A 112622-nucleotide genomic window follows, 5' to 3' on the forward strand; every position below is an offset into this window, starting at 1 on the left:
CGAACCTGGTTGGCATGGGTGTCATCCCCTTCGTCTTCGAGGACGGCACCACCTGGGCCACCCTTGAGCTGAAGGGTGACGAACTCGTCACCATCGAAGGCCTGGCCGATATCAAGCCGCGCGAGCGCAAGATCGCCAAGGTCACCTATGGCGACGGCACGGTTCGCGATATTCCGATCATCTGCCGTATCGATACGCTGGATGAGGTCATCTACGTCAACAATGGCGGCATCCTGCAGACAGTTCTGCGCGATCTCGCTGCCTGATAGGCTCTAAAAGCCGCAAATTACGCGCCGCCGGGGAAAGTTTCCCGGCGGCGTCTTGTTTTTCACGCCGATGTGTACGGCACGTCCGGTGCTGCACGCCGGTCTCACCCCATCGTGACTTTGCGTCATCACGCTAAACTATTATCTCTTGTTTCAGATTTTTCGGGCTTGATACGGGCATGGTTGCCCGAAGGAGCGTGAGCGGTTTCAGGGCCTGCGCAGGCAGACGACCTTTGAAATTTGACAATGAGGTACAAGGGAAATGCGCCTTCGACTTTCGATTCTACTTCTGGCAGGCATCGCGCTGGCAAGTTCGCTGCATGCGCAGGAGGCTGCGAAGATCAAGGGCGTGGTCGAGCTCTTCACCGCACAGGGCTGCGCTTCCTGTCCACCCGCCGATGCCGCCTTCCGCAAGCTGATCCGCCAGGGCGACGTGGTGGCGCTTGCTTATCATGTAGACTACTGGAACTATCTCGGCTGGAGCGACACGATGGCGTCCAAGGACAATACGGCGCGCCAATATGCCTATGCGCGCGCGCTGGGTCGCAGCGGCGTCTACACGCCCCAGGCCGTCGTCAATGGCCGCGACCATATGAACGGCGCGGATCTCAATGCGATCAACGTCAAGCTCGATACATTCCAGCGCAGCGGCGAAGGTCTGACTATTCCGGTGAATGCCGCCATGAAGGACGACGAGCTGTCGATCAAGATCGGCGCTGGCCAAGGCAAGGCCAATGTTGTCGTCGTCTATTTCGACAAGGAGCAGATGGTGGCTCCGAAGGGCGGCGAAAACAACGGTCAGCAGATCGCCTACATGCATGCGGTTTCAGATGTCGAAACCGTTGGTATGTGGGACGGCAAGGCGATGAATATCGTCCTGCCCGCCAATGTACTTGATAAGGCCGGCCGGAGAGGGCTTGCGGTTCTCCTGCAGTCTTCGACACCCACGGGCGATCCCGCAGCCATCATCGGTGCGACGGTATTGACCATCGGCTCGGACGGCTGAGCGGCTTTTTTCAAGCTGACCCCTAAGCCTTCTATTTCGGCTGGCGCCGAAAAGGGTCCCTATTTTGGCTGATGCCAAAAAGGGGAGGTGCCCGGCGAGGACGCATTCGGGGCTGGGGTTTATCGATACGCCCCCGGCCGGGCCGCTTGACGCGGCGGCGCCAAGCGGTTGCCTATACTTCCTGCAAATCGGGCGGCGTTTTGACTGAAATGCGGCGCCGCCGAGACGCTTTCGGGGGCAGGAAAGAAATTGTGAGCCGCCAGGTGTCTTGCAATTTGGTGTGGCTGAGGCAAACTGTCATTCTCTTGTCATGAGATAGCCCCTGGGGGATTGATGACTGATCAGCCGGATTTGCGCCATAGCGAAAGCCGTTCCGTCGACACCAACACCACCTCCGTCGTCGTCGATCTCAGGGAATACAAACAGAGCAAGGACCCGCTACCGGTGACATTCCATCGCCGCGAACTGGATGCCATTCTCTGGATCTACGGTCGCATGGTCGGGGAGGGCGAGTGGCGGGACTATGCCATTGACCACCTCAAGGACATGGCGGTTTTCTCCGTCTTCAAGCGCTCAGGCGAATTGCCGCTCTTCCGCATCGAAAAGAACCCGAAGCTGGCGGCCAAGCAGGGCGCCTTCTCCGTGGTCAACACCAATGGCATGATCCTGAAACGCGGCCATGACCTGCAACAGGTCCTGAAGGTTTTCGACAAGCAGCTGAAGCTGGTGGATAAGTAGCTCTTATCGCCATTGGCTGTGTGCTGGCTGATAGTGCCGCACCCCCCTCTGTCCCATTCGGGACATCTCCCCCACAAGGGGGGAGATTGGTAACTTGGAGCGCTCCCTGCACCACCAACCAACATCGTGCCTGCTGAAATGCGGCTTGTTGTTTTTGAGAGACGAGCGTCATGCTCCCAATAATCTCCCCCTTGTGGGGGAGATGTCGCGACAGCGACAGAGGGGGGTATCAAACGTGCGGCATATGCGAAACCTGCGCTACTCCCCAAACAACGTCCCCGGATAAACCGATGGGTCCGGATCGCTGTCGTTGCCTTCGCCGAGTGCTTTCTGCATCAGCATCGTATCCAGCCACCGGCCATGCTTGTAGCCCGTGCCTTTCAGCAGCCCGACCTCGGTGAAGCCGGCCGAGCGGTGCACGGCGACGGAGGCCGGATGCGCGCCGCCGATGACGGCGATCATCTGGCGGAAGCCGAGCGTCTCGCAGCTCTCGACCAAGGCCTTCAACAGCAGCCCGCCGACGCCGCGGCCGCGAGCTTCCGGCGCGAGATAGATCGAATCCTCCACCATCCAACGATAGGCTGGGCGGGTGCGGAATGCCGAGGCATAGGCATAGCCGAGGAACGTGCCGCCTCTGTCTTCCGCGACGATGTAGGGGTAGGCTTTGTCCTGGATCGCCAGGAAGCGGCCGGCCATCTCCTCTTCGCTTGGGGGCGTGATCTCGTAGCTGGCCGTGCCGTTCAGCACGGAATCGCGGTAGATGGCGGTGATGTGGGGAAGGTCGTTTACGGTTGCGCTGCGAAGGCTGACGGACATTGCTTTTCTTGCCTGATCTGCTCGATGTGACGGTCGATATCAAATCGCAGGACTATCCTCCAGGCAAATAAAAAGGCGGCCGAAGCCGCCTTTCCGAATGTCTTGTTCAAGCTGCGCGATTAGCGGCGATTGCCCATAAACTGCAGCAGGAACATGAACAGGTTGATGAAGTCCAGGTAGAGCGACAGGGCGCCCATGATAGCCTTGCGGCCAGCCACGGTGGCATCGTCAGCAGCGTAGTACATTTCCTTGATCCGCTGCGTATCGTAGGCGGTGAGGCCTGCGAAGATCAGCACGCCGATCACCGAGATGGCGAACTGTAGGGCGGACGAAGCCAGGAAGATGTTGACCAGCGACGCGATGATCAGGCCGAAGAGACCCATCATCAGGAACGAACCCATCGCCGACAGGTCACGCTTGGTCGTGTAGCCATAGAGCGACAGCGCGCCGAAGGAGGCGGCGGTCACGAAGAAGGTCTGCACGACGCTCTGGCCGGTGTAGATGATGAAGATCGACGACAGCGACAGGCCTACCAGCGCGGCATAGACCCAGAAGGTCGTCGTCGCGGCAGCCACGCTCATGCGGTTAATCCTGAAGCTCAGGAAGAAGACCATTGCCAGCGGAGCCAGAATGACCACCCACTTCAACGGGCTCAGATAGATCGCCTGGCCGAAGGCCGTGATCTGTCCGTTGGAGAAAGCGAGCGAGAACGAAAGATAGGCAGCAACACCCGTGATCGCCAGACCCAGCGCCATCAGGTTATAGACCTTGAGCATATAGGCTCGAAGGCCTGCGTCTATCATCGCACCGGATTGCGCGCCGCTCTGCGCCCGGTTTTGGTAATTGCGAAAGTCAGCCATGTTTTCCTCTTTCAAGCTCCAATGTGGGTACGGTGTCGGGCCTCTCGGGCCCAGGCGCCGCTGCGGAGCTCCAGCATGCCTGCACAGAATATGAGGCTTTCAAGCCTTATACACAAGGGTCAAGGGGACGGCGCCGCGTTAAATCGATGTAATATCGGGTCGATTCGTATTGTTCTGTCAATGGTCGGAAGGGGTTAAAGCTCGCGCAGTACCGGGGCTGCCTTTTGGCCGAGGATGCGCCATGTACCGATCAGTCCGATACCAACAGTCAGCACCAGCGCGACGATGAGGGTGGAGAAGGCGACGTCAGGCATGAAGGTCGAGGGCAGGCGCATGATGCGGCTGACGATGTACCAGGCGGAGGCCGAGCCGGCGATCAAAGCGAAGATCGCCGTCGCCGCACCGAGGATCAGATATTCGTAGCTGAAGGCTCGGATCAGCATGGCCCGGGTCGCGCCGAGCGTCTTGAGGATGACGGCATCATGAGTGCGGGCGCGATTGCCGGCGGCAAGCGCGCCGGCAAGCACCAGCACGGAAGCGATAAGCGCGACGGATGCGGCGGCGCGGATGGCGGTGGCGAGCTGGCCGACAAGCGTATTGACGACGTCGAGCGCATCCTTGACGCGGACGCTGGTGATCGTGGGATAGGCATTGGTGACCTTCCGCAGGATCGCCGCTTCCTGCTCGGAAGTTGCGGAAGTGTCGGTTAGGGTCGCGAGCCAGGCGTGCGGCGCACCCTTGAAGGTGTTCGGCGAAAAGATCATCACGAAGTTGATCGACAGGGACTGCCATTGCACCTTGCGGAAGCTGGCGATCTTGGCGGTGATGTTGCGGCCGAGGACGTTGACGGTGACCTTGTCGCCGATCTTCAGGCCGAGCGCCTTGCCTTCCTCGCCGGAGAAGGAGACCAGCGGTTCGCCGCTATAATCCTTGTCCCACCATTGCCCTTCGGTGAGCGCGGCATTTTCGGGCAGGGTTTCGGCATAGGTGATGCCGCGGTCGCCGCGCAGCACCCATTGGCCAGCAGCCGGCACCTTCATCTTGGTGACATCCTCGCCGTTGAAGGCGACGATGCGGCCGCGCAGCATCGGTGCTTCGACAAGCTTGCCCTTGGGATCCTCGGCGAGGACGATCTTGCGGAAGCCCTCGAGTTCCGGTCCCTGGATATCGACGAAGAAGAAGTTCGGCGCTTTTTCGCTCATCCGTCCGGTGAGTTCGTGGCGCATATTGCCGTCAATCAGCGTCAGGGTCACCAGCAGTGCGAGGCCAAGGCCGAGCGAGAGCACGACGGAGCCAGTCAATGCGCCGGGCCGGTGGATATTGCCGATCGCCAGCCGCAATGCCGGCGAACGCACACGCGGACTGCGGCGGGCAAGCCAGGAGAGCCCGGCGGCAACCAGGCGCAGCACGACGAAGGCCGCGGCGATGGAGACAACGAAGACGATGGCGATGAATCGATCATAGGCAGTGAGGATTGCCAGGGCTGCGAGCGCCGCCATCAGGACGCCGGCAGCAAGCAGATAGGGCCAGCCGGGCAGGCGGCGCGCCTCGAAGCCTTGTTCGCGGAAAAGGGCCGTCGCCGGCACTTCGCGGGCATGGCCGAGCGGCGGAATGGCAAAGGCAAGCGTCGTCAGCAGGCCGAAGACGGCAGCCAGCATCAGCGGGCCGGGGTAGAGCCGCGGCGCCGTCGATATAGGCAGGAATTCCGCCATGAACTGCGAGGCTATCACCGGGGCAATAGCGCCGAGCACAAGGCCGATGGCAACGCCGGCGAGCGCGATGATCGCGATCTGGATGAGATAGATCAACACCACGACGAAAGCGGGCGCGCCCAGGCATTTGAAGGTGGCGATGGTGGTGCGTTTCGAATCGAGGAAGGCACGCACGGCATTGGCGACGCCGACGCCGCCGACGATGAGAGCCGCCAGTCCCACCAATGTCAGGAACTGCGAGAAGCGGGTGATATTGTCGGCAAGCTCAGGTGCTGCGCGACTACTGGTGCGGATCGACCAGCCGGCCTGCGGGAAGGCGGCGTTGGCACGATCGCCGATATTGCGCAGCCCGGTCGCGGGGTCGTCCATGCGGATCCTGTAGGCCTGCTCGACAAGGCTGCCTGTCGTGATCAGGCCTGAGGCGGCCAAGGCGTCGCGGCTGGTCAGCAGACGAGGCGCGAAGCCGAAACCTTCCGAGACGGCGTCCGGTTCATTGGCGATGGTGCCGGTGATGCGCAGCCTGGTATTGCCCAGCAGCAGATCGCCGCCGACCTTGAGGTTCAGTCGTTCGAGCAGCAGCGGCGCGACGACGGCGCCATAGGCACCATCCCTGGTGGCGAGCAGGGTCGATAGCGGCTGATCGGGATCGGCCTGAAAGGCACCGTAGAGCGGATAGGCGTCATCAACCGCCTTGACCTCGACCAGCGCTTGATCGGAGCCATCGGGCAGGCGGGACATGGAACGCAAGTTGGTGGAGCGGGAGAGCTTGCCGAGGCCCTGCAGATAGGCCAGTTCCTCCGGTGTCACCTCGCGATTGCGCAGCTCGAAACGAACGTCGCCGGCCAGCAGCGACTGGCCTTGCGTCGATATGGCGTCGGTGATTGAGCGCGATACGGAATTGACGGCGGCTATCGCGCCGGTGCCAAGCGCTATGCAGGCGAGGAAGATGTAGAAGCCGCCAAGGCCGCCGCGCAGCTCGCGCAGGGCAAGGCGGAAGGCGAGAGGCAGGCGCATTCCCGCCGCACCCGTCATGCTATGGCCGCCTGATTGACGCGTGTGCGGGCACTGTCATTCTCGATCTCGCCGGAGCGTACGCGGATCTGGCGCGAGCAGCGGGCGGCGAGCGCCGGGTCGTGGGTGACGAGCAGCATGGTGGTGCCGCGCTCGGCCTGCTGGGCGAAAAGCAGGTCGGCGATCTGCCGTCCGGTATCGGTATCGAGATTGCCTGTCGGTTCATCGGCGATCAGCACGGCAGGCGACGGCGCAAGGGCACGGGCAATCGCCACGCGCTGCTGCTCACCGCCGGAAAGCTGGCCGGGATAGTGATTGAGCCGTTCGCCGAGCCCCACCGCTTCCAACTCGCGCCGGGCGATGTCGAAGGCGTCCCTGTTATTGGCAAGTTCCAGCGGCACGGCGACATTTTCCAGCGCCGTCATATTGGCGATGAGATGGAAGGACTGGAAGACGATGCCGATATTTCGGCCGCGAAAGTCGGCGACGCGGTCTTCGCTGAGGCTATGCAAAGGCGTGTCGCGGATCACAAGTTCGCCGCTGTCGAGCTTTTCGAGGCCGGCCAGCACCATGAGCAAGGTCGACTTGCCGGAACCGGAGGGGCCGACGATACCGACGGCCTCGCCCTCCATGATCGTGAGGTCGATGCCCTTCAGCACATGGACTGATGCGGCGGCATTGCCGAGCGTCAAATCCGCCTTCTTCAGCTCGATGATGGTTTTTGCCAATGCGAACGCCCTATATATCAGAGAACATCAGAGATAATGGCGGGCGCGATTTGGCCCGAGCAGCGAATTTAGGGAATGGATCATGAGATTTAAAGTTGCTGCGTTTCAATTCGCTGTCATCACTTTCGGTCTTTTGTTTGGCGCCGTGAGTGCGGCTGAGGCGCGGACCATCCAGCTCGTCGGGTTCGGCGATAGCCTGATGGCCGGCTATCAGCTGCCGCCGGGCGATGGCTTTCCGGCCAAGCTTCAAGCGGCGCTGAAAGCAAAGGGGTTGGATGTGGCCGTCGCCGATGCAGGTGTTTCCGGCGATACGACATCAGGCGGGCTTTCCCGCATAGACTGGTCCGTGCCCGACGGCACCGACGGTGTGGTTCTGGAGCTTGGCGCCAACGACGCTCTCCGCGGCATTCCGCCGGAACAGACGGAAAAGAACCTGGAGACGATGATCGAAAGGTTGAAGGAGCGGAAGATCCCGGTCTTCCTCGCCGGCATGCTGGCGCCGCCGAACATGGGGCCGGATTATGCCGAGAAATTCAACCCGATCTACAAGCATCTGGCCGACAAATACCAGCTCACGCTCTATCCGTTCTTCCTAGACGGCGTGGCCGCGCAGGCCAATCTTCAGCTCGACGACGGCATGCATCCGAACCCCAAGGGTGTCGATGTCATGGTCGAGCGTATCTTACCGGCCGTTATCAAGTTTGTAGGGATGATTGACGCAGGTGCGAAATAGATGCTTGCACCGACTGCAAATGCGTGATTCCCTGCTTATACCTGCAAGAGATTCGGGGAGTGCTCGTGATGCCGAGACTTTTTACCGCCCTCGAAATTCCGCGCAACGCGGCCATGAGCCTTTCGTTGTTGCGCGGTGGTCTCCCCGGAGCCAGGTGGATCGACGTTGAAAATTATCACATCACTCTGCGCTTCATCGGCGACGTCGATGGCCGCACGGCTGATGAGATCGTCGACCGCCTTGACCGGATAGATCGTCCTGAATTCCAGCTTCGGCTGGAGGGCATAGGTTCCTTCGGTTCCAAGAAACCGCATTCGGTCTGGGCCGGCGTCTCGCCGACACCGGATATGCATGCGCTGCAAGGCGAGATCGAGCGCATCTGCCAGCGCATCGGCCTGCAGCCCGACCCCCGCAAGTTCACGCCGCATGTCACGCTCGCCAGGTTGAAATCCTCGCGGGTCGACGATGTCGTGCACTACCTGTCCGGTCGCGGCAACTTCTATACGCAGCCATTTACGGTCGGGCGCTTCGTGCTTCTGTCCTCGCGCGAATCGGTCGGTGGTGGTCCCTATCTCACCGAGGAGATCTTCCCGCTTCACGAAGCGCGGAGTGCTTTCCCGACCTTGGGCAACAGCGCGCTGCAACCAGCCAAGAGCATGGTATAAACCGCTTCAAAATCTTCCCGGCCGCCATAATAGGGGTCGGGAATATCCTTGTTGCTGCCGAGCGCGAAGGCGTTGAAGAGGTGCAGCCTGCTGAGAGCATCGGCAGGCGCCGTCTTGCGTAAGTTCTTCAAATTGTCTTGATCCATTGCCAGGATCAGATCGAACCGGCCGAAATCCGATGGCTCAACGCGGCGGGCTCGCTGGCCGGAAATATCGATTCGATGGCCGGCGGCCACGGCGATCGATCTGCGATCTGGCTTCTCGCCCTGATGCCAGCCGCCGGTGCCGGCTGAAGCGATCTCGAATTCGGGGGAGCGACCGGCCTCGGTCACCAGATGCCTGAAAATGCCTTCGGCGAGGGGTGACCGGCAGATGTTGCCGGCGCAGACGAAAAGAACCCTGTGACGATCCATGCTATCGTTCAATCGCTAGAGAGGAGTGACCTTGCCATGAAATACGAGAAGCTGGAGCCGGCTGCAATCGATCAAATCCTGGAGGAGCTCGGTGGTTGGACGCTTTCGAGCGATGGTCTTTCGATTTCCAAGACTTTCAAATTCCGCAATTTCATCGAGGCCTTCGGCTTCATGACCGAGGCGGCACTCGCGGCGGAGAAATTCAATCACCATCCGGAATGGTTCAACGTCTATTCCCGCGTTGATGTGAAACTGACGACCCATGATGTCGGCGGCCTGACCGATCATGACGTCAAGCTGGCAAAGGCGATGGAGAAGGCCGCCGCCCGGCGCGTTGATTGAATCGTCCGGGATGATCACCATATGTTGACGCGGCCCGGAAAAAGTGGGTGCGAATAGAGGTAAATGGAATGGATGACATCAAGTACGGGGAAATCCTGATGCCTGGTGACGAAGAGACCCAGAAAAAGCAGGAGAAATCGGTGCGCAGCAAGTTCTGGCCGACCTTGCGCAAGGCGGCTCGCCATATCCCGTTTTCGCGCGACGTCGTTGCCGCCTTCTATTGCGCGCTCGATCCGCAGACGCCGACTCGCGTCCGTGGCATCCTGCTCGCCGCACTCGGCTATTTCGTTATGCCGTTCGACATTATCCCCGATTTTTTCGCCGTTATCGGCTTTACCGACGACATTGCGGTGCTGACGCTGGCTCTCAGCATGATCAGGGGCCATATCCGCCAGGAGCATTACGATGCGGCGGACAGGGCGCTTGAGAGCGAGCCCGAAGCGATGAAAACGGCTTGAGGCTCGCTCAACGGAGCCTGTTCTGAATCCTTTCAGGTTTCCAGACCTTTATGGCAGACCCTGATTTTAGCGATGTCAAATTCTTGCCTGAATCTTTCTGTCTTAAATCGATCCCGTAGGATGGTACTTCATCATCCGGGTTTTCCAACTCCTTCTGATGCGTTCAAACTCTGCGTGATGCTTGGATTGAAATGGCACGGAGCTGAGGGCGGTCAGCGCTCCGTTGACGGTTTGGTAACCTGAATAAAGTCAAAATAGGGCAGCTCACGAGCATAGGCGTGCGTATATCGATTCGCCATGAGCTCTGGACCGCAAGAAATCGGCAGGAAACCATGTTTGTAAAAAGCTTCGCAATCGCTCTCTCGCTCGTTCTCGCCGGCACCGGCATCGCGTCCGCGCAGACCAAGAAGCATACGCAGGCAGCGCCAGCCGCGGCGCCAGCAGCGCCAGCGGCTCCGTCGCGCATCCAGCAATTCGATGCCTGGGGCGCTTACTCCTACCAGTCGGCGGCGGGCAAGGTCTGCTACGTTCTTTCGGTGCCGACCGCCAAGACGCCGGCATCGGGTATCGACCATGGCGACAACTTCTTCATCGTGTCGCAGCGCCCGGGCCAGAACATCTCCTACGAGCCGCAGGCGATGATGGGCTATCCTCTCAAGGAGAATTCCAAGGTCGACGTCCTCATCGACAACAAGACCTTCGTGATGTTCACCAAGGACAAGGCCGCCTGGGTCGAGAATGCTGCGCAGGAGCCTGCGCTGGTGGCGGCTCTGAAATCCGGCCATTCGCTGAAAGTGACGGCGACGTCGAAAAAGGGCACCGCGACGTCCTATACCTATTCGCTGAAGGGGGTTACCGCTGCCCTGAAGCAGATCGAGAACTGCAAGTAAGATCGAAGGCCAAGGGATCACGTCAATGTGATCGTCCTGCCGCCGCGACCGTAATGACGAGGCCGGCCAGCATGCCGGCCTTTTGCTTTTAAGGGCCAGACTTCGCTTTTAAGGGCCAAGCATTGCTTTTAAGGGAAAGGGATGACGCGGGCGGAAATTAATGCTAAAGGCCGCGCCAACAGCAGGTGTGCGGCAGACAATTGGTCCCGCCACCGCATGAATCTTCAGATTTCCGTGCCTTGCCCGCATCCGCAGCTTTCGTCAGCTTTTGCGGCATCGCCGATGTGAACCGTTGGAATGATCCTATGTCCGCCACCGATGTCATGATACCCTCCAAGCTGAAGCCGATGCCCTTGTCGCAGCCTGTGGAGCTTTCGCCCAAGCCTTCGCTCATTGGCTTGACCCGTGAGGAAATGGGGGCAGCGCTCAAGGAAAAGGGCGTTGCCGACAAGCAGATCAAGATGCGCGTCAGCCAGCTCTGGAACTGGATCTATGTGCGCGGCGTCTCCGATTTCGATGCCATGGTGAATGTCTCGAAGGACATGCGCGAAATGCTGAAGACGCATTTCACCATCGCGCGCCCCGAGATCGTCGAAGAGCAGGTGTCCAACGACGGCACCCGCAAATGGCTGCTGCGCTTCCCGCCGCGCGGCGCCGGTCGTCCCGTCGAGATCGAGGCCGTCTATATTCCGGAAGAAGGGCGCGGAACGCTTTGCATTTCCAGCCAGGTCGGCTGTTCTCTCACCTGTTCCTTCTGTCATACCGGCACGCAGCGTCTGGTGCGCAACCTGACGGCGGAAGAAATCCTGTCGCAGCTGCTTCTGGCGCGCGACCGCCTCGGCGATTTTCCGGATCGTGAAGCGCCGCAGGGCACGATCATGCCGGCGGAAGGACGCAAGGTCAGCAATATCGTCATGATGGGCATGGGCGAGCCGCTCTACAATTTCGACAGCGTCAAGACGGCGCTGCTGATCGCCTCCGATGGTGACGGTCTGTCGCTTTCGAAGCGACGCATCACGCTTTCGACCTCGGGCGTCGTGCCTGAGATCTACCGCACCGGCGAGGAGATCGGCGTCATGCTGGCGATCTCGCTGCACGCGGTGCGCGACGACCTGCGCGACATGCTGGTGCCGATCAACAAGAAGTATCCGCTGAAGGAGCTGATGGACGCCTGCCGCGCCTATCCCGGTCTTTCGAACGCGCGGCGTATCACCTTCGAATATGTGATGCTGAAGGGCGTCAACGACAGCCTTGAGGATGCCAAGGGGCTGATCCAGCTCCTGAAGGGCGTTCCGGCCAAGATCAACCTCATCCCCTTCAACCCCTGGCCCGGCACCAACTATCAGTGCTCGGACTGGGAACACATCGAGAAGTTCGCCGATTTCATCAATTCGGCCGGCTACGCCTCGCCGATCCGCACACCGCGCGGGCGCGACATTCTTGCGGCCTGCGGCCAGCTGAAGTCGGAATCGGAGCGCATGCGCAAGACCGAGCGCCTGGCTTTCGAAGCGATGATGATCGCCAATCACGGCGAGGATTGAGCCTGATGCTCGTTGCATTGCGCAAGCCGATACGGCTCCTGTGGGGCTATATCGCCGCTTGCGCGTTGATGGGCTTCGTGCTGGCCTGCGTTGCCGCATGGACGGTTCCCGATGCGGCGACCCCGGAGCTTTTCGCCCTGACAATCGCGCTCACCAAACTGGTGATGATCGTCAGCATCCTGCCATCCCTCGTGGTTATCCCGGTTCTGGAATGGCGCGGCATCCGCCGCTGGTACGGCTATGCCGTCTATGGCGCCCTGTTGTCGGCGGTGGCCTCCGTCCTGATTTCGGGTAGCGTCGAGCGGCCGCATACCCTCAATCTGATTACGATCGTTGTCTGCTTCGCCTTCCTGGGCGCCGCCAGCGGCATCGTCTATTGGTGGATCGCCGGCCGGTTTGCCGGACGCCGCCCCGTTGTCAGCGGGCCTGAGTGAAGAAGATCTTCACCGCAAAGATCGAGAAGACGCCGGCAAAGGCGTAGTCGAGGCCACGCATGACGCCGCGGTTTCTCTGCAGCCACGACGACAGGCCATCGGCAGCGAGTACGACGAGCGTGTTCACCGGCATTCCGATGACGATGAAGAAGAAGCCCAGAAACAGCAGCTTGTGCGTGACCGTGGGATCACCAGCCGTGACGAACTGCGGCAGGAAGGTCATGAAGAAGATGATGACCTTGGGGTTCAGCAGATTGACCCAGAAACCGTTCGAAATATTGGCAAGCGCTGTGCCGCTGGCGGCGTCGACCTTCTTGACCGACAGGCTGGAGCCGAAGCGGATCGCCTGGATCGCCAGCCAGAGGAGATAGGCAGCGCCGCCGGTCTTCAACACGGTGAAGGCGACAGGCGAGGCTGTGATCAGCGCGGAAATGCCGAAGGCCACCAGGCAGGTGTGAACGACGACGCCGAGCGTGGTGCCGAGCACGACGAAGAGCGCCGCCTTCTTGCCCTGCGCCAGCGCACGGCTGATCGACAGCGTCATGTCGGGGCCAGGCGTCATCGCCAGCAACAGGCTTGCCGCCGAAAAGGCAAGAAGGGTCGGCAGGCTGGGTATGAAATCCATAAGATGCTCCGAAAGCCGGATGGGGGATGCGTGTTTCTATCCGGCTTTCGGGGGATTGCAAATCAATCCTTCTTGTCGAGGAATGCCTTGAATTGATCGGCATAGTCGGGGTGCCAGCGCGACAGCGGCGGGCGGTTCTCGACGATATCGCCGGCCGCCCACAGCATACGGCGCTCATCGACCGGGCGAGCCACGTCATTGTCGGGGCAGAGGATGTAAAAGTCGCCGCGCTCCAGGCTCTCCACCATGAAATCGACCGTCTGCTCCGGCGTCCAGGCAGCGGCCGGCTTTTCCTTGCGCTCGCCCTTGGTAAGACCGGTGAAGACGAAGCCGGGAATGAGGAGATGGGCCGATATCTTCGCGCCCGCCGTGTTGCGCAGCTCGTGCTGCAGCGCCTCGGTGAAGACCTTCACGCCGGCCTTCGAGACATTGTAGGCCGGATTGCCTGGAGGCGTGGTGATGCCCTGCTTCGAGCCGGTGTTGATGATCAACCCGGCCTCGCCGTGTGCCAGCATGCCAGGCCCGAAGGTTCGCGTGCCGTTGACGACGCCGAGCAGGTTGACGCCGAGGATGGCATCCCAGCCGCTTTGCGCGCTGAAGATCGAAGTCTCCGGGCCGATGCCGGCATTGTTCATCAGCACATGGACCCGGCCGAAACGCTGCAGGACGGCGCGTTCCAGCGCTTCCAGCGAGTCCTTGCTGGCAACATCGGTCTCGATGGCCATGACATGCTCTTCGCCCGTGATCGTCTTGAGCTCGGCGCTTGCTTGCGCCAGCCGGTCGCCACCGAGATCGGCGATGACGACGCTCATCCCCCGTGACGCGAAATATTTGGCGGCGGCAAGGCCGATGCCGGACGCGCCGCCGGTGATGACGGCAACATTGGATTTCTTGAAAATGGCTTGAATATCAGTCACGAGCGGCGCCCTCCTCAGGCATTGTTCGGTCGTCGCCGAATATGGTGCTTTCCGGGAGCGAGTCAAACCGGTGTCGAAGGTGCACGAAGTGCTGTGCCGCACTTCCCCTTGCGCCTCACGATAATCTCGCTAAAAGTTCCGCGACACAGGTTTGCGGGCCTTTCCCCTGGCCCGCCTTGAAGCGGAACTCACAATGGCATCACATAAAGACGTGAAGAAAGTCGTTCTCGCCTATTCCGGCGGGCTCGATACCTCGATTATCCTGAAATGGCTGCAGACGGAGCTGGGCGCCGAAGTCGTCACGTTCACCGCCGATCTCGGCCAGGGCGAAGAGCTGGAGCCGGCGCGCAAGAAGGCCGAACTGCTCGGCATCAAGGAAATCTATATCGAGGACGTGCGCGAGGAATTCGTGCGTGATTTCGTCTTCCCGATGTTCCGCGCCAATGCCGTCTACGAAGGCGTCTATCTGCTCGGCACGTCCATTGCCCGCCCGCTGATCTCCAAGCATCTGATCGAGATTGCCAGGAAGACCGGCGCTGACGCCATCGCGCATGGCGCGACCGGCAAGGGCAACGACCAGGTTCGCTTCGAACTGTCGGCCTATGCTTTGAATCCGGATATCAAGATCATCGCTCCGTGGCGCGACTGGTCGTTCAAGAGCCGCACCGACCTGCTCGAATTTGCAGAAAAGCACCAGATCCCGGTTGCCAAGGACAAGAAGGGCGAAGCGCCGTTCTCGGTCGACGCCAACCTGCTGCACTCCTCGTCCGAGGGCAAGGTTCTGGAAGATCCGTCGCAGGAAGCCCCCGAATATGTGCATATGCGCACGATTTCCCCGGAAGCGGCTCCCGACAAGGCCACGGTTATCAAGATCGGCTTCGAAAAGGGCGATGCCGTTTCGATCAACGGTCAGCGCCTGAGCCCGGCCACACTGCTGGCAAAGCTCAACGATTACGGCCGCGACAATGGCATCGGCCGCCTCGACCTCGTCGAGAACCGTTTTGTCGGCATGAAATCGCGCGGCGTCTATGAAACGCCCGGCGGCACGATCCTGCTCGCAGCGCATCGCGCCATTGAATCCATCACGCTTGACCGCGGTGCCGCGCACCTCAAGGACGAGTTGATGCCGCGCTATGCCGAACTCATCTATTACGGCTTCTGGTTCTCGCCGGAACGCGAAATGCTGCAGGCCCTCATCGACAAGAGCCAGGAGCATGTCGAAGGCGAAGTGACGCTGAAGCTCTATAAGGGCAACGTCATGACAATCGGCCGCGAAAGCCCGAAGTCGCTCTATTCCGACAAGCTGGTCACCTTCGAGGACGACCAGGGCGCCTACGACCAGAAGGACGCGGCCGGCTTCATCAAGCTCAATGCGCTCCGCCTGCGCACGCTCGCCAAGCGCAATCTGTCGAAGTAACCGGCATCAAAACGCAAAATAGCCCGCTTCCGGTTGCCGGAGGCGGGTTCTTTTTTTGGCATGACGGCGCGGCTGGAATTAATCCACCGGCCTTAGTTCGCGTTCGATCTCGGCGGGCAATTCCACCTTCTGCAGATTGCTGCGAAACGAGCAGAGCGCGTCATGCAGCTGCGTCTGCAGCCCTTGGTCGAAGCCCTGCGTCGCATTGCGCTCGACTTCGTAGATTTCGCGATCGATCTGCTTCAGCTTGGCGTCCGCTGCTTCCGACAGCACGATCCGCTTGGCGCGGCGGTCGAGCGGGTCTGGTTGGCGTTCGATCAGGCCTCTGGCCTGCAATTTGTCCAGAAATGCGCTGACCGTCATCGGCTCCAGTCCCATCCGGGAGGCGATGTCCAATTGGCGGCTGCCATTGATGGCGGCAACCTGCATCAGCGTCCGTGCTTCGCCCGCCGTCAGTCCGAGACCTGCGACGAGAATACGTCTCTCGAAGGCCGTCCTGATCAATCGGGCGCAATCGCTCACAAGAAAGGCGAGCGAATCCGTATTAATCCTGCTGGTCATAAGCGTTTCCCTACCTACGCTTTTCAGTTCTGGGGCCCCACAACGTTCTTATTGGTTTAAACCCGTGAACACAACGCCTTCTTCGGCCATAAAACGAAGGATGGCTTGACCGGATTCGGCAGATTGCTACTTTTGCGCCATCATCAGTAGGAATACCCATCATGACGCAATCCCTTGTTGTCGGCGCCTTTCTGGCGGCGCTTTTCTATGTGCTCATTCCCGGGCCTGCCTTTCTGGCGCTGCTCGGCATCGGTGCGGGGCAGGGACGCAAGGCGGGTGCCTTTTTCGTCAGCGGCCATCTGCTCGGTGATCTCGTCTGGTCTTCGCTCGCACTGGTCGCCATCGTCGGCGCCAAGACCGTCGGCACGTTCGTCTTCGATCTTCTGGGGTTGCTGTGCGGCTTCTATCTCGCCTGGATCGGCTGGAGTGCCGTCACAGCCAAGCCGACAGGAGATGGCAAATCGCTTGTCAATGTCGACCGACCCTTCCGTCGCGGCCTCATCTTCGGCGTCACCAATCCCAAGGGGTATCCGGTTGCGCTGGCAACGTTCACCGCATTGGTGGCCGGCTCCGCCGGTGCGCTCACCTTCAGCGCGCTGCCGCTGCTGCTCGCCGTTTCCTTTGCCGGTTTCGTGACGGCCGATCTCATTCTGATCAGCGTCATCGGTGCGGGCGCCGTGCGGCGGTTCTATCGTAAGCATGAGCGGCTGATCGTGCGCTGCTCCGGCGTGCTGTTCATGGGCTTTGCGGCACAGGCGCTCTGGCACGCGACGCCAGGCCTGCTCGGCTGGCGCAAGGCCTGATCTCTTCAATGAATTTGTTCGGCTCGCCATACCAATTTGGCGGGGCGGGCCTTATATCGTGCTTCGATCAGATGTCAGTCGAAAGGATGCCCTGCATGTCTTCAAACGCCGCCGTCAATCCCGCGCTCGTCGAATGGACCGGACATCAAGGGCTACCGCGCTTCGACGCCGTGAAGGACACGGATTTCGCGCCTGCCTTCGACGCCGCCTTTGCATCGCATGAGGCGGAGATCGACGCGATTGCCGACAACAGTGAAGCGGCGACCTTCGCCAATACGGTGACGACGCTCGAGATCGCCGGCGATGCGCTGTCGCGCATATCGGCGTTGTTCTGGAACAAGGCCGGTGCTCACACCAACGAAACGATCCAGGCGCTGGAGCGTGAGATCGCGCCGAAGGTGTCCCGGCACTATTCGAAAATCGGCACGAATGCCGCGCTCTTTGCCCGCCTTGATGCTCTTTGGGACAAGCGGGACGAACTCGGCCTGACCCTGGAAGAGACCCGCGTGCTGGAACGGCATTGGAAGGGTTTCGTCAAGTCGGGTGCCAAGCTGCCGAAGGCGGAGCAGGACCGTCTTTCCGCGATCAATGAGAAGCTTGCCGGTCTTGGCGCGCAGTTCGGCCAGAACGTCCTTGCCGATGAAAAGGGCTGGGTGCTCCTGCTCTCCGAGGAGGCCGATCTTGCAGGGCTTCCCGACTATCTGCGCGACGCGATGGCCGCCGCAGCACGCGAGCGCGGCGAAGAGGGCAAATATGCCGTCACGCTGTCGCGCTCGATCATCGAGCCATTCCTGACCTCGTCCGAGCGCCGCGATCTGCGCGAGCAGGCCTTCAATGCATGGGTGGCGCGCGGCGCCAATGGCGGCAAGACCGACAATCGCGAGATCATCCGCGAGACATTGGTGCTGAGGGCCGAGAAAGCCAAGCTGCTCGGCTATGCCAATTTCGCCGAGCTGAAGCTCGACAACACCATGGCGAAGACACCTGGCGCGGTGAACGAACTGCTCATGACCGTATGGTCGAAGGCGGCGGCACGCGCCGCCGAGGAGGAAAAGGATATTGCCGGGCTGATCGCCGAGGAAGGCCGCAATCACGAGGTCATGCCCTGGGACTGGCGGCACTATGCCGAGAAGATCCGCACGCAAAAGTTCGATTTCTCGGAGACCGAACTGAAGCCTTATCTGCAGCTCGAAAAGATCATTGCCGCCTGCTTCGACGTCGCCGGCCGCCTGTTCGGCATTCATGCCGTCGAGCAGAAGGGCGTACCTGCCTATCATCCCGACGTGCGCGTCTTCGAGATCCGCGACCGTTCCGACAAGCTCGTCGCGCTGTTCCTCGGCGATTACTTTGCCCGTGGCTCGAAGCGCTCAGGCGCATGGATGAGCTCGTTCCAATCGCAGCATAAGCTGCCGCTTGAGAATGGCACGGTGGGCGAACTGCCGATCATCTACAATGTCTGCAATTTCGCCAAGCCGGCGGAAGGCAAGCCGGCGCTGCTGTCGCTCGACGACGCGCGCACACTATTCCATGAATTCGGCCACGCGCTGCACGGCATGCTCTCCAACGTCACCTATCCCTCGGTGTCGGGCACCGGCGTTTCCCGTGATTTCGTCGAACTGCCGTCGCAGCTTTACGAGCACTGGCTGACCGTGCCCGCCATCCTCAAGGAATATGCGGTTCACTATGAGACCGGCGCGCCGATACCGCAGGCGCTGCTGGACAAGGTGCTGGCTGCCCGCACTTTCAATGCCGGCTTCAACACGGTGGAATTCACCTCTTCGGCGCTGGTGGACATGGCGTTCCACACTCGCGGCGCGGTCGAAGACCCGATGGCGGTTCAGGCAGAGGTGCTTGCCGAAATCGGCATGCCGAAGTCGATCGTCATGCGCCATGCAACGCCGCATTTCCAGCATGTGTTTGCCGGTGACGGCTATTCGGCCGGCTACTATTCCTACATGTGGTCGGAAGTGCTCGATGCCGACGCCTTCGCCGCCTTCGAGGAAACCGGCGATGCCTTCAATGCCGATATGGCCGGAAAATTGAAGGGCAACATCTATTCCGTCGGCGGATCGATCGATCCGGAAGACGCCTACAAGGCGTTCCGCGGCAAGCTGCCGAGCCCGGATGCGATGCTGAAGAAGAAGGGGCTGGCGGCTTGATTTAGCCGCCAAGGTGAGCGCCGGGATGGCGAGCTTGCCCATGATCCAGGGTAATCGCCACCCGTTGCCGCCCAAGAATATGTCCGCATTATGATAGCGATGACTAGCTGAGATTTTCGTTGAGGACGACGGCATCAAGCCTGATTGCTTCGCGAAACATCGCCTCTATCTGGTCCCGCCGCTTCTTGCCGTCATCGATGAATCTGAAATCGACCTTTGTCAGGCTGGGCATGGAAGTCAGAAAAGCAAAGCGCTCGGCTCGTAGTTTCGTATTGATGTCCCAAATTTTCAATGAAGCGAGATTGGGCAAGGTTCCTATAATTTCAGGATTGTCCCATTTTTTCATGGCCTGCAGGTCAAGATGAGTTAGCGCCAGCATACCCGAGAGATCGGGGAGGCTCTCAAGATGCGGCAAACGCATCTTCAAAGTCCGCAAGTGCGAAAATCCCGCCAAAGCATCCAGCATGTCGAGCCTGGGGATGCTGCTCAAGTGGAGATATTCCAGAGCTGGCTGGTTAAGTGGCGAGAGGTCCGGAGGGACGTTGCAGGCATCAAGGGTTAGGGCTCGTAGGCCTCGCATCTCTGCAAGGGTGGCATAGGATGCAAGTGCTGTACTGAGATAGAGTTTTTGCAGTCCGATACAGCCGGCAACGGCATCCAACTCTGTAAATTTCCCTAGAAGGCTAAGCTCCTGCAGGCGCCCCAGCGACGAAAGGAAGCTGAGATCGACCGGCGCGCTTGTCTTGAGTTCAAGAGCGTTAAGCGTCGTGAAATTTGCCAGCGGCATGAGTGACTTTTGTTTGACGCCACTCATTTCCAATTTTTTCACGTTGCGGAGAGACGCGAGGGTATTCAATTCCTCATCGCTATAGGCCTGAGATGCGACGGTCCAGACCGTAAGCTTCAGATCTGGTCGTGTTGAGAAGACGCGCGCATCCAGCTCCAATAGATGCGCGAGCGCATCGACACCAAAGGCAAAACCGACACGCCCACCTTGGCGTATCTGTGATGCAGCCTCTGCTATTTTCTCGGAAGTCCACGGCAAACCATTCATGCTGAAGGTAGATTCGATCGCATCATTCATGCAGCTTGCTCGCCTCCGTCGATCATGGCGACCTTGACCTGTTGCGGATATCCCGCAGACGGCTCGAAAATGTCCTGCCTAATTCCGTAGGATATCCGTCCATCTCGCTAATCGACATCAAGCATTCAAGTCTCGATGCAACTTTCCAGCAATAGCTGGAATTCTAGAATGGACCAGCAAACGTCAGGATGGGCAATATCTATCTATGGATGCAAGCTCTGCTTGTCGATTTTCAGATGAAGGCGAGGCCTATTCCCGCCAAGCCCATCGAGACCACGACAATCCAGGGCGGGGTCTTCCAGGCAACAAGCAATACGAAGCCGGCCAGCGCAGCTGCGAAATCATACGGCCGCAGGATTGCGCTCGTCCAGACCGGGTTATAGAGCGCGGCGGCGAGGATACCGACGACTGCCGCGCTGGCACCGCGCATGGCGGCCTGTGCGAGCGGGTAGCGGCGGACGTCATCCCAGAATGGCAAAGTGCCGATCAATAGCAGCAGGCCGGGCAGGAAAATTGCAACAAGCGCAATTGCCGCTCCTGCCAAGCCGTGTGGTCCAGGCCCCGTCACTGCGCCGAGATAGCCCGCGAAACTAAACAACGGTCCCGGTACGGCTTGTGCGGCGCCATATCCCGCCACGAACGCATCGGCACTGACCCAGCCGGTATTGACCACCTCTGCCTGCAAGAGCGGCAATACAACATGCCCGCCTCCAAAAACGAGCGAACCGGAGCGATAGAATGCGCCAAACAACGCCACCCCTTGCGACCCGCTGAGGCTGGCGAGGATTGGCAAGAGGCCGAGCAACCCAAAAAAGCAGATCAGACACAAAAGTCCGACACGCCTTGGAATGCGGAATGAGACGTGGTGCGCGGTGGACGCAAGCTCGCTACGGCAGAACAGCAATCCGGCGAAAGCACCCATGGCGATTGCCGCGATCTGTCCCACCGCATTCGGAACAAAGACGATGATCAGGACTGCCGCAAGCGCAATGCTTGCTCGCTCCTTATCGGGCGTCAGGGTGCGCGCCATGCCCCAAACGGCTTGCGCGACCACGGCGACTGCGACGATCTTGAGGCCATGGAGCAAGCCAGCTCCCACCGGCCCGTCAAATGCGGTTGCCGCCATGGCAAAGGCAACCAGAAGGATCGCCGAAGGCAGCGTAAAGGCTGTCCAGGCGGCAAGCGCGCCTCCAATACCGCCGCGCAGGAGGCCGAGAGCGAATCCGACCTGGCTGGAAGCCGGACCCGGCAGAAACTGACAGAGAGCGACCAGATCCGCATAGCCTTCCTCGCTTGTCCATTTCCGGCGAATGATCAGCTCATCGCGGAAATATCCCAGGTGAGCGATCGGACCGCCAAACGAGGTGACGCCAAGCTTGAGAAAGGCAAGGAAGACTTCGCCAGCGGTGCCTCGGGGCTGACCGATCGCGGCATCGGGGCTTGTTGCTGTTGACGGCTTCACCAATCAATTCCCCGGCTTTTTCAGGTCAGTTCCAAGGCTGTTATTCCCTAAGGAGCCTGCATTGTAAATTCTGCGCTGTGCGCGGGGCGGATAGCCTTCGCCGCACCGATCAGGCTTTGCGCAAAAGCGCGGTCAACAGATCGGCCAATTGATCGGCCTGGGTGTCATCCAGTCTGTCGCCCAGGTGGCGTTGGAGCGCGGCGGCATAGACGGTCCAGATGCGCGTTCGCATCGCATTCCCCGCCTCGGTGATAATCACCCAGCGACCTCTACCGTCCTCGGAAAAGATCTCGCGGTGAACGAGGCCGGCTTTCTCCATCCGGTCGAGGAGGCGGGACAGGTTATGTTGGGCGAGAAGCGTGCGCTCCTCGATCTCGTAGGGCCGCAGCTTGCCGTCCGCGGCCCGCGCTAGCTCCAGCAGCACGTCGTACCAGCCAAGCGGCGGCAGGCCGGCGGCCTTCAAATCCTGCTCGATGGCCGCAAGCGTGATTTGCTGAGCGCGCATGAGGCGCACCCATGCCCGCGTTATGGCGGCGGATGGCTTTGCGGGGGCTGCATCTGAACAATCGGACATGGATGCAATTACATCTATATTGACCAAACTGGCAAGTGCGCATATAGATGCAATTACATCTATATCAAACGAATACTCCGGAGATTCGATCATGTCCGATGCAAAATTGACCCTCGTCAGCCACTATCTTTGCCCCTATGTCCAGCGGGCGGCGATCACGCTTGCCGAAAAGGCTGTGCCGTTCGAGATCCGCTATGTCGATCTGGCGGCAAAGCCCGACTGGTTTCTGGCCATCTCGCCGCTCGGCAAGGTGCCCCTCCTGATCGTCCAGCAGGGCGGCGGATCAGAAACGGTATTGTTCGAAAGCGCCGTAATCTGTGAATATCTCGAGGAAACCCAACCCGGCGTCAGGCTACATCCCGCCGATCCGTTGGCGCGTGCCGGTCATCGCGGCTGGATGGAGTTCGGCTCTTCCATCCTTTCGGATCTGTGGGGGCTCGAGACCGCCAGGGATGAAGGAACGTATGAGGCCAAGCGCAAGGCGCTGATCGACAAGTTCGGCCGTGTCGAGGCTCAATTGAACGACGGGCCGTTTTTCGCGGGCAAGGCTTTTAGCCTGGTCGATGCGGTCTTCGCGCCGATCTTCCGTTATTTTGACGTGTTCGATACGATAAGGCCGACCGGCGTCCTCGATAGGCTGCCCCACGTCATGGCGTGGCGCACCGAATTGGCTTTGCGGCAAAGCGTGCGAGATGCAGTAGTCAACGATTATCCGGATCGCCTCAAGGCTTTCCTGGTGGCCCATGATGCCTGGCTGCTGAAATGCGCCGCCTGACGGATCAGCAGAAAGCCCGAAGAGGGCAGGCGCCTCTAAAAAGCTCACCTGTTCAATCGCCTTCTAATCATTTTCGAAGTGCTCCAAAAGACGCCGAGCGTGACGATTGCAGCGATGCGACCGCAGATCAGAGCGATCAAGGGTAGCAACACGATCGCTAAAATCACGATCTTGCTACCCCTTGGTTCGGATTCGAAGAAGTCGAGAAGCGTCCAGTTGTAGAAAAGAAAGCACCAGACAGCCACGAAAGCTGCACTGCTGCCAAGCAATAGACCCAATAGTCGCGATTTGTCGAAACAAAGCCAGACCATCAGCGCCTGCTTGCGACCGTGGCGCGATAGCTTTGTCAAGAAGCTTGACAGGAACAGAAGCTCGATCATCGACGTGGCGGCAATCAGCAGGCGGCGCAGCGGCAGCCGGGGAAGGGCTGCCGATCTGTATTGGTCGGAGATACTGTTGACAGCTGGCGCTATATGAGAGTTGAGCCAGACCACAGGCGAAAAATCGCCCCACTTCTCCCAAAACGGTATCATGGCAACAATTATGAAAAAAGGTATGCCGTACAGGAGGAAGACGATTGGCGCCATGCCAGCGAAGCCATCCGATGACGGGTAGATACTAACACCTCGGCGGCCCGTTTCGCGGACGGCATCCACAGCCACGCCCATTACATTGTTAAGTGGGTCGTTGCGGGGTTGATTCCGCTTGTCTTCTAGATTTTCAGGTAAATCCGCCATGCTAACCATTCATGCATCTTGGATTTTAGGATGTGTCTGCCGATAATTCCAATGGGAAACATAGCGCAACTTTTCCTGGTGTTGGTTCAGATTACTCCTGAAATATTCAGCCGTCGATAGTGATGATGCTTAAGCTGCCGATTGGGTTACGGTCAGTTTAAGGGCTGAATTATCTGATATCGCCATTGCCTCGGTCATATGCAAAAACACATCCACGCGCCTCCCCCCTTTCGCAATCGCGAAAAAAAGGCTATGAGCGCGCCAAATGAAATTGGCCTGTTTGTTTTATACAGCGCCCCAGCCTCAGAGATTAAGACAAATGGCACTTCGCAACATCGCGATCATCGCGCACGTTGACCATGGGAAAACCACCCTCGTCGACGAGCTTCTGAAGCAGTCCGGATCCTTCCGCGAGAACCAGCGCACCGTCGAGCGCATGATGGATTCCAACGATCTGGAAAAAGAGCGCGGTATTACCATTCTCGCCAAGGCGACGTCGGTTGTCTGGAAGGGCACGCGCATCAACATCGTCGACACGCCCGGCCACGCCGACTTCGGCGGTGAAGTCGAGCGCATCCTGTCGATGGTCGATGGCGCCATCGTGCTTGTCGACTCCTCGGAAGGTCCGATGCCGCAGACGAAGTTCGTCGTCGGCAAGGCGCTAAAGGTCGGTCTCCGCCCGATCGTCGCGATCAACAAGATCGACCGTCCGGATGCCCGCCACGAAGAAGTCATCAACGAAGTCTTCGATCTCTTCGCAGCGCTCGACGCCACCGACGAGCAGCTCGACTTCCCGATCCTTTACGGCTCTGGCCGCGCCGGCTGGATGAACTATTCGCCGGATGGTCCGGTTGAGGATGGCCTTGGCCCGCTTCTCGATCTCGTGCTGAAGCATGTGCCGGAGCCGAGTGTCGGCGAAGAAGACGGCGCGTTCCGCATGATCGGCACGCTGCTCGAATCCAACCCCTTCCTCGGCCGCGTCATCACTGGCCGCATTCATTCGGGCTCGATCAAGCCGAACCAGGCCGTCAAGGTTCTGGGCCAGGATGGCAAGCTGATCGAAACCGGCCGCATTTCCAAGATTCTCGCCTTCCGCGGCATCGAGCGCACGCCGATCGAAGAAGCCCATGCGGGCGATATCGTCGCCATCGCCGGCCTGTCGAAGGGCACGGTTGCCGACACCTTCTGCGATCCGTCGGTGACCGAGGCGCTGCACGCCCAGCCGATCGACCCGCCGACCGTTACCATGTCCTTCATCGTTAACGACAGCCCGCTGGCCGGTACCGAAGGCGACAAGGTTACCTCGCGCGTCATTCGCGACCGCCTGTTCAAGGAAGCTGAAGGTAACGTCGCGCTGAAGATCGAAGAAGCCGAAGGCAAGGATTCGTTCTACGTCTCCGGCCGCGGCGAATTGCAGCTCGCCGTTCTGATCGAAACCATGCGCCGTGAAGGCTTCGAGCTTGCCGTGTCGCGTCCGCGCGTCGTCATGCACAAGGACGAAGCAACCGACCAGATGCTGGAGCCGATCGAAGAAGTCGTCATCGACGTCGATGAAGAGCATTCCGGTGTCGTTGTCCAGAAGATGTCCGAGCGCAAGGCCGAAATGGTCGAGCTTCGTCCGTCCGGCGGCAATCGCCTGCGCCTGAAGTTCTTCGCGCCGACCCGCGGTCTCATCGGCTATCAGTCGGAACTGCTGACGGATACGCGCGGCACCGCCATCATGAACCGTCTGTTCCATGACTATCAGCCCTTCAAGGGCGCGATCGGCGGCCGCACCAACGGCGTGCTGCTCTCCAACGCCTCCGGCGAAGCCGTCGCCTACGCGATGTTCAACCTGGAAGATCGTGGTCCAATGATCATCGAGCCGGGTGAAAAGGTCTATGCCGGCATGATCATCGGCATTCACTCCCGCGACAACGACCTCGAAGTCAACGTGCTCAAGGGCAAGCAGCTGACCAACATCCGTGCCGCCGGCAAGGATGAAGCCGTGAAGCTGACGCCGCCGATCCGCATGACGCTCGACCGCGCGCTTTCCTGGATCCAGGACGACGAGCTGATGGAAGTCACGCCGAAGTCGATTCGCCTTCGCAAGATGTACCTCGACCCGAACGAGCGTAAGCGCTTCGAAAAGGCGCGCACCGCGTAACAGGCAATCTGTATCGTTTCAAAGCATCTGACCCCGGCCATTGTGCCGGGGTTTTATTTTGTGTGTTCGATTTTTGAGCCCTTGTGGCAAAGGTTAAAAAGTCGTTAATTTTTGTGGATGATCCACGGATAAAGCCTGTGGGCAAGTTTGCCGTCTTTATGAATGAGGATGGTTAATTCGGGCCTGCAAGACCAGAGTAGCCGTTATGAAGACGTTGTCGATTGATGTTCGGCGGGCAGAACCCCACGATGCCCGGGCCATTTCGGAGGTGCACCGCCAGTCCTGGCAGTACACCTATGCCGGCATCATTCCGCATCGCGCGCTTGGCCAGATGATTGAGCGTCGTGGCGAGTCCTGGTGGCGCAAGGCGACCAGCGGACCGGCGACGCTACTGGTTCTGGACGTTGCCGGCGAGATTGCCGGCTATGCGACGCTCGGGCTCAACCGCGCCCGCGCCCTTCCGCAGGAAGGCGAGATCTACGAGCTTTATCTGCGTCCGCAATATCAGGGCCTGGGCTTGGGGCGCATGCTTTTCGGCGAGGCGCGCCGGTTGCTGAAGTCGCTCGGCTGCAAGGGCCTGGTGGTTTGGTGCCTCGAAGAAAACGAAAATGCCTATCGCTTCTATCGCGGACAGGATGGCGCGGATTTCTGCGAAGGCATCGAAACTTTCGATCATCGGCAGTTGAAGAAGATCGGTTTCGTCTGGCCCTGACGGCAACTAAATCCTCCACTCTATCGATGGATTGTTGCGTTGCGTCATGATTCCGATTATTTGGCTGGCGGCAACCATCCTTATTAGGGGACACGCATGCGCATCGACGCGATTTCCATTGGCAAGAACCCGCCCGAAGACATCAACGTCATCGTTGAAGTGCCGGTCGGCGGTCATCCGATCAAGTACGAAATGGACAAGGAGGCCGGCACGCTGGTCGTCGACCGTTTCCTCTATACGCCGATGACCTATCCGGGCAATTACGGCTTCGTTCCTCACACGCTCTCCGAAGATGGCGACCCGATCGACGTGCTGATCGCCAGCACCCGTCCGCTGGTTCCGGGCTGCGTCATCAATGTCCGCCCGATCGGCGTGCTGAAGATGGAAGACAATTCCGGCAAGGACGAGAAGATCATTGCCGTTCCCTCGCCGAAGCTGACGCTGCGTTACGAGAAGGTCAAGGAACATACCGACCTGCCCGAGATCACGCTGAAGCAGATCGAGCATTTCTTCGAGCATTACAAGGACCTGGAGCCCGGTAAGTGGGTGAAGATCTTTGGCTGGGGTGGCTCCAAGGAAGCCGGCGAGCTCATTCTCGAAGCTATCGAGCGCGCCAAGAAGGAAAAGGCCTGATCAGGCCTTCGCGATAGCGTTTAATCTTTGCATCAAATCCTCCGGCTCGCCCTCGATCCGGAGGATTTTTTTACGCGCGGTATCGCCGCTGACCAGTTCAAGCGAGGATTTGGGAATGCCCATGCTTCTGGCAAGCAGCGCGATCAGCGCCTTGTTGGCCTTGCCCTTTTCGGGCGCGACCGAGACGCGCGCCTTCAGATAGGATTGGCCGTCGCTGCCGGTCTCTACGCCGTCGATCGAGTCACGCCCTCCATTGGGCGTGAGACGCACGGAAAGCCGCAGGTGATCCGAAGATGCCTGCCACGGCTGGTTCACCGCAGGAAAAGCGGAACGAGCGAATTCCACATCAGCGAGCGGATGAAGAAGATGAGCAGCAGCAGGATGACGGGCGAGATATCGATGCCGCCGAGATCGGGCAGGATGCGGCGGATCGGGCGAAGCGCCGGCTCGGTGACCGCATAAAGGAAGTTGCCGACGGAGCCGACGAACTGATTGCTCGAATTGATGACGTTGAAAGCATAGAGCCAAGAAAAGATGGCGCTGGCGATCAGCACCCAAGTATAAAGATTCAAAGCCAGATCAATGGTTTGAAATAAGGCGAGCATGTCAGTCTCCATTTCGCGGTTGACAGACATGTAGACATTGGCGACTAAACGGGCAAGTCCCATGCTTTGAAGCATGTTGAATCATGTTTAAAAGGCCGTCGAGCGTGCGTTTTGCATCGGCCGCCGCGCCGGAAAGTCTCGCCTCATGTCGTTCGCTGCAAGCGGAGACCGGTTTGCCGCCTTCAGGCACATCGCCTACAGCTATTTCTTCTTCGCGCGGTTTCTGACGGCCTTTGCGACGCAGGTGGTCAGCGTCTCCGTCGGCTGGCAGATGTATGAGCACACGGGCAAGCCGATTTATCTCGGTCTGATCGGCCTGGTGCAGTTCCTGCCGTCACTGCTGCTGATCCTGGTGACGGGCACGGTGGCCGACCGCTACAACAGGCGCATGATTGCTGCGATCTGCATCTTTGTTGGTACCCTTTGCACTGCGGCTCTGCTGTTCCTGACCGTGTCGGGCACCTTTGCGCCGCTGCCGGTCTTCCTGATCCTTACCGTCTTCGGCATCGAGCGCGCCTTCATGACGCCCGCGATGCAGTCTCTGGCGCCAAACCTCATACCGCCCGAAGACCTGACGAATGCCATCACCTGGAATTCGATGTCGTGGGACGCTGCGGCTATTCTCGGGCCGGTCGCAGGCGGCTTGCTCTATGGCGTCGGCGCCGGCGTCGCCTATACGGTGGCGGTGCTTTTCTTTGCCGCGGGTTCGGTGCTGACTTTCCTGATTCCGAAGCCGCAGCAGCGCGTCGCCCATGAGGCGCGAAGCCTGAACGAGATGCTTGCCGGTTTCCGGTTCATCTGGTCGGAAAAGGTCGTTCTCGGTGCCGTCTCGCTCGATCTCTTTGCCGTGCTACTGGGCGGTGCCGTCGCGCTGATGCCCATCTATGCGCGCGATATTCTGACGCTTGGCCCCTGGGGCCTCGGGCTGCTGCGCGCCGCGCCAAGCTTCGGCGCCATCGCCATGGGCCTGTTTCTGGCGACCTATCCCATCCGCAACCGCGCCGGGATCTGCATGTTCATCGGCGTCGCCATGTTTGGCCTGGGGACGCTGATCTTCGGCATTTCGCACACGGCCTGGCTGTCGATTGCGGCTCTTGCGATCATGGGCGCCTCCGACCTGATCTCGGTCTATGTCCGCGAGACGCTGATCACGCTCTGGACGCCGGATCATGTGCGTGGCCGGGTCAATGCCGTCAACATGGTCTTCGTCGGGGCGTCCAACGAGCTTGGCGAGTTCCGTGCCGGCACCATGGCTCATTATTTCGGCGCCATCCCCGCCGTCGTCATTGGCGGCATTGGCACGCTCGCCGTTGCCGTGCTCTGGGCAACCGGCTTCCCGCAGCTTCGCCGGATCGACAGCCTGAACGCGCCCGATCGTGACGGCGAACCGCAGCCGGCGTGAGGTTGCGGCATGACAAGGCAGCCGGATCGATATGGTTCGTTCTCAGCGCTGCGGGAGCATGAGGGTGAGGGCGTCGACTACCGTATCCGCATGGAAGATCGGTCCTCGCCCGTTGCCATTATCGCTCCACATGGCGGCTTCATCGAGCCGAGCACCTCGGAAATCACGGCGGAGATAGCGGCGGAGAGCTTCTCCTTCTATTGTTTCGAAGGGCTGGCCGCAGACAGGTCGCATCACGATCTGCACATCACTTCCGCGCATTTCGACGAGCCGATGGCGCTTGGCCTCGTGTCCGGATCACAGGTCGTCGTCGCCATTCATGGCCGATTGGACAGGGACGATCCGGAAACAAGCTGGGTCGGCGGCCTCGATACGGCGCTTCGCGATTTGATCGTTCAGTCGTTACGGGAGAATGGCTTTGCTGTGATTGCGAGGGCGAGAGGCGAGGCTCTGGCGGGTACCGGGACAGGCAACATATGCAATCGCGGCAGGCGGAATGCCGGCGTGCAGCTAGAGATCCCGAGATATGTCAGGGATGTGCTGATAACAGATACTGAAAAGATGAGACTATATGCCGGATCGATCCGCCGGGCGATCCAGCAATATGATCCAATTCTCGCGGCGAACTGAGATATCGGTCGCCTCAGGCAGCCATCGCCTGCTTGCCCTCGAAGACCAGATCGAGGAATTCCGACAGCCAGGCTTTCAGCGCGGCGTCAAAGATCATGCGGCCTTCCAGATGCTCGCGACCCTGCTGGGCGTTCGGCATGCAGAAGCGGTGCTCGCCATGCACGACCCAGCGCTGCATCATGGCACGCGTGAGTTCGGCGTGGAACTGCAGGCCCCAGGCGTTGGCGCCGTAGCGATAGGCCTGGTTGGGGTAGGTCTCGGCGGTGGCCAGGAGATCGGCTCCATGCGGCAGCTCGAAGCCTTCACGGTGGAAATGATACACCATCTGCGGCCAGCGCATCAGCAGTCGGCCCCGTTCCGTCGGGTTCAGCGCATACCAGCCGATCTCGGTCTTGCCGTCGTCGCGCGCGCCCACCTTGGCGCCGAGCTGACGGGCAAGCATCTGCGCGCCGAGGCATATGCCGAGATAGGGGCGGTTTTCCTTGAGGGGGACCTTGAGCCAGTCGATCTCCGCCTTGACGAAATCATCCGGGTCGTTGGCGCTCATCGGACCGCCGAAAATGACGGCGCCGGCATGGGCTGCAAGCGTCGAGGGCAGGCTTTCACCAAGGACCGGGCGACGGATATCGAGATCGTAGCCCTTCTCCAGCAGCATCTGGCCGACGCGGCCGGGACTGGAACGCTCCTGATGGAGCACGATCAATATGGGTCGGCCTGCGCTCTTCGGCGCTTCAATCATCATTGCCCGTCTCCACCTTGGAACCGGGTGCGCGGGCGGCCGCCTCCTGGCGCTTCATGATGCGCTCGCGGTCGGAAATGCCCATGAGATCGGCGATGCGCCAGATCGCGTGGTCTTCCATCTCGCTGCGCTCACCATCGGCATAGACGATATCCCAGAGAATGCCGAGCAGTTCCAGCCGCTGGGCACCATCGAGATGGCGTTTCAGATCCGAGGTGAAGCGGTAGTAGTCGACTGCCTCGCTTTCGGCTTCCTCGCCGGCTGCGATCAGTCGATCGAGCTCGCGGCCGTCAAGACCGTATTGCTCCTTCAGGAGCTTGCGCAGCCGCTTCTTCTCGCTGTTCTCGATCTTGCCGTCCGCTTCCATCACCTGGATGCAGAGTGCCGCCACCGCAACGCGCGGGTCGTCGGGTGCAAAGCCGGATTTGGGGTGATCCTGGGTCAGGTTATGGAGAAATTCCTGAAAGCGTTCGAACATCCGTTTCCATTCTTAAAGCAGGTGGAGCAGGGTTCTTGGGGGCACCGTGCTCGATCTTTTTGTTTTTCCGCAATTCCGGCAAAAGCGCTGCGTAGCTTTACTGGAATTGCTCTAGAACAACTTGAGCCGTGTCTTGGGTTCCGGTTCAAGCTTTTGGTCTTTCACACCCGGATCATCCGGCGCGCCGCCGAAAAAGGGCCGTGGTTCCGGCTCTTTTTGCGCCGGCTGTGGCGCGGCGACGGATGCGCTCGGCGTCGGTTTTGCCACCGTCGGCTCCAATTCCATGACATAGGTATTGGCTGCTGGCGATACAACTTTCGGTGCTTTCGGTGGCTCCGTCGCGGTTGCGGGAGCGGCCTCGCGCACCGGCGGCAGCGATTTCAGCGCGGCATCGACAGATACGACAGACCCTTCTTCCACCGGTCCCTCGACCTGGCCGAAGGGTGCCTTCCATTCAAAAGCGTCGAGGCGGCCCGTGACCGGCGATAGCGGCAGCCACTTGTCGGATACGAAACCGTCGGCAACCCAGGCAGGGTCGCGCGGGGCGCGCAGCGCCTGTGCCATCCAATGGCGCACGCGGCCCTGGTCATTGGTCTCGGCTTCCTCGATATCGGCCAGAAGCAGGAAGGCGCCCTCGCGGGCATCGATCCGCGCGGCGGCTTCGGCTTTGGCGCGGGCCTTGCCGAAATCGCCTGCATCGAGCGCCGCCTTGGCGGTGAGCAGCAATGCCTCGACATTGTTCGGCCGGATGGCCTCCAGCCGTTCGGCACGCTTCAGCCGATCAACGACGGAATCGCCGCTGCGGGCACGCACATAGGCCTTGCCGATCTCGGGATGCGGCTGGGTTTTCCAGACCTGCTCCAGCATGGACGCGGCCTTGCGCACCTTGTCCTCGCGAAACAGGGCTTTGGAGGCTATGAGCGCCGCCGGCACGAAATCATCCACCAGTTTCAGGGCCGCAAGCGCATCGTCGCGAGCACCGGCCGGATCGCTCTCGAGCTTGTCGCTGGCGCGCGCGGTCAGCAGCACGGCGCGCTGGCGGTTGGCTGTTGTCTTGTCGACGACGTGGGCGACCTTCTGCTGATCGAGCAGCTTGATGGCGTCATCCCAGCGGCCGGACTGACTGCGATATTCGAGCGTCGCCTGTGCCGCCCAGGGTAGATAAGGAGCCTGATCGGCAGCCCTTTCGGCATATTGCCGCGCGGCCTCATGCGCACCGAGGCGCTTGGCTTCAAGGTAGAGCCCGCGCAAGCCGAGCTCGCGCGTTTCCGGGTCGTTGGCCATCAGCTCGAATTTCTGGCGTGCCTCGTCGTGCTTGCCTTCGATCAGCGCCGCCTGAGCCTCGAGCAGATTGATGAGCGGTTCCTGGTCGGCACGGATCAGACCACGGGTACGCGCTGCCATTTTCCGTGCAAGCAGGGCGTTGCCGGCACCGGCAGCAATCAGACCGGTGGAAAGCGCCTGATAGCCACGGTCACGCTTGCGGGCGCGGAAATAGCGGGTGACGGAATGCGGCGAGGTCCAGATCAATCGCAGGAACCACCAGGCAATCATGACGGCGGCAATCAGCGCTATCAATATGCCGGCGGCCACGATCAGCCTGGTCTGGTAGAGCTGGCCTTCCCAGACCAGGGAGAGATCGCCTGGGCGATCCGCAAGCCATGAAAAGCCATAGCCGAGAGCCAGGACGAGAATGGCGAAGATAAGCAGTCTGATCATTGCTGCGCGCTCCGTCCTTAATTCTGTTTCCCGGTATTGGCGATGGCCTTCGACAGCGCATCGCTTACCAGATCTTCGACGCGGATGCGGGCTTCCAGCGATTGCTTGAAGGCGGCGGAGGTCGACTTGGCGGCGTCGGGCAGGCTGTTCCACTCGGTCACCGCGCCCGGCAGATCGCCATTCTTCACCTTGTCTTCGAAACGCGCGGCGACCGCATCGACGCTGTCGCCGGGAACGTTGCCGACGGGGCGTACCTGCACCAGCGACTTGGCGCCCGACATCAGACGATCGCTCCAGCTCTGGTTGGGATCGTCACTTTGCGTAGTGGCGACAATGGCGGTGGTAACATCCGTCACCTGACGGATCAGATCGGCGCGCGAGGGAACGCCGGTCTGGGCGAAATTCTTGAGATCGGTCACGGCCGGATCGTCCGGCGCGACATTGGCGAAGGTATCGAGCTCGGGCCGGAAGGGGCCGCCGCGATCAATCGCCGCCTTCAGCGCGGCAGCGGCAATGGCGCGGGCGACCGCGCTTTCCTGGCTCGGCTGGTTGAGCTTCTTCTCGGCATCATCGAGACGCTTGCCGACTTCGGCGTCGGAAGTCGCCTGACTTTGGGTCGCCTTGCCGAGATCCGCCTTCAGCTGCTCGACCTCCGCGCTCAGCGAAGCGACCTTCTGATCGGCGTCGCCGCTGGTCACACCCGCGGAGCCGCCGGCCGAGGTGTTGCTGGCAGCCTTGGTCTCGAGCGCTGCGACACGGGCCGCAAGCGCATTGTCGGGCTTTGGCGAGGGAGCGGAGGCGAGTTTGGTGACGGTTTGCTTCAATCCGTCAATTTCAGAGTTGAGCGCTGCGATCTCGGCGGAATGATCCTTGGCCGCACCTTGGCCCGGCAACAGGCCGGCATATTGAATGGCGCCGGCGCCAATGAGCGCAATCAGTCCGCCAACGATACCGGCGGCGATCAGGCCTGAAGTCGCGCCCTCCCGTCGCGGCGGCTGTCCGGAATAGGTAGGGGCGGGATCAGGCTGTCGCGCCGCTGTGGCCTGCGGCTCTTCCGGGTCCGGATCATAGCTGCTGGTTTGAGTTTCCTCGCGCAGCGGTTCCTTCTCCGCTTCCAGCGGCATTTCCACTTCATTGGCGGAGGAAGAGGCGAATTCGCCATGGTGACGCTCCGTCACATCCTCATGGGCTGCGTCCTGCGCAGTTTTTTCGGCTTCCAGATCAATCGTGACCGGCTCGTCATTGGGCTTCGAATGGTTAGGCGGTTTTCCCGGTACCATGGAGGTCCTCTTTTCATGCGCTGCAACGAAGTTAGACAGACAAGGCCATTATGGAAAGACCTTAGATCAAAATTGCGGCCTTACTCTGAGACAAGCAGCGCCAGAAGTCTGTCCTCATCCGGCATGTCGGCAATATCGACATGTAAACGCATGGCGGGCGGGATCGCCGCTGCAATGGCCTCACTCAGGCAGAGGAAGCGTGTTTCAGCAAAAAGCGCGGGATTTTGTTGAACGAAGGGCAGGCTGAAAAAGCGCTGTGCCGTCTGCTGGGAATAGAGCAGCAGGGCATCTGTGCGCGCATCTTTGAAAAATCGACGCAGGATATCCTCGCCGGGAAGGATATCTCGCATCCGGTAGCATTCGACCGTGTGGAACGGCAGCTGCAGCTCGGTCAATCTTGCCTCGAAGCCGGCAGCGCGGGGATGGCCCGCGAGATAGAGAAGGGGAGTGTTCGCTAGGCTGGCCGCATGTGCGGGAATCAGCGCCGCCAGCTCGGCGCCGCCGCCCTCGGACGTGGCAATATCGGTAAAGCCGAGATCGGTGGCTTCTTTCGCCGTCGCCTTGCCGACGGCAAAGAGGGGGCGATTGAGATGCTCGGCGAGATCGGACCCCAACGTCGCAAGAACCCGAATCGCTTCGGCGCTGGTGATGGCTATGGCGCCATGTGTGTCCAGGAGCGCGCGCCTCGCCTCGTCGACATGATGGACCGGTTCGGCCAAAGGCAACAACAGGGCTTCGTGACCCATCTGCGCCAACCGCCTGATGGTGCGTTCACCCGAATGCTGGGGGCGGGTGACGACGACGCGCATCGGATATCAGATCCAGTCTTCGAAGAAGGTGCTGCCCGCCTCGGCGCGTATAGCCTGGCCGGCATTGGTGCCGAGCGCCTCGGCATCGCGACGATTGCCCTCGATGGTGGTCGTGTGCACCTGCTGTCCGTCGGGCGTGAGAATCATGCCGAAGAAGCGCAGATGATCTCCCTCGCAGACCGCATAACCGGCAATCGGTGTGCGACAGGAGCCGTCGAGCGCTGCCAGGAAGGCACGTTCGCAGGAGACGGTGTCGAAGGTGGGGCCGTCGTTGATGGCGGCGAGCAGGTCGTTCATCCGGCTGTCGGCGATCCGGCTTTCGATGGCGATTGCGCCCTGCGCCGGAGCCGGCGGGAATTCGTCGGGATCGAGGATATCGGTGATGACCTCGACCTTGCCAAGCCGCTTCAGGCCGGCAACGGCAAGCAGCGTTGCGTCCGCCTGGCCCTCTTCCAGCTTACGCAGCCGGGTCTGGACCGAGCCACGGAAGGTAATGACATTGATATCGGGGCGCAGGCGGCGGATCAGCGCCTGACGGCGCAGAGATGCGGAGCCGACCGTCGCGCCATGCGGCAGTTCGATCAATCTCGGTGCCGTGCGGCCGATGACGGAATCGCGGATGTCCTCGCGCGGCAGGTAGGCCGTCAGCGCCAGGCCCTGCGGAATTTTCGTCGCCATGTCCTTGGCGGAGTGAACCGCGAAGTCGAGCTCGCCGGAGATCAGCTTCTCTTCCAGTTCTTCCGTGAACAGGCCCTTGCCGCCGATCGCCGCCAGCGAGCGGTCGGTGATACGGTCGCCCTTGGTGGTGAGAACGACGATTTCGAACATCTCTTCCGGAAGGCCATGCGCCGCCATCAGGCGATCGCGGGCCTCGTGCGCCTGGGCGAGCGCCAGCGGGCTGCCGCGCGTGCCGATCCGGAAAGGTTTTGTTTGCATCCGCTTTGATCCGTTGTTACCGACAGTTCCCGTAACCATATTTCCGCTTTATCGCAATCGACCTGTAGGCAACGAACTTTCTCCATGGCGTCCATTCTTCGTATTCTCGGCATCGAAACAAGCTGCGACGAAACCGCCGCGGCCATTGTCGAACGCCGGGATGACGGTACGTCCACGGTTTGCTCCGATGTCGTGCTGAGCCAGCTGGACGAGCATAGCGCCTATGGCGGCGTTGTGCCGGAAATTGCCGCGCGGGCGCATGTCGAGGCGCTGGATACGCTGATCGACGAAGCATTGAAACGCGCCAATGTGTCGCTCTTGGACGTCGATGCCATTGCCGCGACCTCAGGTCCCGGCCTCATCGGCGGGCTGCTCGTCGGCCTGATGACCGGCAAGGCGATCTCGCGCGCCACAGGCAAGCCATTATACGCCATCAACCATCTGGAAGGCCATGCCCTGACGGCGAGGCTCACCGACGGGCTTGCCTTTCCCTATCTGATGCTGCTGGTTTCCGGCGGCCACACGCAGCTCATCCTCGTGCGTGGCGTCGGCCAGTACGAGCGCTGGGGCACCACCATCGACGATGCGCTGGGCGAAGCCTTCGACAAGACCGCCAAGCTCCTGGGTCTGCCCTATCCCGGTGGTCCGGCCGTGGAAGCAGCAGCCAGAAACGGCAATGCGGATCGCTTTGATCTTCCGCGGCCGCTGGTCGGCGAGACGCGCCTTGATTTTTCCTTTTCCGGCCTGAAGACGGCGGTGCGGCAGGCGGCAACGGCCATCGCGCCCGTCACGGAGCAGGATATCGCCGATATCTGCGCCTCCTTCCAGAAGGCGGTCTCGCGCACCTTGAAGGATCGCATCGGTCGCGGCCTGCAGCGCTTCAAGACGGAATTTCCGAAGACGGATGAAAAGCCGGCGCTCGTAGTTGCCGGCGGTGTTGCCGCCAATCTCGAGCTGCGCCGGACCCTGCAGGACCTTTGCGACGCCAACGGTTTCCGCTTCATCGCGCCGCCATTGAGATTGTGTACGGATAATGCCGTCATGATCGCCTGGGCCGGGCTGGAACGCATGGCGACGGGCTTTGCCCCTGATGATCTCGATGTGCAGCCGCGTTCGCGCTGGCCACTGGATCAGAAGGCGGAAACGCTCCTGGGCCATGGCAAACGCGGAGCCAAAGCATGAGCGGCAAGGAACGGATCGCAGTCATCGGCGCAGGCGCCTTCGGCACGGCGCTTGCAGCCGTGATTGCGCTGACCGGCCGCAGCGACGTGACGCTTGTCGGACGCAAGGCGGCGCTGATGGCCGATCTCGCCGTCGACCGGATGCATGATGCCGTGTTGCCCGGTGTCGAGCTCCCGGATTCTCTGAAATTTTCGGCCGGGCCGGATGCTGTTTCCGATGCCGGGATCGTCCTTTTCGCCATGCCGTCGCAGGCGCAGGCGGATGCCGCCAGGCTGTATGGGCCTTATCTTGCCAAGAATGCAATTGTCGTCACCTGCGCCAAGGGCATCGACAAGGTCTCCGGCGATCTCTTGACCGAGATGCTGGAGCGGGAATTGCCGCAGCACGCCATCGCCGTGCTCTCCGGACCGGGCTTTGCCGCCGATATTGCCAAGAGCCTGCCAACGGCCATGGCGATCGCGGCTGCCGACATGACAGTGGCGGAGAGGCTTGCGCAGGCGATTTCCGGCCCGACGTTCCGCCTTTATGCATCGGACGATCGCATCGGCGTGCAACTCGGTGGTGCGCTGAAGAATGTGCTCGCCATTGCCTGCGGCATCGTCGAGGGGCGCGGCATCGGCGATTCCGCCCGTGCTGCCCTGATCAGCCGCGGCCTTGCCGAAATGTCGCGCTTCGTCGCAGCCAAGGGCGGCAAGGCGGAAACGGTGCGCGGGCTTTCCGGCCTCGGCGACCTCGTGCTGACGGCCACCAGCCATCAATCCCGCAATTTGCGATTCGGTATTGCGCTCGGCCATGGAGAAACGGCCGATCCCACGCATGGCACGCTGGTCGAAGGCGCCTATGCTGCCTCCATCGCCGCGCGGCTGGCCGGCGAACTCGGTGTCGACATGCCGATCACCGAAGCGGTTTCCGCCATCATCGACGGCAAGCTCGACATAGCCACGGCCATCGGCCAATTGATGACGCGGCCGATTACGACGGAATGATTTTCTCGATATCTGAAGGAGCCCAACAATGCTGTTCGCCTTTGTCTGCAAGGATAAACCCGGCCACCTGAATGTTCGCATGGAGGCGCGCCCGGCGCATGTGGAGCATCTGAACAAGTTGAATGCCGAGGGAATGCTGAAGATGGCGGGACCTTTCCTCGATGCCGATGGTAAGCCGAGTGGCAGCCTCGTCATCGTCAGTGCCGAGACCATCGAGGCGGCAAAAGCGATTGCGGATGCGGATCCCTATACGAAGGCCGGCCTGTTCGAGAGCGTCGAGATCAAGCCGTTCAACTGGGTCTTCAACAATCCGGAGGCATGAGGCATGGCGCACTGGCTTTATAAATCCGAACCGTCTTCCTGGTCCTGGCAGCAGCAGAAGGATGCCGGCGAAAAGGGAACCGAATGGACCGGCGTGCGCAACTATCTCGCCCGCAACAACATGCGGGCGATGCAGATCGGTGACAAGGGCTTCTTCTACCACTCCAATGACGGGTTGGAGATCGTCGGCATCGTCGAGGTTTGTGCGCTGGCACATCACGATTCCACAGCCAAGGACGATCTGCGCTGGGAGTGCGTCGACATCCGCGTCGTGCGCGACATGCCGAAATTTGTCTCCCTGAAGGATATCAAGGCAAACCCGAAGCTTTCGCAGATGGCGCTCGTCACCTCGATGCGGCTTTCGGTGCAGCCGGTGACGGATGAGGAATGGCTCGAAGTTTGCCGCATGGGCGAACTGGATAATCCTCCTGTTTGATCCCGGTCATCCGTCTGATTCTACCCTCCCGTCCGATGCTGGGGAATTTTGAAAACCGATCCGGAAAGTTTTATCCGCGCCAATACCAGCCTCATGACGCCGCCGCATGTGCCGGAGGTCCGGCTGCATCTGGCAAGCGAAGCGCATGAGCTCTGGTTGAAGACGGAAGAGGAGCTGGAGAAGATCGGCCTGCCGCCGCCCTTCTGGGCTTTTGCCTGGGCGGGCGGCCAGGGATTGGCGCGTTATATCCTCGATCATCCGGCGACGGTTGCCGGCAGAAAAGTGCTGGATTTCGCCAGCGGTTCCGGCCTCGTGGCGATTGCAGCCAAGCGCGCGCGCGCCAGCCATGTACTTGCCGTCGATATCGACCCATGGGCCGGCACGGCAATCCGGCTGAATGCAGTTGAAAACGGCGTCGCTCTCGACTTTGCCGGCGACGATATCATCGGCCGCTCGGTGGAGGCCGACGTCGTTCTCGCCGGCGATGTCTTCTACGATCAGGATTTTGCAGCGAGCCTAGTTCCCTGGCTCCGGCAATTGGCGGGCGAGGGGAAGCTGGTTCTGGTCGGAGATCCAGGCAGAGCCTATCTGCCAAAAGATCGGCTGGAAGCGCAGGCGACCTATCAGGTGCCGGTGACGCGAGCGCTGGAGGACAGCGAAATCAAGAAGACCACCGTGTGGCGATTTCTCGCCGGCTAAGGCTTTTCCTCAGGGTCGGATTACGCAGACGCCCGCTTCGTATGAGCAGGGATTGCCGGCATAGCGGACATTGATGACCTTGGCGCGCGGCCTCGGCTGCACTGCAACAGGACGGGCATAGGGATTGTAGCCGCCATAGCCGACGACATAGGTGCCGCCATTGGCCTGATAGACATCGGCCGAGCCGGCATAGGTGCCGGCGTTTGCCGCTTCACGCGGTTCCATGAGGATGATTCTGGCTGGCTGCTGCTGCCCGAAACCCTGCGGCGCCGATATCTGGTTCAGGCGCACGAGGCCCGAATGGTCGCGGTGATGCCAGTGACGGTAATCGCCTGCCAGCACAGCGCTTGACGAAAATGCGGCTACTGCCGCCAAAACGAGCGCTGATGCCCTGAAAAGATGCAAGCTCATGATTCGCCCCCGTTTGGGTCGGTTAATGAAATCTTAACGGCAGATTGCCCCAAGACCGGCGCGAAGTCCACGTCAGGGTTGAGGAAATGGTAAATGGGGCCGAATGGGGAGCGCGTCCTTGCATACTCGCTAAAGTGCAAAGCGATCCCAATCGATTAAATTCGGTGCAGGCATCAATTGTGCTTGTCGATAGGCATTTGGGCGATTAATGGTCGCAATGATGCAACGCACACTGCACGTCCCTGTGCGCGCGTTGCCCCGGATATCCGGGTTTTAAGCGTACCGTAACGCCGCGAGGTTCTGATGGCGAACGTCACACAAAACCGGCCCTTGTCGCCGCATCTGCAAATTTACAAACCCATTCCCACCATGGTCATGTCGATCGTCCACCGCATCACCGGTGGCGCGCTCTACTTTGGCACGGTGCTGGTTGCCTGGTGGCTGATCGCCGCTGCGACCGGCCAGGGCTATTTCGATCTGGTCAACTGGATCCTGGGGACCATCGTCGGCCGGATCATCCTGTTCGGCTACACATGGGCGCTGCTGCATCACATGCTCGGCGGCTTTCGCCACTTCTTCTGGGATCTCGGCTATGGTTTCGACCCTGCCGTGTCTACCAGGGTGGCCAAGCTCATGCTCGTCGCGTCGATCTGTCTGACCGTGCTGGTCTGGATCGTCGGCATCGTCATCAGGCTGGGTTGATTGGTGTGATCGTTTCCGAAAACCACTCGGTGATTTTCGGGATCATGCTCTAGAGGATATATATCATGGATATGCGCACCCCTTTGGGTAAAGTCCGCGGCCTCGGCTCCGCCAAGGAAGGCACCGATCATTTCTGGCGTCAGCGCCTGACCGCCGTCGCCAATGTTCCGCTCTTCATTTTCTTCGTCATCTTCCTGCTGATCTATGCCGGCGCGCCCTATACGGAAGTCGTGCACGCGCTGTCGAATCCGCTCGTCGCCGTCATCATGGCCTTGATGGTGATCTCCGGCATCATCCACATGAAGCTCGGCATGCAGGTCATCATCGAGGACTATGTCCACGGCGAATTCGGCAAGATCGTCCTTCTCATGCTCAACACGTTTTTCGCGGTCATTCTGGCGGGGCTCTGTCTTTTCGCCATTCTGAAGATCGCGTTCGTAGGATAAATGCATCATGGCACCGAACTCATCCGCTCAGAATGGCTCAGCCTATAAATATGTCGATCACTCCTATGACGTGATCGTTGTCGGCGCCGGTGGCGCCGGTCTGCGTGCCACGCTCGGCATGGCCGAACAGGGCTTCCGCACCGCCTGCATCACGAAGGTCTTCCCGACCCGTTCGCATACGGTCGCTGCCCAGGGCGGTATCGCCGCCTCGCTGCAGAACATGACGCCGGACAGCTGGCAGTGGCATCTCTACGACACCGTCAAGGGGTCCGACTGGCTCGGTGACGTCGATGCGATGCAGTACATGGTCATGGAAGCGCCGAAAGCGGTCTATGAGCTCGAGCATTACGGCGTGCCGTTCTCGCGTAACGAGGAAGGCAAGATCTACCAGCGCCCGTTCGGCGGCCACATGCAGAATTTCGGCGACGGACCGCCGGTGCAGCGCACCTGCGCTGCTGCCGACCGTACCGGCCACGCCATCCTGCACACGCTCTATGGCCAGTCGCTGCGCAACAATGCCGAATTCTTCATCGAGTATTTCGCGCTCGATCTCATCATGTCCGACGATGGCAGCCGCTGCACCGGCGTCGTCGCCTGGTGCCTCGATGACGGCACGATCCATCGCTTTGCCGCCAAGATGGTGGTGCTGGCGACCGGCGGCTACGGCCGCGCCTATTTCTCCGCGACCTCGGCCCATACCTGCACCGGCGACGGCGGCGGCATGGTTGCCCGCGCCGGCCTGCCGCTGCAGGACATGGAGTTCGTGCAGTTCCATCCCACGGGGATTTACGGTTCAGGATGTCTGATCACCGAAGGCGCACGCGGCGAAGGCGGCTATCTCGTCAATTCCGAAGGCGAGCGCTTCATGGAGCGCTATGCTCCTTCGGCAAAGGACCTTGCATCGCGCGACGTGGTTTCGCGCTGCATGACGCTGGAAATCCGCGAGGGTCGCGGCGTCGGCAAGAACAAAGACCACATCTTCCTGCATCTCGACCACCTCGATCCGGCCGTGCTGCATGAGCGCCTGCCCGGCATTTCCGAAAGCGCCCGTATTTTCGCCGGCGTCGACGTGACCCGCGAGCCGATCCCGGTTCTGCCGACGGTTCACTACAACATGGGCGGCATTCCCACCAATTACTGGGGTGAAGTGCTGAATGCCGACAGCGAAAATCCCGAGCGCATCCTGCCGGGCCTGATGGCCGTCGGCGAAGCCGGCTGCGCTTCGGTGCACGGCGCCAATCGCCTCGGCTCCAACTCGCTGATCGACCTCGTGGTCTTCGGCCGTGCCGCCGCCATCCGCGCCGGCCAGGTCATCGACCGCGAAGGCCCGGTTCCGCCGGTCAACGTTGCCGCTTGCGACAAGATCATGGATCGCTTCGATCGCCTGCGCCATGCCAGCGGCTCGACGCCGACGGCAGCGCTGCGTGAAAAGATGCAGCGCGCCATGCAGGAAGATGCCGCCGTGTTCCGCACGCAGGAATCGCTGGAATCCGGCTGCCGCCGCATTTCCGAGATCTGGAAGGAAATGGCCGACATCAAGGTCACCGACCGCTCGCTGATCTGGAATTCCGATCTGGTCGAGACCCTGGAACTGCATAATCTGATGGCCAACGCCATCACGACGATCTACGGCGCCGAGGCCCGCAAGGAAAGCCGCGGCTCGCATGCACGCGAGGATTATACCGAGGGCAAGTTCGCCGGCCGCGACGACGAGAACTGGCGCAAGCACACGCTTGCCTGGATCAACGAAGCCGGCGATGTGAAGCTCGACTATCGTCCCGTCCACACCGACCTGATCGCCGAAGGCATCGATCCGCACAAGATCGAGCCGAAGGCACGCGTGTATTGATCTGAGAGGAACTGACCATGGTTGAACTCGCTCTCCCCAAGAACTCTCAGATGCGCGAAGGCAAGGTCTGGCCGAAGCCGGTCGGCGCCAAGAATACGCGCGAATTCCGCGTCTATCGCTGGAGCCCGGATGACGGCCTGAACCCGAGCATCGATACCTACTATATCGATATCGACGATTGCGGCCCGATGGTGCTCGACGGTCTGCTCTACATCAAGAACAAGATCGATCCGACGCTGACGCTGCGCCGTTCCTGTCGCGAGGGCATTTGCGGCTCCTGCGCGATGAATATCGACGGCACCAACACGCTCGCCTGCACCAAGGGTCTCGACGAGATCAAGGGCACGGTGAAGATCTATCCGCTGCCGCATATGCCCGTCGTCAAGGATCTCGTGCCTGACCTGACGAACTTCTACGCCCAGCATCGCTCGATCGAACCCTGGCTGAAGACAGTATCGCCGCCGCCGGCCAAGGAATGGAAGCAGAGCCATGAGGACCGCCTGAAGCTCGACGGCCTCTACGAATGCATCCTGTGCGCCTGCTGCTCGACCTCCTGTCCGAGCTACTGGTGGAACGGCGACCGCTATCTCGGCCCGGCCGTGCTGCTGCAGGCCTATCGCTGGCTGATCGACTCCAGAGACGAAGCCAAGGGCGAGCGCCTTGACAATCTCGAGGATCCGTTCCGCCTCTATCGTTGCCACACGATCATGAACTGCGCGCAGACTTGCCCGAAGGGTCTGAACCCGGCCAAGGCGATCGCCGAAATCAAGAAGATGATGGTCGAGCGGCGGGTCTAACCCGCCGTTTGGCACTCTCGCGTCGCACTCTAGTGATTTAGACTGGCCCAGCAGAAACTAGCTTCGCCGACTTGACGGAAGCGTAGCATCGGTTGTCGGTTTCGCGGCTGCATGTAGCAGCAAGCCGAAACCGAATGGCCATGGTGGGCGCGGAAATTTGGTGACAGCACTCATCTGGATGAGGTTCGTCGCGTTAGGCCTTGAAACCACCCGATTCTTGTCCAGCTATGGCCTGCGGCAAATTATGGCGGTATCGACTTGATTAACCAAAGTGAAATACGATAATTCCCACGTCATTGAGCATCACTTTGCAAATGTCAGCGGTGGACAATTAATTAGGAGTGTGATGATGCAGTTCAGATATGCGGTGACGGCTGCGGTGATAGGCCTGTCGCTTGCCGGTTGCCAGCGCACAGCATACAACGACAATTATTCGGCTCCGCCGCTGCAGGCAGCGCCTGTTCCCTCCGTTCAGTCAAGCCAGCTTCCTCCTGCGAACGGCGGCGACCCCTCGCAGTTTCCTGCGGCGCCGTCGAATGCGCCGAATGCGGGTAACCCGCAACAGCAGCAGGCAATGGCCGCTTCCGCCATGGACGTCACCAAGGAGTCGATGGTCGGCAGCTGGAAGGTCAGCAACGGCGGATCGAGCTGCGATATGTTCCTGACGCTCACCAATCTCGGCAGCGGCTCTCGCGGCGGCACGCGCGGTTGCTCGGGCGAGCTTACCGCAATGGGGTCCTGGGAGGTTTCCGGCAAGCAGATTCTTTTGAAGAATCGCGACGGCAGCACGATCGGCACGCTCTACAAGACGGCCGATTCGCGCTTTGACGGCTCGACCGCTTCCGGCCAGCCAATCGGCCTCAGCCGATAAGCTTATCTGACGGGGCAGCGTCCTTCGGCGCGCCCCTTTTTGCACAGGCGGATATTTCCCCATGCAGCCCATGCCCGACTATTCCCTCAGCGTCAGCGAGCAGCTGAAGGCGCTGACGGCTTCCGGATCGCTTCAGGTGGATTCGGCGCAGATGAACGTGGCGAGACTGCTCGATCGCGTGCTTGCCGATCTCAAGCGGAAGCGCCCGGCCAGCAAGTCGAGCGCGCTCGGCTGGATGTTTGCCGCGCGCAGGAAGCCGGTCGAAACCATCAAGGGCCTCTATATCCACGGCAGTGTCGGACGCGGCAAGACGATGCTGATGGATATGTTTTTCGCCATGGCGCCCTGCCAGAAGAAGCGCCGCGCGCATTTCCATGAATTCATGACCGATGTTCACAACCGCATTGCGGCGCAGCGGTTGAAGTTCAAGAATGGCGAGACCAAGCAGGCCGATCCGCTGCCGCCGATTGCGGCCGATCTTTATGCCGAGGCGGAATTGCTCTGCTTCGATGAATTCACCGTCACCGATATCGCCGATGCGATGATCCTGTCGCGGCTGTTTTCCGAATTGTTTTCGCTTGGCTGCGTGCTGGTCGCCACCTCGAATGTGGAGCCGGACAACCTCTATCGCGACGGGCTCAATCGCGGCCTGTTTCTACCCTTCATCGATCTCTTGAAGCGCTACGTCGATGTGGTGACGCTGGATTCGCCGACCGATTACCGCATGGAGAAGCTGAACAGCCAGCCCGTCTATCTCACGCCGCTCGACCAGCGCGCCGATATGGCGATGGATGCATCCTGGATGCAGGCACTGCACGGACGCAGAGCGCAGCCGATGGAGATTCCGAGAAAGGGGCGCTCCATTCATGTGCCGCTGGCGGTCGATCGCATGGCGCGCTTTTCCTTTACCGATCTTTGCGAGGCGCCGCTTGGGCCTGCCGATTTCCTCGCCATAGCCGAGCGTTTCGATACGATCTTTCTGGATCGCGTGCCAAAGCTCGGGCCGGAAAAGCGCAACCAGACCAAGCGTTTCATCATTCTCATCGACACGCTTTACGATCATAATATTCGCCTTTATGTTTCTGCAGCGGCCATGCCGGAGGAATTGCTGGTCGAGCGGCGTGGAACCGAAGGCTTCGAATTCGACCGCACGACTTCCCGGCTTTTCGAGATGCGCAGTGCCGAATATCTTGCCCAGACTCCGGCAAAGCGAGCCGCCGAGTAACAATTCGGTGACAGAATTTCTTACGTTTACGTAAGAAATTATCGATCTAACCGATTGAAATTGCTGCTCTCAAAATAATCAATTGCCAATTTCCGCCTTTGGGTCTATGCGATTGGCGGCTATTGTGGATGCCTTGCATGGCGTCCCGCCACGGATTTTGATCGCAAAGGATACACCGAAATGGCGCGCAACAAGATCGCACTTATTGGTTCTGGCATGATTGGTGGCACGCTGGCGCATCTCGCCGGCCTGAAGGAACTGGGCGACATCGTCCTGTTCGACATCGCGGACGGCATTCCTCAGGGCAAGGGTCTCGATATCGCCCAGTCTTCTCCCGTCGAAGGCTTCGACGCCAATCTGACCGGCGCCAGCGACTATTCGGCGATCGAAGGCGCTGACGTCTGCATCGTCACCGCCGGCGTTGCCCGCAAGCCGGGCATGAGCCGCGACGATCTTCTCGGCATCAACCTCAAGGTCATGGAGCAGGTCGGCGCCGGCATCAAAAAGTATGCCCCGAACGCCTTCGTGATCTGCATCACCAACCCGCTCGACGCCATGGTCTGGGCACTGCAGAAGTTTTCCGGCCTCCCGGCCAATAAGGTCGTCGGCATGGCCGGTGTGCTCGACTCGTCGCGCTTCCGCCTGTTCCTCGCCAAGGAATTCAACGTCTCCGTTGAAGACGTCACCGCTTTCGTTCTCGGCGGCCACGGCGACTCGATGGTTCCGCTTGCTCGCTACTCCACGGTTGCCGGCATTCCGCTGACGGACCTCGTCACCATGGGCTGGCTCACCGCCGAGCGCCTCGAAGAAATCATCCAGCGCACCCGGGACGGCGGCGCCGAGATCGTCGGCCTGCTGAAGACCGGCTCGGCCTATTACGCTCCGGCCGCCTCCGCCATCGCAATGGCTGAATCCTACCTCAAGGATAAGAAGCGCGTTCTGCCGAGCGCTGCCCATCTCGATGGTCAGTATGGCGTCAAGGACATGTATGTCGGCGTTCCTACGGTCATTGGCGCCGGCGGCGTCGAGCGCATCATCGAGATCGACCTGAACAAGGCCGAGAAGGAGGCCTTCGACAAGTCGGTCGCATCCGTCGCCGGTCTTTGCGAAGCCTGCATCGCCATCGCGCCGTCGCTGAAGTAATTTCTGCGTTATAACAGGGATAAATCCATGAACATTCATGAATATCAGGCCAAGGCTCTGCTGAAGACCTATGGCGCACCCGTCGCGGACGGCGTTGCCATCTTCTCTGCCGACGAAGCTGCCGCCGCTGCCAAGCAGCTTCCGGGCCCGCTTTACGTCGTCAAGAGCCAGATCCACGCCGGCGGCCGCGGCAAGGGCAAGTTCAAGGAACTCGGCCCGGACGCCAAGGGTGGCGTTCGCCTCGCCAAGTCCGTTGACGATGTTGTCGCCAACGCCAAGGACATGCTCGGCAACACGCTCGTCACCAAGCAGACCGGCCCGGCCGGCAAGCAGGTCAACCGCCTCTACATCGAAGACGGCGCCGACATCGACCGCGAACTCTACCTCTCCATCCTGGTTGACCGTTCGGTCGGCCAGGTTGCCTTCGTCGTTTCGACCGAAGGCGGCATGGACATCGAAACCGTCGCGCATGACACGCCGGAAAAGATCATCACCGTCGCCATCGAGCCTTCGACAGGCGTCACGGCTGCCAACTCGGCTGCTCTTTCCGATGCGCTGAAGCTCGAAGGTGCTGCCCGCGAAGACGCCGCCAAGCTCTTCCCGATCCTCTACAAGGCCTTCGTCGAGAAGGATATGGCGCTCCTGGAAGTGAACCCGCTGATCGTCATGACCAATGGCCGTCTGCGCGTTCTCGACGCCAAGGTTTCCTTCGACGGTAACGCGCTCTTCCGTCATGAAGACGTCCGCGCCCTGCGCGACACGTCGGAAGAAGACGAGAAGGAAATCCAGGCGCACGAATACGACCTCGCCTATGTCGCCCTCGACGGCAACATCGGCTGCATGGTCAACGGCGCCGGTCTCGCCATGGCAACCATGGACATCATCAAGCTCTACGGTGCTGAGCCGGCGAACTTCCTCGATGTCGGCGGTGGCGCCACCAAGGAAAAGGTTACGGCCGCTTTCAAGATCATCACTGCCGATCCGGCTGTCCAGGGCATTCTGGTCAACATCTTCGGCGGCATCATGAAGTGCGACGTGATTGCCGAAGGCGTGCTCGCAGCCGTCAAGGAAGTCGGTCTGAAGGTTCCGCTCGTCGTTCGCCTCGAAGGCACCAATGTCGAGCTCGGCAAGAAGATCATCAACGAATCCGGTCTCAACGTCATCTCCGCAGATGACCTGGACGATGCCGCCCAGAAGATCGTCAAGGCAGTCAAGGGCTGATCGGGATGGCTGCTTCCTTCACTCCAACGGCTGCTCATCTTCGCCTCGGTGCCTTTGCCGGCACCTGGGAAGGGGAAGAGCATGTCGCGGCTTCGGCCTGGACGAAGGAAGGTACGGCAACCGCGCGGCTCACGGCCGAGTGTCTGTTCGACGGATTCTTCGTCGAGCAGCGCTACGTGCAGACGCGTGATGGCGAAACCTCCTTCGAAGCGCGGAATATTTTCGGCTTCGACGGAACGGATCAGGCCTACAAGCTCTATCAGTTCGATACGGTGGGTTTTGTGCCCGCAGCGCCGGCCTCCGGCGAATGGATCGACGATAGGCTGGTTCTGACCAAGGTCTCGCCGCGCGGTGCGCAGCGCACTCTCTTCCAGTTCGAAAATGAAGACTGCTACCGCATGGGCGTCACTTTTGCGCCCGCCGGCAGCGATACATGGCAGGAGGTTGTCAGCGGCTTATATCGTCGCGTTGCCTCTGCGTCTTCCAACCTCTCGTAACAAAGGCCTCGCATGTCTATTCTCATCAACAAAGACACCAAGGTTCTGGTTCAGGGCCTGACCGGCAAGACCGGCACCTTCCACACTGAACAGGCGCTTGCCTATCACGGCACGAAGATGGTCGGCGGTATCCATCCCTCCAAGGGTGGCGAAACCTGGACCGGCAAGGACGGCGAAAAGCTGCCGATCTTCAAGTCCGTTGCTGAAGGCAAGGACGCCACGGGCGCCAACGCCTCGGTCATCTACGTGCCGCCGGCAGGTGCCGCGGCTGCGATCCTCGAAGCGATCGATGCGGAAATCCCGCTCATCGTCTGCATCACGGAAGGCATTCCGGTTGCCGACATGGTCAAGGTGAAGGATCGCCTGATCAAGTCGAAGTCGCGCTTGATCGGACCGAACTGCCCCGGCGTTCTGACCCCGAACGAATGCAAGATCGGCATCATGCCGGGCTCCATCTTCAAGAAGGGCTCGGTCGGCGTTCTCTCGCGTTCCGGCACGCTCACCTATGAAGCCGTGTTCCAGACCACCAATGAAGGCCTCGGCCAGACGACGGCTGTCGGCATCGGCGGCGACCCGGTCAAGGGCACGGAGTTCATCGACATTCTCGAGATGTTCCTTGCGGACGACGAAACCAAGTCGATCATCATGATCGGCGAAATCGGCGGTTCGGCTGAAGAAGAAGCCGCGCAGTTCCTCAAGGACGAAGCCAAGAAGGGCCGCAAGAAGCCGATGGTCGGCTTCATCGCCGGCCGCACGGCACCTCCCGGCCGCACCATGGGCCATGCTGGCGCCGTGATTTCCGGCGGCAAGGGCGGCGCGGAAGACAAGATTGCGGCGATGGAAGCGGCAGGCATTCGCGTGTCGCCGTCGCCGGCGCGTCTCGGCAAGACGCTGGTGGAAGTCCTGAAGGGCTGAACCTACCTATAGCAAGACCCGGACGGGGAGCGGCAAGCGCCCATCCCGTCCGGCCTTCCAATTCGCAAGTTTAGATGTGCGGTCCAAAAGGCCGCTGACGAAATAAGGTCGCCGGACGTCCATAAGCCGGCAATGCAAACAAGTCGGGAGGCGGACGAAGGCGTCCGCATATCACCATGGCAAGGCAAGAAGCCAACGAGCAATTTCAGATCACTTCGTTCCTGGACGGCGCGAACGCTGCTTATATCGAGCAGCTCTACGCGCGCTACGAGGACGACGCATCGTCGGTATCCGACGAGTGGCGGTCATTCTTCAAGGCGCTGGAAGACAGCCCCGGCGATGTGAAGCGGGCGGCCAAGGGCGCTTCGTGGCAGCGCAAGAACTGGCCGATCCCGGCAAATGGCGAGCTGATCTCCGCGCTCGACGGCAACTGGGGCATCGTCGAAAAGGCGATCGAAACCAAGGTCAAGGCCAAGGCAGAAGCCCAGGGCAAGCCGACCGATACCGCAGACATCCTGCAGGCGACGCGCGATTCCGTCCGCGCCATCATGATGATCCGCGCCTATCGCATGCGTGGCCACCTGCATGCCAAGCTCGACCCCCTCGGCATCGCCGCTCCGGTCGAAGACTACAAGGAACTGTCGCCGGAAGCCTATGGCTTCACCGAGGCCGACCTCGACCGCAAGATCTTCATCGATAACGTGCTCGGCCTCGAATATGCGAGCGTGCGCGAGATGATCGAGATTCTCGAGCGCACCTACTGCTCGACGCTCGGCGTCGAATTCATGCACATCTCCAATCCGGAAGAGAAGGCCTGGATCCAGGAGCGCATCGAAGGCGTCGACAAGGGGATTGCTTTCAATCCCGAGCGCAAGAAGGCGATCCTGCAGAAGGTCATCGAAGCCGAAGGCTACGAACAGTTCCTCGACGTCAAGTTCAAGGGCACCAAGCGTTTCGGCCTCGACGGCGGTGAATCGCTGATCCCGGCGCTGGAACAGATCCTGAAGAGCGGCAGCCAGCTCGGCCTCCGGGAAGCTCTGTTCGGCATGGCCCATCGCGGCCGCCTGAACGTGCTTTCGCAGGTCATGGGCAAGCCGCATCGCGCCATCTTCCACGAGTTCAAGGGCGGCTCCTACGCACCGGACGAAGTCGAAGGCTCGGGCGACGTCAAGTACCATCTCGGCGCCTCCTCGGATCGCGATTTCGACGGCACCAAGGTCCACGTTTCGCTGACGGCCAACCCGTCGCATCTGGAAATCGTCAATCCGGTCGTCATGGGCAAGGCCCGCGCCAAGCAGGACATGGGCGCCACCCTCTGGGACGGCGATATCATTCCGTTGTCCGAACGCGCCAAGGTCGTGCCGTTGCTGATCCATGGTGACGCGGCTTTTGCTGGTCAGGGCGTGGTTGCTGAAATCCTCGGCCTGTCGGGTCTGCGCGGTCATCGCGTTGCCGGCACCATGCACGTCATCATCAACAACCAGATCGGTTTCACCACCAATCCGGCCTTCTCGCGCTCGTCGCCCTATCCGTCCGACGTCGCCAAGATGATCGAAGCGCCGATCTTCCATGTGAATGGCGACGATCCGGAAGCCGTCGTCTATGCGGCCAAGGTTGCGACCGAATTCCGCATGAAGTTCCACAAGCCGGTTGTGATCGATCTGTTCTGCTACCGCCGCTACGGCCACAATGAAGGCGATGAACCGTCCTTCACGCAGCCGAACATGTACAAGGTCATCCGCGCCCACAAGACGGTGCTGCAGCTCTATTCGCAGCGCCTGATCAGCGAAGGCGTGCTGACCGAGGGCGAAGTCGAAAAGATGAAGGCCGACTGGCGCGCTCATCTCGAGGAAGAGTTCGAGGCCGGCCAGCACTACAAGCCGAACAAGGCCGACTGGCTTGACGGCGAGTGGTCGGGCCTGCACACGGCAGACAATGCTGACGAGCAGCGCCGCGGCAAGACCGCCGTACCGATGAAGACGCTGAAGGAGATCGGCCGCAAGCTGTCGGAAATTCCGGCCGGCTTCCACGCGCACCGCACCATCCAGCGCTTTATGGAAAATCGCGCCAACATGGTGCAGACGGGTGAAGGCATCGACTGGGCCATGGCGGAAGCCCTGGCATTCGGCGCGCTTGTCGTCGAAGGCCACAAGATCCGCCTCTCCGGCCAGGATTGCGAACGCGGCACCTTCTCGCAGCGTCATTCGGTTCTCTACGATCAGGAAACCGAAGAGCGCTACATTCCGCTCGCCAACCTGTCGCCGACCCAGGCTCGCTACGAAGTCATCAACTCGATGCTTTCGGAAGAGGCTGTCCTCGGCTTCGAATACGGCTATTCGCTGGCCCGCCCGAATGCGCTGACCCTCTGGGAAGCCCAGTTCGGCGATTTCGCCAACGGTGCGCAGGTCGTCTTCGACCAGTTCATCTCCTCGGGCGAACGCAAGTGGCTGCGCATGTCCGGTCTCGTCTGCCTGTTGCCGCATGGCTATGAAGGTCAGGGTCCGGAACACTCTTCCGCCCGCCTGGAACGCTATCTGCAGCTCTGCGCCGAAGACAACATGCAGGTCGCCAACGTCACGACGCCGGCGAACTACTTCCACATCCTGCGCCGTCAGCTGAAGCGCGATTTCCGCAAGCCGCTGATCCTGATGACGCCGAAGTCGCTGCTGCGCCACAAGCGCGCCGTGTCGAGCCTTGCGGAGATGGCAGGGGAAACCTCCTTCCATCGCCTGCTCTGGGACGATGCGGAAGTGATCAAGGATGGCCCGATCAAGCTGCAGAAGGACAACAAGATCCGTCGCGTCGTCATCTGCTCGGGCAAGGTCTATTACGATCTGCTGGAAGAGCGCGAAAAGCGCGGCATCGACGATATCTACCTGCTGCGCATCGAACAGCTCTACCCGTTCCCGGCCAAGGCGCTCATCAACGAGCTCAGCCGCTTCCGCAATGCGGAGATGGTCTGGTGCCAGGAAGAGCCGAAGAACATGGGCGCATGGTCCTTCATCGATCCTTATCTGGAATGGGTACTTGCCCATATCGATGCCAAGTACCAGCGCGTTCGCTACACCGGCCGTCCGGCCGCCGCCTCGCCGGCGACGGGTCTGATGTCCAAGCATCTGTCGCAGCTTGCGGCGTTCCTCGAGGACGCGCTCGGCGGTTGAGGGGTTGCGCGATGACACGTTTTCGTTTGAAAATCGCGTCGTCGCGCTCCAGCCTTCCGCAGGATGCGACGGGGGAGAAGATGGCAGCCATGCAGCAATACGCCACCTATCGCCTGCACGAAGCAGATGCCCGATCGGCCGCCGCCGGTTGGGCAGTTGCTGCGCATGGCGCTATTCGTTCCCCGGCCATCTGTCGCCGGAATTCCATCCAAACTCATAATGACGAAAATCAGGATCTGAACAATGGCCACTGAAATCCGCGTTCCTACCCTCGGCGAATCCGTCAGCGAAGCGACCGTCGGTACCTGGTTCAAGAAGGTCGGCGACGCCATCAAGGCCGATGAGCCGCTTCTCGAGCTCGAAACCGACAAGGTAACGATCGAAGTTCCGGCACCTGCGGCCGGCACCCTGTCCGAAATCGTTGCCCAGGCCGGCGAAACCGTAGGCCTCGGCGCGCTGCTCGGCCAGATCGCAGCCGGCAACGCCGCCGCGGCCGCACCGGCTCAGGCTGCTGCGCCCGCCGCTCCGGCACCTGCCACTGCCGCACCGGTTGCAGCGCCCGCCGTCTCCGCTCCGGCCTCCGCCATGCCTGCGGCCCCGGCCGCCGCCAAGCTGCTGGCCGAAAACAACATCTCCGCCGATCAGGTCGATGGCAGCGGCAAGCGCGGTCAGGTGCTGAAGGGTGATGCTATCGCCGCCGTTGCCAAGGCCGCCTCGGCGCCGGCCGCCGCACCGGCTGCTCCGGTCGCCGCGCGCGCACCGACCGCCGTCGAGGACGTCAGCCGCGAAGAGCGTGTCAAGATGACCCGCCTGCGCCAGACGATCGCCCGCCGCCTCAAGGATGCGCAGAACACCGCCGCCATGCTCACCACCTATAACGAGGTGGACATGAAGGCCGTCATGGACCTGCGCAACAAGTACAAGGACATCTTCGAGAAGAAGCATGGTGTGAAGCTCGGCTTCATGGGCTTCTTCACCAAGGCCGTCACCCACGCGCTGAAGGAACTGCCGGCCGTCAACGCCGAGATCGACGGCACCGACATCATCTACAAGAACTACTGCCACATCGGCATGGCTGTCGGCACCGACAAGGGACTGGTCGTTCCGGTCATCCGCGATGCCGATCAGATGTCGATCGCCGAAGTCGAGAAGGAACTTGGTCGTCTGGCAAAGGCTGCCCGTGATGGCACGCTGTCGATGGCCGACATGCAGGGCGGCACCTTCACCATCACCAATGGTGGCGTCTATGGTTCGCTGATGTCCTCGCCGATCCTGAATGCGCCGCAGTCGGGCATTCTCGGCATGCACAAGATCCAGGAACGTCCGGTCGCCATCGGCGGTCAGGTCGTGATCCGTCCGATGATGTATCTGGCGCTCTCCTATGACCACCGCATGGTCGACGGCAAGGAAGCGGTGACCTTCCTCGTGCGCGTCAAGGAAAGCCTGGAAGATCCGGAACGTCTGGTTCTCGATCTCTAAGGAGCTGGATCATGTCGACATGGCCCATGCGGACGCTGCGCGGATTGATGTGCGCCGTTGCCGCGTGGATGCCGTCATCCGCCAGCGCAGGTGATCTCGATATTTCCAAGCTCAGCAGCAATCTCGATCTGGCGTCGCTCAGCGACGCCGATCTTGCCGCCCGGTCGATCAACGTCCTTCGCATCGGCAATGTCGAACTGACTTCCGGCCGCATCGTTGCCAGTGACCCGCTGGTCGGGCCGGATCGTCCGGCGCTCGTGAGGGCTGTGACTCCGGGCGAATATCAGGTGACGCTCTATGAAGCCTTCGGCCGTGTCGCGGCTGCCAGCATGCGATTTGCCGAGGGCAGACCGGTGCGCTGGGAGCTGGCCGTGATTCCGGGTCAGGATATCAATTCGCTGAAAGGCGACGAGTTCTTCGGCTATCCGGTCGATGCCGGTCTCGGTTGCTATATGGATGCCGATACCTATGCTCTCATCCAGGAGCGGGAAAAGCAGGTTCAGGCGGAGAAATCGACATCCGATATCAATTATTACGACGATGTCCTAGCGCCGGAGCTGGAGGCGAACAAAGACGATTATGCCATGCATCGGCCGATATCGGGAAAGCGCGGCAATGTCGCCATCTTCTCTAGCGGCTGGGGTGATGGTTTCTATCCCGTCTTCTGGGGTCTCGATGCCGGCGGAAGACCGCTGGTTCTGTTTACCGATTTCGGCGTGACCGAGAATGCCGACGGTCGACGCGAGTCGGGAGGTCAATGATCATGCCGGCTGACCGCATGATGACACGATTGGCGGCTTCATGCTGCGCGGCGATGGCTTTTGCCGTGGCTTCATTGCCTGCATTTGCGGACGAATGCATGCAGGAAAAAGCCGTTTACGTTGATATGGACAATGCCTACGAGCTGCGTTTCGAGCCCATGGGCTCGGAATCGGCGCTCAGCAACAGGTTCAAGCTTACCGTGCGCAATACTACCGTCGTCGCCGATGGCATTGTCATGCGCACCGACGATCAATTGCGCGCCGATGGCCGGATCATGTTTGCATGTCCGGAAGGCGACGTGACTGGGGCTGATCTCCGAGCCTGCACCGTTTGGCAAGGCATGGTCTACGCCTCCGATCTCAAAGGGCATATTCGCGCATTGCCGGCCGAAGGCGAAAGCGCGGCGGATCGGCTCTTCCTGCCGGCGCTCGGCCCCTCGATCCAGAAGTCGTCACTCTGGGGCAAAGGCAAGGCAACCGTTGCGCCCTGGGATGTTCTTAGCCTGAAAGGATGCGGCCAATGACTGACGATGCACCCGTTCTTCTCGTCACCGGCGGCAGCCGCGGCATCGGCGCCGCGGTTTGCATCGCCGCCGCGCAGCATGGCTGGGCGGTTGCGGTCAACTACGCATCCAACAAGGATGCGGCCGAGGCCGTGGTAGAGACTATCCGCGAAGCCGGCGGCGAAGCCATCGCGATTGCCGGCGACGTCGGCAAGGTCGAAGACATCAAATCCATCTTTGCCCAGATCGACGCGCATTTCGGCCGCATCGACGGCCTGGTCAACAATGCCGGTATTGTCGGGGTTATCCAGCGCCTCGACGAAATGACGCCGGAGCGGCTGGACCGCATGTTCCGCGTCAATATCACCGGCTCGATGCTGGCCGCCGCCGAGGCCGTGCGCCGCATGTCCACCCGCCACGGCGGTAAGGGTGGCGTGATCGTCAACGTTTCTTCGCTGGCCGCGACCTTGGGTGGCGGCGGCCAATATGTCGATTATGCTGCCTCCAAGGGAGCGATCGATACCTTCACTGTCGGTCTGGCACGCGAAGTGGCGGCCGAAGGCATCCGCGTCAATGCCGTCCGTCCCGGCATCATCGATACCGATATTCACGCAGCCGCCGGCCTGCCGGACCGGGCTCGCGACATCGCGCCGCAACTGCCGATGAAGCGGGCGGGAACGGCCGATGAAGTCGCCGACTCCATCCTCTATCTCTTGAGCCCGCATGCATCCTATATAACGGGTGCGCTGCTCGACGTGAGCGGTGGCCGCTGATCAGAATGGGTGGATGATATGCAATATATTCTCGAATTTCTCGGCCTGATGGCTGTGTTCTCGATCTTCATCGTCGTTCCCGGCGCCGATTTTGCCGTGATCCTGCGCCAGAGCATCGTGCATGGCCGCCGCGCTGCCATGATGACCGGGCTCGGCATGGGCTTCTCTCTGCTCTTTCACATCAGCTACACCATTCTCGGCCTCGGCCTGATCGTATCGCAATCATTGATGCTGTTCAGCATGATCAAATGGGCCGGCGTTCTCTACCTGGTCTATCTGGGCATCAAGTCTTTCCGCGAGCCGGGTTTCAAGGTGGCGGAAATCGAGATCACCGATGCGGACCGCAAGCCGGTCTCCGTCTGGCGTTGCCTGGCGACGGGCTTCATCACCAATGCGCTCAATCCGAAGCCGGTGCTGTTTTTCTTGTCGCTGTTTTCGACGCTCGTGCACCACGACACCCCGGCCTTGATCCAGTTCAGCTATGGCATCGGCATGGCTACGGCGCTCGTCGCCTGGTTTGCCGGCGTTTCCATCTTCTTCACCGTCAAGCCAATCCGCGAGCGCTTCATCGCGTCAGGCAAATGGTTCAACCGCATCACCGGAGCGGCGCTCGTCGGCTTCGGCATCCGCCTCGCCTTGGCGCGGGCGGCCGACTAACCGAGATATAAAACAAGGAAATTAAACCATGTCCTACGATGTGATCATTATCGGAACCGGCCCCGGCGGCTACGTCTGCGCAGTCAAGGCAGCGCAGCTCGGCCTGAAGGTGGCGGTCGTCGAAAAGCGTGCGACCTATGGCGGCACCTGCCTCAACATCGGCTGCATCCCTTCCAAGGCGCTGCTGCATGCTTCCGAAATGTTCCACCAAGCGGGCCATGGCCTGGACGCGCTCGGCGTTGAGGTTGCGGCGCCGACGCTGAACCTTGGCAAGATGCTGGCGCACAAGGATGCGACCGTAAAGTCGAACGTCGAGGGCGTCGCCTTCCTCTTCAAGAAGAACAAGATCGATGCCTTCCAGGGCACCGGCAAGATCGTTGCCGCCGGCAAGGTTGCCGTGACGGCCGACGACGGAAAGGTCACCGAGATCGAGGGCAAGAACATCGTCATCGCCACCGGTTCCGACGTTGCCGGCATTCCCGGCGTGCCGCTCGAGATCGATGAGAAGGTCATTATCTCGTCGACCGGCGGCATCGCGCTCGACAAGGTGCCGGGCAAGATGATCGTGGTTGGCGGCGGCGTTATCGGCCTCGAGCTCGGCTCGGTCTGGTCGCGCCTTGGCGCCAAGGTCACCGTTGTCGAATATCTCGACAGCATCCTCGGTGGCATGGATGGCGAAGTCTCCAAGCAGTTTCAGCGCATGCTCGCCAAGCAGGGCCTGGAATTCCACCTCGGCGCCAAGGTTGTTGGCGTTGAGAAGTCTGGCACCGGTGCGAAGGTTACCTTCGAGCCGGTCAAGGGCGGCGACAAGGTCGTGCTCGACGCCGATGTCGTGCTGGTCGCGACCGGCCGCAAGCCGTATACGGCTGGCCTTGGCCTCGAAGAAGCCGGTGTCGTGCTCGACAACCGTGGCCGTGTCGAAATCGACGGCCACTTCAAGACCAATGTCGCCGGCATCTATGCCATCGGTGACGTCGTGAAGGGCCCGATGCTGGCGCATAAGGCCGAAGACGAAGGCGTGGCGCTGGCCGAAATCCTCGCCGGCCAGGCCGGTCACGTGAACTACGATGTCATTCCGAGCGTCGTCTACACCCAGCCGGAAGTTGCTTCCGTTGGGAAGACCGAGGAGGAGCTGAAGGCCGCGGGCATTGCCTACAAAGTCGGCAAGTTCCCGTTCTCCGCCAACGGCCGCGCCCGCGCCATGCTGGCAACCGACGGTTTCGTCAAGATCCTGGCCGACAAGGAAACCGACCGCGTTCTCGGTGGCCATATCGTCGGCTTCGGCGCCGGTGAGATGATCCACGAAATTACCGTTCTGATGGAGTTCGGCGGCTCGTCCGAGGATCTCGGACGCACCTGCCATGCGCATCCCACAATGTCGGAAGCGGTGAAGGAAGCAGCGCTTGCGACCTTCTTCAAGCCGATCCACATGTAAGATCGGGCATTTAAGCTCGGTCGAATACTGGGATTGCAATGCACATACGATGATGCGATGAACGGGACACCCGTTCATCGCATCAGCGATCCGCTCCCATCCAGCGAAGCAAGCATGTCACGCCAAATCCCAGTCATTGCCATCTCCCTGAAGCTTTTCCTTGCAACTTTGCTCACGGTCCTTGTGCCGGCTGCGTTGCCGGCCCTTGCGGAAATGCAAGCCGTCGCCTGGCCGCAGGCCACCAGCGATCTGCCCGTGGAATCCGGTATCCGTTTCGGTACGTTACCGAATGGAATGCGCTTCGCCATCATGCACAATGCGACGCCTGCGGGGCAGGTGGCGATCCGGTTTCGCATCGGCACCGGCTCGCTCCAGGAGAATGATGATCAGCAAGGCCTGGCGCATTTTCTCGAGCACATGGCCTTCAAGGGATCGACCCATGTCGCCGAAGGCGAGATGATCCGCACGCTCCAGCGCCTTGGTCTGGCCTTCGGTGCTGATACCAACGCGTCCACGAGCTATAATGAAACCGTCTATGCGCTCGATTTGCCGGAGGCCGACAAGGAAACAGTATCCACCGGCCTGATGCTGATGCGCGAGACGGCGAGCGAACTGACGCTCGATGCCGGCGCCTTCGACCGCGAGCGCGGCGTCATCCTTTCGGAAGAGAAGCTGCGCGACACGCCGCAATATCGGGGCGGAATCGGCTTCGTGAACCTGCTGCTGCCCGGCCAGCGCGTGCCGCAGCGGCCGCCTATCGGCAAGACAGACATTATCAGCAATGCCCCGGTCGATCTGGTACGCGACTATTATCGCACCAATTACCGGCCCGAGCGTGCGACGCTGATCGTGGTCGGCGACATCGATCCGGCTGCTCTCGAAGCCGATATCCGCAACCGGTTCGGCAATTGGATGGCGAAGACGCCGGCGCCGGCGGATATCGATCTTGGTGCGCTTGAAAAGCATGGAGAGCGTGTCGGGACCGTCATCGTGCCGGGTGGTGCCACCCGCGTGCAGATCGCCTGGACCCGCCCTTACGATGCCTCGCAGGACACGGTTGCCAAGCGCCGTCAGCAACTGGTGGAAGGGATTGGCCTGGCTGTTCTCAACCGCCGCATATCCCTGCTGGCGCAGCAGCCCAACCCGCCCTTCGTCAGCGCGCAGGCCGGATCACAGGATCTGTTGAAGTCCGCTCATGTCACGATGATTGCCGCTGACAGCGATCCAGACAAATGGCAGACGGCGCTCAACGCCATCGATCAGGAGCAGCGCCGCATCGCTGAGTTCGGTGCCGCGCAAAGCGAGGTTGACCGCGAGATTGCGGAATACCGCTCGACATTGCAGGCGGCAGCAGGTGGTGCGGCAACGCGCACGAGCCCGGACATCGCCGCATCGCTTGCCTGGAGTGTCGGTGAAGGCGCGGTCTTTACCTCGCCTGCAGATGATCTTTCGCTGTTCGATGCCGCGATGAAGGGGCTCACTGCTGCCGAGGTGAACCAGAGCCTCCAGGTTGCCTTTGCGGGCAATGGTCCGCAACTGGTGCTGCAAATTCCGCAAATGCCCGAGGGCGGTGTCGCAGCCGTCGAAAAGGCCTATGCCGGTTCGCGTGCGACGCCGGTTACCGCGCCAGAGCACACGGCAGCCGTCGCATGGCCTTACACCAATTTCGGACCAGTGGGCGATGTCGTCGAGCGGCGTGTGATCGACGATCTCGGCGTGACGATGGTACGCTTTGCCAATGGTGTGCGCTTGACCGTCAAGCCGACCAAGCTTCGCGCAGATGAAGTTCTGGTCCGTGTCAATGTCGGCCGCGGCCGGCTCGATCTGCCGCATGATCGGCCGCTGCCGCTCTGGGCAGCGCCGGCGGTGCCGCTGTCCGGTCTGAACGCGATCAGCTATGACGACATGCAGAAGGCGTTCGCCAGCAATGTCCTCGGCAGCGATTTCTCCATTCAGGATGGCGCCTTCAAGTTCGAGGGAGCCACGCGGCCGAGCGATCTGGCCACGCAGTTGCAGCTTCTGACGGCCTATGTCTCCGATCCGGCTTATCGACCCGATGTCTTCAAGCGGGTGCAGCAGGCCTATCTCAACAGCCTGCCGCAGCTTCAGGCCGCGCCGGGCACCGTGGTCGGCCGCGATCTTCCCGGCCTTCTGCATTCCGGCGATCCGCGTTGGGCTTTCCCGGAGAGGACGCAATTGCTCGATGCCAAGCCGGAAGATTTCGAGGCGGTCTTGCGGCCGGCCATTGCCAAGGGACAGATCGAAGTCATCGTCGCCGGCGATGTTCAGGTTGATGATGCCATCCGCATGACCGCACAGACCTTCGGCGCGCTGCCGGCTCGTCCCGATACGCAGGAGCAGGCCGAGGACACCGATGTGCATTTCCCGGCACCAACGCCACAACCCGTCGTGCTGCTTCATGATGGGCGGAGCGACAATGCCGGTGCGCTCGTCGCCATGCCGATCGGCGACTTCTTCTCCGATCTGCCGCGCGCAGCTGCTGCCAATGTCACAGGTGCGATCCTCCGCAATCGCTTGATCGATCAGTTCCGCATTGCCGAGGGCGCGACTTACAGCCCACAGGGAGATGTCGATCTGTCGCGGTCGATACCGGGCTATGGCTTTGCCTATGTCTATCTGGAGACGACGCCCGCCAAGGTGGATCACTTCTTCGATCTCGTGGACAAGATCGCCGCGGACTTGCGGGACAGGGACGTTTCTCCGGATGAACTGACGCGGGCGAGGGCTCCGATCGTCGAGGAGATAAAGCGCTCTCAACAGAGCAATAATTATTGGCTGGAAGGTCTCCGCAATGCCCAGACGGACCCACGCCGTCTCGAGCGTATTCGCGGCAGCATCGCCGGCTATCAGTCGATTACGGCACAGGATGTCCGCGCGACTGCGACCACATATCTGAAGTCGGATACGGCCTGGCGGCTGAAGATATTGCCGGCTAACGGATCGGCGGTACGCTAGCCGATTACACGTCTGGTAAATTGTCGCAGCCGGCATTTCTCGTTCGGGTTGATATGCTGCATGTGGTAACTTGCAGCCGTCAAGGCAAAGGACGATAAGATGTCTTCAAGACCCATGATGGTGAGGCCGCTCATGCCACATCCTGCGCTGCCGAGCGCGGACTGGGCGGATTGTTACGAGCTACAGGTTTCGAAATCGGATTTTACGGCAATTGCGGCTGCGCATGCGATGCTTAGCCGTTTTCCGCTCTGGGTTCGGCTATTGGTGAGGCTGCGCGACATTGTGACCGGGCTGTTCGGATTGAAATCCTCCCGCGACACCAAGGTGGATAATCTGGAAACAATCGGTTTCTTTCCGGTTGTCAGCAAATCGGACAGTCAAGTCGTTCTCGGATTTGATGATCGCCATCTCGACTTTCGTGTCGTCATCGACGTTCGGTCCGACGAACAGGGACGCCGGCTGGTCGATGCCACGACGCTTGTCAGGCGAAAGATATTGCTTGGGCGGATCTATATCGCGCTGATCACGCCATTCCACCGGCTGATCGTTGCAACGATGCTAGCCAACTTCGGCAGGCGCATGAGTGCGATCAGTTTACCGACGTCACCGTAAAACCTTGCTTGCGCAGCAGCTGGACCACGCCCTGATCACCGGGAAGGTGGAGGGCGCCGACGGCCATCATCACATTGCCTTTTTCCAGATAGGGCACGATGCGCTTTGCCATCACTTCATTGCGGTCGGTGATGATGCGCTGGTTGAATACGGCCTCGATGGTCTTCTCATCGGAGAGATCGTCTGCGAAGGCCTTCATCAAACCGCTGTTCCCGGTCAAATAAAGCGCGATCAGAGTCTCCGTGACGTCATTCATGTTGTAGGGCAATTGGAAAGCCTGCAGGAGGCCCTTCATCGTCAGGTCATCAGGCAGATCCGCCATCGCCTGGAATTGCTCGAGCGGCGTTTCGAGCCCTTCGACATCCACGCCCTTGTTCTCGGCCTGCACGGCCAATTGCCTGTCCAGAACAAAGCCGCCGTTGGAATTCCGTTCGGGGGCGCACATCAGAAGCGAGGTGTAAAGAAACCAGGGGCGCATGCGGAGAACCGAGGTGATCGGTATGCCTTTTTTCTCAAGCGCGGCTGCGATCTGCGCCGTCTCGTCAGCCGGCAGGATATGATCCAGAGGCTTTTCAGCCGGCAACATCGTCAGTTCCGGATGTTTCAAAAGCTCTATCGCGATGGTGTTGGGCTTGGAGATTTCCTTCAACTCCAGCACCAGAGTGTTGATATGGTCGAAGGCATTACGAAATTCAGCGGGCAATTTCAGCACGCGCTCGTCGCTGGAATGGATGGTGCCGAAAAGCCACGAAGGCTTCACGCCGGGCTTTTCGATCTTCCAGAAGATGCTGTGGCCGTTTCTGACATTCGCTGCATCGTCCATCATCGTCTGGTAGCGTGACGGGTCTTTTTTCCGTAACTCCAGGAGAATATTGCTGCCGGCGCAGTTTCCGAAGCCATCCGCCAGTGCCGGCGTGCCGGCTGGTGCGAACAGGAAAGCGGCCAGAAGAAGCGTCGCGGCGATGCGGGATGCGATGCCTTTGAAGCAGCCTCCCAATTTTACAGGAAAGCTGTTTCTCATAAAAATCCATATGCGGGTTTGACCAACATCGCAGGAGTATGGCTGAGCGATCTGCCCAACTCAAGCGCTAGTTGCGGGTGCGCGAATTACCGGTTTAGTTTGCTGCGGTAACGGTGAAGCCCTGCTTGCGCAATAGCGTCACCAGACCCTGATCTCCCGCCAGATGCAGCGCGCCGACGGCGATGAAGACATTCCCTTTGTCTAGGATCGGCGCGGAGCGTTCGGCCATGACCTTGTTGCGGTCGAGAATGATGCGCTGCTCGAAAGCGGCGGTATCGTCATCCGAGATATTCTGGTCGGGCTCGATCACCTTCAGCATCGGGATCATCGCGCCGATATTACCGGCAAGATAGAGGTCGGTCATCGTTTCGTTGACGTCGTTGATCTTGTCGCCGAGGCTGAGCGTCTGGATCAGCGATTTCAGATGCAGCGCCACCGGCAGGTCGCTCATTGCCTTGGCCTGCTCCGCCAGCGTTTCAAGACCCTTCACTTGCTTGCCTTCCGCTGCGGCGTCGGTTGCCAGCTTCTGGTCGAGGAACTTCGCGCCGGCGGTCTTTCGGCGAACCTCGCAACCGGTCATCTCGAAGGAGCTTGCGATCAGCCAGGGCTGCATGCGGGAGACGGCGGCGAGCGCAATGCCGCGCTCCTTCAGCCCGGCCTCCAGCTTGGCGTTATCTTCGGGCGACAGATGCTCGCTGATGGTCGAACCATCGTTGAGCATCATCAGGGACGGATTGGCGAAGAGAGCGGCAGCGGCCTTCTTGTCGTCGAGGATTTCGTCGGATTCGACGACGATCGTATCGGCGGCAGCGACTGCTTCTGGTGCGCCCTTGGGCATGGTGAGCACGCGCGAATCCGAGACATGCATGGTGCCGAGCAGCCAGGACGGCTTCAGGCCCTGCTTCTCGATCTTCCAGAAGATGCCCTTGCCGTTTTCCACCTTGTCGCCGACCTCGATGATGGAGGCGTATTTGGCGGGATCGCTCTTTTGGAGTTCGGCCATCAGATCCTTGCCGCCGCAGCTGTCGGATGCGATTTCGTCAGCGCGTGCCGGCTGCAGCGCCAGCATGGTTGCGATCAGGACGACGGCCAGCATCAGCGGCAAGCTGGTTGCAAGCCAAAAGAGGATATCGCCGAGTGCCGGCTTCGTCGACCGCATCGTCTTGGATCCAAGGGCAGAAATCATTGAAACCTTCCGCTGGCAGAGGCCATGACTCCTAAAGCGCGAAAGCGACATTCCGGAGACGTGGCGGCATATGCTCCTGCTCTACCTCCAGGAGACGGATATTCCCTTAACACGAGGGGTTAATGCTTCCTTACGCGCGCGGATGAGCGCGGTCGTAGACCTCAAGCAGCCTTGAGGAATCGACGCCCGTATAGACCTGCGTCGTCGAGAGGCTGGCGTGGCCGAGCAGTTCCTGGATAGTGCGCAGATCGCCGCCGCCCGCCAGCAGATGGGTGGCAAAGGAATGGCGCAGGGCATGCGGCGTCGCCGTGTCGGGCAGGCCGAAGGCGCCCCGCAGTTTCTGCATGCCGTGCTGGATGATGCCAGGCTGCAGCTTGCCGCCGCGGGCGCCGCGGAAAAGGGGGCCATCTGTGTCGAGATGATAGGGGCAGAGTGCGCGATAGTGGCTGACTGCCTCGACGACAACAGGCAGCAGCGGTACCAGCCGCGTCTTGTTGCCCTTGCCGGTGATGCGCAGCGAGGTTGCGCCCGGAGAAAAATCCTGCGGCTTCAGGTCAAGCGCTTCGGAAATGCGCAGGCCGCAGCCGTAAAGCAGGGTCAGAACGGCCGCATCGCGCGCGGCGATCCATGGTTCCTCGTTCAACTGTGCTTCGTCGCTGACGACGGTGATCGCCTGCGTGTCGGAAAGCGACTTAGGAAGCGATTTCGGCTGTTTCGGCGAGCGCACTGCGGCTGCACCGGCGGCGTTCACCAGCCCCTTCTTTTCGAGATAGCGCAGCAGCGAGCGAAGGCCGGCGAGATTGCGCCCGAGCGAGCGGGCGCCAGCCCCTTCCTTTCGCCGCGCGGCGAGAAAGCCGCGAAAATCGGCGGGGCGCAGCGCGTGAATATCCGCGATCGTTGCCGGGCCGCCGAGATGACCGGTGAGAAAGGTTAGGAACTGCCGTGTGTCCCGCTCATAGGCATTCAGCGTGTGGGCCGCAAGCCGGCGCTCCTGGCCGAGCGTCTCAAGCCAGCGGCTGCGTTCCGCCATCAAGCCGGAGTCGGCGATAACAAGCAATTCGTTCAGTGGAAAACCCCTTGAAATTCGGATTCCTTCTGCCACTTTGAATGAGGGAAGGTTATGGAATCACTAACTTTCCGGTTGCTCCACCTGCATTTCCGATGCATTGCGGGCGCAGCGGTACTTTAGAAACTGCATATAGGCCCTGCTCGCCAATCTCCGATGGTTCAGCGGCTATATGCGAGGCGCTTGTCATGCTTCGATCATATTCGATTGCGATAGAATATATCCCAACCATTCAGGACACTTCATGGCACGCCGGGGTTCGATAACTGCATTGGGACAACTTGCAGAGGCGATCGCTTTGGTGTCCCAGGGCCAGCCGGGACATATCGTCGACACACTCATCGCCGAACGTGGCCAGAAGATCGTCCGCAATCCGCTCTGGCCGGTCATGCGTCCCTTCCTCTATACGCTGCTGCGCTATAACAGGGCGATCGAATTCGCCAATGATGTCGCCAAGCTTTCGGGCTTTCAGTGCTTCGAATATATGAGCGATCTGCTGCGGCTGGATATCGGCGTGACGCATGCCGATCGCATTCCAGCGTCGGGCGGCTTCATCCTTGTCAGCAATCATCCCACCGGCATTGCCGACGGCGTTGCCGTGTTCGACCTGCTGAAATCGCGCCGCCCCGACATGATGGTTTTTGCCAATCGAGATGCGGTGCGCGTCAATCCGCGTTTTGCCGAGATGATTATTCCGGTGGAATGGCGCGATGAATATAAGAGCAAGCTCAAGACGCGCGAGACGCTGCAGCTCACCAACCGGGCGGTCGCCGAGGGAAAGGTCACCGTGCTGTTTCCATCCGGCCGCATTGCCTATTGGGCGAATGGCAAGCTGAACGAGCGGCCGTGGAAGACATCGGCCGTGGGTCTGGCGCGCAAATATAATCTGCCGATCCTGCCCGTTAATCTGACGGCGCGCAATTCCGGCCTGTTCTATTGGTTTGCCAAATGGTCGACCGAGCTGCGCGACATGACGGTCTTTCACGAGCTTCTGAACAAGCGCGGCGACCGGTTCGATTTTCTCGTCGGCAATCTCATTCCTGTCGAGCATCTGGACGGCGACGTCAACGAGGTGACGAAGGCGCTGGAGAAGCACACGGTCGTCGATCTCGCAGCCGACGGCAATGCGCGATTTTCGCCGCTCCTGTCTCCAAGGCAGGACGAGGCGCTCGCCGCGCATTCTCTTTAAATCGGGAATCGGTTAGAGCGGGCCTATGCAACTTCGCTCCATGTTCGCCCAGAATTACCGCTCTTTGCGCTCGATCCGCATGGATCTAGCCGATGTCAACCTGTTCATCGGCGAAAACGGGGTCGGCAAGTCCAATCTCTATCGTTCGCTGCAGCTCGTGCAGGCGGCGGTTCGCGGCCGGCTGGCGCATGAGATTTCCAGCGAGGGCGGTATGTTCTCGGCCATGTGGTCGGGCAAGCGGCGTTCGCATGAATCCGCCCGCATCCGCTTCGATGTCGAACTGCTGGACATGGAGCGGGCCGCCACCTTCCGCTATTGGATCGAGGCCGGCATGCGCCCGCCGCTTGCCTCCGCCGGCTTTCCGCTGGAGCCTCAGGTCAAGGCCGAGGAATTGCTGATTGAGACGGGCCGGCGGCCGGTGACGATGATGAAGCGTGACGGGCCGGGTATTTCGGTTCGCGGCGAGAATGGCCGCATGCAGGCTCATCCCGAGCAGGCGCTGACATCGGAAACGGCGATCGCGCTGCTCGGCGATGCCGGATACTATCCCGAAATCGGTACTTTCCGCCGAGCCGTCGACGCCTGGCGGTTCTATCATGGCTTTCGCACCGATCGTGGCTCGCCGTTGCGCGCGCCCTGCCTTGCCGTGACATCCCCCATGCTGGACGAGGACGGCGCCAATATCGCTGCCGTCTTTGCGACGCTCGTCCACACCCGCGAGGATACTGTCGAACTCGACAGGGTTCTGGCTGCAGCTCTTGGCGGCGCGCGTCTCGTCGTGCCCGAACCACAGGAGACGGCGGATTTCGGCCTGATGCTGCCGGAATTCCCCAAGCGCGTCTTCCAGCCGCGCGAATTGTCCGACGGCCAGATCCGCTTCCTCGGGCTTGCCGCCGCCTTGATGTCCTATCGCCTGCCGCCGCTGATCGCGCTCAACGAGCCGGAGGCGAGCCTGCATCCCGACATGCTGGTGCCGCTTGCCGAGATGATCGCGCAGGCGGCCAAGACCAGCCAGATCTGGATCGTCACCCATTCCGAGGTGCTGGCTGCTGCCGTGCGCGAGCGCTGCGGCGTACGGCCGCGCCGGGTGATCCGCGAAGACGGCGCCACCTGGATCGACGGCATGCGGCTGACCGGCGTGATCGACGATGACGACGAATAGAAATCGAATGAAACCGGATTGATGATATGACGTCTTCGCCTAGAGCCGCTGCGTTGAACGACCTCGCCGTCATGATCGCAAAGCTGGAGTCGACAACGCCTATCCGCGTTGCGATCGACGGGAGGACGGCATCCGGCAAGACGAGGCTGGCCAACGAATTGGCCGATTACCTCAGAGCCAAGGGCCGGGAGGTCATTCGCACCTCGATCGATGGTTTCCACAGGCCGAAGGTGGAGCGCTATGCGCGCGGGCGGCATTCCGCTGAGGGCTATTACCATGATGCCCGCGATCTCCCCGCCATCAACGCGCTCCTACTCGATCCCTTGGGTCCGGGCGGCGACGGCTGGTATCGCACGGCCTCCTTCGATCTGCACAATGACGTGCCGATCGAGCAGGAGCCGCAATTCGCACCCGCCGACGCCATCCTCATTGTCGACGGAACGTTTCTCCAGCGGCCCGAGCTGCGCGATGGCTGGGATGTCGCGGTCTTCATCGAGACCTCGGAGCATGTGTCCGAACAACGCGGCATAGAGCGCGACACTCAGCTTCTGGGAGGCGCAGAGGCAACCCGCGAGCTCTATGCCAACCGATACCGGCCGGCCTTTGATCTATACCAGCGCTCGTGCGCGCCTGCTTCTGCCGCCGATGCGATTTTCAACAATGACAGTTTTGACCAGCCTGCTCTTCGGATTAGGATAGATGGCAGGCTTTCTGCGGTGTCTGCAAGGCTCTGATAGTCGCGGAATTACGTAGCAGCTGAGACGGAGGCTTTCGCACCGAGAGCGGACTTCGCAAAGATGCCAATGCAGACGGTATGCTTAGGAATTTAGCAAACCCTATATGGCGGCGTAGCCGCACGAGCAGAGCGAGTGACTCTGCTCGCGGGATTCATCGATCTTTCCCATACTGGTAGTTAGAGCACGATGTCAGGCTGCCTGGGCCGACGCGAAGCGCTGTGCGACTCGTGCAACGCGGTCGCCGTAAGCGCGGGCAGTCTCAAGATCGCCGACCGACATTTCGTTCGGGGCTGCGTCGGCGTCGGATTGCGCCATGGGTGCGATGTACGATCCCATCCTGTTTGCATCGTCCCGCTTTGACGCTTTCACATTCGCAGGCTTTACCCCCAGGCTGACCCACAGTCCGCCATGCTGTCCTGCGAGAAGAACGAAGTATTCGAGGGTGTTGAGCTTGTCGCCGTTCAAGCTGGCGCTGTTGGTGAAGCCCCCGAAAATCTTGTCCTGCCATTTGTTGGTGAACCAGGCTTTCGATGAAGTGTCAGCAAACTTCTTAAACTGCCAGCTTGGGCCGCCCATGTAGGTCGGAGATCCGAAGATGATGGCGTCGGCTGCATCCAACGCGGCCCATCCATCATCTGAGAGATTGCCGTCGGCATCGATGGCGTAAAGCACTCCGCCCGCACCTTCCGCGACGGCTTCCGCCATCCGCTGGGTGTGACCATAGCCGGAATGATAGACGACGACTGTTTTTGCTGTGCGATTTGACATGGTGATTTTGGCCTCCTTCGGGCCGTTGCCTTGCACCGTCCGGATGCGAATTAGCTCCTTCGGCGGCTTCTTCTGGATGGATTGATGGCGGTGAGGCTGGATGACGCCCGACGCCTTGGCGATGGAGAGTTCTGTCCAGCCGGCTCACTGCTCGTTCTCAGGGGATGAATTCTTTGTGCCGTGAAATGCTCAGGCGTGGCCGCTGACACCGGCCAGCGCCAGCAGCAACAGAAACACCAGAGGCGGGGGGAGCTCTCGATAATACCGGATACGGACAATGGCTAAGATTGCGGCGAGCATGATGCAGGTTCCCAACGCCACTCCGATGTATCGGGTGCCGGCAGTCACTAGAAGGACTGCGGTTGCGAGCTCAAGGGTGGACGTTACCCAACACCACCAGAATGGGAATCCAAGTCGTACGAAACTCGCCCGGATTTTTGGGTGACCACTCGCATTGACGATTGCGCCGACGAGGAACGCTGCGGCGGTCAGCCAGACGAGGATGTCTTCGAGCACCGTTGCGCCCGTGAAAGTTTGAATTGGAAGATTCATTGATTTTCTCTTCGATGACGAACCATGCCATGCATGTTTCTATAGCGGCGTCATATATTCTAGCGTTGCTAGTTTGTCAATCAATGATCTTTTTGATAGTTTCGGTGTCGAAGAAAATGCGCGAATGAAGATTGAGGCACAGGGTGGGCATTAGCGAACGCAAGACGAGAGAACGTGGCGAGCGCGAACGCCGGATAGTCGTCGCTGCGCGAACGATCGCGGAACGTGACGGCTGGGCTTCCGTTACAATTCGGCGCCTTGCTGAGGAGATAGAATACAGCCAGCCGGTTCTCTATTCGCACTTCGAAAATCGCGATGAGATCGTCGGCGCGGTGGCACTCGAAGGCTTTGGTGAATTGGCGACCTTGCTCCGTGCCGCGATCCGGCCGTCGTCCACGCCAAAGGAGTCAGTGGAAGACGTCGCGACCGCCTACCTCGATTTTGCTTTCGCCCGGCCTGCAATGTACGAGGCGATGTTCGTCCTGCCGACTGGTTTGCGCTTCGCCAGGTCGGATACGCCAACCCAGCTCCGCGAGGGGTTCGGAGCTATGGCGACGGTGGTCGCGCCGTTCGCCCAGGATGGCGATACCGCTACCGAAACTTTTTGGGCGGCACTTCACGGATTGGCGGAGCTTGAACGACACGGCAGAATAAGACCCGCTTTCCGGTCTCAGCGTATCACCCTCCTTACGCAGATGGTGGCGGGTCAGCTCTGAGGGAGGGTGTTGCGATTTGTCCAATCCCGCATAAGTGGCTCGATTCCCGGGTTTTCTTTTCAGCCCGTCCGGGGCATGGTCTGGCGCAATGAGTAAAGATTCTTCCGATCTGTTTGGTGCGCTTTTCGAGGCGGCGCCCGCGAAACCTGTGATGAGCCGCACGGTTCCGGTCTTGGTGCCGCTGCCGGCGCCGAGGGCCTATTCCTATGCGGTGCCTGAGGGGATGGCGGTCGAGCCCGGCTCTGTCGTGCAGGTGCCGCTTGGGCCAAGGCAGGTCATCGGCGTCGTCTGGGATGGCGAGGATGATGATGGCGTCGATCCGAAGAAGCTTCGGCCCATCACGCGCGTCTTCGATTGCCCGCCGCTCGGCAAGCATATGCGCGATTTCATCGACTGGGTCGCGACCTACACGCTGTCGCCGCCGGGGCTGGTGGCGCGCATGGCCTTGCGGGCGCCGGCCGCCTTCGATCCAGAACCGATGGTCGAGGGGCTGCGCTTCATCGGCGGGCAGCCGGAGCGGCTGACGCCGGCGCGCACGAGGGTGATGGAGACTGCAGCCGACGGGCTGTCATGGACACGCATCGGCCTGGCGCATGCGGCCGGCGTTTCCACAAGCGTCGTCGATGGGCTGATCTCGCAAGGTATTTTCGAGACCATCTTCCTGCCGCCGCCGCCCGTCGTCGCCAAACCCGATCCCGAGTTCATTCCCTCCCGGCTGGAAGGCCCGCAGAAGGATGCAGCCGACGAGATATTGGTGGATGTGCGCAAGGGCGAGTTTGCCGTTTCACTGATCGACGGCGTCACCGGCTCCGGCAAGACGGAGGTCTATTTCGAGGCGATTGCCGAAACGCTGAGGCGCGGCAAGCAGGTGCTGATCCTGCTGCCGGAGATCGCGCTGACGGCAAGTTTTCTGGAGCGTTTTCAGGATCGCTTCGGTGCCAAACCGGCGGAATGGCATTCCGATCTTGCACCGAAGATGCGTGAAAAGGTCTGGCGGCAGGCCGTGACGGGTGAAGTCAGGGTCGTGGCCGGCGCGCGTTCGGCCCTGTTCCTGCCCTTCGAGGACCTTGGCCTGATCATCGTCGATGAAGAGCATGATCCGGCCTATAAGCAGGAAGACCGCGTCTATTACAATGCGCGCGACATGGCTGTGGTGCGCGGCCGCATCGGCGATTTCCCCGTGGTGCTGGTCTCGGCCACGCCATCGGTCGAAAGCCAGGTCAACGGCCAGAGCGGACGTTACACCACGATTCATTTGCCGACCCGCTTCGGCGATGCCGCTCTTCCCGATCTGCACCTGGTCGACATGCGCCGCCACGCGCCGGAGCGCGGCGGTTTCCTCTCGCCTGTCCTGCTCCGCGCCATCGGCAAGACGGTTGCCAAGGGCGAGCAGGCGTTGCTGTTCCTCAACAGGCGCGGCTACGCGCCGCTGACGCTGTGCCGGGTCTGCGGCCATCGCTTCCAATGCCCGCAATGCTCGAGCTGGCTGGTGGAACACCGGTTTCGCGGCCAGATCCAGTGCCATCAGTGCGGCTATGCCGAGCGCACGCCGGAAGCCTGCCCCGAATGCGGCACGCTTGATCATCTCGTCGCCTGCGGGCCGGGCGTCGAGCGCATCGCGGAGGAGGTGGAGCGTCACTTCCCCGAGGCGCGGACGATCATGCTCTCGTCCGACATCATGGGCGGGGTCAAGCGGTTGCGGCTGGAGCTTGAGGCCATCGCCAAGGGCGAAGCGGATATCGTCATCGGCACGCAGCTGGTTGCCAAGGGCCACAATTTCCCGCTGATGACGCTGGTCGGTATCGTCGATGCCGATCTCGGCCTTGCCAATGGCGATCCGCGCGCCGCCGAGCGGACGTTCCAGCTTTTATCGCAGGTGACGGGGCGTGCGGGGCGAACCGGGCTGAAGAGCCATGGATTGCTACAGACCTATCAGCCGCAGCATCCCGTCATGCAGGCGATCGTCTCCGGTGACGCGGCCGCCTTCTACGATCGCGAGATTACCGAGCGGGAGAGGGCGATGCTGCCGCCCTTTGGCAGGCTCGCCTCGATCATCGTTTCGGCCGAAACCCGGCAGGATGCCGAGACCCATGCGCGCGGCATGCGCAACGCCGCGCCGCAAGTATCAGGCATCTCGGTGCTCGGGCCGGCCGAAGCCCCGCTTGCCCTGGTGCGCGGCCGCCACCGGTTCCGACTGCTGGTGCACGGCCGGCGCAATTCGGACATGCAGGGGTTTCTTCGGGCCATGTTGGCGCAATCGCCCAGGGAGCGTGGCTCGGTGCAGGTGCAGCTCGACATCGATCCACAGAGCTTTCTGTGATTGACCCCACTGATATTGTGGCAACGCCTTTCCCTGATTGGCCGGATCATGCCATAAGTCGGCCGTCTCATTGACCTGATTTGCGCACCGACCGATCTTTTGGGGACGACCTATGGAGTTCTATTTTCCAACCGAATTCGGCGAGCAGCTTGCCTTTTGCTCGGCGGCGTTTACGGCGCTGATCGGCCTCTTCATGATGTTCGCGCCAGGCTACACCTATCGCTTCCTCAAACTCCAGGTGCGCGAGGGACGGCCGGAGGCCTATGGCGAGGCGCGTTCGGCGGGCGGCTTCCTTGTCGGCTTCGGACTTGTGGCGATCCTGCTCGCACAGCCGATGATCTATCTGGCGCTTGGCGCCTCCTTCGGCGTTTCGGCCTTTGGCCGCATCCTGGCGCTCATGTCGGATCGGGGAGGCGTGCTCCTCAGTCTTCTCCTTCTGGTTGTGCAGGCGATTCTGGCGGCGCTACCTCTTCTTTATGGATTGGGCTATATTTGAGCTGAAAAGCGGCGCGTCCGGCCCATATTCGTCCACGCTATCCCCACGCTTTTCGATTTTTGCCATCATAATTTCACCCGAATGGCGTATTCCGTGGATACGCGTGTTGCGAGTCTCAATATCCTATGTTAGACGAACCCCGAATTTCGGATGAGGCAGGAACGCACTCCTGCTGATTTCTGGGGGAAATCAAAACGAATTCAAGGGTATATGGCTTCCGTCACCCGGAAGTCGAGTTCTTGGGTTGAAATCAGGGAAATTTGTGCCCGTGGCAGACACATCCCAGCATATTTCTGGTGTTTCAGAACGATATGCCTCGTCATTGTTCGAGTTGGCCCTTGAGGAGGGTGCAGTCCCGGCAGTGACCGCCGATCTCGATCGGTTCCAAGCCATGCTTGACGACAGCGAAGATCTGAAGCGTTTCGTCCTCAGCCCGGTCTTTTCGGCCGAGGAGCAGGTCGGCGCTATTCAGTCGCTGGCTGAAAAGGCAGGCTTCGGCGCGTTCGTTACCAATTTTCTGAAGCTTGTTGCCAAGAACCGGCGCCTTTTTGCGCTGCCGGGCATGATCAAGGCTTTCCGCATTATCGCCGCGCAGCATCGTGGCGAAATTTCCGCCGAGATTACCTCGGCGCATGCGCTGACTAAGGCGCAGGAAGATGAACTGAAGGCGGCGCTGAAGGGCGTCACCGGAAAAGACGTAACGATCGCCGTTACCGTCGATCCGTCGATCCTCGGCGGCCTGATCGTCAAGGTCGGTTCGCGTCAGATCGATACGTCCCTTCGCACCAAACTCTCCACTCTTAAGCTTGCATTGAAAGAGGTCGGCTGATGGATATCCGCGCCGCGGAAATTTCCGCAATTCTGAAAGATCAGATCAAAAACTTCGGCAAGGAAGCTGAAGTCTCCGAAGTTGGCCAGGTTCTTTCCGTCGGTGACGGTATCGCCCGCGTCTACGGTCTGGATAACGTCCAGGCCGGCGAAATGGTCGAGTTCCCAGGCGGCATTCGCGGCATGGCGCTGAACCTTGAAGCCGACAATGTCGGCGTGGTCATCTTCGGATCCGACCGCGACATCAAGGAAGGCGACACCGTCAAGCGCACCGGCGCGATCGTTGACGTTCCGGTTGGTCCGGAACTTCTCGGCCGCGTTGTCGATGCTCTCGGCAACCCGATCGACGGCAAGGGCCCGATCAACGCGACCCGCCGTTCGCGCGTCGACGTGAAGGCTCCGGGCATCATTCCGCGCAAGTCGGTCCATGAGCCAATGTCGACCGGCCTCAAGGCCATCGACGCCCTGATCCCGGTTGGCCGCGGCCAGCGCGAGCTCGTCATCGGCGACCGCCAGACCGGCAAGACCGCCATTCTTCTCGACACGATCCTGAACCAGAAGGCCATCCACGAATCTGGCCCGGACAGCGAAAAGCTGTACTGCGTCTACGTCGCCGTCGGCCAGAAGCGTTCGACCGTTGCCCAGTTCGTCAAGGTGCTCGAAGAGCGCGGTGCGCTGAAGTACTCGATCATCGTCGCCGCTACGGCGTCCGATCCGGCCCCGATGCAGTTCCTGGCTCCGTTTGCCGGTTGCGCCATGGGCGAATATTTCCGCGACAATGCTCAGCACGCGCTGATCGGTTATGACGACCTGTCGAAGCAGGCCGTTTCCTACCGTCAGATGTCGCTGCTGCTGCGCCGTCCGCCGGGCCGCGAAGCTTATCCGGGAGACGTTTTCTACCTGCATTCACGTCTCCTTGAGCGTGCTGCGAAGATGAACGACGAATTGGGCGCCGGTTCGCTGACCGCTCTTCCGGTCATCGAAACGCAGGGCAACGACGTTTCGGCCTTCATTCCGACCAACGTGATCTCGATCACCGATGGCCAGATCTTCCTCGAAACCGACCTGTTCTACCAGGGCATTCGTCCGGCCGTTAACGTCGGTCTGTCGGTTTCGCGCGTCGGTTCGTCGGCGCAGATCAAGGCGATGAAGCAGGTTGCCGGCTCGATCAAGGGTGAACTTTCGCAGTATCGCGAAATGGCCGCCTTCGCTCAGTTCGGCTCGGACCTCGACGCTGCAACGCAGCGCCTGCTGAACCGCGGTGCCCGCCTGACCGAGCTCCTGAAGCAGCCGCAGTTCTCGCCGCTGAAGACGGAAGAGCAGGTTGCGGTGATCTTCGCCGGCGTCAACGGCTACCTCGACAAGATCGCCGTTCCGCAGGTCGGCAAGTTCGAGCAGGGTCTGCTGTCCTACCTCCGTTCGGAAGGCAAGGAGATCCTCGACACGATCCGTACCGAAAAGGCTATCAGCGACGCGACCAAGAGCAAGCTCACCGCTGCTCTCGACAGCTACGCCAAGTCTTTCGCCTGATCGGACCTCACTTCTAGGACGGATACCGGATGCCTTCACTTAAGGATCTGAAAAACCGGATCGCCTCCGTCAAGGCGACGCAGAAGATCACCAAGGCGATGAAAATGGTCGCCGCGGCGAAGCTTCGGCGTGCCCAGGAGGCGGCTGAGGCCGCACGGCCGTATTCGCAGCGCATGGGCGCCGTTCTTGCCAACATCACGGCTGCTGTCAGCGAAGCTGACGGTGCGCCTCTGTTGATGACCGGCACCGGCAAGAGCGATGTGCATCTGCTTGTGGTCTGCACAGCCGAACGCGGCCTTTGCGGCGGTTTCAACTCGCAGATCGCGCGCTTTGCCCGCGATCACGTTCGCAAGCTGCTGGCCGAAGGCAAGACCGTGAAGATCTTCACGGTTGGCAAGAAGGGCTACGACATTCTCCGTCGTGAGTATGCTTCTCTGATCGTCGAGCGCAAAGAACTGCGCGACGTCAAGCGTATCGGCTATGAAAACGCCGATGCCATCGGCAAGCGCATCATCGAGATGTTCGAAGCCGGCGAGTTTGACGTCTGCACGCTGTTCTATTCCGAATTCAAGTCGGTTATCAGCCAGGTGCCGACCGGATTGCAGCTGATCCCGGCTTCGGCTCCCGCCGTTGTCGAAGAAGACGCCGCTCACAAGGGCGCCGTCTACGAATACGAGCCGGATGCGGCTTCGATCCTCGAGGATCTGATCCCGCGCAACATCTCCGTCCAGATTTTCCGCGCACTCCTTGAGAATGTCGCTGGTGAAATGGGCGCCAAGATGAGCGCGATGGACAATGCGACGCGCAATGCTGGTGAGATGATCAACAAGCTGACGCTGAACTACAACCGTCAGCGTCAGGCGCAGATCACCAAGGAATTGATTGAAATCATTTCGGGCGCGGAAGCGCTCTGAGGCTAGAAAAAGAGGGTAAGATTATGGCTGACGCAGCTCAGGCCGCAGGTTCGGTCGGCAAGGTTACGCAGGTTATCGGTGCCGTCGTCGACGTTCATTTCGATGGCGATCTGCCGAAGATCCTGAATGCTCTCGAAACCAGCAACAATGGCAGCCGCCTTGTTCTGGAAGTCGCGCAGCACCTCGGCGAAAACTCGGTCCGCACGATCGCCATGGACTCCACCGAAGGTCTGGTTCGTGGCCAGCCCGTTTCCGATACCGGCGCACCGATCTCGGTTCCGGTCGGTCATGAAACGCTCGGTCGTATCATGAACGTCATCGGCGAGCCCGTGGACGAAGCCGGCCCGCTGGTAACCGCTCACAAGCGCGCCATCCACCAGGACGCTCCGTCCTACGTCGAGCAGTCCACCGAAGGCCAGATCCTGGTCACCGGCATCAAGGTCGTCGACCTGCTCGCCCCTTACGCAAAGGGCGGCAAGATCGGCCTGTTCGGCGGCGCCGGCGTCGGCAAGACCGTTCTCATCATGGAACTGATCAACAACGTCGCCAAGGCGCACGGTGGCTACTCGGTGTTCGCAGGCGTGGGTGAGCGTACCCGCGAAGGCAACGACCTTTACCACGAAATGATCGAATCCGGCGTCAACAAGCATGGCGGCGGCGAAGGCTCCAAGGCTGCGCTCGTCTATGGCCAGATGAACGAACCGCCGGGCGCCCGTGCTCGCGTCGCTCTGACCGGTCTGACCGTTGCTGAAAACTTCCGCGATGAAGGTCAGGACGTTCTGTTCTTCGTCGACAACATCTTCCGCTTCACCCAGGCAGGTTCGGAAGTGTCGGCTCTGCTCGGCCGTATTCCTTCGGCCGTGGGTTATCAGCCGACGCTCGCTACCGACATGGGCCAGATGCAGGAACGCATCACCACGACGACCAAGGGCTCGATCACCTCTGTTCAGGCCATTTACGTTCCGGCCGACGACTTGACCGACCCGGCACCGGCGACCTCGTTCGCCCACTTGGACGCAACGACGGTTCTGTCGCGTTCGATTGCTGAAAAGGGTATCTACCCGGCTGTCGACCCGCTCGACTCCACCTCGCGCATGCTCGACCCGATGGTCGTCGGCGAAGAGCACTATGAAATCGCTCGTAAGGTCCAGTCGACCCTGCAGCGCTACAAGGCTCTCCAGGACATCATCGCCATCCTCGGCATGGACGAACTGTCCGAAGAGGACAAGCTGGCCGTTGCCCGTGCTCGCAAGATCGAGCGCTTCCTGTCGCAGCCGTTCTTCGTTGCTGAAGCCTTCACCGGTTCGCCGGGCAAGCTGGTTGCTCTCGAAGACACGATCAAGGGCTTCAAGGGCCTGGTCAACGGCGAGTACGATCACCTGCCGGAAGCTGCTTTCTACATGGTCGGCTCGATCGACGAAGCGATCGAAAAGGCCAAGAAGCTGGCTGCCTGATAAGGCCAATCCATCGGCGCGCGGCATTGCCCGCGCGCCCTTGCCTTGCGAATAAGACAATCGAGAAGTGACGGTTCATGGCTGACAATTTCAATTTCGAACTGGTTTCTCCGGAGCGCTTGCTCCTCTCGGAGCAAGTTATCGATGTCGTCATTCCCGCCACCGAAGGCGAAATGACCGTTATGGCGCATCATGCGCCAACCATGACGACGATCAAGCCGGGCGTCGTGCGGGTGCATTCCGCTTCCGGCAAGAAGCAGGATTATGTCGTATTCGGCGGCTTTGCCGATATCCTGCCGACCGGCTGCACTCTGCTTGCTGAATCGGCCGTTCCGGTGGAAGACATGAGCCGCGACGAGCTGGAGCGCCGCATCAATGCCGCGAAGGCCGAGCTTGAGGATGCCGAGCATCACGAGCACAAGTCGCGTCTCGAGCATTTCATCATGGAACTCTCGCATCTGCGCGGCTCTATCCCGCAGGATTGATCCAGTCTGGATGCAGTGATTGAGACGAAAGCGGTCCTATGGGCCGCTTTTTTGTTTTGTTGGAACGTCCGGGCCATCCTCGCCCTTCGAGGCTTCGGCTTGCAGCCTCGCACCTCAGGGTGAGGATGGGGCGCGCGCCTTAGCATGGGGCCAGTGGCTATCGCATGAGGTCGGTTCGATGGGCGGTCTTGCGCGAACGTAGCCCTCATGGTGAGGTGCGCAGGCTCCTGAGCTTGTCGAAGGGGCCGAAGCCTCGAACCACGAGGGCGGATGGTGGGCGACTGTAGCCCCTTCGAGTCTCCGACTTCTTGCGAGGAAGGCAGGGCGGATACTCCGCCCCAAAATCCCATCAGGCCTGCTGCCCCTGCAGCAGGAACCGGTGCAGCTGCAGGGCTTCCGGAGAAAGCGAACGAAAGCGCGGTGCGCCAAGGTAGTATCCGAAGCCGCTCTCGACGCTGTCATTGCCGACGGTGACGAGCGCGCCGGTTTGCAGATACTCTTCGATGAGGCCGAGACTGCCGAGCGCTATACCTTCGCCTCTCAGCGCCGCCTCCACCGCCATGATGTAGGTTGAAAAGGAAAGCCGCGGCCTCGGCAACTTGCCCTTCAACGGATCGCCGATGCGGCCGAACCATTGACGCAGGCTGATCCAGTGGGCGTTGGCGCGTTCGTAATCGATCAGGTCGAGCGCAGCGATATCGACCGCCGTCAAGGATTGCGGATCGAGGCGGCGGATTGCCAGGTAGTCCGGCGAGGCAACAGGCACCAGCACCTCCTTCAGCAGCGGTGTCAGGCTCCAGCGCGGATGCTCGCCGGTGGAATAGATGATGATGAGGTCGTGGTTCTCGGAAGCGAGCTCGGAGTGGACGTCTGTCGTCAGCAGGCGCACGGAGATCCCCGGGCTTTCCTTGCCGAAGTCCCTCAGCCGCTGCCCGAGCCAGAGATGCGAGATCGAACCGCTGGCCGCAATCGAGATGATCTCGCCCGTACCGGCGCGGAATGGCTCAAGGCTCTCTTCGAGATATTCCAGCGTGGCACGTACGCGCTGGAACAGCCGCTCTCCCTCCGGCGTCAGCGCCAGGTTTCGGCCGCGGCGGGTGAAGAGCGCCGCGCCGAGATGATCCTCAAGCCCCTTGATGCGGCGACTGACGGCTGCCTGTGTGATGTTCAGCTCGCGACCGGCGCGGGAAAAGTTCATCGCGCGTGCCGCGGCGTCGAACACGCGAAAGGCTTCCAGGGGTATTTTCTCGAGCATGGGCCCTCCATAACTTCAGATCATCAATATTCCCGATAATTGCCCGGATTTGAAGATCTGAAATTGTGATGCAGGATCACGGCATCATATCATCAGCATTTATCAGGGGATCCCTCGTGTCCTTTTCCATTTCCGCCATCCCAGACATTCGTTTCGGCGAGGGCGCCCTTTCCGGTCTCCCCGCTGCGGTCAAGTCGTTCGATGGCGTTGGCTCCGCCCTGCTCGTCATCGACGCCTTCCTGGCGCAGTCGGGTCTTGCCGCCAAGATCAGCGCCGAGCTCGCGGAAGCCGGTGTCAAGACGCAGGTCTTTTCGGATTTCGTAGGTGAGCCGAAGCTTGCGCACCTGCATGCTGCTATTGCCTTGGGGCAAGGCGCGGATATGGTCATCGGCGTCGGCGGTGGTTCGGCGCTTGACATCGGCAAGATCGTCGCCTGTTGCATCGCCTCGGGTGAAGATCCGATGTACTATGCGCTGGCGGCCAATCCGCTGCCGAAAAATCCGCTCAAGAAGATCATGATACCGACAACGGCCGGTACGGGTTCCGAAACTTCGGCGACGAATATCTTCGCCGGGCCAGAGGGCAAGAAGCTCTGGATCTGGGGACCGGAAACGAAGGCCGATCTCGTCATTCTCGATCCGGCGCTGACGAAGACCTTGCCCGCCAATCTCACGGCATGGTGCGGTCTCGATGCCTTCATCCATGCTTTTGAAGCGGCAACGAACCGCAACACCCATCGCGGCGCGCAGTTCTACGCGCACCAGGCGCTGCGGCTGCTGACCGGCTCTCTGGAAACCGCGGTCAAGCAGCCGGATAATATCGCGGCTCGCGGCGACGTGCTGCTTGGCTCCTGCTTCGGCGGCATTGCCATCGACAATTGCGGTACGGCGATCGCGCACAATGTCAGCCATGCTCTCGCGGGCCTCGGCCCGGTCCATCATGGTCTTGCAACGGCGCTCGGCTTCGAGGCAACGCTTGCCTGGCTGGTCGAAGCGGATACGGCTGATCTCAATGCCGCAGCCAAGGCATGCGGCGTCGAGAGCGCTGCTGAGCTTCCTGCCTTCGTCTCCGACTGGATGGATCGCTGCGGCATCACGCGTTCGCTGCCCGCTGCCTTCAAGCCATTCGATGCCAGTGACCTTGCCCGCGAAATGCGCGCCACCGAAAACCAGCCCATGCGGCGCTCGACCATCCGCGATGTCACGGATGCCGATATCGACCGCTTTGCGGCCGCCGTCATGGCGCTGCCGAAAGGAATTTGAGATGACCAAGGAATATACGCGCGACTATTGGGAGAACGTTCTTTCCGGCTTGAAGCCTGAGGGACGTCATTTCATCGATGGCGCTCATCACGCCGCTTCTTCCGGCGAGACCTTCACCCGCATCCGCCCGATGGATGGCAAGCCGGGCGCACAGCTCGCGCGCGGTAATGCCGCTGATATCGACGCCGCCGTTGCTTCCGCTCGCGCCGCCTTTGAGAGCGGTGTCTGGCGCAAGAAGGAGCCGCTGGAAAAGAAGAAGATCATGCTGAAATGGGCCGAGTTGATCCGCGCCCATGGCGATGAGCTTGCCATGCTCGAAACCATTGACGTCGGCAAACCGGTCATGGCGTCGCTTGGTGTCGATGTGCGCCTCTGCGCCGACGGCATCCAATTTTATGCCGAGATGATCGACAAGATGTATGACGAGGTCGCACCTACAGGCCCGAACGCCCGCGCCTTGGTGCGCAAGGTGCCGCTTGGCGTCATCGGTGCGATCACGCCCTGGAACTATCCGATGATCATCGATGCCTGGAAGCTCGGCCCGTCGATCGCTGCGGGCAATTCCGTCGTGCTGAAGCCGGCCGAGCAATCCTCGCTTTCGGCGATCCGTCTTGCCGAATTGGGTTTCGAAGCTGGTCTGCCCGCCGGCGTCTTTAACGTCGTGACGGGCTATGGCGAAGAGACCGGCAAGCCGTTGGCGCTGCATATGGATGTCGACATGATCGCCTTCACCGGCTCGACCGAGGTCGGCAAGCTGATCATGGGCTATGCAGCGCAATCGAACGTCAAGCGCGTGGCGCTGGAGCTTGGCGGCAAGTCGCCGCTCGTCGTGTTCGAAGATGCCGATCTCGATGCGGCCGCCGTGGCTGCTGCCTGGGGCTGCTTCTACAATTCCGGCGAGACCTGCCATGCCTCGACACGGCTGATCGTCCAGCGCTCCGTGCAGGACAAGTTGATCGAGAAGATCGAGGCGGTAACCCGCTCCGATATCGCACTCAAGCATCCGCTTGACCCTTCGGCGCAGATCGGCGCGCTGATCGAGGAAGAGCATATGAACAAGGTACTGGCGATGATCGCCGCCGGCGAGAAGGAAGGTGCACGCCGTGCTTTCGGAGCCGAACGTGTGCTCAGCGAAACCGGCGGCTATTATGTTTCGCCGGGTGTGTTCGTCGACATGACAAACGACATGAGCCTGGCGCGGCAGGAAATCTTCGGCCCCGTGCTTGCCGCCATTCCCTTCGATACCGAGGAGGAAGCGCTCAGGATCGCCAACGACACGATTTACGGGCTTGCCGGCGCCGTATTCACAAAGGATATGGATCGGGCGCATCGGCTGTCCGAATCGATTCATGCGGGCACGGTGTGGATCAACACTTATGATATGTCGAATTTCGCCACACCTTTCGGCGGCTTCAAGCAATCCGGTTTCGGGCGTGACCGTTCGGTGCATGCGATCGATAAATATTGCGACTACAAGACCATCTGGCAGCAATTCGGCTAAGACATAAAAATCAACATGATCCCGAGGCGGCGTCACGCCTTTCGGGATCATGCTTGGGGAGAGGGAGCCACCATGAGCAAGATCGTTTCCATTGAGATTACCCATCATCGCCTGCCGCTTGATCCGGAGTTCAAGGCAAGCTGGGACGGCCGCCCGCGCAAGCATTTCGATGCGACCATCGTGCGCGTCAGGGATGACGAGGGCCGCGAAGGCATCGGCTCCGGTGATCTGATGAAGGGCTTCGAGGGCCATGAGGATCTGTTCATCGGCCAGGATCCCCGCCACCTTGAGCGTCACTACGAAGTGCTCTCGCATATCAATTTCCACTACGGCCGCTGCTGGCCGATGGATCTGGCGCTCTGGGACCTCTCGGGCAAGATCACCGGCGAGCCGGTCTGGCGGATGCTCGGCGGCCGCGCCAGCCGCGTGCGGCTCTATGCGTCTTCCGGCGTGCTGCGGGAACCCGCCGCGATGGCGGCTCAGGCGGAGCGCTATATCGAAGAAGGCTTTCCGGCGATGAAGGTGCGCTTCTCCTCGTCATCGGGCGGCCGTGGAGGCTGGCGCGAAGACGTCAAGGCGCTGGAAGCGATCCGCGCTCGCGTCGGCGACCGGCTGGAGTTGATGGTCGACTGCAACCAGGGTTGGCGCATGCCCTGGGATACGACGCTCTCCTGGACTTTCAAGGATGCGCTGACGGTGGCGAGAGAGCTGGAACGGCTCGGCGTCTACTGGATGGAAGAGCCGCTGCATCGTTCCGACCGCAAGGGCATGAAGGAATTGAAGCAGGCAACCTCCGTCCGGATCGTCGGCGGCGAGATGACGCGCGAACTATACGAGTTCCGTGACATCATCGAAGAACGTGCTTTCGATGTCATTCAGCCTGACGTCGCTCTCGTCGGCGGCATCACCGGGTGCCGGCGTCTGGCCTATCAGGCGCGTGAGGCCGGCGTGCAGTTCACGCCGCATTCCTGGACGAATGGTATCGGAGTTCTCGCCAATGCGCACCTGACCGCCGGCGTCGCCGATGCCTCCTGGCTCGAATATCCCTATGACAATCCGGAGTGGAGCGAAGCCCGGCGCGACTATCCGATGGCATCGCCGCTGAAGCACGAAGCGGGCTGGCTGGATCTTGGGTCTGCGCCCGGCCTCGGTATCGTTCTCGACGAAGGGCGGTTGAAGACGACGCGTATCTGAGGCCACTTCCGAGCCGCGATGATATTCTGTCCCGACCCGTCACGTAGTGGCGGGTCGCGTGGCCCTGTTTTCCCGTGTCCGTGCCCAGTGGATAGCGGGGCGTTCCAGCAGCACATAGCTTAGCGTGCCGATGGCGAAGATGATGGTGGTTGCGATCAGGCTTGAGATTATCCAGCCGCCCAGCACGTCGTCCGAGCCTGAGCCGAAGGACGAGGGGAAGAGCTGCGGCATCAGTGTCAGTACGATATCCTGCCAGATGTAAACGCCGAAGGAGACGGTCGCGACATAGCGGCTGAGGCGGTTGTCGAGCAGCTTTGCCAGCAACAACGATTGCGGCAGCGTGCAAAGAGCGATGGCGACCGCCAGCGGAAGCAGCGGGAATTGATAGGGAATACCGAGCCAGGCATAGCCTTCTCCCGGGCCGCCGATCGACTGCGGTAGCTGCCATGCGCCCATGATGATCGCAAGCGCGCCGATGATATCGTAGATTGCCGAACGGCGGGCGGGGACAATGGTCTGGATTCCGGCCGCCAGTGCGCCGATCGCAAATATCGCGAAGAAGCCGATGGGGTTGTAGCGCGGCATCCATTCCTTTGCGCCGCCTTGGAAGCCATACTGCCATCCCCGGCCGGCGCTATCCGTCGGGAGATAGGTGACAACAAGCCAATGCACGAGCAGTGCGGCTGCAATGATGCCGATCCAGAGGAGGCGGCTGGCGAATGCGGAGCGCGATGTGAGCTTGGCACTGAACAGCAGCAGGAAGCTGATCGGCAACAGCACATAGCAGGTCGTCTCGAAGGGGATCGACCATAACGGGCCGTCCCCCTGTACAGGGAAGAAGGTGCGCCAATGCCATTGGCTCATCAGGAAAAAGCCGGAGATATAGCGACCGATGAGCTCCGCATCGAGCGGAAAGCCATAGATCGTAAAGCTGATCACGAAGCCGACCGTCAGGGCGACCCAGAAGCCCGGAAGAATGCGCGCGGCGCGGCGCATCGCGTAAATCTTCAGCGACGGCAGCGGCTGGGCTTTATCCAGAGCCAGCCAGAAGGGGCGCGCGAGAAGAAAGCCGCTGAGCACGAAGAAGACCGCGACGCCATGATTGCCGAAGCGCGCCAGTACGAAGGTCTGGTCCAGGCCCGGAGGGATCTTGTAGAAATTCATTCGCAGCACGAGATGGTGGACAAGCACCATCAGGCATGCGACGGCGCGCATGAAATCCGCTCCTCCCAGACGCGCAGCCTTGTTCATCAGCCTCCCCGCCGAAATCTCCTCCATAGCGGGTTAAGACATGCAAGCCGCAACGGCAAGCATCGATGGAACCATTCGTTGCTGCAGCCGAATGATAGACGTCCGGGTCCGTGGTGGAGGAGGGCCCGGACGCCAAGCCAGTCTTTCGCACCTGCCAGAAACGAAAGGCCGGGTTCCCAATGTTAGGGCGGTGATCAGGCGGCGACGGAGCGATAGGGGCGCGTGTCGCGGGCTGGCTTGAGGGCGGTGCTCCACCAGTTCAGCCGTGCGATCATGCGGACCAGCGATTGACGGGCCTCGAGCGGGTTTTCGAGCGTGCCGTCTTCGGCGAACCTGCCCCAGGGATTGGCGAAGCTCACCGTGTCGCGCACGGTCACGGTATGGAGTTCGGAAAACACCACGCGCAATTGCTCGACGGCACGCAGGCCGCCGGAGATGCCGCCATAGGAAACGAAGGCGACCGGTTTGCCGTGCCAGGGTTCGTAGACGAGATCGAGCACGAATTTCAGCGAGGCCGTGAAGCTGTGATTGTATTCCGGCGTAACGATAATGAAGGCATCCGCCTCTGAAAGCCGGGCGGAAAGAGCGGCGACGCCGGCGTGTTCGCGGTCATGCTGGAACGGCAGATCGAATTCGAGGGGATCGATCACGTCGATCTCGATGAGGGGGTAGTGCACCAGTTCCCGTGCGACCCAGTTGACCACCCGATCGCACAGCCGGCCCGGGCGGGTGCTGCCGTAGATGATCGCCAGCCGGGTTGGTTCAGTCATGTCTTGCTCCTGCTTTACGCGGTTTGGAGCTCGGGTTATAAAACCTCAAGTAAAGTTGAGGTCAATAGAGTAAAATGGAAAAAATCGAGCCCAGCCAATTTTCCAAGCTGCTGACGGTCGGCGAGGTGGCGGCGCGAAGCGGCGTGGCGGTATCCGCACTGCATTTCTACGAGGCGAAAGGGCTGATCGAGAGCCATCGCAGCCGCGGTAACCAGCGGCGCTATCCCCGCGAGGTGCTGCGCCGGGTCGCGGTCATCAAGATCGCGCAAAGGGTCGGCATACCGCTTGCCGAAGTTCAAGCGGCGCTCGATGCCTTGCCGCAGGGACGCACGCCGACGGCGGCCGACTGGAAAGTGCTTTCCGCAGGCTGGAAGGATGATCTCGATGCCCGGATCAGGCGGCTGCAGGGGCTGCGCGATCAGCTCGATGGCTGCATCGGTTGCGGCTGTCTCTCGATGAAGAGCTGTCCGCTGCGAAATCCCTGGGACAGGCTTGCCGAGGAAGGAGCGGGGGCGCGGCTACTCGACCCCGCGGATTGAGGCGAGAGCATGGAACGGCTTGGTGTTTTACGGAATCACTCAGCCGCCCTATGCCATTGCCTTTACGCAATTCCGGACGGAAAACCGCTGCACACTTTTCCTGGAATTGCTTTATGCGTGGACGTGGCTCTCGACGATGTAACCGTCAAGCGCCGCTGCTTCTTCCTTCGAAAGGTAAAGGCCTTTCTTGGAACGACGCCAGAGAATGTCGGTGGCCGTATAGGCCCATTCATGTTCCATCAGGTAACGAACTTCCGCCTCGTAGAGATCGCTGCCGAAGCAGCGGCCGAGATCGGCGATCGTCTTTGCGTCGGCGAGGATCATGCTAGCGCGGGTGCCGTAGCGGCGAACCAGCCGGCGGGCATGCGCGTCGGCAAGGAAGGGGTAGCGTGACTTCAACTTGGTGACTTCGGCCTCGTAGCCGCGAGCGGGGAAGTCACCGCCTGGCAGCGAGCTGTTGGCCGTCCAGGGCGTGCCCTTGAGACCAATGGCCTCGCCGATCTTCTCCAAGGCATGCTCGCCAAGGCGGCGATAGGTGGTCAGTTTGCCGCCGAAGACGTTGAGCAGCGGCGCCTGGCCTTCCTCGCCTTCGACCTTCAGCACATAGTCGCGTGTTGCTTCCTGTGCCTTCGAGGCGCCGTCGTCGTAAAGCGGACGCACCGCGGAATAGGTCCACACGATATCCTCCGGCCGCACCGGCTCCTTGAAATATTCGCTGGCCGCATTGCAGAGATAGGCTGTTTCCTCTTCGCTGATCTTCACATCCTTCGGATCGTTGTTGTAGTCGCGGTCCGTTGTGCCGATCAGGGTGAAATCCTGCTCGTAGGGAATGGCGAAGATAATGCGGTTGTCCGGATTCTGGAAGAAATAGGCACGGGGGTCGTCGAACTTCTTGCGCACGATGATGTGGCTGCCCTGGACGAGGCGGACATTGTGCACCTGGTTCTTGCCAAAGGCGTCTGAGAGAACATGATCGACCCATGGCCCTGCAGCGTTGACCAGCATGCGCGACTGGAACAGGCGCTTCTCACGGGTGATCGTGTTTTCCGTTTCAATTGACCAGACCGCGCCTTCCCGCCGCGCGGAGATCACCTTCGTACGCGGCATGATCGTCGCGCCGCGATCCGCCGCGTCGCGGGCATTCAGCACGACCATGCGGGCATCGTCGACCCAGCCGTCCGAATATTCGAAGGCCTTGGTGAAGAGCTCCTTCAGTGGCTTGCCGGCCGGGTCTTTCTTCATGTCGAGCGTTGCCGTCGGCGGCAGCAGCTTGCGTCCGCCGAGATGATCGTAAAGGAAAAGTCCGAGACGGATGAGCCAGGCGGGCCGGATACCACCCTTGTGATAGGGCAGGACGAAGCGCATCGGCCAGATGATGTGCGGCGCCATTGCCCAGAGCACTTCGCGCTCCATCAGGGATTCGCGTACCAAACGAAATTCATAGTGTTCGAGATAGCGCAGCCCGCCGTGAATGAGCTTCGTGGCGCCGGACGATGTGCCGGAGGCAAAATCATTCATCTCGGCAAGGGCGACCTTATAGCCGCGCCCTGTCGCATCCCGGGCGATGCCGCATCCGTTGATACCGCCACCGATAACGAAAATGTCGTAGATCTGCTCGCTCACCCGCTTCTCCGCAAAGGTACGCAATCTCGTGAAGACGAAAAATCGAAAATCAACCTATCTAAAGTGAAATAGATACGAATGTCAAACGAACGTTTCCAGGCAGAAAGCCTGCCGATCAGGCTGATCGGCGGGACGTTTCCACCAGGCGAACGGCATGCTCCGACGCAATGGTGCGCACGGATTCAATACTGCATTCATCGGTGACAAAGGTATGAACCTGCGACAGGTGGCCGATCCTCACCGGCGCGGTGCGTTCGAACTTGGTGCTGTCGGCCACGAGAATGACGTGCCGGGCGTTGGCGATGATGGCCTGCGCCACTTTCACTTCACGAAAATCGAAATCGAGAAGCGCGCCATCGGCATCGATCGCGGATGCGCCGATGACGGCATAATCGACCTTGAACTGCCTGATGAAATCGACGGCTGCCTCACCGACGATGCCGCCATCGGAACCGCGCACGACGCCGCCGGCAATGACGACCTCGATCGTGGGGAAGATACGCAACTTATTGGCAACATTGATATTATTGGTGATTACCATCAGCTCGTGGTGGCCGAGAAGTGCCTCGCCGACAGCCTCCGTCGTTGTGCCGATATTGATGAAAAGCGAGCTGTTGCTGGGAATAAGGCCAGCGGCTGCACGGCCGATCGCCTGCTTTTCGAGCGCGGCGATAGAGCGGCGTGCTTCATATTTGACGTTCTCGGTTCCGCCAGGAAAGATCGCGCCGCCATGCACGCGGGACAGTACGCGCCCGTCGCAGAGATCATTGAGATCCTTGCGGATGGTTTGCGGCGTGACCGAAAAGCGCTGCGCCAGCTCCTCCACCAGCACGCGCCCCTCCGCCTTGGCGATTTCGAGAATCTCGGTCTGGCGTCCGGATAGGAACATGGTTTTCGCTCCCTTTCTTTCGTTTTTTCGTCATCATATGGTAAAGTGAAAATTCCGCAATTACCGGCGCGCGGATTGTATTGTTGGGAGATCAAGATGTTTCATCCGAAGCTATTCGAAAATCGCAATGTTGTGGTCACCGGCGCCGGTCGTGGCATCGGACTGGAAGTGGCCAGGCAATTTCTTGATTGCGGTGCCCGCGTCCTCGTTCATGTCGGCCGCGGCGCGGACCGGGAACTGCCGGATTTCCTGATGGAAGCGGAATCAGATCGTCGTGCTTTTCTCATTACCGGTGATTTTTCCAGCGGTCACGGCACGCGGGATTTCGTCGGCGCCGCCGGCGAGCGTTTCGATCGCGTCGATGTCCTAGTCAACAATGCCGGCACCATGGTCGGCCGCTTTCCCGCTGGCGAACTGACGGACGAGCAATATGAAAGCATTGTTCATCTCAACCAGACCTCCGTCATGGAGGTGACCAGGGGGTTGCTGCCGCTACTGCGGGCAGCAGGGCAGGCGGCTGTCATCAACACCGTGTCGATCTCCGCCCTGACCGGCGGCAGCCCGGGATCCGCCATTTATTCGGCATCCAAGGCCTTTGTTGCAACCTATTCGAAAGCATTGGCCCGCGAGCTTGCGCCTGAAGGGATTCGGGTGAACTGCGTCTCGCCGGGCACAATATCAACTGATTTCCATGAGCGTTATTCCTCCAGGGAGAAGCTGGAGCAGACGCGCAAATCCATTCCGCTCCAGCGCTTGGGTACACCGGAAGATTGTGCTCCGGCCTATCTTTTCCTCGCCGCGCCCGCACTCTCCGGTTACGTCACCGGCCAGGTGATCGAGATCAATGGCGGTCAGCTTATCTGCTGAAAAATCGGACCTTTTTTGGTTCGCATGTCTTTTTTGAATCAGCTTATGGTTAGATAATATTATAAGCATACCTCTATACGAATTCTCACCAGAGGCTGTAATATGTCGTCGTCTCCACCGCAGGGCGGTGCCGCTGAACATAATATCGGGGAAGTTACAGAGAAGGCGCGAAAGGCAAGCGCTTTGCTGAAGGCGCTTTCGCATGAAACCCGGCTGGCTATTTTGTTCATGCTCGCCAAGCGCGAAAAAACCGTGATGGAGCTTGAAGCGCTTCTCGATCTGCCGCAGGCAGTGGTTTCGCAACATCTGGCACGTCTCCGTCTCGACAAGCTCGTCGATACGCGTCGTGAGGGACGACTCATTCACTACGCCGTCGCGCGCTCTGAGCTCTGTGCCGTGGTTGATTCGCTGCAGGAAGCCTTCGGCCAGCGCGATTGCTGATCACTGCCCCGTTTTGGCCTTCAATTCATCATCGAATGGTCAACTGCCTGACATGACAGTGTTATGCGGCAGCGCTAATTCACCTTTGTTCGTCGAAGGAGGATAGCTATGCAGAACAATGAAATGACGATGTCGGAAGCTCTGCGAGATCCGATGATCCGCCAAATGCTTCGTGCCGATCGCGTATCGTTGAGCGATTTTGCCAAGCTTCTGGAAAAGACGGCCCGTGCAAGACATGCGGCGATTGGCGAACGGGATGCAATAGCACTTGCGCCGCGCGTGTTCGTTGAAGGCCCATGTGCCGGCCGCGAGATCGGCTACTAAAAACCCACCCAGTGGCGCTACCGCAGGCGAAATGATTGCGGTAGCGGCGGAGATGCGAGCCGGCCAGGATTGTGTGAAACGGTCTTGGTCATTTTAGTTCGTGCTTCCAAGCGCCTTGCGGCTATGTAGCCGGCGGTTCCTCGTTCAGTGCATCGGCAAATTTTCGCATGAGCCTCACAAGCTCGTCGATGTCATTGACGTCCCAAGCTCCGAAGATGGAGCTGACGATCCTGTCACGGGCCGCGTCCACTGCGTCCGTCATCAGCTTTCCCTTCGGCGCGATAACTGCCTCACGCACCCGACGGTCGGTGGCGCCGGCCTGCCGCGCCACGAGCTCGAGGCTTTCGAGCTTTGCGACCTGGCGGCTGACGGTCGTATAGTCGCGGCCAATGCGATCCGCGAGCTCGACGACGCCGATCGGGCCGAAGCGCTCAATCGAGACCAACAGGGGAAAAAGCGCCCTCTCCAGCGGAATTCCGGCTTCCTTGATCAGGATTTCGTCGCGCTGCGGCCGGTTTATCACGCTGACAATATCCAGCACTGACGCATGCAGTTTCCGAAATTGCAGCTGTATATGTGTATTTTGCACATTATTTCTTGACGCCATCATCGATCTCCCATATGAGTGCATTATGCACATAATTTGGATGATCAAAAAGGAAAATATGCGATGAAAGCTGCAATCGTATTCGATGCGGGGCGCGTGCCCGTCTTTGGTGATTTTGAGACGCCGGTCGCAGCCGGCGACGAGAAGCTTGTTTCCGTCGGCGCCGCCGCCATCAGCCAAGTCGTCAAGAGCCGGGCATCGGGAAAGCACTACAGCTCCGGCAATCAATTTCCCTTCATCGTCGGTATCGATGGTGTGGGACGGCTTGATGATGGCCGACGGGTCTATTTCGTCCTGCCGAAAGCGCCTTATGGCAGCATGGCCGAAATTGCCGCGGCGTGGTCCGGACATCTTATTGAATTGCCCGAAGACCTGGACGATGTCACGGCGGCAGCTATCGCCAATCCCGGCGTGTCGTCATGGGCAGCCTATCATGAGCGGGCAAAGCTCAGATCCGGCGAGACCGTTCTGGTCAACGGCGCAACCGGAACCTCGGGGCGACTGGCTGTTCAGATCGCTAAGTATCTGGGAGCGGGCAAGGTCATTGCAACTGGCCGCAATCCCGACAGCCTCAAGGCGCTGGAAGGGCTTGGCGCGGATGTGATTATTCCGCTGGTCCAGGATAAGGCGACGCTGGAAGAGGCCTTCAAGGAGCAGTTCGCTGCAGGTGTCGATGTCGTCATCGATTATCTCTGGGGTGAAAGCGCCGAAAGCCTTCTCATTGCCGCCGCCAAGGCCGGCAAGGACGCGGTGCCGATCCGTTATGTCCAGGTCGGTTCGATCAGCGGTGGCGACATAAGCCTGCCGAGCGCCGTGCTGCGGTCGTCGGCTATCACGCTGATGGGCAGCGGTATCGGAAGCATCCCTCTCGACCGCTTCGTCAACTCGACCGCCGGGCTGCTCCGGGCAACAGTGCCGGGCAACTTCCAGATTGCCTCCAAGACAGTTCCGCTCTCCGACGTCGAAAAGGCCTGGCCCCTTGATGACAGCAATCGGCGCACCGTCTTCAAGATCGGCGACGGCGCGTGATTGCCAACGGAGCACGGTGATCCGCCATGTGCCGTGCTCTTCTTTCCCATGTTGCGCTCGCGACCCAGCCCATTTAACTGTCTCATTCGGGAGAGCTAAATGATCGAAAAGCTGGAATTCTTCATCGCGCTTGCCAATCAGAAGCATTTTGGCCGGGCAGCCGAGGAATGCGGTGTGACGCAGCCGACCTTGTCGGCGGCGATCCGGCAATTGGAAGATCAGCTCGGTGTCATGCTCGTCAGCCGCGGTTCGCGCTTTCAGGCGCTGACGCCGGAGGGGCAGCGCGTATTGGAATGGGCGCGGCGCATCGTCGGCGACAGCCGCACCATGCGCGAGGAAATGCGGGCGGCGCGCAAGGGTCTCGCCGGCCATATCCGGATGGCGGCCATTCCGACGGCACTTGCCATGGTGCAGAAGATCACCACGCCTTTCCAGGAAAGGCACCCGGACGTGACCTTCTCCATTTTATCGCGCAACTCGCTGCAGGTTCTGAGCCTGCTCGAAAATCTAGAGATCGACGCCGGTATCACCTATCTGGAGAACGAGCCACTTGGCCGTGTCACCAGCGTGCCGCTCTATGCCGAGCGCTATCATCTGATCACGGCCGCTGGCAGCCCGTTTTCCGAGCGTGCAAGCGTCACCTGGAAGGAGATCGGCGACCTTCGGCTTTGTCTATTGACTGCCGACATGCAAAACCGCCGGATTATCAACCGACATCTTGCTGAAGCCGGCGCCACGGCCAAGCCGACGCTCGAGTCCAATTCAATGATCGTGTTGTTTTCGCACGTCCAGACCGGGCGCTGGGCGAGCATCATGCCGAAGAATATCGCCGATTCCTTCGGTTTTCCGGTCGATATCCGCAAAATTCCGATCACGGAGCCGGATGCGGAGCATCTTGTCGGGCTGGTCGCTACGCATCGCGAACCTTTCACGCCGCTTGTCTCCGCTTTGTTGCATGAGGCAAGATTGCTCGCGGAAGCTGATAGGTCTTGATAGAAATTTTCTATCGAATGACGGGACTGCCTTATTGATCCTTTGCCTTCTCCCTGCGACCTTGTCCTTGGGCGTGTCGATCGCGCGCTTCGGAGGAAATGCCGCATAAGTCTTTCTAAAATTGCCGCGGCGGTTTTCGGATTATGCGTGGGAGGTTTGTTTATGAGTTTGAACCTGGGTGCGGGCGAGATTGCGACCCGTGCCGGCACCATCATCGATAGCATGAAATCGATGGAAGGGCCGCTTTTGCCGATCCTGCATGGGATTCAGGAGGAGTTTGGCTATGTGCCGCAGGATACGCTGCCGCTGATCGCCAAGGCATTGAACCTTTCGCGCGCCGAAGTGCACGGCGTCATGACCTTCTATCACGACTATCGCGACCACCCCACGGGTCGCCATGTCCTGAAGCTCTGTCGTGCCGAAGCCTGTCAGTCGATGGGCGGCGATGAAGTTGCCGAACGTATCAAGCGCCTGCTCGGTATCGATTTTCATCAGACGACGCTGGATGGCAGTGTGACGCTGGAGCCGGTCTACTGTCTCGGGCTCTGCGCCTGCGCGCCGGCGGCGATGCTGGATGGCGAACTTTATGGTCGGCTTGACGACGAGAGCGCCGACGACCTCGTGAAGGAGGCGCGTCAATGACCCTTACCATCTATGTCCCCCGCGATGCTGCCGCCCTTTCGCTTGGTGCGGAGAAGGTGGCGAAAGCCGTTGCACAAGAAGTTGCCAAACGCGGCCTAGATGCGCGCATCGTGCGCAATGGCTCGCGCGGCATGTTCTGGCTGGAGCCATTGGTCGAAGTCGAGATCGACGGCAAGCGCATTGGCTACGGGCCGGTGAAGGCCAAGGATGTGCCTGCGCTCTTCGACGCCGGGCTCACGGAAGGCGGCGAGCATCCGCTCTGTCTTGGGGAGGTCGAAAACCTCCCATTCCTTAAGGAACAGACGCGCCTCACCTTTGCCCGCTGCGGCATCACCGATCCCCTTTCGCTCACGGATTACGAGGCCCATGGCGGCCTCAAGGGGTTGCGCCGCGCCATCGGCATGGCGGCAGGAGATATCGTCAAGGACGTCACCGATTCCGGTCTTCGCGGCCGTGGCGGTGCTGGCTTTCCGACCGGCATCAAATGGAAGACGGTGCTGGATGCGCCGGGTGACCGCAAATATATCGTCTGCAATGCCGACGAGGGCGATAGCGGCACATTCGCCGACCGGATGATCATGGAGGGCGACCCCTTCGTGCTGATCGAGGGCATGGCGATCGCGGGTCTTGCGACAGGCGCAACCAAGGGCTTCGTTTATACGCGCTCGGAATATCCGCATGCGATCGCCGCGATGACCGCAGCCGTCGAGATCGCCCGCAAGGCCGGCATTCTGGGAAGCTCGGTTCTGGGTTCCGGTAAGGCCTTCGACATGGAGATCCGCACCGGTGCGGGCGCCTATGTCTGCGGCGAGGAAACGGCGCTGCTCAACAGTCTGGAAGGCAAGCGCGGCATCGTGCGCGCCAAGCCGCCGCTGCCCGCGCACAAGGGCCTGTTCAACTGTCCGACAGTCATCAACAACGTCATTTCGCTCGCCTCTGTACCCGTCATCATGGACAAGGGAGCGGCTTTCTACCGCGACTTCGGCATGGGCCGTTCGCGCGGCACGATCCCGCTGCAGATCGCCGGCAACGTTAAGTATGGCGGCCTTTACGAGACGGCCTTCGGCCTCTCGCTTGGCGATATTATCGACAAGATCGGTGGCGGCACGGCGACGGGACGTCCAGTGAAGGCCGTGCAGGTCGGTGGGCCGCTCGGCGCCTATTTCCCACGCGCGCTATTCGACACACCGTTCGACTACGAATCCTTTGCCGCAAAGGACGGGCTCATCGGCCATGCCGGCATTGTCGTCTTCGATGACACGGCCGACATGCTTAAGCAGGCACGTTTCGCCATGGAGTTCTGTGCGGTCGAAAGCTGCGGCAAGTGCACGCCCTGCCGCATCGGCTCGACCCGCGGCGTCGAGACGGCGGACAAGATCGCTCGCGGCATAGAGCCCGAGAAGAACAGGGCGCTGCTTGCCGATCTCTGCAACACGATGAAGTTCGGCTCGCTCTGTGCGCTCGGCGGTTTCACGCCCTATCCCGTCACCAGCGCCATGACTCATTTTCCGGAGGATTTCTCTCCGGTTCCCCTGATTGAAGCGGCGGAGTAAGACCCATGTCCCTCGTTCCAGAAATCGACTACGGCACGCCCGCATCCCTTTCCGAAACCATGGTGACGCTGACTATCGACGGACGCCAGATTACCGTGCCCGAGGGCACGTCTATCATGCGGGCCTCGATGGAAGCCGGCATTCAGGTGCCGAAGCTCTGCGCCACCGACATGGTCGATGCCTTCGGCTCCTGCCGCCTCTGTCTCGTCGAGGTCGAGGGCCGCAACGGCACCCCTGCCTCCTGCACGACGCCGGTCGCACCGGGCATCGTCGTTCACACGCAGACCGGCCGGCTCAAGGATATCCGTCGCGGCGTGATGGAGCTTTATATCTCCGACCACCCACTCGACTGTCTGACTTGCGCCGCAAACGGCGATTGCGAGCTGCAGGACATGGCCGGCGCCGTCGGCCTGCGCGATGTTCGCTACGGCTATGAGGGCGATAATCACGTCAAGGCGCGCAACAGCGGCGACATCAATCTGAAATGGATGCCGAAGGACGAGTCCAACCCTTATTTCACCTATGATCCTTCGAAGTGCATCGTCTGCTCGCGCTGCGTGCGCGCCTGCGAAGAGGTGCAGGGCACGTTTGCGCTGACCATTGAGGGCCGCGGCTTCGGCTCGCGCGTCTCTCCCGGCATGCACGAACATTTCATCGACTCGGAATGCGTTTCCTGCGGCGCCTGCGTGCAGGCCTGCCCGACGGCGACGCTGACCGAGAAGTCGGTGATAGAAATCGGCCAGCCGGAGCATTCGCTCGTCACCACCTGCGCCTATTGCGGCGTCGGCTGCTCCTTCAAGGCGGAAATGCGCGGCGAGGAGCTGGTGCGCATGGTGCCGTGGAAGGATGGCCAGGCCAATCGCGGCCATTCCTGCGTCAAGGGCCGCTTCGCCTATGGCTACTCGACCCACAAGGACCGCATCCTCAATCCGATGGTGCGCGAAAAGATCACCGATCCCTGGCGCGAAGTCACTTGGGACGAGGCCTTTGCCCATATCGCCACCGAGTTCAAGCGTCTGCAATATCAGTATGGCCGCGAATCCGTTGGCGGCATCACCTCGTCGCGCTGCACGAATGAGGAAACCTTCCTCGTGCAGAAGCTGGTCCGCGCCGGCTTCGGCAACAACAATGTCGATACCTGCGCCCGTGTCTGCCACTCTCCCACAGGCTATGGCCTGGGTCAGGCTTTCGGCACGTCTGCCGGCACACAGAATTTCGACAGCGTCGAGCATTCCGATGTCGTCCTCGTCATCGGCGCCAACCCGACCGACGGTCATCCGGTCTTCGGTTCGCGCCTGAAGAAGCGGTTGCGCCAAGGCGCCAAGCTCATCGTCATTGATCCGCGCCGCATCGATCTGGTGCGCACCCCGCATGTCGAGGCGAGCTTCCACCTGCCGCTGCAGCCGGGCACCAATGTCGCGATGATGACGGCGCTTGCTCATGTCATCGTCACCGAAGGCCTGTTCGACGAAAAGTTCATCCGCGAACGCTGCGACTGGTCGGAGTTCGAAGATTGGGCAGCCTTCGTCGCCGAACCACAGCACAGCCCGGAGGAAACGGAAAAATATACCGGTGTTTCCCCGGATCTCGTACGCGGTGCGGCTCGTCTCTTTGCCACGGGCGGCAATGGCGCAATCTATTATGGCCTGGGTGTCACTGAGCACAGCCAGGGCTCGACGACCGTCATGGCGATTGCGAATCTTGCCATGGTGACCGGCAATATCGGCCGCCCGGGCGTCGGCGTGAACCCGCTGCGCGGCCAGAACAATGTGCAGGGCTCCTGTGACATGGGCTCCTTCCCGCACGAGCTGCCGGGCTATCGCCATATCTCCGATGATGCGACGCGTGATATCTTCGAAAAGCTCTGGGGCGTGAAGCTCAACAACGAACCGGGTCTGCGCATTCCCAACATGCTCGATGCCGCCGTCGACGGCAGCTTCAAGGGCCTCTACATCCAGGGCGAAGACATCCTCCAGTCCGATCCGGATACCAAGCATGTTGCCGCCGGTCTTGCCGCGATGGAATGCGTCGTCGTCCACGATCTCTTCCTGAACGAGACCGCCAACTACGCCCATGTCTTCCTGCCGGGTTCGACCTTCCTCGAAAAGGACGGCACCTTCACCAATGCCGAGCGCCGCATCAACCGCGTGCGCAAGGTCATGACCCCGCGCAACGGCTATGCCGACTGGGAAGTGACGCAGAAGATGGCGCAGGCCATGGGGCTGGGCTGGAACTATACGCATCCGTCCGAGATCATGGACGAAATTGCCGCAACGACCCCGAGCTTCGGGCTCGTCTCCTACGACTATCTGGAGAAGATGGGCTCGGTGCAGTGGCCTTGCAACGAGAAGACACCGCTCGGCTCGCCGATCATGCATGTCGATGGCTTCGTGCGCGGCAAGGGTAAGTTCATCCGCACCGAATATGTCGCGACCGACGAACGCACCGGTCCGCGCTTCCCGCTACTGTTGACGACGGGGCGCATCCTCAGCCAGTACAATGTCGGCGCGCAGACGCGGCGAACGGAGAATGTCGTCTGGCATGCCGAGGATCGTCTGGAGATGCATCCACACGATGCCGAGCAGCGCGGCATTCGCGAGGGCGACTGGGTCAAGCTGACCAGCCGCTCCGGCGACACGACGCTTAGAGCACTGATCACCGATCGCGTTGCTCCCGGCGTCGTCTACACGACCTTCCACCACCCGGACACGCAGGCAAACGTCATCACCACGGATTATTCCGACTGGGCGACGAATTGCCCGGAATACAAGGTGACGGCGGTGCAGGTCTCGCCGTCCAACGGTCCCTCGCAATGGCAGGTCGACTACGACGAACAGGCTCGGCAGTCTCGGCGTATCGCCGGGAAGATGGAGGCCGCGGAGTGAATTTGAACGTGGGGAAAGATACCCCCCTCCGTCACTATCGTGACATCTCCTCCACAAGGGGGGAGATTGTTGGGAGTTTGCCGCTCGTCACTCGCAAGACAATAGACTGCGATTTCAGCAGACTTGATGTTCGCTTGAGGCAAGAGAGTGCTGCGGGTTACCAATCTCCCCCCTTGTGGGGGAGATGTCACGAAATGACAGAGGGGGGAATTCCACGCCCCATCACGCAATGACCAAATTCACCCCCACCACCACTGTTTCCGAGACCGCGCGCCGTAATGGTGTCGTCAATTCGGGTTCCCGCATTGTCCCCGAGGAAGTGCCGATCGCCTTTTCCTATGGTGGCTCCTCGCATGCTGTCATGATGGGAACGCCTGATGATCTCGAGGATTTTGCCTTCGGCTTCAGCCTGAGCGAGGGTATCATCACCGATATCGGCGAGATCGCTGCCGTGGAACCGCTCGAGGACGAGCAGGGGATCGATGTGCAGATCACCCTCGTCGATAATGCAGCCGACGCGCTGCGGCTGCGGCGTCGACACATGGCAGGTCCTGTCGGCTGCGGCCTTTGCGGCATCGAATCGATAGAACAGGCGGTGCGCAAGGTTCCTGATGTTTCGAAGGTGGCGTTGACGCTGACGCAGAAGGATATCGTCCGCGCTATCGCGTTACTCAATGATGCCCAGCCGCTGCATCGCGAAACGCGCGCCGTGCATGGTGCGGGATTCTATATTCCGTCCGAAGGGCTGCTTGCGGTACGCGAGGATGTCGGCAGGCACAATGCGCTCGACAAGCTCTGCGGCGCGGTCATCCGCTCCGGCCGCAAGGGAGGGGAGGGCGTGGTGGCCGTCACCAGCCGGTTATCCGTCGAGATGGTGCAGAAGGCTGCCATATTGGGTAGTTCCGTGCTGGTCGCCATCTCCGCGCCGACCGCGCTTGCCATCCGCACCGCTGACGAGGCCGGCATGACGCTGGTGGCGCTGGTGCGCGGCGACGATTTTGAAATTTTCACCCATCCGCATCGCATTATCACGGGGAGCATTGCCGATGTCGCCTGACGAAACACATCACGGCAAGACCGAAACGAAGCTCATCTATATGGCAAACCAGATCGCGACTTTTTTCAAGACGCAGCCAGCGAGCGAAGCCGTTCAGGGTGTCGCCACCCACATCAACAAATTCTGGGAGCCGCGCATGCGGCGTCAGCTGTTCGAAATCATCGATCACGGCGATAACGGCTTGAGCCCTCTCGTGCTGGAGGCCGCTCCCTTGATCCATCGGCCGGCACCTGTGGAGAAAACTGCGCCGGCTTAGTATCGCAAGCCTGCTAGTGCTATTGGATGGAGGAGGAGAATCCATCCTGGATTGTGATTCTTGCCAAAGGCATGTGAATACCGGTCTCTGCAACGAGGAGGAGTAGTTCATGACGGCTGCGGATACGAATATTTCCAGAGGCACGGCAACGGCGGGTCTGCTCGATCGTGAGCGCATCATCGCCAGGCCGGGCTTCAACCGGTGGCTCGTGCCGCCGGCCGCTCTTGCGATCCATCTCTGCATCGGCATGGCCTATGGTTTCAGCGTCTTCTGGCTACCCCTGTCCAAGGCGCTTGGCACCCCCACTCCGGCTCCGGCAGAATGCGCGAGCCTCAATCTTCTGACTGCCCTGTTCACGACAAGCTGCGACTGGCGTGTTGCCGATCTCGGCTGGATGTATACCCTCTTCTTCGTGGTGCTCGGCTCCGCCGCCGCCATGTGGGGCGGTTGGCTGGAAAAGGTCGGGCCGCGCAAGGCGGGTGTCGTCTCCGCCTGCTGCTGGTGCGGCGGTATCCTGATTGCCGCTGTAGGTGTCATCTTCCATCAGCTTTGGGTGATGTGGATCGGCGCTGGCGTCATCGGCGGCGTCGGTCTTGGCCTCGGCTATATCTCGCCCGTGTCGACGCTGATCAAATGGTTTCCCGACCGGCGCGGTATGGCGACCGGCATGGCGATCATGGGCTTCGGCGGCGGCGCCATGATCGGGGCGCCGCTTGCAAGCCTGCTGATGAACCACTTCCGCACCGATGGTTCGGTCGGTGTCTGGCAAACCTTCATCGTCATGGCCGCGATCTACTTCGTCTTCATGATGGGTGGCGCCTTCGGTTATCGCCTGCCGCCTGCCGGCTGGCGTCCGGAAGGCTGGACGCCGCCCGTCGCCAAGAGCACGATGATCACGACGAAGCATGTGCATCTGCGCGATGCGCACAAGACCAAGCAGTTCTGGCTCATCTGGGCCGTGCTCTGCCTCAACGTCTCCGCCGGCATCGGCGTCATCGGCATGGCTTCGCCGATGCTGCAGGAAATCTTCGGCGGCGCGTTGATCGGCCTGCCGGACCTGAAGTTCACGGATCTCAGCAAGGATCAGGTGGCTTTGGTCGCGGCGATCGCCGCCGGCTTTGCCGGGTTGATTTCGCTTTTCAATATCGGCGGACGCTTCTTCTGGGCCTCGCTCTCCGACAAAATCGGCCGCAAGAATACCTATTACTGCTTTTTCGTCATCGGTATCGCGCTTTATATTTTGGCCCCTTGGGCGGCAGGCATTCATAGCAAGGTGCTGTTCGTCGGTGCCATCTGCATCATCCTGTCGATGTATGGCGGCGGCTTTGCGACTGTTCCGGCCTATCTCGCCGATATATTCGGCACGCAGTTCGTCGGCGCGATCCATGGCCGGCTGCTGACGGCATGGGCAACGGCCGGCATCATCGGGCCGGTCGTGGTCAACTACATTCGCGAGGCGCAGAAGGCCGCCGGCGTCGAAGGCGCGCAGCTCTACACATTCACCATGTATATCCTCGCCGGCATGCTGGCGCTTGGCCTCATCGCCAATTCGTTGGTCAGGCCGCTCGCGGACAAGTGGTTCATGTCGGATGAGGAAGTGGCGACACTCCAGGCGAAGACCGCCGCCAATGCCGGTCCCACCGGCTCCTTCGGCATCGGCACGGGCGGCTTCGATGGCAAGGCGCTGATCGCCTGGGCCATCGTCGGCATTCCGCTGCTCTGGGGCGTCTGGGTGACGATCAAGAGCACCTACGCGCTGTTCGGGTGAGAGTTGGTCCGCATAAAGGGCCAATCGAGCAGTGTGAAACCGCGGAGATAGAAGTTTGAAATTGATGGGTGTCCCGTTTGTCGACGTGACTTACGGGACATCCAAATTTTTGCATCAGGTCTCGTAGGACGAAATCGTCTCCTGATCGATGCCGTGGGTATCGAACCACCACTCCGACGACTTGCCGGGGTGCTTGTGACGGAGCCGCTCGTATTTTCGTACAAGTCGGCTTTGACGGTCCACTTCTTGCCGGAAGAACGGGTGGTCTAACGTGCAGCCAAGAGAGTGAATCCGGCGCAACAGCTTGCGAAGCACGTAGCCCTGCTCCTTATTGCCCGGAAGATAGCCGCTTTCGATGATCTTCAGAGCCGTGCTGCAGAGCGTTTCGAGAGCATTCTCCGGCAGAGTCCCGTTCGACAGCATATCGAGGCGCTCGGCGCCAAAGCCGGCGTCAATGCAAGTGCCGAGTGGATTGACGATATTGCCGATCTCCACTCCATCCCTATAGAACTCCGTACAGTACCCGCTGATGCTGCCGTCGCTCCATGTGCATTCCGGATCGGCGACGATTGGAACGCGGCCGCGATAGAGCGGCGTCCATTCGTCGATATTGTCGGGATGGATGGTGACGTGATCCGGCCTGACGCGGATCAGCTCGAGGAATTCAAGCCAGAATTCGATCGCATCGGAAAGCGTCATCTCCCGAAAGGAGAACAGCCCAAGCATGGTGAAAGAGAGGAAATGCGTGCCGTCGCCAATCTCGTCGAGGTCCCCCATCCGCAGGCAAGCCTGACTGTTGGAGACGGTACCCTTATGGGAGGGATTGGAGAAGAACGGCTTGTACTGCTGCATGCCAGCGCTGCAGAAGAGCGTGGTATCATCATGCGGCCGTACGGATTGAAAGCATGCGTAGTCGATGCCTTTCGAAAGGCAGTAGTCACGGTAGTCGTGTATCAGGCGTCCCGCGATGTCATAGGCAACCTCCTTTTGGTTCATATGCCCAAGCGAAAAATAGAGAGACCTCGCCAAGATTGCAAGGCGAACCCTTCGGCAAGGTGGGCGGGAGACACCTCTCGGCGATTGCGGCCGAGGCTCCGATAAAGCAACGCCCCGAGTGATCGGGGCGCCTTGGCATTGTAATCATGGACGGGAGGAAATCATGCCACCCGGCGCAAGACCATGTCTCTGACCTTCGCGTCGGCGAGGCGGAATTGCGCCAGCAGCGTATGCAGCGCGTCCGCTTCGCTGGCAAGTCTGAGGCTTGCGGCCGTGCTTTCCTCGACCATGGCGGCATTCTGCTGTGTCGTCTGATCCAGCGAATTGATGGCCGAGTTGATTTCCCTGAGACCAATCGTCTGTTCCTTCGAGGCTTTGACGATGGCGGCGACGTTGGTGTTGATGTCTGCGACCTGGGTGACGATCTGTTCCAGCGCGGTGCCCGTCTGGCCGACAAGGCCGACGCCGTTCTTCACATGCTCGCTCGATGCCGTGATCAGCGCTTTGATCTCCTTGGCCGCACTGGCGGAGCGTTGCGCCAGTTCGCGCACTTCCTGGGCAACGACTGCGAAGCCCTTGCCCGCCTCGCCGGCACGGGCTGCCTCGACACCGGCATTCAGCGCCAACAGATTGGTCTGGAAGGCGATGTCGTCGATGACACCGATGATATTGGTGATCTCGCGGGAGGATTTCTCGATCTGATCCATGGCGGCAACGGCGCTGCGCACCACCGTACCGGATTGCTCGGCGCCATGCTTGGTCTCGGCGACGAGGCGTCCGGCTTCCTCTGCACGCTGGCTGGAATCCGCGACCGTGGTGGTGATTTCCTCCAATGCGGCTGCCGTCTCTTCCACCGAGGCGGCCTGCTGCTCCGTCCGCCGCGAGAAGGATTCTGCCGAGTCGCCGAGCTCGCGCGAGCCGGCGGCGATGGCGCTGGCATTGTCGCCGACCGTGGTCAACGTGTCGGACAGCTTGCGCACCGTCGCGTTGAAATCGTGGCGGAGCTGCTCCATGGACGGCACGAAGGATCGGTCAAGCGTCTTGGTCAGGTCGCCCTCCGACAGGTTGCGCAGCGCGCCGCCAAGTTCGCTGATGGCGCTCATGCGGGAGGTCACGTCGGTTGCGAATTTCACCACCTTGTAGACCTTGCCGTCGGCGTCGGTGATCGGGTTATAGGCCGCCTGGATCCAGATTTCCTTGCCGCCTTTGCCATAGCGGACAAATTCGTTGGCGATGAATTCGCCCTGCGCCAGGCGTTGCCAGAAACGCTGGTATTCCTCCGTGCGGGCATAGGTCGGCTCGCAGAAGATGCTGTGGTGCTTTCCGACGATTTCGCCAAGCGCATAGCCCATGGCGCCGCAGAAGTTTTCGTTGGCGGTCAGGATCTCGCCTGTGGGAAGGAATTCGATGACGGCCTGCGAGCGCGAGAGCGCTTCGAGCTTGCCGGCATCGTCGATCGCCTTCTTCTTTGTCTCGGTAACGTCAGCGGCGAACTTTACAACCTTCACCGGTTTGCCGTTGCGGAAAACCGGGTTGTAGGAAGCCTGGATCCAGATCTCGCGATTGCCCTTGGCGAGCCGCTTGTAGGTGCCGGCGTCATATTCGCCGCGGCCGAGGCGCGCCCAAAAGTCATGATAGGCGGGAGTGGTGACATAGGCCGGTTCGCAGAACATGCGGTGATGATTGCCGACGATCTCCTTCAGTTCGTAACCGAGCGCGCGGCAGAAATTCTCGTTTGCAGTCAGGACCTTGCCCTGAAGGTCGAATTCGATGATGGCCTGTGACTTGGAAACGGCAGACAGGATGCGGCTGGCATCCGATGATAGGCTGAACATTCCTTTTCCCTCTCCGAGAGCTGACGCTTGCCGGGCGTCGACTTGATGGCAACGAAGCGGGCGGCCGCGCTCGTCAGAGTGCCGACAGGACAGCGCTCCGCACGGGATGGTCGGAATGTTTTGATTGTATTTTCTTACCTCACTTCACAATCGATGATGGAGTGGGGCCCATTAATTTTGAGTAAAAATTAGCTTATTAGAAATTATAATTTAAATAAAATATAACTAACTAAAATTAGTCGACAATAAAAAACCGCCACTGTGGAGTGGCGGTTCTTTAAAAGGGGTTGTTCAGCGAAGTTAAGCGGCGAGTTCTTCCGTCTCGCTTTCCTTGAACATCTTGGCGAGGTTCAGGAAGCAGATCATGCCATTCTCCGTCGCGATGATGCCTTCGCAATAGGCGCGATCGAAGGAGGCGGTCACTTCCGGAACAGGCTGAACCTGGCTGGAGGCGATCGTGAGGATATCGGAGACGCGATCGACCAACATGCCGATGACCATGTTGTGGACTTCGGCGACGACGATGGCGCTGCGTTCGTTGGCAACCGTGCTCTGCATGCCGAGCTTGTAGGCGAGATCGATGATCGGGATGACCGAGCCGCGCAGGTTCATGACGCCGATGACATCGGCCGGTGCATGCGGGATCGGCGTCGATGGCGCCCAGCCGCGGATTTCGCGGATGGTGGTGGTCTTGACGCAGAATTCCTGCTCATGAAGCCGGAAAGCAATGATTTCCAGAGTATCGCCGCTGAAGCTGGTGGAATTGATCGTGGCCATGAACGTTCTTCCCATTGAAGCGTGACGCCAAATGCGGCGTGTTGATGGCACGATAGAGCAAGAATGTTGCTCAAACCTAAATCTGTCGACAAGGTTTCGAGCAGGGGAGGCTGGCGAAGCATGCCGCTGGAAGTATAGGGGTTGCAAAAGGAGGCCGGCCACCCGCCCTCGTGGTTCGAGACGGCCCTTTGGACCTCCTCACCATGAGGGCTGGTCTTCTGACGCTCCGCCGCCCAAGAACGTGGCTATATCGGAAGGGCTCACTCCACCCTCATCCTGAGCCTGTCGAAGGACGAGGGTGGCCCGAGATAGGAATAGCTCGCCCGCTGGCGAACCGTCGTCGGATTCCGCCGCCAGCCAAGCAGCGCCTCAGGCGGCTCTTGTCGGGCGGTCGAAGATGCGGCGGCCGAAGAGGCTGGCGGCCATCTCCACCAAAACACGGGCGCTCTTGCCGCGATCGTCGAGGAAGGGGTTGAGTTCGACCAGATCAAGCGATGAGACCAGGCTGCTGTCGGACAGCATTTCCATGATGAGATGCGCCTCGCGATAGGTGGCACCGCCCGGCACCGTCGTCCCCACGCCCGGGGCGATATCGGGATCAAGGAAATCGACGTCGAAGCTGACATGCAGCAAGCCATTGGCGGCGCTGACCGTGTCGAGCACCCTGCGCATGATGGCGGCCACACCCTGCTCATCGAGCGAGCGCATGTCGAAGACATTGACGCCGTGCTCGCGGATTTCCTCGCGCTCGCGTGCGTCGACAGATCGGATGCCGACCTGGAAGACTTTCGTCGGATCGACCAGCGGCCGGCCGGCCGGCAAAACATTGGCGATCTCGGCCTCGCCGCAATAATAGGCGACAGGCATGCCGTGGATATTGCCCGATGGCGATGTGGCGGGCGAATTGAAATCCGAATGCGCGTCCAGCCAGAGGACGAAGAGCGGGCGACCGACTTCAGCGGCATGACGCGCCATGCCGGAAACGCTGCCCATGGACAAGCTGTGGTCGCCGCCGAGGATCAGTGGGAAGCTTCCGGCCGACACCACGTCGTAGACCTTTGCCTCCAGCGCCCGCGTGAAGGCGCCGACGATTTTCAGATTATGGGCCTGCGGATCGTCAGGCAGGTCGGCCGCCGGGGCGGGATGCAGATCGCCGCTGTCGGTGACGCGGTGACCGAGTTCGATCAGCGTCGTCTCGATGCCGGCGATGCGGAGCGCCGTCGGGCCCATGCCGGCGCCGCGGCGGCCGGAGCCTTCCTCCAGGGGAACGCCGATCAAGGTGATGGGAGTGGATTGCGTATTCATCGGCATTGCTCCGAGGGTTAGAGGCAGTCGAGTCGCATTATTGATTTTCTGCATGACAGCAAAAAGATGGAAAATTGTCGAAAATTGATTAGGTTTCGACAGATTGCTCAATACGATTTAGCAGAATGATAAGCCATATGGATGACCTGGACCGCGACCTCCTCAGTGCGCTGCGCAACAATGCACGCATCTCCGTTTCCTCCCTGGCGGCTGCGACCGGCGCTTCGCGCGCCACCGTCGCTGCCCGCATAGAGCGGCTGGTGGAGAGCGGCACCATCGCTGCCTTCACCATCCGCACCGGCCACGAAACCCGCGCCGCCGGCGTCAGGGCCATCGTGCTGATCGAAGTGCTCGGCAAGCTGGCGGACAAGGTCGCCGACCAGCTTCGCGGCCTGCCGCAGGTGAGGGCCTTGCACAGCACCAACGGCAAATGGGATTTCATCGCCGAACTCGAGGATCGCGATCTTGCCTCCTTCGACGAGACGCTGCGCCAGATCAGGCTGATCAACGGCATCAACACGACGGAATCCAATATATTGCTGAAGACCAGCAAGATGGGGTTTTAAAACCTAATACTCATGCTCATAGACGATGCCGGCTTCGCCTGCACCATCCGAGCCGGCCGCGCCACGCAGCTTCACGCCACGGCCGACATCGAGATTGATGATCGCCTTGGTATTGTTGGAAGCGCCTTGCTGCAGTTCGATATAGGTGCGCTTGTTGATGTATTTGCCGGCGCCGACCTGCGCCTGGCCGTTGGCATCCGTCGAGATGTCGAGATCGTCGACGCCGAGATGGCTGCGCAGGCCCTCGAACAGCGAGGTGGAGCGGCCGCCGGCCAGCTGGCTTGCCGCATCGGCGAGCTGGGCAATCTGCATGGCGGAGAGTTTCGACATGGACTGGCCGAAGATCAGCTGCGCCATCACTTCGTCCTGCGGCAAGGCAGGGGAGGAGGAGAACCCGATCTGCGGGTCGGTGGCGAGGCCGGTAACATCGACGGTGATCGTGGTGGAACTTACGGAAGATGTGGCTTCCATATTGAGAGCCGGCGTCAGGTCGCCGCCGAAGGTGATCTTGCTGGTGTCGGTGAAATCCAGCCGGCGGCTGAGGATGGTCAGGCGTCCGCGCCGCATGGTGAAGCCGCCTGATACCACAGGTGCCGCCGCCGTGCCGCGAACGGTGATATTGCCGCCGAGCTCGGCATCGATGCCGCGGCCGCGCACGAACATCTGCGAGGGCGCTTCCAGCTGCAGATCGAGGCCGAGGGTCGTCGATTTGTCTCGCGGTCCCTCCGGCTTCTGATCCTTGAATTGGGCAGTCACCGCGGCCGGCGCATTCTTGTGCTTCACATTGATTTCAGACAATGAAGCCGGCAGCTTTTCAGGCACTGTAATCGATGCCTTGTTAATCCTGAGATTGCCCGTCAGCATCGGTGCGGTCAGCAACGGACCCTTGATGCGGAGCGTGCCGTTGACGGTGGCGGTCACCAGCGTTCCGTCCACATAGGTCGCGTTGTTGAACTTCATCTGGATATCGGCCGGGAAGCCGCTGTCCGGAGTGATGCCGACCGTGCCGCTGCCGGCGATGCTGCCGCCGCTCGTCAGGTTGCCGCTAAGCCGCGAGATGACGGCCTGCCTGCCGTCGAGGCTCACGGTGACGGCAAGGCCACTCAGGGTCAGGTTGCGGCGGACATCGACGAGCTTGGCGCCATCGGTGGTAATCGTGCCCGTAACCGCGGGTGCTGCCGTCGTGCCGCCGATCTGCATGTCGACCTTGGCGGCGCCTGTCATCACCAGACCCTGGGCGGCAAGCTGGCCGGCGAGGGCGTCGAATGGCAGATTGCCGGAAAACTTCAGCGCCATCGCCTTGTTCCCGGCAACCGCGACCGTACCGCCGCCATTGAGCGCCAGGCCGCTCTGGCCTGTCAGGTTGGTGTTGATCGTCACGACATTGTCGGCAAACTTGCCGTCCGCCTTGATGCCGAGTGGCGTGAGGCCAGCGGATTTCGTCTGGCTGGTGGCGGCGCCTGTCCAGTTGGTCTGGAACGCCACCACGGGCGATGTGGCCTTGCCGGTTACCGCGACAGTGCCTGATATGACGCCTTCGGCGGCAAGTGTCGGCGCGAAGACATTGGCAAGGCTTGCCGGCAGGTTGGCGATCTTGGCGTTGATGTTGAGGGCCTGGCCGGCAGTGCCGTCGACCGTGACGGAGCCGCCGCCAGTCTGAATGGTCAATCCGCTCAGCGTGGCGACGCCGTCCTTGACGACGATCTTGGTCGGCGATGCCAGCTTGACCGGGACCGTCTTCGGTGAACCGGCAAAGGAATCCAGGCTCACGGTCGTCTGGCCGCCTGATGTTTCGACATTGCCGCGGGCGGTCAGGGGGGCATTGTCATAGCTCGACTTCAGATCGAAATCCGTGCGGCTGCCCTGCTGGGTAAAGGTCAGCGCGAGATCGGCGATGCGGTTGGCGCCTGAGGCGATGGTATCGGCGCGGATGCTGCCATTGGCCGAGAATGCCTTGAGATCGTCGACACTGAGGGCGACTGCGGGCTTGCTGATGACCAGATCGTCGCGGCGGATGCCGTTACCGTTGGCATTGACTTTCAGCCCGATCTTGCCGTTGGTGCTGGCGATATCGAGCGACCCCTTGAGGTCGCCCTCTGCCTTCTGTCCGGCAAGGGCTGCCAGCAGGCTGAGATCAGGCAGATCGAATGTCAACGCGCCGTTCGGCTCGAAACTCGGCGACAGATCCAGCTTGCCCTGCAATTTGTTCGTGCCGATTTCCGCCGATAGCGATGGAATGCTGGTGCGGCCATCCTTGGAAATGGCGTCGGCGGCGATGCGGATCGGCTTTCCGTCGATCGCGCCGTTTGCCTGGATATTTGCCTGCGGAGCCTTGGGATCGGCGGTTCCGATGACGTCGATATCGAGCGTATCAAGAAGCCGTCCGGCCAGCTTGACGTTGACCGCTTTCAAGGTCGCATCGATGCCGAGTGCGGTGAGCGGCCCCTTGGCCTTGAGGGCGATATCGGCCTGCCCCTGCGCATTGGGGACGAGCTTGGAAAGATCGAGAAGCTTGCCGGTGAGATTAGATGTCAGCGACTGGTCATTGAGCGCCAGATTGCCGTTGATCTCGGCGATGTTGGATTTTACCGCCAGATTGGAGAGCGTCATCTTGGTCGGCACCGTGCCGCCAACCTGTCCCTCCAGCGAAATCGTTCCCTCGAACTTGTTTGACACGCCGTCCGGCAGCACGCCAGGCAGGGCGAACAGCTTGAAATTGCCCGTCAAAGCCTTCGAGGACAGCGTGTACTTGCCGTTGACGGTGCCGCCGATGCTGGCGCTTTCGAGCGTCGTGTTGTTGAAACCGATCGTATCGGGCGAAAGCTGCAACGGCGCGGTCAGCGAGATAGGCGCGCGGATCAGCCGGTTGAGATCGGCGCCGACGAAAGCGGTCTGGCCGACGACCAGACGCAACTGCACCGGTCCGGACATGGTTGCCAGATTGAAGGCATCGCTCCTGGCGCTGAGGTTTACCTGGCCGATCTGGCCCTGTGGCGCGCTGGCACTGTCGACTGCCGCCTTGGCGTCGATCTTCACCGATTGCGCTGCACCGGTCAGTGCGACGTCGACGCGCGAAATCATGGCGCGAAGCTCGCCGTCTTCCATCGGCCAGCGGAAGTCGACGGGGCCGGAAGTGCCGATCAGGTTGGCGTTGAGGCTGTTGTTGCCGGCGGGATCGAGCGTGCCGGACGCGGCAATGACAACGCTGCCGGTGGCGAGATTGCCGGTCTGGATGTCGATCTTGCCCTTGCCGTCGAAGGTTGCCGAGAGATCGATGGTCGTCTGGCCGGTAAAGAGCGGCCGCATCGTCGGCGGCAGCAGCGAATCCACGTCGCCGCCACCCTTGACGTCGATATGGTGCAGCCCATCGGCGGAAAGGCTGTGATGGCCGTTGATCGCGACCGTCGGCTTGCCGTCGAGTGCTGCCTGCAGCTTGCCGGCCCAATTCGAAAGCGGACCGTCGCCCGAGAGGTCGATGTTGATGGCCGGGCCGCCCGGCAGGTGCAGCATGCCGGCCAACATGCCGTCTCGCGGTTCGGAAATCTGCGTCTTCAGTTTCAGCTGGTTTTCGGCCGGAGCGAAGGCGATGTCGGCGGAGAGCTTGGCGTCGGGCACATCATGTCTGGTGGCATTTAGCGTAAGGCCGACGCTGCTGCTGTTGGCCTTGACGCTGCCGTCGGCGGCGAGAGCGAAGTCCTGCCCGGCCACGGCCTGTCCGATGCGAAGGTCCGGCAAGGTAATGGCGCCGATATTGACGGCGATGGGCAAGGAGAAGCCGCTGCTGCTGGATGTCTGAGGCTCTTGCGCGGGTGTCGCCGTTGAGACCGGAAGGCGCTCGAAATCGACTACATCAGCCGCGACGCGATCGGCATGGAAGGTGCCGGTCAGCAGCGATAGTGGCGACCAGTCGACAGCAAGATTTTGCACCTTGGCGAAAACGCCCTTGGTGTCGGCGACGGTGATCGAGCCGACTTTCAGATTACCGCTGAGCAGCCCCGACGGTGCTGTTATGGTGATGGTGTGGTCGGGTGTCGAAGCGAGTTTTGCCGCCTGGTCGACGGCATAGTTGGTTGCGGAGGGTACCAGGCCTATGACGAGCACAGCTGCGACCACGAGCAACAGGACCGCCACGATCGCATAGGCAATCCAGCGTACCAGTTTCCCGAGGATTCGAATCAATATGCTCATGAAAGCGACAGTAACCTCAATTTTGTAACCGTGTGCTGAAACGTCCGCAACAACCGTACGTTCCGTCAGAAGGCCTGACCGATACCGGCATAGATGCCATAGGCCGTGCCATCGTTGTATTTCTTCAACGGAACGGCGACATCGAGCCTGATCGGACCGAATGGCGTAGCGTAGCGCAGGCCGACGCCTGCGCCAATGCGCAGATCGGAAAAGTCCGGAGCGATGGTGTCGGTGACGCTACCCATGTCGACGAAAGGCACGACGCCGATCGTGTCGGTGATCTTCACGCGCGCTTCGAACGAGGCTGTCGCATAGGAACGGCCGCCAAGCGCATCGCCCTTGGAGTTATAGGGTGAGATTTCCTGATAGCCGTAGCCGCGGACCGAACCGCCGCCGCCGGCATAAAAGCGCCGGGTGGCGGGGATATCCTCGATACTGTTGGCGCCGATGAGCGAGCCGAGGGCAAGCTTGCCGGCGAAGACGACGTTGTTGTTGGCGCCGACACCCTGATAGCCGGTGACCGAGCCCTCGAAGGAGCTGAACACCGTGCCGCCCATCGCCTCGTAGCTCGGCTTGGCGCTGATCGCGGCGCGAAAGCCTTCCGTCGGGTCCAGCTTATTGTCGCGCGTATCTCTGACATATTCGAGCGGGATCGCCACGGTCAGATAATTGCGCTTGCCGAAGGCGTCCGTGGTGTCGGACTCGTAGCTGACTTCGCCGCCGGCCGAGACCGTATCCTGATCGTTGATTTCGTAGGCGAGGCTGCCGCTTCCCGTCACTGTATTGGCGTCGTAGGCATCCGGATGCAGGCTCTGCATCTTCAGTGCTGCGGTGAAGGTCGCCGAAGGATAGAAGGTCGCGGGCCTGACATAGGTGATGCCGGCTGTGTAATCGAGCTGGCCGACATCCGTGGTCTCGCCGAGGCGAGAGACCGATCCTTCGATGCGCAACGAATCCGCGCGTCCCGTCAGATTGCGGTGTCCCCAATAGCCCTGCAGGCCGAAGCCGTCGATGGTGGAATATTGCGCGCCGACGCCGAAATAGCGCTGCTTGCCTTCCGACACCTCGATGGTGGTGGGAATGCTGCCATCCGGCGCCAGCTTGTCGGCCTCGCGAATGGTAACACTGGAAAAGACGCCGAGCTTTCTGAGACGGTCCGAGGCCTTTTTCAGATCATCAGGCGAATAGGGCTTGCCTTCGTTGATGCGGGCGTAGCGCTTGATGAAATCCGGATCGACCGACTTCTGGCCGGTGACGCCGACATTGCCGAAGGGTGCGACGGGGCCGCTTTCTACCTTCAGCGAGACATCGACGGTATTGGTGGAGTGGTCGGCGACGACATCGCGCTTGTCGAGCCTGGCGAGCGGATGCCCTTCATTCTTGAAATCGGCGACCATCTTGTCGCCCGCCTTCAGGATGGTCAGCGAACCGGCATCCCCGCCGCGCACCAGGCCGTAACGTGAGGCGTCCAGTGCCGCGGCATCGCCAAGGAGATTGATCTTGCCGAGCTTGAAGACCGCACCGGGGTCGACGCTGATGACAACTGCGACGGGCTTGGAGCGACCAAAGGCCGGCGTCGGCGGCAAGGCATCGAGCGGGGTGCCGTTGATGGTGATGGTGACCACGCCGCCATAGCGGGCCTTCTCGTAAAGGGTGGCGATCAGGCGGTCGCGGTCGTCGCGCGCTTTGACGACGACGCCGAGGTCGCCGGAGACGGCCTTGTCCTTGTCGGCGACCAGCATCGAGCTGTCGTTCAGGGCTTCCTTCAGATCCTTGTCGAGATTGTCGGCCTTGAAATCGACCGTGTAGTGGACGGGATCGGAAACCTGATCCGTCGTTTCGTCCTTACCCCAGAGCTTTATGCCGAAGATCTTGAAAGCGAAGGCGTTTTCAACGCAAAAAGGCCCGAGCGCGAGCGCTGCCGCAACCGCTGCAACGGTTCCTGCCTGCC

At 60.6% G+C, this 112622-nt stretch carries 109 protein-coding genes (2 of these 109 only partly in view); 71 read left to right on the plus strand and 38 right to left on the minus strand.

Features of this window, described 5'->3' with window-relative positions; all coding sequences use genetic code 11:
• The 3 genes from acnA to ACQZ6F_RS20445 all read left to right on the plus strand — a co-directional run.
• Positions 1-266, plus strand: the 3' portion of a protein-coding gene (gene acnA / locus ACQZ6F_RS20435; RefSeq protein ID WP_449093840.1) for an aconitate hydratase AcnA. Its footprint begins 2425 nt before the window's first position; 266 of the gene's 2691 nt are visible here — the last part of the coding sequence; the start codon falls outside the window, past its left edge; its stop codon occupies positions 264-266.
• Positions 267-528: 262 nt separating this feature from the next.
• Positions 529-1272 (plus strand): DUF1223 domain-containing protein, encoded by a 744-nt coding sequence (locus tag ACQZ6F_RS20440; protein WP_449093839.1) that lies wholly within the window; start codon positions 529-531, stop codon positions 1270-1272.
• 333 nt (positions 1273-1605) lie between these two features.
• A complete protein-coding gene (locus ACQZ6F_RS20445) occupies positions 1606-2010 on the plus strand; it encodes a DUF2794 domain-containing protein (RefSeq protein WP_068388734.1) in 405 nt (134 codons plus the stop codon).
• Between the two features lie 258 nt (positions 2011-2268).
• Here ACQZ6F_RS20445 and ACQZ6F_RS20450 read toward each other — a convergent pair whose 3' ends face one another.
• From ACQZ6F_RS20450 to ACQZ6F_RS20465, 4 genes are all read right to left on the minus strand, one after another.
• Positions 2269-2826 carry an N-acetyltransferase family protein gene (locus ACQZ6F_RS20450; protein ID WP_449093838.1) on the minus strand — a complete coding sequence of 186 codons (558 nt, stop codon included), beginning with the start codon at positions 2824-2826 and terminating at the stop codon, positions 2269-2271.
• Between the two features lie 119 nt (positions 2827-2945).
• Positions 2946-3686, minus strand: a complete 741-nt coding sequence (locus ACQZ6F_RS20455) for a Bax inhibitor-1/YccA family protein (RefSeq protein WP_077471966.1) — start codon at positions 3684-3686, stop codon at positions 2946-2948.
• 194 nt (positions 3687-3880) lie between these two features.
• Entirely contained in the window at positions 3881-6430 is a 2550-nt protein-coding gene (locus ACQZ6F_RS20460; protein WP_449093837.1) for an ABC transporter permease, read from the minus strand.
• Positions 6427-7137 (minus strand): ABC transporter ATP-binding protein, encoded by a 711-nt coding sequence (locus tag ACQZ6F_RS20465; RefSeq protein ID WP_449093836.1) that lies wholly within the window; start codon positions 7135-7137, stop codon positions 6427-6429. Before ACQZ6F_RS20465 ends, ACQZ6F_RS20460 begins: the two co-directional genes overlap by 4 nt.
• 82 nt (positions 7138-7219) lie before the next feature.
• Here ACQZ6F_RS20465 and ACQZ6F_RS20470 point away from each other — a divergent pair, with 82 nt between their 5' ends.
• Both ACQZ6F_RS20470 and thpR read left to right on the plus strand, forming a co-directional pair.
• Positions 7220-7870, plus strand: a complete 651-nt coding sequence (locus ACQZ6F_RS20470; RefSeq protein WP_449093835.1) for an arylesterase — start codon at positions 7220-7222, stop codon at positions 7868-7870.
• Between the two features lie 68 nt (positions 7871-7938).
• Entirely contained in the window at positions 7939-8535 is a 597-nt protein-coding gene (gene thpR, locus ACQZ6F_RS20475; RefSeq protein WP_077471964.1) for an RNA 2',3'-cyclic phosphodiesterase, read from the plus strand.
• Here thpR and ACQZ6F_RS20480 read toward each other — a convergent pair.
• Positions 8466-8948, minus strand: a complete 483-nt coding sequence (locus ACQZ6F_RS20480) for a low molecular weight protein-tyrosine-phosphatase (protein ID WP_174072484.1) — start codon at positions 8946-8948, stop codon at positions 8466-8468. The genes thpR and ACQZ6F_RS20480 overlap by 70 nt on opposite strands.
• 36 nt (positions 8949-8984) lie before the next feature.
• Between ACQZ6F_RS20480 and ACQZ6F_RS20485 the strand changes: the two genes are divergently transcribed.
• The 5 genes from ACQZ6F_RS20485 (at position 8985) to ACQZ6F_RS20505 (ending at position 12613) form a co-directional block, all read left to right on the plus strand.
• Positions 8985-9290: a 4a-hydroxytetrahydrobiopterin dehydratase gene (locus ACQZ6F_RS20485; RefSeq protein WP_174072483.1), complete on the plus strand. Its 306-nt coding sequence runs from the start codon at positions 8985-8987 to the stop codon at positions 9288-9290.
• Between the two features lie 68 nt (positions 9291-9358).
• The gene (locus ACQZ6F_RS20490; protein WP_449093834.1) at positions 9359-9748 is read left to right on the plus strand and encodes a YkvA family protein; all 390 of its coding nucleotides are present in this window, start codon (positions 9359-9361) and stop codon (positions 9746-9748) included.
• 332 nt (positions 9749-10080) lie between these two features.
• Positions 10081-10638 (plus strand): invasion associated locus B family protein, encoded by a 558-nt coding sequence (locus ACQZ6F_RS20495; RefSeq protein ID WP_077471961.1) that lies wholly within the window; start codon positions 10081-10083, stop codon positions 10636-10638.
• A 305-nt stretch (positions 10639-10943) separates the two neighbouring features.
• A complete protein-coding gene (gene rlmN / locus ACQZ6F_RS20500) occupies positions 10944-12179 on the plus strand; it encodes a 23S rRNA (adenine(2503)-C(2))-methyltransferase RlmN (protein ID WP_449093833.1) in 1236 nt (411 codons plus the stop codon).
• Positions 12180-12184: 5 nt separating this feature from the next.
• Positions 12185-12613, plus strand: a complete 429-nt coding sequence (locus tag ACQZ6F_RS20505; RefSeq protein WP_174072481.1) for a hypothetical protein — start codon at positions 12185-12187, stop codon at positions 12611-12613.
• Here ACQZ6F_RS20505 and ACQZ6F_RS20510 read toward each other — a convergent pair.
• Positions 12597-13238: a LysE family translocator gene (locus tag ACQZ6F_RS20510; RefSeq protein ID WP_267552395.1), complete on the minus strand. Its 642-nt coding sequence runs from the start codon at positions 13236-13238 to the stop codon at positions 12597-12599. The two genes, ACQZ6F_RS20505 and ACQZ6F_RS20510, sit on opposite strands and share 17 nt — an antisense overlap.
• A gap of 62 nt (positions 13239-13300) precedes the next feature.
• A complete protein-coding gene (locus ACQZ6F_RS20515) occupies positions 13301-14155 on the minus strand; it encodes an SDR family NAD(P)-dependent oxidoreductase (protein ID WP_449093832.1) in 855 nt (284 codons plus the stop codon).
• Positions 14156-14348: 193 nt separating this feature from the next.
• Here ACQZ6F_RS20515 and ACQZ6F_RS20520 point away from each other — a divergent pair, with 193 nt between their 5' ends.
• Positions 14349-15572 (plus strand): argininosuccinate synthase, encoded by a 1224-nt coding sequence (locus ACQZ6F_RS20520; RefSeq protein WP_077471957.1) that lies wholly within the window; start codon positions 14349-14351, stop codon positions 15570-15572.
• 78 nt (positions 15573-15650) lie between these two features.
• Here the strand turns inward: ACQZ6F_RS20520 and ACQZ6F_RS20525 are convergent, their stop codons facing one another.
• Positions 15651-16133: a MarR family winged helix-turn-helix transcriptional regulator gene (locus ACQZ6F_RS20525; protein ID WP_077471956.1), complete on the minus strand. Its 483-nt coding sequence runs from the start codon at positions 16131-16133 to the stop codon at positions 15651-15653.
• A gap of 161 nt (positions 16134-16294) precedes the next feature.
• Here ACQZ6F_RS20525 and ACQZ6F_RS20530 point away from each other — a divergent pair, with 161 nt between their 5' ends.
• Positions 16295-16936 (plus strand): LysE family translocator, encoded by a 642-nt coding sequence (locus ACQZ6F_RS20530; RefSeq protein ID WP_449093831.1) that lies wholly within the window; start codon positions 16295-16297, stop codon positions 16934-16936.
• Between the two features lie 95 nt (positions 16937-17031).
• Entirely contained in the window at positions 17032-19095 is a 2064-nt protein-coding gene (locus ACQZ6F_RS20535) for a M3 family metallopeptidase (RefSeq protein ID WP_449093830.1), read from the plus strand.
• A 103-nt stretch (positions 19096-19198) separates the two neighbouring features.
• On the opposite strand, the gene ACQZ6F_RS20540 is transcribed toward ACQZ6F_RS20535, so the two are convergent.
• From ACQZ6F_RS20540 to ACQZ6F_RS20550, 3 genes are all read right to left on the minus strand, one after another.
• A complete protein-coding gene (locus ACQZ6F_RS20540) occupies positions 19199-20179 on the minus strand; it encodes a hypothetical protein (protein WP_449093829.1) in 981 nt (326 codons plus the stop codon).
• A gap of 232 nt (positions 20180-20411) precedes the next feature.
• On the minus strand, positions 20412-21641 hold the full coding sequence (gene chrA, locus ACQZ6F_RS20545) for a chromate efflux transporter (RefSeq protein WP_449093828.1): 1230 nt from the start codon (positions 21639-21641) through the stop codon (positions 20412-20414).
• A gap of 109 nt (positions 21642-21750) precedes the next feature.
• Positions 21751-22215, minus strand: coding sequence for a MarR family winged helix-turn-helix transcriptional regulator (locus ACQZ6F_RS20550; protein ID WP_449093827.1), 465 nt, complete (start codon positions 22213-22215; stop codon positions 21751-21753).
• Positions 22216-22306: 91 nt separating this feature from the next.
• Between ACQZ6F_RS20550 and ACQZ6F_RS20555 the strand changes: the two genes are divergently transcribed.
• On the plus strand, positions 22307-22990 hold the full coding sequence (locus ACQZ6F_RS20555) for a glutathione S-transferase family protein (protein ID WP_449093826.1): 684 nt from the start codon (positions 22307-22309) through the stop codon (positions 22988-22990).
• Positions 22991-23034: 44 nt separating this feature from the next.
• Here the strand turns inward: ACQZ6F_RS20555 and ACQZ6F_RS20560 are convergent, their stop codons facing one another.
• The gene (locus ACQZ6F_RS20560) at positions 23035-23727 is read right to left on the minus strand and encodes a hypothetical protein (RefSeq protein ID WP_449093825.1); all 693 of its coding nucleotides are present in this window, start codon (positions 23725-23727) and stop codon (positions 23035-23037) included.
• A 319-nt stretch (positions 23728-24046) separates the two neighbouring features.
• On the opposite strand from ACQZ6F_RS20560, the gene typA reads away from it, so the two are divergent.
• From typA to ppa, 3 genes are all read left to right on the plus strand, one after another.
• Positions 24047-25873, plus strand: a complete 1827-nt coding sequence (typA, locus tag ACQZ6F_RS20565; RefSeq protein ID WP_068388787.1) for a translational GTPase TypA — start codon at positions 24047-24049, stop codon at positions 25871-25873.
• A gap of 205 nt (positions 25874-26078) precedes the next feature.
• Positions 26079-26585, plus strand: a complete 507-nt coding sequence (locus tag ACQZ6F_RS20570) for an N-acetyltransferase family protein (protein WP_449093824.1) — start codon at positions 26079-26081, stop codon at positions 26583-26585.
• Between the two features lie 96 nt (positions 26586-26681).
• A complete protein-coding gene (gene ppa, locus ACQZ6F_RS20575; protein WP_068388794.1) occupies positions 26682-27218 on the plus strand; it encodes an inorganic diphosphatase in 537 nt (178 codons plus the stop codon).
• Here ppa and ACQZ6F_RS20580 read toward each other — a convergent pair whose 3' ends face one another.
• Together ACQZ6F_RS20580 and ACQZ6F_RS20585 are read right to left on the minus strand one after the other, a co-directional pair.
• Positions 27219-27533 carry a DUF167 domain-containing protein gene (locus ACQZ6F_RS20580; protein ID WP_449093823.1) on the minus strand — a complete coding sequence of 105 codons (315 nt, stop codon included), beginning with the start codon at positions 27531-27533 and terminating at the stop codon, positions 27219-27221.
• Positions 27530-27853, minus strand: coding sequence for a YggT family protein (locus ACQZ6F_RS20585; protein WP_136686753.1), 324 nt, complete (start codon positions 27851-27853; stop codon positions 27530-27532). The genes ACQZ6F_RS20580 and ACQZ6F_RS20585 overlap by 4 nt, the downstream gene beginning before the upstream one ends.
• Positions 27854-27968: 115 nt before the next feature.
• On the opposite strand from ACQZ6F_RS20585, the gene ACQZ6F_RS20590 reads away from it, so the two are divergent.
• Together ACQZ6F_RS20590 and ACQZ6F_RS20595 are read left to right on the plus strand one after the other, a co-directional pair.
• Positions 27969-29225, plus strand: a complete 1257-nt coding sequence (locus ACQZ6F_RS20590; protein WP_449093822.1) for an MFS transporter — start codon at positions 27969-27971, stop codon at positions 29223-29225.
• A 9-nt stretch (positions 29226-29234) separates the two neighbouring features.
• The gene (locus ACQZ6F_RS20595; protein ID WP_449093821.1) at positions 29235-29855 is read left to right on the plus strand and encodes a poly-gamma-glutamate hydrolase family protein; all 621 of its coding nucleotides are present in this window, start codon (positions 29235-29237) and stop codon (positions 29853-29855) included.
• A 13-nt stretch (positions 29856-29868) separates the two neighbouring features.
• On the opposite strand, the gene ACQZ6F_RS20600 is transcribed toward ACQZ6F_RS20595, so the two are convergent.
• From ACQZ6F_RS20600 to hemC, 6 genes are all read right to left on the minus strand, one after another.
• Positions 29869-30594 carry a glutamine amidotransferase gene (locus tag ACQZ6F_RS20600; RefSeq protein ID WP_077472038.1) on the minus strand — a complete coding sequence of 242 codons (726 nt, stop codon included), beginning with the start codon at positions 30592-30594 and terminating at the stop codon, positions 29869-29871.
• A complete protein-coding gene (locus ACQZ6F_RS20605; protein WP_068388809.1) occupies positions 30587-31072 on the minus strand; it encodes a tellurite resistance TerB family protein in 486 nt (161 codons plus the stop codon). Before ACQZ6F_RS20605 ends, ACQZ6F_RS20600 begins: the two co-directional genes overlap by 8 nt.
• Before the next feature lie 111 nt (positions 31073-31183).
• On the minus strand, positions 31184-32791 hold the full coding sequence (locus ACQZ6F_RS20610; protein WP_449093820.1) for a heme biosynthesis HemY N-terminal domain-containing protein: 1608 nt from the start codon (positions 32789-32791) through the stop codon (positions 31184-31186).
• A gap of 17 nt (positions 32792-32808) precedes the next feature.
• Complete coding sequence (locus tag ACQZ6F_RS20615) at positions 32809-34071, minus strand: COG4223 family protein (protein ID WP_449093819.1); 1263 nt, start codon at positions 34069-34071, stop codon at positions 32809-32811.
• Between the two features lie 80 nt (positions 34072-34151).
• Entirely contained in the window at positions 34152-34880 is a 729-nt protein-coding gene (locus ACQZ6F_RS20620; RefSeq protein ID WP_449093818.1) for a uroporphyrinogen-III synthase, read from the minus strand.
• A gap of 6 nt (positions 34881-34886) precedes the next feature.
• The gene (gene hemC, locus ACQZ6F_RS20625; RefSeq protein ID WP_077471942.1) at positions 34887-35816 is read right to left on the minus strand and encodes a hydroxymethylbilane synthase; all 930 of its coding nucleotides are present in this window, start codon (positions 35814-35816) and stop codon (positions 34887-34889) included.
• Positions 35817-35900: 84 nt separating this feature from the next.
• Between hemC and tsaD the strand changes: the two genes are divergently transcribed.
• Genes tsaD through ACQZ6F_RS20650 form a run of 5 tightly spaced genes read left to right on the plus strand, consistent with a single transcriptional unit; the run spans position 35901 to position 39440 of the window.
• Positions 35901-36998 carry a tRNA (adenosine(37)-N6)-threonylcarbamoyltransferase complex transferase subunit TsaD gene (gene tsaD / locus ACQZ6F_RS20630; RefSeq protein WP_077471941.1) on the plus strand — a complete coding sequence of 366 codons (1098 nt, stop codon included), beginning with the start codon at positions 35901-35903 and terminating at the stop codon, positions 36996-36998.
• Positions 36995-37984, plus strand: coding sequence for an NAD(P)H-dependent glycerol-3-phosphate dehydrogenase (locus ACQZ6F_RS20635; RefSeq protein WP_449093817.1), 990 nt, complete (start codon positions 36995-36997; stop codon positions 37982-37984). The genes tsaD and ACQZ6F_RS20635 overlap by 4 nt, the downstream gene beginning before the upstream one ends.
• A 28-nt stretch (positions 37985-38012) precedes the next feature.
• On the plus strand, positions 38013-38306 hold the full coding sequence (locus ACQZ6F_RS20640; protein WP_449093816.1) for a YciI-like protein: 294 nt from the start codon (positions 38013-38015) through the stop codon (positions 38304-38306).
• Between the two features lie 3 nt (positions 38307-38309).
• On the plus strand, positions 38310-38741 hold the full coding sequence (locus ACQZ6F_RS20645) for an EVE domain-containing protein (protein ID WP_449093815.1): 432 nt from the start codon (positions 38310-38312) through the stop codon (positions 38739-38741).
• Between the two features lie 48 nt (positions 38742-38789).
• The gene (locus ACQZ6F_RS20650) at positions 38790-39440 is read left to right on the plus strand and encodes a class I SAM-dependent methyltransferase (RefSeq protein WP_449093814.1); all 651 of its coding nucleotides are present in this window, start codon (positions 38790-38792) and stop codon (positions 39438-39440) included.
• Between the two features lie 9 nt (positions 39441-39449).
• On the opposite strand, the gene ACQZ6F_RS20655 is transcribed toward ACQZ6F_RS20650, so the two are convergent.
• Positions 39450-39851: a hypothetical protein gene (locus tag ACQZ6F_RS20655; RefSeq protein WP_077471936.1), complete on the minus strand. Its 402-nt coding sequence runs from the start codon at positions 39849-39851 to the stop codon at positions 39450-39452.
• A gap of 303 nt (positions 39852-40154) precedes the next feature.
• Here ACQZ6F_RS20655 and sdhC point away from each other — a divergent pair, with 303 nt between their 5' ends.
• The 20 genes from sdhC to ACQZ6F_RS20755 all read left to right on the plus strand — a co-directional run bounded on the left by sdhC (position 40155) and on the right by ACQZ6F_RS20755 (position 61874).
• On the plus strand, positions 40155-40553 hold the full coding sequence (gene sdhC, locus ACQZ6F_RS20660) for a succinate dehydrogenase, cytochrome b556 subunit (protein ID WP_068388847.1): 399 nt from the start codon (positions 40155-40157) through the stop codon (positions 40551-40553).
• 65 nt (positions 40554-40618) lie between these two features.
• A complete protein-coding gene (sdhD, locus tag ACQZ6F_RS20665; RefSeq protein WP_077471935.1) occupies positions 40619-40999 on the plus strand; it encodes a succinate dehydrogenase, hydrophobic membrane anchor protein in 381 nt (126 codons plus the stop codon).
• A gap of 7 nt (positions 41000-41006) precedes the next feature.
• Positions 41007-42848: a succinate dehydrogenase flavoprotein subunit gene (gene sdhA / locus ACQZ6F_RS20670; RefSeq protein WP_068388853.1), complete on the plus strand. Its 1842-nt coding sequence runs from the start codon at positions 41007-41009 to the stop codon at positions 42846-42848.
• 17 nt (positions 42849-42865) lie between these two features.
• Positions 42866-43645, plus strand: a complete 780-nt coding sequence (locus ACQZ6F_RS20675) for a succinate dehydrogenase iron-sulfur subunit (protein ID WP_068388856.1) — start codon at positions 42866-42868, stop codon at positions 43643-43645.
• A gap of 349 nt (positions 43646-43994) precedes the next feature.
• The gene (locus tag ACQZ6F_RS20680; RefSeq protein WP_077471933.1) at positions 43995-44516 is read left to right on the plus strand and encodes a protease inhibitor Inh/omp19 family protein; all 522 of its coding nucleotides are present in this window, start codon (positions 43995-43997) and stop codon (positions 44514-44516) included.
• A 61-nt stretch (positions 44517-44577) separates the two neighbouring features.
• The gene (gene zapE / locus ACQZ6F_RS20685) at positions 44578-45741 is read left to right on the plus strand and encodes a cell division protein ZapE (RefSeq protein WP_449093813.1); all 1164 of its coding nucleotides are present in this window, start codon (positions 44578-44580) and stop codon (positions 45739-45741) included.
• Between the two features lie 180 nt (positions 45742-45921).
• A complete protein-coding gene (gene mdh, locus ACQZ6F_RS20690; protein ID WP_068388864.1) occupies positions 45922-46884 on the plus strand; it encodes a malate dehydrogenase in 963 nt (320 codons plus the stop codon).
• Between the two features lie 27 nt (positions 46885-46911).
• Positions 46912-48105, plus strand: a complete 1194-nt coding sequence (sucC, locus tag ACQZ6F_RS20695) for an ADP-forming succinate--CoA ligase subunit beta (protein ID WP_077471931.1) — start codon at positions 46912-46914, stop codon at positions 48103-48105.
• A gap of 5 nt (positions 48106-48110) precedes the next feature.
• Positions 48111-48602: a DUF1579 family protein gene (locus ACQZ6F_RS20700; protein WP_077471930.1), complete on the plus strand. Its 492-nt coding sequence runs from the start codon at positions 48111-48113 to the stop codon at positions 48600-48602.
• Between the two features lie 12 nt (positions 48603-48614).
• Positions 48615-49517 (plus strand): succinate--CoA ligase subunit alpha, encoded by a 903-nt coding sequence (sucD, locus tag ACQZ6F_RS20705; RefSeq protein ID WP_077471929.1) that lies wholly within the window; start codon positions 48615-48617, stop codon positions 49515-49517.
• A gap of 176 nt (positions 49518-49693) precedes the next feature.
• Complete coding sequence (locus ACQZ6F_RS20710) at positions 49694-52678, plus strand: 2-oxoglutarate dehydrogenase E1 component (protein ID WP_077471928.1); 2985 nt, start codon at positions 49694-49696, stop codon at positions 52676-52678.
• Between the two features lie 11 nt (positions 52679-52689).
• Positions 52690-52932 (plus strand): hypothetical protein, encoded by a 243-nt coding sequence (locus ACQZ6F_RS20715; RefSeq protein ID WP_449093812.1) that lies wholly within the window; start codon positions 52690-52692, stop codon positions 52930-52932.
• Positions 52922-54157, plus strand: a complete 1236-nt coding sequence (odhB, locus tag ACQZ6F_RS20720) for a 2-oxoglutarate dehydrogenase complex dihydrolipoyllysine-residue succinyltransferase (protein ID WP_449093811.1) — start codon at positions 52922-52924, stop codon at positions 54155-54157. Before ACQZ6F_RS20715 ends, odhB begins: the two co-directional genes overlap by 11 nt.
• Before the next feature lie 11 nt (positions 54158-54168).
• A complete protein-coding gene (locus ACQZ6F_RS20725) occupies positions 54169-54918 on the plus strand; it encodes a DUF4241 domain-containing protein (RefSeq protein WP_449093810.1) in 750 nt (249 codons plus the stop codon).
• Positions 54915-55442 carry a hypothetical protein gene (locus ACQZ6F_RS20730; protein WP_449093809.1) on the plus strand — a complete coding sequence of 176 codons (528 nt, stop codon included), beginning with the start codon at positions 54915-54917 and terminating at the stop codon, positions 55440-55442. The genes ACQZ6F_RS20725 and ACQZ6F_RS20730 overlap by 4 nt, the downstream gene beginning before the upstream one ends.
• Positions 55439-56194, plus strand: a complete 756-nt coding sequence (locus ACQZ6F_RS20735) for an SDR family oxidoreductase (RefSeq protein WP_449093808.1) — start codon at positions 55439-55441, stop codon at positions 56192-56194. The genes ACQZ6F_RS20730 and ACQZ6F_RS20735 overlap by 4 nt, the downstream gene beginning before the upstream one ends.
• A gap of 18 nt (positions 56195-56212) precedes the next feature.
• Entirely contained in the window at positions 56213-56851 is a 639-nt protein-coding gene (locus ACQZ6F_RS20740; RefSeq protein WP_449093807.1) for a LysE family translocator, read from the plus strand.
• Positions 56852-56879: 28 nt separating this feature from the next.
• Entirely contained in the window at positions 56880-58286 is a 1407-nt protein-coding gene (gene lpdA / locus ACQZ6F_RS20745; protein WP_449093806.1) for a dihydrolipoyl dehydrogenase, read from the plus strand.
• A 114-nt stretch (positions 58287-58400) separates the two neighbouring features.
• The gene (locus tag ACQZ6F_RS20750) at positions 58401-61262 is read left to right on the plus strand and encodes a M16 family metallopeptidase (RefSeq protein WP_449093805.1); all 2862 of its coding nucleotides are present in this window, start codon (positions 58401-58403) and stop codon (positions 61260-61262) included.
• A gap of 99 nt (positions 61263-61361) precedes the next feature.
• Positions 61362-61874, plus strand: a complete 513-nt coding sequence (locus ACQZ6F_RS20755; RefSeq protein ID WP_449093804.1) for a DUF2867 domain-containing protein — start codon at positions 61362-61364, stop codon at positions 61872-61874.
• On the opposite strand, the gene ACQZ6F_RS20760 is transcribed toward ACQZ6F_RS20755, so the two are convergent.
• From ACQZ6F_RS20760 to ACQZ6F_RS20770, 3 genes are all read right to left on the minus strand, one after another.
• On the minus strand, positions 61852-62895 hold the full coding sequence (locus tag ACQZ6F_RS20760) for a TraB/GumN family protein (protein WP_449093803.1): 1044 nt from the start codon (positions 62893-62895) through the stop codon (positions 61852-61854). The genes ACQZ6F_RS20755 and ACQZ6F_RS20760 overlap by 23 nt on opposite strands.
• Positions 62896-62989: 94 nt before the next feature.
• Entirely contained in the window at positions 62990-64081 is a 1092-nt protein-coding gene (locus ACQZ6F_RS20765) for a TraB/GumN family protein (protein ID WP_449093802.1), read from the minus strand.
• A 130-nt stretch (positions 64082-64211) separates the two neighbouring features.
• Positions 64212-65147: a tyrosine recombinase XerC gene (locus ACQZ6F_RS20770; protein ID WP_449094109.1), complete on the minus strand. Its 936-nt coding sequence runs from the start codon at positions 65145-65147 to the stop codon at positions 64212-64214.
• Between the two features lie 244 nt (positions 65148-65391).
• Here ACQZ6F_RS20770 and ACQZ6F_RS20775 point away from each other — a divergent pair, with 244 nt between their 5' ends.
• The 3 genes from ACQZ6F_RS20775 to ACQZ6F_RS20785 are packed head-to-tail and all read left to right on the plus strand — an operon-like array spanning position 65392 to position 68232.
• Positions 65392-66336 (plus strand): GNAT family N-acetyltransferase, encoded by a 945-nt coding sequence (locus ACQZ6F_RS20775; RefSeq protein WP_068388907.1) that lies wholly within the window; start codon positions 65392-65394, stop codon positions 66334-66336.
• Positions 66337-66361: 25 nt separating this feature from the next.
• Positions 66362-67498, plus strand: a complete 1137-nt coding sequence (locus tag ACQZ6F_RS20780; protein WP_449093801.1) for an AAA family ATPase — start codon at positions 66362-66364, stop codon at positions 67496-67498.
• Between the two features lie 26 nt (positions 67499-67524).
• Entirely contained in the window at positions 67525-68232 is a 708-nt protein-coding gene (locus ACQZ6F_RS20785; RefSeq protein ID WP_449093800.1) for a uridylate kinase, read from the plus strand.
• 192 nt (positions 68233-68424) lie between these two features.
• Here ACQZ6F_RS20785 and ACQZ6F_RS20790 read toward each other — a convergent pair whose 3' ends face one another.
• A complete protein-coding gene (locus ACQZ6F_RS20790; RefSeq protein ID WP_449093799.1) occupies positions 68425-69003 on the minus strand; it encodes a flavodoxin family protein in 579 nt (192 codons plus the stop codon).
• Between the two features lie 189 nt (positions 69004-69192).
• A complete protein-coding gene (locus ACQZ6F_RS20795) occupies positions 69193-69555 on the minus strand; it encodes a DoxX family protein (protein ID WP_449093798.1) in 363 nt (120 codons plus the stop codon).
• 143 nt (positions 69556-69698) lie between these two features.
• On the opposite strand from ACQZ6F_RS20795, the gene ACQZ6F_RS20800 reads away from it, so the two are divergent.
• The 8 genes from ACQZ6F_RS20800 to ACQZ6F_RS20835 all read left to right on the plus strand — a co-directional run bounded on the left by ACQZ6F_RS20800 (position 69699) and on the right by ACQZ6F_RS20835 (position 78298).
• Positions 69699-70271 (plus strand): TetR/AcrR family transcriptional regulator, encoded by a 573-nt coding sequence (locus tag ACQZ6F_RS20800; RefSeq protein ID WP_449093797.1) that lies wholly within the window; start codon positions 69699-69701, stop codon positions 70269-70271.
• 88 nt (positions 70272-70359) lie between these two features.
• Positions 70360-72591 (plus strand): primosomal protein N', encoded by a 2232-nt coding sequence (locus tag ACQZ6F_RS20805; RefSeq protein WP_449093796.1) that lies wholly within the window; start codon positions 70360-70362, stop codon positions 72589-72591.
• A gap of 112 nt (positions 72592-72703) precedes the next feature.
• Positions 72704-73087 (plus strand): AGROH133_08824 family phage infection protein, encoded by a 384-nt coding sequence (locus tag ACQZ6F_RS20810; protein WP_077471808.1) that lies wholly within the window; start codon positions 72704-72706, stop codon positions 73085-73087.
• Between the two features lie 262 nt (positions 73088-73349).
• Positions 73350-73916, plus strand: a complete 567-nt coding sequence (locus ACQZ6F_RS20815; protein ID WP_077471807.1) for a F0F1 ATP synthase subunit delta — start codon at positions 73350-73352, stop codon at positions 73914-73916.
• Positions 73916-75445 carry a F0F1 ATP synthase subunit alpha gene (gene atpA, locus ACQZ6F_RS20820; protein ID WP_077471806.1) on the plus strand — a complete coding sequence of 510 codons (1530 nt, stop codon included), beginning with the start codon at positions 73916-73918 and terminating at the stop codon, positions 75443-75445. Before ACQZ6F_RS20815 ends, atpA begins: the two co-directional genes overlap by 1 nt.
• Positions 75446-75474: 29 nt before the next feature.
• Positions 75475-76359 carry a F0F1 ATP synthase subunit gamma gene (locus ACQZ6F_RS20825; RefSeq protein WP_077471805.1) on the plus strand — a complete coding sequence of 295 codons (885 nt, stop codon included), beginning with the start codon at positions 75475-75477 and terminating at the stop codon, positions 76357-76359.
• A gap of 23 nt (positions 76360-76382) precedes the next feature.
• Positions 76383-77813, plus strand: a complete 1431-nt coding sequence (atpD, locus tag ACQZ6F_RS20830) for a F0F1 ATP synthase subunit beta (RefSeq protein ID WP_077471804.1) — start codon at positions 76383-76385, stop codon at positions 77811-77813.
• A gap of 77 nt (positions 77814-77890) precedes the next feature.
• Positions 77891-78298 carry a F0F1 ATP synthase subunit epsilon gene (locus tag ACQZ6F_RS20835; RefSeq protein ID WP_068388942.1) on the plus strand — a complete coding sequence of 136 codons (408 nt, stop codon included), beginning with the start codon at positions 77891-77893 and terminating at the stop codon, positions 78296-78298.
• A 349-nt stretch (positions 78299-78647) separates the two neighbouring features.
• Here ACQZ6F_RS20835 and ACQZ6F_RS20840 read toward each other — a convergent pair whose 3' ends face one another.
• The gene (locus ACQZ6F_RS20840; protein WP_449093795.1) at positions 78648-79553 is read right to left on the minus strand and encodes a LysR substrate-binding domain-containing protein; all 906 of its coding nucleotides are present in this window, start codon (positions 79551-79553) and stop codon (positions 78648-78650) included.
• 116 nt (positions 79554-79669) lie between these two features.
• Here ACQZ6F_RS20840 and ACQZ6F_RS20845 point away from each other — a divergent pair, with 116 nt between their 5' ends.
• The 3 genes from ACQZ6F_RS20845 to ACQZ6F_RS20855 all read left to right on the plus strand — a co-directional run bounded on the left by ACQZ6F_RS20845 (position 79670) and on the right by ACQZ6F_RS20855 (position 83510).
• Positions 79670-80815, plus strand: coding sequence for an iron-containing alcohol dehydrogenase (locus ACQZ6F_RS20845; RefSeq protein WP_449093794.1), 1146 nt, complete (start codon positions 79670-79672; stop codon positions 80813-80815).
• 1 nt (position 80816) lies between these two features.
• Positions 80817-82316 carry an aldehyde dehydrogenase gene (locus tag ACQZ6F_RS20850; protein ID WP_449093793.1) on the plus strand — a complete coding sequence of 500 codons (1500 nt, stop codon included), beginning with the start codon at positions 80817-80819 and terminating at the stop codon, positions 82314-82316.
• Positions 82317-82388: 72 nt separating this feature from the next.
• Positions 82389-83510: a mandelate racemase/muconate lactonizing enzyme family protein gene (locus ACQZ6F_RS20855; protein WP_449093792.1), complete on the plus strand. Its 1122-nt coding sequence runs from the start codon at positions 82389-82391 to the stop codon at positions 83508-83510.
• Between the two features lie 39 nt (positions 83511-83549).
• On the opposite strand, the gene ACQZ6F_RS20860 is transcribed toward ACQZ6F_RS20855, so the two are convergent.
• Positions 83550-84761 carry an acyltransferase family protein gene (locus ACQZ6F_RS20860; protein ID WP_449093791.1) on the minus strand — a complete coding sequence of 404 codons (1212 nt, stop codon included), beginning with the start codon at positions 84759-84761 and terminating at the stop codon, positions 83550-83552.
• A 194-nt stretch (positions 84762-84955) separates the two neighbouring features.
• Complete coding sequence (locus ACQZ6F_RS20865; RefSeq protein WP_449093790.1) at positions 84956-85531, minus strand: NADPH-dependent FMN reductase; 576 nt, start codon at positions 85529-85531, stop codon at positions 84956-84958.
• Between the two features lie 74 nt (positions 85532-85605).
• Between ACQZ6F_RS20865 and soxR the strand changes: the two genes are divergently transcribed.
• Complete coding sequence (gene soxR / locus ACQZ6F_RS20870) at positions 85606-86070, plus strand: redox-sensitive transcriptional activator SoxR (protein WP_449093789.1); 465 nt, start codon at positions 85606-85608, stop codon at positions 86068-86070.
• 111 nt (positions 86071-86181) lie between these two features.
• Here the strand turns inward: soxR and glpD are convergent, their stop codons facing one another.
• Together glpD and ACQZ6F_RS20880 are read right to left on the minus strand one after the other, a co-directional pair.
• Positions 86182-87693 (minus strand): glycerol-3-phosphate dehydrogenase, encoded by a 1512-nt coding sequence (glpD, locus tag ACQZ6F_RS20875; protein WP_449093788.1) that lies wholly within the window; start codon positions 87691-87693, stop codon positions 86182-86184.
• A gap of 115 nt (positions 87694-87808) precedes the next feature.
• Positions 87809-88582, minus strand: coding sequence for a DeoR/GlpR family DNA-binding transcription regulator (locus ACQZ6F_RS20880; protein WP_077471796.1), 774 nt, complete (start codon positions 88580-88582; stop codon positions 87809-87811).
• A gap of 96 nt (positions 88583-88678) precedes the next feature.
• Between ACQZ6F_RS20880 and ACQZ6F_RS20885 the strand changes: the two genes are divergently transcribed.
• From ACQZ6F_RS20885 to ACQZ6F_RS20895, 3 genes are all read left to right on the plus strand, one after another.
• Positions 88679-89449, plus strand: a complete 771-nt coding sequence (locus ACQZ6F_RS20885) for an SDR family NAD(P)-dependent oxidoreductase (protein WP_449093787.1) — start codon at positions 88679-88681, stop codon at positions 89447-89449.
• 102 nt (positions 89450-89551) lie between these two features.
• A complete protein-coding gene (locus ACQZ6F_RS20890; RefSeq protein WP_068388969.1) occupies positions 89552-89890 on the plus strand; it encodes an ArsR/SmtB family transcription factor in 339 nt (112 codons plus the stop codon).
• Between the two features lie 108 nt (positions 89891-89998).
• Positions 89999-90214 (plus strand): hypothetical protein, encoded by a 216-nt coding sequence (locus tag ACQZ6F_RS20895; protein WP_077471794.1) that lies wholly within the window; start codon positions 89999-90001, stop codon positions 90212-90214.
• 121 nt (positions 90215-90335) lie between these two features.
• Here the strand turns inward: ACQZ6F_RS20895 and ACQZ6F_RS20900 are convergent, their stop codons facing one another.
• Positions 90336-90821, minus strand: coding sequence for a MarR family winged helix-turn-helix transcriptional regulator (locus ACQZ6F_RS20900; RefSeq protein WP_449093786.1), 486 nt, complete (start codon positions 90819-90821; stop codon positions 90336-90338).
• A 63-nt stretch (positions 90822-90884) separates the two neighbouring features.
• Here ACQZ6F_RS20900 and ACQZ6F_RS20905 point away from each other — a divergent pair, with 63 nt between their 5' ends.
• The 8 genes from ACQZ6F_RS20905 (at position 90885) to ACQZ6F_RS20940 (ending at position 101004) form a co-directional block, all read left to right on the plus strand.
• Positions 90885-91850 (plus strand): quinone oxidoreductase family protein, encoded by a 966-nt coding sequence (locus tag ACQZ6F_RS20905; protein ID WP_449093785.1) that lies wholly within the window; start codon positions 90885-90887, stop codon positions 91848-91850.
• Positions 91851-91949: 99 nt separating this feature from the next.
• Positions 91950-92843, plus strand: coding sequence for a LysR family transcriptional regulator (locus ACQZ6F_RS20910; RefSeq protein ID WP_449093784.1), 894 nt, complete (start codon positions 91950-91952; stop codon positions 92841-92843).
• 162 nt (positions 92844-93005) lie between these two features.
• Complete coding sequence (locus tag ACQZ6F_RS20915) at positions 93006-93485, plus strand: formate dehydrogenase subunit gamma (protein ID WP_267555318.1); 480 nt, start codon at positions 93006-93008, stop codon at positions 93483-93485.
• Positions 93482-95038, plus strand: coding sequence for a formate dehydrogenase beta subunit (locus tag ACQZ6F_RS20920; protein ID WP_449093783.1), 1557 nt, complete (start codon positions 93482-93484; stop codon positions 95036-95038). The genes ACQZ6F_RS20915 and ACQZ6F_RS20920 overlap by 4 nt, the downstream gene beginning before the upstream one ends.
• A gap of 5 nt (positions 95039-95043) precedes the next feature.
• Positions 95044-97923: a formate dehydrogenase subunit alpha gene (fdhF, locus tag ACQZ6F_RS20925; RefSeq protein ID WP_449093782.1), complete on the plus strand. Its 2880-nt coding sequence runs from the start codon at positions 95044-95046 to the stop codon at positions 97921-97923.
• Between the two features lie 229 nt (positions 97924-98152).
• Complete coding sequence (gene fdhD, locus ACQZ6F_RS20930; protein ID WP_449093781.1) at positions 98153-98980, plus strand: formate dehydrogenase accessory sulfurtransferase FdhD; 828 nt, start codon at positions 98153-98155, stop codon at positions 98978-98980.
• Positions 98970-99236 carry a formate dehydrogenase subunit delta gene (locus tag ACQZ6F_RS20935; RefSeq protein ID WP_077471786.1) on the plus strand — a complete coding sequence of 89 codons (267 nt, stop codon included), beginning with the start codon at positions 98970-98972 and terminating at the stop codon, positions 99234-99236. The genes fdhD and ACQZ6F_RS20935 overlap by 11 nt, the downstream gene beginning before the upstream one ends.
• 109 nt (positions 99237-99345) lie before the next feature.
• The gene (locus ACQZ6F_RS20940; RefSeq protein WP_449093780.1) at positions 99346-101004 is read left to right on the plus strand and encodes an OFA family MFS transporter; all 1659 of its coding nucleotides are present in this window, start codon (positions 99346-99348) and stop codon (positions 101002-101004) included.
• A gap of 114 nt (positions 101005-101118) precedes the next feature.
• On the opposite strand, the gene ACQZ6F_RS20945 is transcribed toward ACQZ6F_RS20940, so the two are convergent.
• The 4 genes from ACQZ6F_RS20945 to rocF form a co-directional block, all read right to left on the minus strand.
• Entirely contained in the window at positions 101119-102000 is an 882-nt protein-coding gene (locus tag ACQZ6F_RS20945; RefSeq protein WP_449093779.1) for an alanine--tRNA ligase-related protein, read from the minus strand.
• A gap of 161 nt (positions 102001-102161) precedes the next feature.
• Positions 102162-103835 (minus strand): methyl-accepting chemotaxis protein, encoded by a 1674-nt coding sequence (locus tag ACQZ6F_RS20950; RefSeq protein ID WP_449093778.1) that lies wholly within the window; start codon positions 103833-103835, stop codon positions 102162-102164.
• Positions 103836-104135: 300 nt separating this feature from the next.
• Entirely contained in the window at positions 104136-104612 is a 477-nt protein-coding gene (locus ACQZ6F_RS20955; protein ID WP_068389008.1) for a chemotaxis protein CheW, read from the minus strand.
• Positions 104613-104981: 369 nt separating this feature from the next.
• Positions 104982-105917: an arginase gene (rocF, locus tag ACQZ6F_RS20960; protein ID WP_449093777.1), complete on the minus strand. Its 936-nt coding sequence runs from the start codon at positions 105915-105917 to the stop codon at positions 104982-104984.
• Positions 105918-106042: 125 nt separating this feature from the next.
• Between rocF and ACQZ6F_RS20965 the strand changes: the two genes are divergently transcribed.
• On the plus strand, positions 106043-106483 hold the full coding sequence (locus ACQZ6F_RS20965) for an Lrp/AsnC family transcriptional regulator (protein WP_174072424.1): 441 nt from the start codon (positions 106043-106045) through the stop codon (positions 106481-106483).
• Positions 106484-106486: 3 nt separating this feature from the next.
• Here the strand turns inward: ACQZ6F_RS20965 and ACQZ6F_RS20970 are convergent, their stop codons facing one another.
• Positions 106487-110671, minus strand: coding sequence for a translocation/assembly module TamB domain-containing protein (locus ACQZ6F_RS20970; RefSeq protein WP_449093776.1), 4185 nt, complete (start codon positions 110669-110671; stop codon positions 106487-106489).
• A gap of 65 nt (positions 110672-110736) precedes the next feature.
• Positions 110737-112622, minus strand: the 3' portion of a protein-coding gene (locus ACQZ6F_RS20975; RefSeq protein WP_449093775.1) for an autotransporter assembly complex protein TamA. 40 nt of this gene lie beyond the right edge of the window; the window shows 1886 of its 1926 coding nt (coding positions 41-1926); its start codon lies beyond the right edge, outside the window — the gene reads right to left on this strand; its stop codon occupies positions 110737-110739.

Source organism: Rhizobium sp. A22-96 (assembly GCF_053521805.1).

Excerpts from the sequence above, each read along its gene's own strand:
- ppa (WP_068388794.1), top strand. The coding sequence starts at position 26,682 with ATGCGCATCGACGCGATTTCCATTGGCAAGAACCCGCCCGAAGACATC.
- ACQZ6F_RS20445 (WP_068388734.1), top strand. The coding sequence starts at position 1,606 with ATGACTGATCAGCCGGATTTGCGCCATAGCGAAAGCCGTTCCGTCGAC.
- ACQZ6F_RS20450 (WP_449093838.1), bottom strand. The coding sequence starts at position 2,826 with ATGTCCGTCAGCCTTCGCAGCGCAACCGTAAACGACCTTCCCCACATC.
- ACQZ6F_RS20460 (WP_449093837.1), bottom strand. The coding sequence starts at position 6,430 with ATGACGGGTGCGGCGGGAATGCGCCTGCCTCTCGCCTTCCGCCTTGCC.
- ACQZ6F_RS20675 (WP_068388856.1), top strand. The coding sequence starts at position 42,866 with ATGGTTGAACTCGCTCTCCCCAAGAACTCTCAGATGCGCGAAGGCAAG.
- fdhF (WP_449093782.1), top strand. The coding sequence starts at position 95,044 with ATGTCCCTCGTTCCAGAAATCGACTACGGCACGCCCGCATCCCTTTCC.
- zapE (WP_449093813.1), top strand. The coding sequence starts at position 44,578 with ATGCAGCCCATGCCCGACTATTCCCTCAGCGTCAGCGAGCAGCTGAAG.
- ACQZ6F_RS20950 (WP_449093778.1), bottom strand. The coding sequence starts at position 103,835 with ATGTTCAGCCTATCATCGGATGCCAGCCGCATCCTGTCTGCCGTTTCC.
- rlmN (WP_449093833.1), top strand. The coding sequence starts at position 10,944 with ATGTCCGCCACCGATGTCATGATACCCTCCAAGCTGAAGCCGATGCCC.
- ACQZ6F_RS20920 (WP_449093783.1), top strand. The coding sequence starts at position 93,482 with ATGACCCTTACCATCTATGTCCCCCGCGATGCTGCCGCCCTTTCGCTT.
- mdh (WP_068388864.1), top strand. The coding sequence starts at position 45,922 with ATGGCGCGCAACAAGATCGCACTTATTGGTTCTGGCATGATTGGTGGC.
- ACQZ6F_RS20775 (WP_068388907.1), top strand. The coding sequence starts at position 65,392 with ATGGCACGCCGGGGTTCGATAACTGCATTGGGACAACTTGCAGAGGCG.
- ACQZ6F_RS20895 (WP_077471794.1), top strand. The coding sequence starts at position 89,999 with ATGCAGAACAATGAAATGACGATGTCGGAAGCTCTGCGAGATCCGATG.
- ACQZ6F_RS20835 (WP_068388942.1), top strand. The coding sequence starts at position 77,891 with ATGGCTGACAATTTCAATTTCGAACTGGTTTCTCCGGAGCGCTTGCTC.
- ACQZ6F_RS20860 (WP_449093791.1), bottom strand. The coding sequence starts at position 84,761 with ATGAACAAGGCTGCGCGTCTGGGAGGAGCGGATTTCATGCGCGCCGTC.
- sdhC (WP_068388847.1), top strand. The coding sequence starts at position 40,155 with ATGGCGAACGTCACACAAAACCGGCCCTTGTCGCCGCATCTGCAAATT.
- ACQZ6F_RS20900 (WP_449093786.1), bottom strand. The coding sequence starts at position 90,821 with ATGGCGTCAAGAAATAATGTGCAAAATACACATATACAGCTGCAATTT.
- ACQZ6F_RS20850 (WP_449093793.1), top strand. The coding sequence starts at position 80,817 with ATGACCAAGGAATATACGCGCGACTATTGGGAGAACGTTCTTTCCGGC.
- ACQZ6F_RS20945 (WP_449093779.1), bottom strand. The coding sequence starts at position 102,000 with ATGAACCAAAAGGAGGTTGCCTATGACATCGCGGGACGCCTGATACAC.
- ACQZ6F_RS20470 (WP_449093835.1), top strand. The coding sequence starts at position 7,220 with ATGAGATTTAAAGTTGCTGCGTTTCAATTCGCTGTCATCACTTTCGGT.
- ACQZ6F_RS20760 (WP_449093803.1), bottom strand. The coding sequence starts at position 62,895 with ATGAGAAACAGCTTTCCTGTAAAATTGGGAGGCTGCTTCAAAGGCATC.
- ACQZ6F_RS20810 (WP_077471808.1), top strand. The coding sequence starts at position 72,704 with ATGGAGTTCTATTTTCCAACCGAATTCGGCGAGCAGCTTGCCTTTTGC.
- ACQZ6F_RS20505 (WP_174072481.1), top strand. The coding sequence starts at position 12,185 with ATGCTCGTTGCATTGCGCAAGCCGATACGGCTCCTGTGGGGCTATATC.
- ACQZ6F_RS20555 (WP_449093826.1), top strand. The coding sequence starts at position 22,307 with ATGTCCGATGCAAAATTGACCCTCGTCAGCCACTATCTTTGCCCCTAT.
- ACQZ6F_RS20570 (WP_449093824.1), top strand. The coding sequence starts at position 26,079 with ATGAAGACGTTGTCGATTGATGTTCGGCGGGCAGAACCCCACGATGCC.
- odhB (WP_449093811.1), top strand. The coding sequence starts at position 52,922 with ATGGCCACTGAAATCCGCGTTCCTACCCTCGGCGAATCCGTCAGCGAA.
- lpdA (WP_449093806.1), top strand. The coding sequence starts at position 56,880 with ATGTCCTACGATGTGATCATTATCGGAACCGGCCCCGGCGGCTACGTC.
- ACQZ6F_RS20615 (WP_449093819.1), bottom strand. The coding sequence starts at position 34,071 with ATGGTACCGGGAAAACCGCCTAACCATTCGAAGCCCAATGACGAGCCG.
- ACQZ6F_RS20700 (WP_077471930.1), top strand. The coding sequence starts at position 48,111 with ATGGCTGCTTCCTTCACTCCAACGGCTGCTCATCTTCGCCTCGGTGCC.
- ACQZ6F_RS20785 (WP_449093800.1), top strand. The coding sequence starts at position 67,525 with ATGACGTCTTCGCCTAGAGCCGCTGCGTTGAACGACCTCGCCGTCATG.
- ACQZ6F_RS20755 (WP_449093804.1), top strand. The coding sequence starts at position 61,362 with ATGTCTTCAAGACCCATGATGGTGAGGCCGCTCATGCCACATCCTGCG.
- ACQZ6F_RS20710 (WP_077471928.1), top strand. The coding sequence starts at position 49,694 with ATGGCAAGGCAAGAAGCCAACGAGCAATTTCAGATCACTTCGTTCCTG.
- ACQZ6F_RS20955 (WP_068389008.1), bottom strand. The coding sequence starts at position 104,612 with ATGGCCACGATCAATTCCACCAGCTTCAGCGGCGATACTCTGGAAATC.
- sucD (WP_077471929.1), top strand. The coding sequence starts at position 48,615 with ATGTCTATTCTCATCAACAAAGACACCAAGGTTCTGGTTCAGGGCCTG.
- ACQZ6F_RS20605 (WP_068388809.1), bottom strand. The coding sequence starts at position 31,072 with ATGTTCGAACGCTTTCAGGAATTTCTCCATAACCTGACCCAGGATCAC.
- ACQZ6F_RS20655 (WP_077471936.1), bottom strand. The coding sequence starts at position 39,851 with ATGAGCTTGCATCTTTTCAGGGCATCAGCGCTCGTTTTGGCGGCAGTA.
- ACQZ6F_RS20540 (WP_449093829.1), bottom strand. The coding sequence starts at position 20,179 with ATGAATGATGCGATCGAATCTACCTTCAGCATGAATGGTTTGCCGTGG.
- ACQZ6F_RS20885 (WP_449093787.1), top strand. The coding sequence starts at position 88,679 with ATGTTTCATCCGAAGCTATTCGAAAATCGCAATGTTGTGGTCACCGGC.
- atpA (WP_077471806.1), top strand. The coding sequence starts at position 73,916 with ATGGATATCCGCGCCGCGGAAATTTCCGCAATTCTGAAAGATCAGATC.
- ACQZ6F_RS20725 (WP_449093810.1), top strand. The coding sequence starts at position 54,169 with ATGTCGACATGGCCCATGCGGACGCTGCGCGGATTGATGTGCGCCGTT.
- rocF (WP_449093777.1), bottom strand. The coding sequence starts at position 105,917 with ATGAATACGCAATCCACTCCCATCACCTTGATCGGCGTTCCCCTGGAG.
- ACQZ6F_RS20795 (WP_449093798.1), bottom strand. The coding sequence starts at position 69,555 with ATGAATCTTCCAATTCAAACTTTCACGGGCGCAACGGTGCTCGAAGAC.
- ACQZ6F_RS20905 (WP_449093785.1), top strand. The coding sequence starts at position 90,885 with ATGAAAGCTGCAATCGTATTCGATGCGGGGCGCGTGCCCGTCTTTGGT.
- ACQZ6F_RS20610 (WP_449093820.1), bottom strand. The coding sequence starts at position 32,791 with ATGATCAGACTGCTTATCTTCGCCATTCTCGTCCTGGCTCTCGGCTAT.
- ACQZ6F_RS20585 (WP_136686753.1), bottom strand. The coding sequence starts at position 27,853 with ATGTCTGTCAACCGCGAAATGGAGACTGACATGCTCGCCTTATTTCAA.
- ACQZ6F_RS20855 (WP_449093792.1), top strand. The coding sequence starts at position 82,389 with ATGAGCAAGATCGTTTCCATTGAGATTACCCATCATCGCCTGCCGCTT.
- ACQZ6F_RS20600 (WP_077472038.1), bottom strand. The coding sequence starts at position 30,594 with ATGATTGAAGCGCCGAAGAGCGCAGGCCGACCCATATTGATCGTGCTC.
- ACQZ6F_RS20890 (WP_068388969.1), top strand. The coding sequence starts at position 89,552 with ATGTCGTCGTCTCCACCGCAGGGCGGTGCCGCTGAACATAATATCGGG.
- ACQZ6F_RS20680 (WP_077471933.1), top strand. The coding sequence starts at position 43,995 with ATGCAGTTCAGATATGCGGTGACGGCTGCGGTGATAGGCCTGTCGCTT.
- sdhA (WP_068388853.1), top strand. The coding sequence starts at position 41,007 with ATGGCACCGAACTCATCCGCTCAGAATGGCTCAGCCTATAAATATGTC.
- ACQZ6F_RS20480 (WP_174072484.1), bottom strand. The coding sequence starts at position 8,948 with ATGGATCGTCACAGGGTTCTTTTCGTCTGCGCCGGCAACATCTGCCGG.
- ACQZ6F_RS20595 (WP_449093821.1), top strand. The coding sequence starts at position 29,235 with ATGACAAGGCAGCCGGATCGATATGGTTCGTTCTCAGCGCTGCGGGAG.
- ACQZ6F_RS20765 (WP_449093802.1), bottom strand. The coding sequence starts at position 64,081 with ATGATTTCTGCCCTTGGATCCAAGACGATGCGGTCGACGAAGCCGGCA.
- ACQZ6F_RS20560 (WP_449093825.1), bottom strand. The coding sequence starts at position 23,727 with ATGGCGGATTTACCTGAAAATCTAGAAGACAAGCGGAATCAACCCCGC.
- ACQZ6F_RS20620 (WP_449093818.1), bottom strand. The coding sequence starts at position 34,880 with ATGCGCGTCGTCGTCACCCGCCCCCAGCATTCGGGTGAACGCACCATC.
- sucC (WP_077471931.1), top strand. The coding sequence starts at position 46,912 with ATGAACATTCATGAATATCAGGCCAAGGCTCTGCTGAAGACCTATGGC.
- ACQZ6F_RS20535 (WP_449093830.1), top strand. The coding sequence starts at position 17,032 with ATGTCTTCAAACGCCGCCGTCAATCCCGCGCTCGTCGAATGGACCGGA.
- ACQZ6F_RS20590 (WP_449093822.1), top strand. The coding sequence starts at position 27,969 with ATGTCGTTCGCTGCAAGCGGAGACCGGTTTGCCGCCTTCAGGCACATC.
- ACQZ6F_RS20935 (WP_077471786.1), top strand. The coding sequence starts at position 98,970 with ATGTCGCCTGACGAAACACATCACGGCAAGACCGAAACGAAGCTCATC.
- fdhD (WP_449093781.1), top strand. The coding sequence starts at position 98,153 with ATGACCAAATTCACCCCCACCACCACTGTTTCCGAGACCGCGCGCCGT.
- ACQZ6F_RS20550 (WP_449093827.1), bottom strand. The coding sequence starts at position 22,215 with ATGTCCGATTGTTCAGATGCAGCCCCCGCAAAGCCATCCGCCGCCATA.
- hemC (WP_077471942.1), bottom strand. The coding sequence starts at position 35,816 with ATGCAAACAAAACCTTTCCGGATCGGCACGCGCGGCAGCCCGCTGGCG.
- ACQZ6F_RS20825 (WP_077471805.1), top strand. The coding sequence starts at position 75,475 with ATGCCTTCACTTAAGGATCTGAAAAACCGGATCGCCTCCGTCAAGGCG.
- ACQZ6F_RS20915 (WP_267555318.1), top strand. The coding sequence starts at position 93,006 with ATGAGTTTGAACCTGGGTGCGGGCGAGATTGCGACCCGTGCCGGCACC.
- ACQZ6F_RS20715 (WP_449093812.1), top strand. The coding sequence starts at position 52,690 with ATGACACGTTTTCGTTTGAAAATCGCGTCGTCGCGCTCCAGCCTTCCG.
- ACQZ6F_RS20440 (WP_449093839.1), top strand. The coding sequence starts at position 529 with ATGCGCCTTCGACTTTCGATTCTACTTCTGGCAGGCATCGCGCTGGCA.
- ACQZ6F_RS20910 (WP_449093784.1), top strand. The coding sequence starts at position 91,950 with ATGATCGAAAAGCTGGAATTCTTCATCGCGCTTGCCAATCAGAAGCAT.
- ACQZ6F_RS20780 (WP_449093801.1), top strand. The coding sequence starts at position 66,362 with ATGCAACTTCGCTCCATGTTCGCCCAGAATTACCGCTCTTTGCGCTCG.
- ACQZ6F_RS20645 (WP_449093815.1), top strand. The coding sequence starts at position 38,310 with ATGGCGCACTGGCTTTATAAATCCGAACCGTCTTCCTGGTCCTGGCAG.
- ACQZ6F_RS20525 (WP_077471956.1), bottom strand. The coding sequence starts at position 16,133 with ATGACCAGCAGGATTAATACGGATTCGCTCGCCTTTCTTGTGAGCGAT.
- ACQZ6F_RS20750 (WP_449093805.1), top strand. The coding sequence starts at position 58,401 with ATGTCACGCCAAATCCCAGTCATTGCCATCTCCCTGAAGCTTTTCCTT.
- ACQZ6F_RS20740 (WP_449093807.1), top strand. The coding sequence starts at position 56,213 with ATGCAATATATTCTCGAATTTCTCGGCCTGATGGCTGTGTTCTCGATC.
- ACQZ6F_RS20865 (WP_449093790.1), bottom strand. The coding sequence starts at position 85,531 with ATGACTGAACCAACCCGGCTGGCGATCATCTACGGCAGCACCCGCCCG.
- ACQZ6F_RS20880 (WP_077471796.1), bottom strand. The coding sequence starts at position 88,582 with ATGTTCCTATCCGGACGCCAGACCGAGATTCTCGAAATCGCCAAGGCG.
- atpD (WP_077471804.1), top strand. The coding sequence starts at position 76,383 with ATGGCTGACGCAGCTCAGGCCGCAGGTTCGGTCGGCAAGGTTACGCAG.
- ACQZ6F_RS20520 (WP_077471957.1), top strand. The coding sequence starts at position 14,349 with ATGGCATCACATAAAGACGTGAAGAAAGTCGTTCTCGCCTATTCCGGC.
- typA (WP_068388787.1), top strand. The coding sequence starts at position 24,047 with ATGGCACTTCGCAACATCGCGATCATCGCGCACGTTGACCATGGGAAA.
- soxR (WP_449093789.1), top strand. The coding sequence starts at position 85,606 with ATGGAAAAAATCGAGCCCAGCCAATTTTCCAAGCTGCTGACGGTCGGC.
- ACQZ6F_RS20455 (WP_077471966.1), bottom strand. The coding sequence starts at position 3,686 with ATGGCTGACTTTCGCAATTACCAAAACCGGGCGCAGAGCGGCGCGCAA.
- sdhD (WP_077471935.1), top strand. The coding sequence starts at position 40,619 with ATGGATATGCGCACCCCTTTGGGTAAAGTCCGCGGCCTCGGCTCCGCC.
- ACQZ6F_RS20790 (WP_449093799.1), bottom strand. The coding sequence starts at position 69,003 with ATGTCAAATCGCACAGCAAAAACAGTCGTCGTCTATCATTCCGGCTAT.
- ACQZ6F_RS20735 (WP_449093808.1), top strand. The coding sequence starts at position 55,439 with ATGACTGACGATGCACCCGTTCTTCTCGTCACCGGCGGCAGCCGCGGC.
- ACQZ6F_RS20940 (WP_449093780.1), top strand. The coding sequence starts at position 99,346 with ATGACGGCTGCGGATACGAATATTTCCAGAGGCACGGCAACGGCGGGT.
- ACQZ6F_RS20640 (WP_449093816.1), top strand. The coding sequence starts at position 38,013 with ATGCTGTTCGCCTTTGTCTGCAAGGATAAACCCGGCCACCTGAATGTT.
- ACQZ6F_RS20510 (WP_267552395.1), bottom strand. The coding sequence starts at position 13,238 with ATGGATTTCATACCCAGCCTGCCGACCCTTCTTGCCTTTTCGGCGGCA.
- ACQZ6F_RS20965 (WP_174072424.1), top strand. The coding sequence starts at position 106,043 with ATGATAAGCCATATGGATGACCTGGACCGCGACCTCCTCAGTGCGCTG.
- ACQZ6F_RS20730 (WP_449093809.1), top strand. The coding sequence starts at position 54,915 with ATGATCATGCCGGCTGACCGCATGATGACACGATTGGCGGCTTCATGC.
- ACQZ6F_RS20805 (WP_449093796.1), top strand. The coding sequence starts at position 70,360 with ATGAGTAAAGATTCTTCCGATCTGTTTGGTGCGCTTTTCGAGGCGGCG.
- tsaD (WP_077471941.1), top strand. The coding sequence starts at position 35,901 with ATGGCGTCCATTCTTCGTATTCTCGGCATCGAAACAAGCTGCGACGAA.
- ACQZ6F_RS20495 (WP_077471961.1), top strand. The coding sequence starts at position 10,081 with ATGTTTGTAAAAAGCTTCGCAATCGCTCTCTCGCTCGTTCTCGCCGGC.
- ACQZ6F_RS20485 (WP_174072483.1), top strand. The coding sequence starts at position 8,985 with ATGAAATACGAGAAGCTGGAGCCGGCTGCAATCGATCAAATCCTGGAG.
- ACQZ6F_RS20530 (WP_449093831.1), top strand. The coding sequence starts at position 16,295 with ATGACGCAATCCCTTGTTGTCGGCGCCTTTCTGGCGGCGCTTTTCTAT.
- thpR (WP_077471964.1), top strand. The coding sequence starts at position 7,939 with ATGCCGAGACTTTTTACCGCCCTCGAAATTCCGCGCAACGCGGCCATG.
- ACQZ6F_RS20635 (WP_449093817.1), top strand. The coding sequence starts at position 36,995 with ATGAGCGGCAAGGAACGGATCGCAGTCATCGGCGCAGGCGCCTTCGGC.
- ACQZ6F_RS20970 (WP_449093776.1), bottom strand. The coding sequence starts at position 110,671 with ATGAGCATATTGATTCGAATCCTCGGGAAACTGGTACGCTGGATTGCC.
- ACQZ6F_RS20840 (WP_449093795.1), bottom strand. The coding sequence starts at position 79,553 with ATGCTCGAGAAAATACCCCTGGAAGCCTTTCGCGTGTTCGACGCCGCG.
- ACQZ6F_RS20490 (WP_449093834.1), top strand. The coding sequence starts at position 9,359 with ATGGATGACATCAAGTACGGGGAAATCCTGATGCCTGGTGACGAAGAG.